Below are 112,488 nucleotides of genomic sequence, written 5' to 3'. Positions count from 1 at the left end.
TACGACGTGCTGCGCCAGCAGGTCGTGTCGCACCACTTCCGGTTCGACGAGAGCACGCACGCCCGGCTGTTCCGGTCGCCGCACCGCTACATCTGGCCGGCGGAGCTGGACCTCATGGGTCAGCTGGCCGGGTTCGAGCTGGAGAGCCGGCACGCGGACTGGTCCGGCGCCGAGTTCACCGCCGACTCGCGGTCGCACGTGTCCGTCTACCGCCTGCCGGCCCCGAACTGACGCGCGGCGGGCCGGACCGACCGCCGGCCACGACCGGCGCATCAGGCGAGAGCGAGACGTGGCCGTCAGGCCGAGTGGGAGCCCCGGCCGGACTGGTAGGGGCGACCGCGCAGGCCACCCGAGCGGCGGTAGGAGACCGAGCCGCCGTTGGCCGCCGCCGGCAGGTCCGCCGGGCGGTCCAGGCCCATCGCGGCACGGCGTACCACCTCACGCTGGGCCGCCAGGCGGCGCTGCGCCTCGCGGCGGGCCGCCGCCCGGCGGGCCTGTTCCCGCCGCACCTCGGCCTGCCGGGCGGCCAGCCACGCCGCCTCGCGGGCCTGCGCCCGCCGCCGCCGGCGATCCGCCAGCGCCAGCCGCCGCAGGTGTACGACGTACGCGACCAGCAGCGCGGCGGTGACCCCGAAACTGATCCAGAAGCCGGGGCTGACCACGATCACGCCGATGAGCTCGACGAAGTTCAGCAGCAGTAGCGCGGCGAGCACCCGGCGGCGGCGGTAGACGGCGGGGGTGTGCTGTCGGCGGGGCGGCGGCCGGCGGCGGCCCTTGCGGGGGGCCGGCGGCACGGCGCGCAGCCGTTTCGACCGGCGCGTGGCAGGGGGCGCGGAGACCGGCGCGGAGAGCCCACCCGTGTTCGCGTCTTCGCTGAGGGTGATGACGAGGCTGCGGGGCGGGTGCACCGGACGGTGCCCCGGCACAGTGCGGCGCCGCCGGCGGCGCTGGAGCACCCGCGCCGTCGACTGCGCCCGCTCCGCCACCAGCCGCTCGGTGGCGTCGTACCGGCGAACCAGCGCCGGGGCGAGGGCGAGCAGGCCGGCAGCGGCGAGGACGGCGAGGAGCACCGAGGTCGGCACCCTCACCCCTCCCGTCACCGAATTCGGAGCAACCGCCGCCCGGCCGCAGGATCTTCCACCGATGGTGGTCGGGTGCGCGGATCGTACGGGTGGAGCAGCGCTTGCCACAGCTTGCAGTTACTTGAGGTTACGGGCCGTGGACGCGGATGCTGACACGCCGCGCCGATCCCGTGCGTGGGACGGCTCACCCCGTGGTGGCGCGCAGCCGGTGCCAGCGGGCCAGCAGCCCACCCTCGGCGGCGACCTCCTCGCTGGTCATCGCGTATCCGATATGGTCCCGCCACGCACCGTCGATGTGCATGTAGCGCACGTGGTACGACTCCTCGCGGAAGCCCAGCTTCTCCACCACCCGCCGGGACGGCCGGTTCTCGGGGCGGATGTTCACCTCGACCCGGTGCAGCCCGCCCACCCCGAACGCGTGGTCGACCGCGAGCGCCATCGCGGTGGGGATGACGCCGCGACCGGCCACCCGGGAGTCCACCCAGTAGCCCACGTACGCCGAGCAGAACGCCCGCCGCACGATGCTGCCCACGTTGAGGTGGCCGACCAGCCGATCCCGGCCGTCTTCGCGCAGGCAGACGGCGAACGGCATCCCCTCGCCGGTGCGCGCCGACCGGCGCTGGTCGCGGTACACCCAACGGAACGCGGCCGGCGAGTTCAGCTCGTGCCAGCTCCCCGGTACGGACGACTCCCACGGCGCGAGCCACTCCCGGTTGGCGCGGCGCACCTCGGACCAGGCGGCGGCGTCCGAACGCCGGTAGGGCCGCAGCAGCACCGGCCCGTCGGCCAGCACCGCCGGCCACCCCGGCGCCCGCCCGACCCCGAACAGACTCACGGAACAGACCTTCCGTTCGCGACTGCGGGGCTCGCAAGCTCACTCCTCGCGCTCACCGAGCTGACCTTCCGTTCGCGACTGCGGGGCTCGCAAGCTCACTCCTCGCGCTCACCGAGCTGACCTTCCGTTCGCGACTGCGGGGCTCGCAAGCTCACTCCTCGCGCTCACCGACGCCGGTCCAGCAGGAGGACATCCACCGTGGACCCGGCCGCCGCGGTGGTCACCCGCTCGCCGAGCACCATCAGCCCGTTCGCCTCGGCCAGCCCCGAGAGGGTGTACGGGCCACCGTTGAGCGGCTGCACCGTGTAGCCGCCGCCGCGCCGCTCGGCGACGTGCGCGGGGCGGAACTCGCGCAGCCCCACCGGGGACGAGATCGTCTCCAGCAGGTGCGCGCGGACGCTGGGCCGGAACACCGGTTCCGCCCCGGCCAGCAGGTTGATCGCCGGGCGGGCCAGCACCTCGAAGCCGATCAGGGCGGAGCCCGTGTCGCCGGGCAGGCAGACCACCGGCACCTCCTCGGCGCCGACCGTGCCGAAACCGAGCGAGGTGCCGGGGTAGAGCGCGACCTCGGTGAAGGTGACCGGGCCGGCCCGGCTGCCCTCCCGCCGGGAGAGGATCCGCCGCACCATGTCGCCCGGCCCGGTGCCGGTCCCGCCGGTGGTGATGATCAGGTCGGCGCGCAGCGTCTGGTCCTCCAGCAACCCGCGCAGCCCTTCCGGATCGTCGTCGCAGATGCCCACCCGGTACGCCAGGGCGCCCACCTCGGCCGCGGCGGCGGTCAGCGCGTGCGAGTTGGCGTCGACCGTCTGGCCGGGCTGGCTGCCCCGGCCCACGTCGACCAGCTCGTCGCCGGTGGCCACGATCACCACGCGGGGGCTGGGCCGGACCACGACGTGCCCGATGCCGGTGGCGGCGAAGACCGCCACCAGCGCCGGCGACACGTAGGTGCCGGCCCGGGCCAGCAGGGTGCCGGCGGGCAGCTCCTCGCCGGCCCGGCGCACCCCGTACCCCCGTTTGGGCACCCGGAAGATCTCCACGGCGGCCATGCCCTGGTCGGTCCACTCCACCGGGACGACCACGTCCGCGGCGAGCGGCAGCGGCGCCCCGGCGGCGACGGAGAAGCAGGCGCCCGGGGTGAGCCGGACCGGCCGCCAGCTCGCCGCGCCGAGGTCGCCGACGACGTTGAGCCGGACGTTGCGCCCGCCCGGCCCGCCGGACTGGGTCGGGACGTAGCCCACGCCCCGACCGCCTCCGGAGATGTCCTCCCAGCGGGCCGCGTACCCGTCCACGGCCGACTGGTCGAAGGCCGGGAAGGAGTGCGGCGCGACGACGTCCTCGGCGAGGACGTTGCCGTGCGCCTGGGTGAGGTCGAGGTCGAGCGGAGGCAGCGCGCGTAACCTGCGCAGCACGCTGCCCAGGTAGTCGGCGAGCGGCGTCAACTCGTTCGCGGCCGCCTCGGCGTCGGCCGACGCTGTCATGTACCAGTCACGCCCGACGCGTCGGAGTTGACGAACTCGGCCAGCCACTTGCGGAACTCGGCACCGAGGTCTTCGCGCTCGGCGGCGATCTGCACCACGGTCTGGAGGTAGCCCAGCGGCATGCCGGTGTCGTAGCGGGTGCCCCGGTAGACGATCGCGTGCACCGGGGTGCCCTCGCTGCGCAGCAGCTCCATGGCATCGGTCAGCTGGATCTCCCCGCCGCTGCCCGGCTCCGTGCGCCGGATCGCGTCGAAGACGCTGGCCGGCAGCACGTAGCGGCCCAGCACCGCGAGGTTGCTGGGCGCGTCCTCCGGCTTGGGCTTCTCCACCATGCCGGTGACCCGGACGACCTCGCCGATGTCGGTCAGCTCCGCCTCGGCCGGCTCGACCGAGGCGATGCCGTAGCGCTTCGTCTCGGCCGGATCGACCTCGAAGAAGGCCAGCACCACGCCGCCGGTGCGCGCCTGGAGCTCCAGCATGGCCGGCAGCAGCGGCTCGGCCGGCTTGACGAACTCGTCGCCCAGCAGCACCGCGAAGGGCTGGTCGCCGACGTGCGACTCGGCGTAGCCGACGGCGTGGCCGAGGCCGAGCTGCTCGGGCTGCCGGCAGGTGTAGATCTCGGCCAGCTCGCTGGGGCCGCGCACGGCGGCCAGCCGCTCGGCGTCGCCCTTCGCCTCCAGCCGCGCCTCCAGGTCGGGGCGGCGGTCGAAGTGGTCCACCATCGACGTCTTGCCCCGCCCGGTGATCAGCAGGACGTCGCCGATGCCGGCCTGGGTGGCCTCCTCGACGATGTACTGCAGCACCGGCCGGTCGACCACCGGGAGCAGCTCCTTGGGCACCGCCTTCGTGGCCGGCAGGAACCGGGTGGCCAGACCGGCGGCCGGGACGACGGCCTTTACCGCGCGGGAGCGACCGGTTGCGGCGGTCGCCGATGAGGGGTTCGCTGAGTGCTCCGACATGTCGCGAGACTATCGGCCACGGCTCTGTCGTGGAGGGTGAGGACCGGAAGACGCGCCGCCGCAGGGACCCGGCCGCACCGGGTCGGGCGCGGCCGGCGCGCTCCCCGGGGTGGCGTCGGCCGGATCGGCCGCTTCGGGGCGGGCCCGCACCGGCTGGCGGGGAGCGCCGGCGCGCGGCAGACCGTCCTCGGGGGTGGCCGCCGCGGCCGGGACGGGGATCTCCCGCGCCGTCGGTCCCGCCCGCTCCTCGGCGATGCGCCAGGTGTCCCGGCCGGCCGCCTTGGCGGCGTAGAGGGCGTCGTCGGCGGCGTCCAGCACCTGCTGGCCGGTGCTGCCGTGGTCGGGGTGCACGGCGATGCCGACGGAGACGGTGACGCCGATGGCCACGGCCGCCCCGCCGTGCCCGTCGGCGGCGATCGGGGCGTCCCGGATCGCCGCGCCGAGCCGCTCCGCGACGATCGCCGCGCCCCGGGCGTCGGTCTCCGGCAGCAGCAGCACGAACTCCTCGCCGCCCTGCCGGAAGGCGAGGTCGACCTCGCGGATCTCGCCGCGCACCCGGCGGGCGAACTCGGTCAGCACGGCGTCCCCGGCCGCGTGCCCGTACGTGTCGTTGACGTCCTTGAACCGGTCCAGGTCGAGGGCCAGGACGCTGAGCATCCGGCCGAACCGGCTCGCCCGCTCGACCTCCCGGCGGATCGACTCCTTCAGGTAGCGGTAGTTCCACAGCCCGGTGAGCGGGTCGGTCAGCGAGAGCCGCTGCGCCTCCTCGTGCACCCGGACGTTGTCCACCGCCACCGCGGCGTGGCCGGCGAAGGTGCGCAGGGTCACGAGGTCGTCGTCGTCGAACTCGTCCGCGCCGAGCCGGTCGTAGAGGGCCAGCACGCCGAGCGCCCCGGCCGGGGCGGCGGGCTCCGCCCCGGGGCGCGGGGCGGGCCCGTCGCGGGCGGTGCCGTCGGGCGGGCCCGTCGTGCCGGGGGCCGCGAACGGCACCGCGATGTACGTCCGGCAGTGCGGCTCCCCCGGCGGCGCGACGGAGGGCGCCACCCGCCCCCGGCGCGGCTCCCCAGTCGCCGCGACGGCGCCCACCACACCGCTGCCCAGCGGCACCCGCAACGGTCCCGAGGGTTCGTCCGCCGGGTCGGGCTCGTCCAGCCCTTCGGTGCACTGCGCGACGAGCACCCCGCCGTCGTCGACGAGCAGCACCGCCCCGGCCCGGGCGCCGGTCGCCGCGATCGCGCTGTGCAGGATCACCCGCAGGATGCGTTGCAGGTCGTGCGTGCTGGCCAGGGTGTCCCCCAGCACCGCGAGGTGCCCGCGCAGCTGGTCGCGGCTGCTGGTCAGTGCCGCCACGTAGGTGCCCGTCTCGCGGGTCATCCGGTTGAACGCGCCGGCCAGCCGGCCGATCTCGTCCCGGCTGCGCACCGGCACCCGGGCGGTCAGGTCGCCACGCGCCACCCGGTCCACCGCGCCCGCCAGCTCGACCAGCGGGCGGGTCGTGACCCGGGCCAGCCGCCAGGCGGCCACCACGGCCAGCAGGGTGGCCACCAGCACCGCCGAGCCCAGCGCGACGTACAGGCCGCGTGGTTGTTCGCTGGGGACCGAGAGCACCAGCGGCAGGGGCTGCCCGGCGGACGGGCTGACCAGGCGGACGTACCGGCCGTCGGGGATCTCGGCGACCCGCTCGCCGTGCAGCGTGCCGGCGGCGGCGAGCACGGCGTCGCGTACGCCGGTCGCCTCGGTGCTGTGGGCGAGCCGGACGGGCGCCACGGCGTCGTCGAGCAGGGTGACCGCCACCCCCGTCACGGCCGCGAGGCGCGCCACGAAGGCCGGGTCGACCGGCTGCGCGGCGGTGACCGTGCCCAGCGGCCCGCCGGCCTGGTCGCGCAGCTCGGCCCGGGCCGCCAGCGCCCGCACCGGCCCGGCGGCCGGCGGGTCGGCGCAGCCCCGCCAGGGCTCCGCGGGGCCGCCGGGGCTGGCGTAGGTGACCCGGCCGGTGACGTCGGCGACCCGCACAGCGGCGGCCAGGCCACGGCGGACCACCTGGCTCGCGGCGGCCGGCCGGTCGCCGGCCAGGGCGACCGCGTCGGCGGCGGCCCGCAACTGCTGGCAGAGGGCGGCGACGGAGGTGCGCACGGTCGCGGCGGCCACCGCCAGGCGCTCGGTGGAGCGGCTCGAGTCGACCGCCGCCACGGTCGCCCCGACGAACATCACCCCGAGCACCACCGGGCCGAGCGCCACCGCCAGGAAGGCTGTGGTCAACCGCCCGCGTAGCGTCACTCGGTCCCCCCGGAAGTTCCGCCGCCGTTGCTTGCGATGCTGACACAGAGCCACCAGGCGACAAACGTTGCGTCAGGAGTGTTGCGTGCCCGATTTTTCTGATGGAGCGCAAGAGGCGAAGCGGGATGTGCGTTCCGCCGTGCTCGCCCGCCGCCGGGCGCTGAGCGCGCCGCGGCGGGCCGACGCCGCCGGGCGCGTGCAGGCCGTGCTGGTGGCTCTCGTACGCCGGCTGCGCCCGCTGCGGATGACGGCGTACGTGCCGGTCGGCTCCGAGCCGGGCGGGCCCGACCTGCCGGCGGTGCTGCACGCGGCGCTGCCGCCGGGCGGGGAGCTGCTGCTGCCGGTGCTCCGCGACGACCTCGACCTGGACTGGGCGGCCTGGAGCGGGCCGCCCGGGCTGGTGGCCGCCGGGCGGGGCATGCGCGAGCCGGCCGGGCCACGGCTGGGCCGGGCGGCGGTCGCCGGGGCGCAACTGGTGGTGCTGCCCGCGCTGGCGGTGGACCGCCGGGGGCTGCGGCTGGGCCGGGGCGGCGGCTCGTACGACCGGGCGCTGGCCCGGGTGCCGGCGACCGCCCTGACCGTGGTCCCGCTGCACGACGGCGAGCTGGTGGAGGCGCTTCCCGCCGAGCCGCACGACCGCCCGGTACGCGCGGTCGTCACGCCCGCCGACGGCCTGCGTACGCTGGACGCCGCCCCGGGGGGCGTGGCGGGTGTCGCGCCCCACACTTCCGCTGGACGAATCCGGGGGCGATGACGCACCATTGGCACTCGAATCCGTCGAGTGCCAGAACGGCCGTGCCAGATCCGGAGGAGAACGTGCCCACGTACCAGTACGCCTGCACCGCGTGCGGCCACCAGCTCGAGGCGGTGCAGTCGTTCTCCGACGCACCGCTGACCGAGTGCCCGGCGTGTGAGGGACGGCTGCGGAAGGTCTTCAACTCCGTCGGCATCGTGTTCAAGGGATCGGGCTTCTACCGCACGGACTCGCGCTCGTCCGGCTCGGACAGCGCGAAGAGCGGCGCCGCCGCCAAGCCGGCGAAGTCCGACTCGTCCTCCGGCGGTGACTCCGGCTCGTCCGGCGGTTCCTCGTCGTCGGGCTCGTCCGCCGGTTCCTCGTCCTCGTCGTCGGGGTCGTCCCCGTCGTCGGGCTCGGGCGGCTCCACCGGCGGCGGGGGCAAGTCCCCGGCCGCCAGCAGCGCCAGCCTCTCCTGACCCACGCCGCTCCGGCCCGGGGGCCGGCCCGCCCGGGCGGCGGTGGACCGCTCAGTCCCAGTGCGGGGGGCGCTCCGCGAGCAGCCAGTCGTCGTTGCCGCCCGAGCGCTCGCCCCAGCCCCGGTCGGTGTCGTCGGCGGTCTGCTCGGGCAGCACCACGAAGTCGTCGCTGAGGTCGACGGCGCGGTCGTCGTCGCCGCGTACCGCTGGCGTGCCCGGATCCTCGGTGATGCTCACGAGCGGCAAGACTAGCGCAGCCACCACCGGCGGGAGCGCCGACGAACGCCCGGCCGCCGCGTCCGGCCGGCCGCCGGGCCGGGGCGTTGGTAGCGTCGGACGGCGTGACGACCCCCACCTCCGGCGGCGCCCCGGACGACTACTGGCGGCGGCCCGACGCCTCGCCCGAACGGCCCACGGGTGCGCCGCCGGGGCCGGCCACGCCACCGCCGGCGCGTGGGAGCGGCTACGCGGGCCCGCCCGCGACCACCCCGCCACCGGCCGGGTGGCGCCCGCCGGTGCACCTACGACCGCCACCGCCCCGGCGACTGCCGGCGCAGGACATGGCGGAACTCGACGCGGCGGAGCAGCGGGCGCAACGACTCACGTACGGCGTGGGCACGGTGGCCGCCGTGGTGCTGGTGCTCCTCGTCTGCGTGCTCTGCACCCGGCTCGTGTTCTGACCTCGGGCCGGTCGCGGCCCGCGCCGCCCGTCGGCCCGCCGGAGGTCAGAGGGTGTTGCCCCAGACCGCCTCGGCCCCGGAGTGCCCGGTCAGGTAGACGTAGACGAGGCTGACGACGCCGAACGCCACCACCGCGACCGACAGCACCGGGGTCACCCAGGACGGCAGCTTCGGCACCCGCCGGTGCCCGCTCGTCACGAACAGCAGCAGCAGCGACGCCACGGCCAGCGGCAGCACCCAGCGGAACAGGATGTCGCCGTAGCGGGAGTGCGTGAAGATCTGCTCCACGATCGGGCCCTGCATGCCCCGGGCGAGGAACGCGTCGGTCAGCTCCTCCCCCGACTCGACCGCGACGAAGGCCGACACGGGCGCCACCACGGCGAGGATCGCCACCGCCCAGTCCAGCCGCGCCCGGAACCGGGGCAACGCCACGTACGCGGCGGAGAGCAGGGCCAGCAGCGGCACGAGCACGACGACCGCGTGCACCACCAGCACGTGGGCCGGCAGACCCAGGATCTCCTTGAACATCCACACCTCCGGCGTACGCGGTCGCGGGGCCAGCGTACGGTGCGCCGGTCGGCCCGCCCAGTCAATCTCGATCGGGAACACGCGCCCGGAGCCGGTCCGGTTCACCGTTCCCGGCGGGGAGCCCGCCGACGCGGCGGCCGGCTCGGGGCGACCGGGTTGTGGCCGGCGCCACCCTGCGCCGGAGGCCGGTTGTCGGTCCCCGACCCGCGTGCTGTCATTGGCACATGCCCGGTGGCGAGGAACTGCTCCGGTCGAGGGGCCTGCGGGTCACCCGGCCGCGTCTCGCCGTGCTCGACGTGCTGGCCGCCGGCGGCCACCTCGAGGTCGACGAGATCACCCGCCAGGTGCGCCAGCGCATCGACTCGGTCTCCACCCAGGCGGTCTACGACGTGCTGGGCGCGCTGTCGCGCGCCGGGCTGTCCCGCCGCATCGAGCCGGCCGGCAGCCCCGCCCGCTACGAGGCCCGTGCCGGGGACAACCACCACCACGTCGTCTGCCGGGGCTGCGGCGAGATCGCCGACATCGACTGCGCGGTCGGCAGCGCGCCCTGCCTGGACCCGGACATCGCCCACGGGTTCGAGGTCGACGAGGCGGAAGTGACGTTCTGGGGCCTCTGCCCCACCTGCCAGGCCCGCCGCTCCGCCGACGACTGACGGCCGACCGCCCTCCACGCGGCGCGCGGCGGCACCGCGTGGCACCCTTGGTCGGTGGACTCCGATGACCTCGGCCTCTTCGGTCCGGGTTCGGTCACGTGGAAGGTGCACGAGGAGCCGATCCTGATCGTCGCCGGCCTGCGTTCGCTCTACCTCCAGTCGTTGCATCCCCGGGCCATGGCCGGGGTCGCCCAGAACAGCAACTACCGCTCCGACGCCTGGGGCCGCCTGGTGCGTACCGCCACCTACGTGGGCACCACCATCTACGGCACCACCGCCGAGGCGGAGGCCGCCGGGCTCCGGGTACGCCGCCGGCACGCCCGCCTGCGGGCCACCGACCTGTTCACCGGGGAGGAGTTCCGGGTCGACGATCCCGAGCTGCTGCGCTGGGTGCACGTCACCGAGGTCGAATCGTTCCTCGACACGGCCCGCCGGGCCGGGCTGCCGCTGACCGCCGACGAGATCGACGGCTACTACACCGAGCAGCGGCGCTCCGCCGCCCTGGTCGGCCTGGACCCGGCGACGGTGCCGGGCACCGCCGCCGAGGTGGCCGACTACTACCGGCGGATCCGTCCGGAGCTGCGGATGACCCGCGAGGCGGCCGAGACGGCACTCTTCCTCACCGCGCCGCCGATCCCGTGGAAGCTCAGCCTGCCCGCCCGGATCGGGCTCAACCTCGGGCCGCCCCGATGGGCGTACTTCGGCATCGCCGGCACGGCGCTCGCGCTGCTGCCGGCCTGGGCCCGGCGGATGTACGGCGGGCTGGGCCTGCCCACGACCGCGCTCTCCGCCGACCTGAGCGTCCGGGCGCTGCGGCTGACCCTCGCTACGCTGCCCCGGCGATGGCGGGAGGGACCGTTGCAGCAGGCCGCCAAGGAACGCGCCGCCCGGCTCGCCGGCACGCCGGCCTGACCCACGGCCGGACCGGCTGCCCGGTGGGCGCCCTGTGCGACCCGGGCCGGCACGTCTCGCCGGCAGGGTGACCGTGCCTGCGGGGGTGGTCAGTCCTTGCCGGGCACCGGGTCGGTCGCCGGCGCGACCACCGGGTCGGCGGCGCGCTCGACGGCCGCCCACGGCTCCTTGCCCGGCGCCTGCGCCCCCACGGGGCAGGTGCGCCGGTAGTCGCACCAGCCGCAGCGCGGGCCCGGCGTGGTCGGGAACGCCTCGTCGGGGTCCTGCCCGTCGGCGACCGCCCGCTCGGCGGCCATGATGTCGCGGGCGGTCTCCTCCGCCCGGGTGAGCTGCCGGGCCAGCGACTCCACGGTGTGCTCGTGCGCGGCCACCGTGCCGGTCGGCAGGTGGTGCAGCTCCACCCGGCGGCATGGCCGGCGGAACACCCGCTCGGCGGCGTACGCGTAGAGCGCCAGCGCCTGCGAGCCGCGCGCGTCGTCGGCGTCCAGCCCCGTGCGGCCCGTCTTGTAGTCGACGATCACCAGCTCCGGACCGTCGGGCCCGGGGCGGGAGTCGATCCGGTCGGCCCGGCCGTTGAAGGCGAGCACCGCGGTCTTGACCGCCACCACCCGCTCCACGCCGAGCGGGTCGGCCCCGGGCTCCAGGGTCTCGACGTAGGACTCCAGCCAGCCCAGGGCCCGCCGGTAGGCGGCCCGCTCCTGCTCGTCGTCGCGGTAGCCCTCGCGCACCCAGGTGCCCTTGAGCAACGCGGCGAGCGCCTCCGGCCGACGCCGCTCGGGGCTCAGCGCGTACCAGTTCTTCAGGGCGGTGTGCACGCTCGCGCCAAGGGAGTTGTGCGCCCACGGGGGGCCCTTCTGCGGGGCCGGACGGTCGACGTAGGAGTAGCGGTAGCGCCGGGGGCAGTCGGCATAGGCGCCGAGCTTGCTCGGGGTGCAGACGAAGAGCCGCTCCGGCATGCCCTCGAAGCCGAGCTGCTCGGGCTGGTCGCCGCGCGGCCGGGGCGCGCGGCCGCCGCTGGTGGAGGACCGTCCGGCTGAAGAGGCTCGTCGCACACCGCGATCCTGCCATCCACCCCCGACAGAACCGGCCGCCGGTCAGGTCATGTTGGCGTACTGGGTCACGAACGCCGCCACCGCGTCCGCGATGAGCTGCACCGCGATCGCGGCCAGCAGCAGGCCGGCGATCCGGGTCAGCACCTCGATCCCGCCGGGTCGCAGGATCTTGACGATCCCGCCGGAGAACCGCAGCACGATCCAGACGGTGACCATCACGGCCACGATCGCGGCGGCGATGGCCGTGACGTCCGCCCCGCCGTCGGCCTGCTGGACGAAGAGCATGGTGGCCACGATGGCGCCGGGACCGGCCAGCAGCGGCGTACCCAGCGGCACCAGGGCGATGTTCGAGGTGGCCTGCTGGCTCGGGTCGTCGGCCTTGCCGGTGAGCAGCTCCAGCGCCACCAGGATGAGCAGCAGCCCGCCGGCCGCCTGCAACGCCGGCAGGTCCACGTGCAGGTAGTCGAGCAGCGTCTGCCCCGCCACCGCGAAGATCACGATCACGCCCAGCGCCAGGGCGACGGCCTGCCAGGCGGCGCGGTTACGGTCCCGCGCGGTCAGCGGACCGGTCAACGCCAGGAAGATGGGCATCATGCCCGGCGGGTCGACGATCACCAGCAGGGTCACGAAGACCTCGCCGAACAGCTTGGCATCCACGTGATCAACGTAGCCGCGCCGCCGGAGGCGGAAACGCGGATCAGCCGGAAGCGACCTCGGTCACTCCGCCCGCCTGGGCGACGATCCGCTCGTACGCCCCGGGGTCGGTGGTGAACGCGCCGAGCCGGACGGTCTTGTGGGTGCCGTGGAAGTCCGACGAGCCGGTCACCAGCAGGCCCAGCTCGCCGGCCAGGGCCCGCACGTGCGCCCGCTCGGCCGGGGAGTGGTCCTCGTGGTCGACCTCCAGCCCCGCCAGCCCGATCGCGGCCAGGTCGGCGATCAGCTCGTCGGGCGCGATCCGCCCCCGCCGGGTGGCCCGGGGATGGGCGAAGACCGGCACACCGCCCGCCGCGCGCACGAGCCGGACCGCGCGGAAGACGTCGATGTCCTCCTTGGGCAGCCGGTAGCGCTCGCCCAGCCAGTCCGGCCCGAACGCCTCCGTCGTCGTGGCCACCAGGCCGGCCCGGATCAGCGCCTGCGCGATGTGCGGCCGGCCCACGGTCCCGCCGCCCGCGCCGGTCAGGATCTCCGGCCAGCTCACGTCGATCCCGTCGGCCCGCAGCAGCGCCACGATCCGCTCGCCCCGCTCCTCGCGGGCGGCCCGCACCCGGGCCAGTTCCGCGACGAGTTCCGGGGCGTCCGGATCGAAGAGGTACGCCAGCAGGTGCAGCGGCAGCGCGGGCTCCTCGCCGTACCACCGGCAGGAGAGCTCCGCGCCCCGGACCAGGCTGAGCCCGGCCGGCAGCGCCGCCAGGGCCGGCGCCCAGCCGGCCGTGGTGTCGTGGTCGGTGATCGCCACGACGTCCAGCCCCGACTCCGCCGCCGCCCGCACCAGCTCGGCCGGGCTGAGCGTGCCGTCGCTGGCGGTGGAGTGGGTGTGCAGGTCGATCCGCGGTGCCGCGCTCATCGGCCCGACGCTACCGGTCGGCGGCCCGCCCCGGGCGTGCGGGCGCGGTCAGGGACGGTGGTCGCCGCCCACCGGCACCGCGCGTTCTCCGGCGGCCAGGCCGGTGACGGGCACGGACACGGCCACCTCGCCGTCGAGCACGCGGCTCACCTCGACGCGCACCAGGGCGCCGTCCGCAGCGGGGTAGTGGGCCGTCCCCTGCGGCGTCCACGCCACCGGCCCGGCCACGGGCGGACCGGCCGGGCGGGTCGCCGGTGCGGCGGCGAGCTGGTCCAGGTCGACCAGCAGCGCGCGGTCCTGCCGGCCCGCCTTCCCGTTGACCAGGAGCCACCGCCCGTCGGCGGACACCCCGCCGGCTCCGTCGCCGGTCAGCGTCGGCCCGCATCCGGTCCGTACCGGTGCGAGGTCCCGGGCCGGGTCGAGCAGGGCGACACAGGGCCGGCGGGGGGTGCCGGCGGACACCAGCGCGACCGCCAGCCCGTCGGGGCGGGTGCCGTAGACGTGCAGGGCGGCGTCGCCCGCGCCGCGCGGCGGACCCGCTGCCGGGCGCCACAGGGCGTGACCGGGCCGGTCGGGGGCGAGGCGGACCAGGACCGTGTCCCCGGCGAAGGCGACCGGCACCGCGTCGGGCGACGCCGGGGTGCGGGCGGCGGCGACGACCTGGGTGCCGACGATGCCCGCGACGACCAGGTCCGTCCCCTCCCGCCAGGCGACCTGCCGCCCGTCGGGGCTGAGGACGATGTCCCGCGCCCCGGCCAGGAGCAGGTGTGCCGTGCCGTTCGACAGCACGATCCACAGCGACCGACCGGCCGCCGTCGGCGCGCCCACCACCGCCCAGCCGGCCCGGTCGGGGAGCCGCTGGGCACGCTCGGCGGCCGTGCCCACGTCGGGCAGGGCGAGCCGCTGCCCGCCGGCGGTGACCAGCACGTCGTTGAGGATGAGATCCACCTCGCCCCGCCCCAGGTCGGCCCGGGGGGCGGCCGACGGCTGCGGGGTCGGGTCCGGCAGCGGCGACGCGTACGGGTCACCGAGCACCACGGTCGGATGGGTGGGTCGCCCGGGCTGCTGCCCGAGCTGGGCCATTCCGGCGCTGACCGTCACCGTGGCCACCGCAGCGAGGGCGATCCCGGTCAACGTCCGCCGGCGCCGGGACCGGTCGGCCCGCCGGATCGCCAGTCCCGCCGGATCGGCGACGAGCGGGCGCGCGACGGACACCCGATGGGCGAACGTCTCCCGGAGCGCCTGCGCCAGCTCGTCCTCGGTCACGGCGAATGGACGCGTCGGGCCTTCGGTCCGGTTGTCACCACGACCGACGGGACGGCTCACCGGTGCTCTCCGGAGCCGGCCGGTACGACCGGGAGGGCGGCCTGCCGGCCGCGCTGCTCGTCACGGGCGGTACGCGACGCCGTCCCGGCCCCGGCCCGCGCCCCCGAGGCGACGGGCACCGGATCGCCCGCCGGCTCCTCGGTCAACTCGGCGGCCGACGTGGCACGCCCGGCGTCCGGCGCCGGAGCAACGGCGGCCGTCTGCGCCGGAAGTCCGGTCGCGGCGCCGCCCGGGGCGGCGGTGACGCCTCCCGGCCGGCCCGGGGCGGTGACGCCTGCCGACCGGCCGGGGGCGGCGGTGGTGCCGTCCGGCCTGCCCGCCGTGGCCGGCGCGACGAGCGGCGACGGGGCGTTCGTCGCCGCGACCACGGCCGCCGCGTCCTCGCCCACCACCATCGTCGGCGCCCCGTAGGCCGTCGACGGGCGGACCGACGCGCCACCGCGGACCGGAGCGGGACGGTCGGTGCCGCCCTGAGCGGGAGCGGGACGGTCGGCGCCGTTGCGGGCGGGGGTGGGGCGGTCGGTGCCGTCGGCCCGGGGCAGGCCCGGGGTCGGGTCGGCCCCGGCCGGCAGGTCGAGGACGGCCTCGGCCCCCATCCGGCGACGCAGGGTGCCCAGGGCGCGCGACGTCTGGCTCTTGACCGTGCCCGGCGAGATGCCGAGCAGCGCGGCGGTCTGCGCCTCGGACATGTCCTCGTAGAAGCGCAGCACGAGCACCGCCCGCTGCCGGCTGGGCAACGCGCTCAGGTGGCGCCAGAGCAGGTCCCGGTCGAGCTGCTGCTCGATCTCGTCGATCCCGGCCCGCTCCGGCAGCACGTCGGTGGGGCGTTCACCGTGCCAGCGCCGCCGCCACCAGCTGGTCGAAGTATTGATCATGACGCGGCGCGCGTACGGCTCGATCGCCTCGATCCCGCCGAGCCGCTTCCAGGCCAGGTACGTCTTGGTCAACGCGGTCTGCAACAGGTCCTCGGCGGTGGCCCAGTCCCCGCTGAGCAGGTAGGCGGTGCGCAGCAGGGCGCCGGAGCGGGCCGCGACGAAGTCGCGGAACTCCTCCTCCAGGGGATCCCTGCTCACCATCGGCCACCTCCGCGCCCCGTTGTCCTGGCAGGTTGCCATGCCCGGGGTGGTCGGGTCGACGGCGAACGGTGCGCAGTTCCTCCGATGTTCGGACGAAAAGTTTCACGCCCCGTCGTCGGCCTTGGCCTCGTCGGCCTCCTTGCCCAGCCGCGCCTCGACCGCCTGCGGCTCGTACATCTCCTCGACGACTCGCAGGTAGAGCTCGTTCGGGTTGGGCAGGTTCTTGATCTCACGCAGCGCCTGCTCCTGACCGGCGGACTCCAGCACGAAGGTGCCGTAGTTGAGCGCCCTGCCGGTCGGGCTCTGCTCGTACTTCATGTCGGTGACCCGGACCAGCGGCATCATCGCGACCCGCCGGGTGATGATGCCGTTGACCACCATCACCCGCTTGTTCGTCAGGATGAAGCGGTCGTACCACCAGTCGGCCACCTTCCAGGCGACCCACCCCATCACGGCGAACCAGAGCAGCACCGCGATCGTGGTGAGCGCGCCCACGTCCTGCCCGGCGAGGAAGCCGGAGAGGTAGCCCAGCACGAAGGTCGCGGCGATGCCGACCAGCAGCGGGGTGGAGAGGTGGATCCAGTGCCGCTTCCACTCGCCCCGGTAGCGCTCGGTCGGGAAGAGGTAGCGCGCCACCAGCGAGCTGGGCTCGTCCTCCAACGGCAGCACCCGGCGGGGCGCCATGCCGGCGGCGTCGGCCCGCAGACCGGCCAGCTCGTCCTCGGAGATCTGCGGTGGCTGGTAGCCGGCCTCCGGGTCACGGACCCAGGCCCGACCGGACCGCCCCTCCCCGGCGTACGCCGGGCCGTCGCCGAAGCCGGCGTCGTCCGAGAGGGAGGGACCGTCGGAGAGACCCGGACCGGTGCCGTAGCCCGGCCCGTCGTCGGGGCCGATCCGGGGGATCGGCTCCGTGTCCCGCTCCCGGCGCTCCCGATCGGGATCGTCGGGATCGAAGGGTGGACCGGAGGGGTTTCCCATCGGCGGCTAGGCGACGAGGCTGGTGAAGAAGTCGCCGAACCCCTGGGCGATGTCCATGATCCCGCCGCCCAGTGACTTGAACACGTCCGCCGCAGAATTTGGCCGGTATGCGACGAAGAAGATCAAGAATGCGATTCCGGCCCAGGTGAGGACCTTCTTGACCATGGCGGGCCATCCTCTCGCGCGGCGCCGGGTCCCATTACCGCAGCGGCACCCAGAGTATCAGTGTGGTGTCGTACAGTGAATATCTGCGTCCGTTCTCCGACATTCCGGGATGCCTGTCAAGCCCTAGGGGCCCGTCAAGCCTTCCCGTGCAGATACGGAGACGGTGCGCCGTACACGAGCTCGGGCGGTGTCCACTCGGTCAGGTCGTGCAGCACGACTTCTTCCGCGAGGAGGTGACCCGCACTCGCCGGCCAGGCTATCGCATGGAGCCACAATCCCCGAGCCTCGCCGGCGTACGCGCTTCGATCCGTCGGCGAGTTCACGAGCCACAGTGGAGTCGGATGGCCGGCCACCTTGATCCTGGCCTGCCCGACATGCTCCGGATGCCCCGGCCCGGGATCGGTCAACGCCTGCGCGAGTTCCGGGCCCGGATCCGGGCCGGCCAGGCCCGCGAACCGGGTGCCCAGGCCGACGCCCGGCTCCTCGGCGACGAAGACCAGGTCCGCGGGGCCACCGCCGAGCGGCTCCGGCCCGGCGCAGGCGACCGCCGTGGCGCGCACCCCGGTGCGGTCGTCGCCGGCGTACGCCACACCGGTCATGGTCCAGCCCGTCGGCAGCGGCCACGGGCACCACAGTGGCGTCCTCGGCCGGGTCGGCGGATCGGCGGCGGCGGCGATCCGCTCCACCACGCTGGCCACGATCTCGGTCCCGATGTGCTCGGGCACGTGCAGCGGGGAAACCGGCCCGCAGTCCAGGCAGCGCGACTCGGTGTGCATCAGGTCCGGCGCCCGCACCGGTCCACCACATTTCGGGCAACTCACCGCGACACTCACCATCCCACCGTCACCCCCACACGCCGCCCCGTCAAGCGGAGCGCCGGTTTCGGTGCCGCCGACTCCTCCCGGGGGCGGGGCGGCTCAGGTCCCCCGACGAGCCCGAGGCCGGCGAGTGGCGGCGAGCGGCGGCAGATATCCGGGGGCGACGCCAGGCAGCCCGGGGAGCGACGCCAGGCAGCCCGGGGAGTGGCGGCGGTCAGCCCGGCGGCGGCCCGGCGTGCGTACGGATCCAGGCGTGCATGGCGATGCCGCTGGCCACGCCGGCGTTGATCGACCGGGTGGAGCCGTACTGTGCGATCGAGAAGAGCTGGTCGCAGGCGGCACGCGCCGGATCCGACAGGCCCGGGCCCTCCTGCCCGAACAGCAGGACGCAGCGCCGGGGCAGGGTGGTGGTCTCCAGCGGCCGGGAGCCGGGCAGGTTGTCGATGCCGACGACCGGCAGCTCCCGTCCGGCCGCCCACGCGACGAACTCCTCGATGGTCTCGTGGTGCCGGACGTGCTGGTAGCGGTCGGTCACCATGGCACCGCGCCGGTTCCACCGCCGGCGGCCGACGACGTGCACCTCGGCGGCGAGGAAGGCGTTGGCGTTGCGGACGACCGTGCCGATGTTGAAGTCGTGCTGCCAGTTCTCGATCGCGACGTGGAAGTCGTGCCGCCGCCGGTCCAGGTCGGCCACCACGGCCTCGCGCCGCCAGTAGCGGTACCGGTCGACGACGTTGCGCCGGTCGCCCTCGGCGAGCAGCTCGGGGTCGTACCGCGGGTCGTCCGGCGGGTCCCCGGGCCACGGTCCCACGCCGACGTCGAGCTGGTCTCCGGTCACGGTCACGGTCACGGTCACGCAGGGTACGGCCCACGGACCCCGCCCCGGGCCTCGACCCCGGCGCGGCAGTGGACCGGGCCGACGCGGACGGCACCGACCGGGCGGGCGCCGGGCCGGCCAGGGCGGGACGGAGCGACCGGAGCGGTTCAGCGCAGCCCCAACGCGCCGCCGAGCCGGTCGAGGAAGCGACGGTCGGCGGGGGCCGGCGGCAGCCCCGGGGCACCGGCCGTCGCCGCCCTGCACACCCGGGCCGCCACCGACTGCACCCACTGCCGGTACGCGGCCGAGTCGGCGGGATCGGCCCGCCGCCGCAGCACCCGGGTCGCGGCGCGGCAGGCGGCGAGCAGGTCCACCACGTCGGTGAGGCGCTCGACGGGATCGCCCGCCCCGTCGTGCCGGGCGTAGATGGCGGCGACCACCGCGCGTACGAGATCGCTGTCGAAGGCCCGGCCGGCCGCGACCGCGTCCAGGCCGGCGAGCCCGGCGGCGACTCCCGGGTGGGGCCGTCCGGGGCCGGGCGCGGCGGCGGCCACGATCACGCGGCCGGGCAGGCTGGTCAGCAGGTCCCACTCGGCGGCGGAGTAGACGGCGGTGGTCAGCGGTGCGGCACGGCGGCCGGCAGAGGACGGCTCTCCGGCGACGGAGTGGCTCATGGGGACCTCCGGCGCCAGCATATGCCCCGGATCGGAAAAAGGGCCCCTACCACCCGGAACCCGGATGAGAAGGGGCCCGTCGGTCAGCGCGGCTCGGGGAAGCTGGGCCGTTCCGGGTCGACGCCCTCGGGCACCGCCGCCGTCGCGTACTCCTTCTTCGGGACCATCACCCGGCGGCGGAAGACGCACACCATCGTGCCGTCCTGGTTGTAGCCCCGGGTCTCCACGGAGACCACGCCCCGGTCGGGCTTGGAGGACGACTCGCGCTTGTCCAGCACGGTGGTCTCGCCGTAGATCGTGTCGCCGTGGAAGGTGGGCGCCACGTGCCGCAGGGACTCCACCTCGAGGTTCGCGATGGCCTTGCCGCTGACGTCGGGCACCGACATGCCCAGCAGCAGGGAGTAGATGTAGTTGCCGACCACCACGTTGCGCTTGAACTGGCTCGCCGTCTCGGCGTAGTGCGCGTCCATGTGCAGCGGGTGGTGGTTCATGGTGAGCAGGCAGAAGAGGTGGTCGTCGTACTCGGTGACCGTCTTGCCGGGCCAGTGCCGGTAGACCGCGCCGACCTCGAACTCCTCGTAGTAGCGGCCGAACTGCATCCTTGTCCCCTTCGACGGGCGGCGATGGAGTTCGGCACAGCATGCCTTATGGAGTGTTAAGGCGAGGCGCGGGGCGCGTGGCGTGCGGAAATGTCACACCGCCACAACCGGGGGGAGACGCAATGAGCGGCGGGGCCCTCCCCGGCACCCGCCGCCCACGCTCTGATGCGGAAGATTCTGCCGTACGGGAAGGCGAACCGAACAGAGACGGAGGTCACATTTACCTTTTCGTAACACTACTGTGCGTGTTCGCCCGACCGAACCTCGGCGATCTCCGCACGCCGGATTGCCGCTTGTCAACCGCCTGATTGCTCATTCGTTCCGGTCAATCGTGTCGATCTCCCTGGAAACGCTCCCATCACGACCGGTCACGCAAATGCGTCGTGCACTTGCGCAACGCAACGGCGAGCAGGAACCATCGTCATCGATGTGAACGTGACCTCCGCAACGCCGTGACGAGCACGTTTCGGCGGAGGCGGGCCGGGAATTCCACGAGGTACGCCCTGGTTCCACCAGACGTAGCTATTCCGCGCCGATCGGAGACTTTCATGGCAACCGTAGAGCTGACCACGGCAAACTTCGACGAGGTGACCGGCAGCGACGGCATCGTGCTGGTCGACTTCTGGGCCGACTGGTGCGGCCCGTGCAAGCGGTTCGCCCCGGTCTACGAGCGCTCCTCCGACAAGCACTCCGAGATCGTGTTCGGCAAGGTCGACACCGAGGCGCAGCAGGAGCTGGCCGCCAAGTTCGACGTCCGCTCGATCCCGACCATCATGGCGATCCGCGACGGCGTCATCGTCTTCGCCCAGCCCGGCGCCCTCCCCGAGTCCGCCCTGGAGAACCTGATCGAGCAGGTCCAGGCCCTCGACATGGACGACGTCCGCGAGAAGCTGGCCGGACACAGCCACTGAGGCGCAGCGCTCCACGACGGCCGGGCCCCGACGGGCCCGGCCGTCGTCGTCCACCCGCCGGGTGACGGGCAACGGCCGGCACCCGCATCTCCGCCCTGCGCCCGTGGACACGTCTCCGCCCTGCGCCCGGAACACGGCACCCCTGGCCCGCCGGCCAGCGGGAAGTGGCCGTCGGAGGGAGCCGAGGCGGGCGGTACATCCCGTATCGTCACGACCCGATGGAAACCTTGACCACCCGCGGTCGCGCCGCCCGGCTCGCCGCCACCGCCCTCGGCCTGGCCGTCCTGGCGGCCGGCACCGTCTGGGGCACCGACGACCACTTCCCGTTCGGCCCGTTCCGGATGTACTCCACGTCCAACCCGCCGAACTCCCCCGCGCCGGACACCCGCGTCGAGGGCGTGGACAGCAGCGGAGCGGTCGTCGACCTGGGCGAGCGGGCCACCGGCATCCGCCGGGCCGAGATCGAGGGCCAGCAGAGCCGCTACGCCGCCGACCCCGCGCGGCTCGCCGAGGTCGCCGACGCGTACGCCGAGCGCCACCCGGACGCGGCGGAGCTGGTCGAGGTCCGCATCGTCGTCCGCTGGCACGGCATCCGCGACGGGCGACCCACCGGCCGCTGGACCGACGAGACCGTGGTCGCCTGGCAGGCGGACCGATGAGCCGCTGGTTGACCGAAGCGGTGCCCCGCGGCCGGGTGGCCGCCTTCCGCACCCTGATCTACCTCTTCATCGCCGCCGACCTGGTCGTCTTCACGCCCTGGGTACGCACCCGGGTGGCGGTGCCCGGCGAGCTCTACCAGCCGCTGCTGGTCGGCCGGGTGCTGCCCCTGCCGACGCCGACCCAGACGCTGGTCACCGTCGTCTTCTGGGCCCTGCTGCTGCTCGCCCTGCTCGCCGCGACCGGCCGGGCACCACGCCTGCTCGGCTGGGCGGTCTTCGCGCTCTACTTCGAGTGGATGATCGTCGCGATGAGCTACGGCAAGGTCGACCACGACCGGTTCGGCCTGCTCGTCGCGCTGGCCGTGCTGCCCACCGCCGGCCGGGCCCGGCACGGCGACACCACCCGCACCGAGGCGGGCGGCTGGGCGCTACGGGTCACCCAGATCGCCGTCATCTGCACGTACTTCCTGGCCGCCTGGGCCAAGCTGCGTTTCGGCGGGCTGGACTGGCTGACCGGCTCGGTGCTGGCCCGGGCGATCCTGCGGCGCGGCACCGAGCTGGCCGACCTGATCGCCTCGGTGCCGTACCTGCTGATCGTCGCCCAGTTCGGCATCGTCGCGTTCGAGCTGCTCAGCCCGGTGGTGTTCCTGCTCAGGGGGCGCTGGCGGCTGGCCACGGTGGGCTTCTTCTACTCGTTCCACCTGGTCACCGTCGCGACCATCACGATCTCGTTCGCCCCGCACCTGGCCGCGATGACCAGCTTCCTGCCGCTGGAACGGGTCCGGCCGGTCGTCTGGACGCGCCGGCTGCTCGCCCGCCGGGGACGGGACACCGCAGCGCCCGCGGGCGCCGCGCCGGCACTCGCGGGTCAGGCGTCCGCGGCCGGGCGACCGGACGGTCCGTAGAGACGCTCCCGCGCCTCCTGCGGCAGCGCGCAGGCGGCCGTGCCGCCGGGGAGCCGGTGCCGGTTGCGGGCCACCCAGCGGTACGCGGGCCAGGCGGCAGCGCGTACCGGCGGAAAGGCGAGGCCGGCGCCCGCGACCCGCCAGAGCGGACCGCTGTCGCGGAGCAGCCTGGCGATGGCGTCCGGACCGGCCGCGCGGGAGCCGTCGGCGCCCACCCACTGCACCGCTTCCTCGCACTCGGCCTCGCTCAGGCCCAGCGCGTCGAGGTCGGCGAACTGCCACGGCACCACCCGCACGCCCGTCGGAATGCGCCGGTCGATGAACTCGGCGCACCGGGTGCAGAACGCGCAGTCCCCGTCGTAGACGAACGTCGACCTCTCCATGCCCTCCATCCTCCACCCGCCAGGCGCACACGGTGCCGCGAGGTGGGCGGGAACACGGCGGGTCGCTTGCGCTCCGCTCGTACGCGTGTTCGAATGAGGGCCATGCGCTGGGACAACCTCGCCGCTCCCCCAGACGAGGGAGTCCCCGACCGGGTAGCGCCGGCGACACCACCCCTGCCGCTGGCGCTGCCCGGAGCGGTCGCCCGCACCTTCGACACGCCGGGCTTCGCCGGCATGACGTTCTACGAGGTGCAGGCCAAGTCGATCATCAACAAGGTGCCGGGCACGTCCCGGGTCCCGTTCGAGTGGACGATCAACCCCTATCGCGGATGCAGTCATGCATGCAAATACTGCTTTGCGCGGAACACGCACACCTACCTCGACCTCGATGCCGGGGACGACTTCGACCGGAAGATCATCGTCAAGGTCAACGCCGGCGAGCTGGTCCGGCGGGAGCTGGCCGCGCCGCGCTGGCGGGGCGCGCACGTCGCGATGGGCACCAACGTCGACTGCTACCAGCGGGCCGAGGGGCGCTACCAGCTCATGCCGCAGATCATCGCGGCGCTGCGCGACTTCGCGAACCCGTTCTCGATCCTCACCAAGGGCACGCTGATCCTGCGTGACCTGCCGCTGCTGCGCCAGGCCGCCGAGGTCACCCGGGTCGGCGTGTCGTACTCGGTGGGCTTCGTCGACGAGCGGCTCTGGCGGGCGGTGGAACCGGGCACTCCCAGCCCGAGGCGGCGGCTCGACGCCGTACGGGCGCTGGCCGACGCCGGCTTCGACGTCGGCGTGCTGATGGCGCCGATCCTGCCCGGGCTCAGCGACGACGACGAGTCGATCGACGCGACCGTGGCGGCCATCGCCGCCGCCGGGGCGACCAGCGCGACGCCGCTGGCGCTGCACCTGCGCCCGGGTGCCCGGGAGTGGTACGCGCGGTGGCTGGGCCGCGAGTTCCCGCACCTGGTTCCCCGCTACCGCGAGCTCTACCGCTCCGGCGCGTACGCCCCGCAGTCCTACCAGCGGGAACTGACGGCGCGGGTGCGCATCGCGGCACGCCGGCACGGGCTGCCCCGGGGCGAGCGCGGCGATGACCACCGCCGCACCGGACCGGCGCCCGCGCCTCCGCCCGCCGAGCAGCTCACTCTCCTGTAGAGACCGCAGGAGCACGCCCGGCTGCGTCACGTGCTCGCGGGCGGCGGCTGAGCGACGGGGTTAGAGTCGGCGGGTGCGCTCCGCTCAGCAGATCCTCGCCGACTCCGCCGTGATCGCCGTCGTGGGCGCGTCCCGCGACCCGCGCAAGGCCGCGCACAGCGTGCCGTTGCAGATGCAGCGGTACGGGTGGCGGATCATCCCGGTCAACCCGACGGCCGACGAACTCTTCGGCGAGCGGGTCTACCGGTCGCTTGCCGACATCCCGCACCCGGTCGATCTTGTCGACGTGTTCCGGCCGGCGCATGACGCGGTCGACGTGGTACGCGAGGCGGTGGCGATCGGCGCTCCGGCGGTCTGGTTGCAGCTCGGCATCGTCTCGGCCGAGGCGCGGCGGATCGCCACGGAGGCGGGCGTCGACTACGTCGAGGACCGCTGCCTGATCGTCGAGCGCGCCGCCGCCGGCCTGACACGGCTGGGCTGACCGGGTTCGGGGAGTCCCGGCACGGCGGCCAGTCCCGCGCCGTGGCGGTTGCACGAGTCGGCTGGGCGGTGGGTCAGGCCCGCACGTTGTCGACGGCTCGTACCCTGCGGCCATGCCTGTCCGCCTGTCCGGCCGGCTGCCGAAGCGCGACGACGGGCTCTGGTCCCGCCGGCTGCTGGCCGCGACGGTGGCCGCGATGCTGGCGGTGCCGGTGGCCGCCGCGCTGTTCCGGGTTCCCCGGTTCGATCCCGATGTCTGTGTCTTCTGGCTCTTCGTCGGTGTGACCGCGCTGCTGCGGCGATGGTGTCCGCGGCAGGACGCCCGGCTGGTCTGGCGGGAACGGGTGGCCGGCCTGGACGGCACGGAGCCCGGTCTGGTCGCTCGGCGGTCCCTGGCCGGCTGGATCGACCTTGTCACCGCCCTGGCCTGGGCGACGGCGGTGACGCTGGTGGTGACGATGGCGCTGCCCGCCGACCCGCAGTGGGCCCGGGTCGTACGGCTGGCGCTCCTGGTCGCGGTGGCGGCGGCGGGCGGCGTCGTCGCCTATTCCGGCGTGCGGTTCACCGGCCGGTTGGCGCTGACGGCGAGCGGGATCCGGCACGGCCGCCGGTGGTACGACTGGTCCAACATCGACCGGGTGAGCCTGCACCGGGAGGACGGCCGGCTCTCCGGGGTGCGGCTGCGGCCGAGGGTGTGGCGGTCGCTGGAGCCGGCGCCGGTGGTCGGCGGCCGGGACGTGGCGGTGCCGGAGCAGCGCCTGGCGGCCGCGATCGAGGCGTACCGGGAACGACCGCAGGTGCTGGCGGCGGGGCCGGTCACCGCACCGGAGCCCGCTGCCGGTGCCGACCCGACGTGTTAGGAAGGGCACCTTCCTCTACCTGAGGCGTTAGGAAGGTGCCCTTCCTTACATCAGAGCTTGTACTGCTTGAGGAGGCCGCGGGAGATGATCGTCTTCTGGATCTCCGAGGTGCCCTCGCCGATGAGCAGGAACGGAGCTTCGCGCATCAGGCGCTCGATCTCGTACTCCTTGGAGTAGCCGTAGCCGCCGTGGATGCGGAACGCCTCCTGGACGACCTCGGCGCAGTACTCCGAGGCGAGCAGCTTGGCCATGCCGGCCTCGACGTCGTTGCGCTGGCCGGCGTCCTTGAGCCGGGCGGCGTTGACCATGAGCGCGTGGGCCGCCTCGATCTTTGTGCCCATCTCGGCGAGCTTGAAGGCGACGGCCTGGTGCTTCGCGAGCGGCTGGCCGAAGGTGTGGCGCTGCTGGGCGTACGCGACGGCGAGTTCGAAGGCGCGGATGGAGATGCCGCAGGCGCGGGCGGCCACGTTGACCCGGCCGACCTCGATGCCGTCCATCATCTGGTAGAAGCCGCGGCCGACCTTCTCCGCGCCGCCGAGGACGGCGGACTCGGGGACGGTCACGCCGTCGAGCACCATCTCGGTGGTCTCGACGCCCTTGTAGCCCATCTTGTCGATCTTGCCGGGGATGGTCAGGCCGGGCGCGGTCTCGCCGAAGCCGGGCTCCTTCTCCAGCAGGAAGGTGCTCATGTTGCCGTAGACGGAGTCGGCGCCGGTGTCGGTCTTGACCAGGGTCGCCACCACGGAGGAGTACGCCCCGTTGGTCAGCCACATCTTCTGGCCGTTGATGACGTAACGGTCGCCGTCGCGGACGGCCTTCGACTTGATCGCGGAGACGTCGGAGCCGCACTCCGGCTCCGACATCGAGAAGGCGCCGCGCACCTCGCCGGTCGCCATCTTCGGCAGCAGCCGGGCCTTCTGCTCGGCGGAGCCGTGCTGGGAGATCAGGTACGCGACGATGAAGTGGGTGTTGACGATGCCGGAGATCGACATCCAGCCCCGCGACAGCTCCTCGACCACCAGCGCGTAGGTGAGCAGGGACTCGCCGAGCCCGCCGTACTCCTCGTCGATGGTGAGACCGAAGAGGCCCATCTCGCGCATCCCGTCGAGGATGTCGCTCGGGTACTCGTCGGCGTGCTCCAGCCGCTGCGCGTGCGGGATGATCTCCTTGTCGGCGAACTCCCGGACGGTCTCCAGGATCGACCGCTGCACATCGGTCAGGCCGGGCGTCTGGGCGAGTCGGGCCATCTCAGCCTCCGGGGGTCGGCGCCTTACTCATGGGTAACTGAACGCTCCGTCAGTATTGGCCGCACGGCGGTCGAGGCCAAGGTGACCAGTCCACACAACCGCTGTGAAAAGGTTCACCGCTGCGGGTAGCGTCCGGCAAGAGGGGACGCGATCCGCCACCGGCAGGAGGAGACCGTGAGCCAGCCACCGTCGTCGGGGCCGCCCGATCCGGACCGGTCGCCGTCACCCTGGGAGCCCCCGCCGGGGCACGACCCGTCGAGCTACGAGCCCCCACCGTCGTACGGACCGCCGTCCCACGAGCAGCCGTCCCACGAACCGCCGTCCTACGAGCCGCCGGCCCACCAGCACCCCGCGTACGGGCAGCCCAGCTACGAGCAGCCCGGCGAACCGCCGCACGGGCAGCAGTGGGGGCACCAGCCCCCGTACACCCCGCAGACGCCCTACGGGCAGTACGGCCCGCCGTCCGGTCCCCGGGCCGGCGGGACGAACGTGCTCGCCATCCTCTCGCTGGTCTTCGCGTTCGTCTTCTCCCCGATCGGCATCGTCCTCGGGCACCTGGCCAAGCGGCAGATCCGCACGACGGGCGAGGAGGGCGACCAGCTCGCCACGTGGGGCCTCATCCTCAGCTACGTCATCACCGGGCTCGGCGTGCTGGCCTGCTGCGGCTGGATCGCGCTGATCGCCCTCGCCGGCAACAACGGCCCCAACTACTGAGCCCCGCGGATCAGCGGAACTCGGCCTCACGGACGCTGTTGCCGCCGTCCACCACCAGCATCTGCCCGGTGATGTACGAGGCGGCCGGCGAGCAGAGGAAGACGATCGCCGCGGCCACCTCGTCCGGCGTGCCGGGGCGGCCGACCGGGGTACCGAGGCCCTGCCGGATCTCCGCCACGGTGGAGGCCGCGGTGTGGATGGTGCCCGGTGCGACGGCGTTGACCGTCACCCCGTCGGCGATCATCTCCATCGCCAGCGCCCGGGTCAGCCCGACCACGCCCGCCTTGGCCGCCGCGTAGGCCGCCTCGGTGGGCAGGGCGTTGACCGGCCCGGCGGTGGCCGACAGGTTGACGATCCGGCCCCAGCCCCGCTCAGCCATGCCGCCGATGAAGGCCCGGCTGCACAGGAACGCGGTGGTGAGGTTGCGGTCGATCTCGCCGCGCCACTCGTCGTAGCTGAGCTGGGCGACCGGCCGCAGCACCTCGGGGCTGGCCCGGCTGGCCAGGCCGGCGTTGTTGACCAGCACCTCGACGTCCCCGAGCTGCTCGGCGACCGCGTCGGCGAGCGCGCCCACCTCCGACTCGTCGGTGAGGTCGGCGACGAAGCCGGTCACGCCCAGCTCGCCGGCCCGGTCGTGGATGCGTCGGGTGGTGGAGACGATGGCCACCCGGGCGCCGAGGTCGGCCAGCCGGCGGGCCGTCGCGTACCCGATGCCGTCCGGGCTGCCCGCCCCGGTGACCAGGGCGACCTTCCCGTCGAGGCGCAGGGTCACCGGGTCCGGCAGCGGCGCGGGCTCGTCGATGCCGGCGGTGCCCGGCTGGGCGGCGGCGCGGGTGCGCCGGGCCACGCCGGGGCGGCTCGCGTCCCGTCTCGGTCGGCTGCCGGAGCGGTCCGCGGCTCGCGCGTCAATCACCATGCCAGGATCCTGCCCGCTTCCTCCGGCCCGGGCAACGCGGCACACCCGGTGGTGACACCTCGGGGTCTGGGCAGGCCTGACTACCCTGACGGGCGCACCCCGCACCCTACGGAGCAGACGAATGACATATCCCCCGCCCTCCGGCGGCTGGAACGACCCGGCGTGGTCGGGCCAGCAGTCGAGCCCACCCGCCGACCCCGCCCTCCCGGTGAGCGGTCAACCCGTTCCCACCCAGCCCACCGGCCCCGACCCGTACGCCCCGGACCCGTACGCGGGCGGCGACCCGTACGCCGGGATGAAGCACGGCGCCGGGCAGCCCGGGCCCGCCGCCTACCCGCCGCCCTACCCGAACTACGGCTACGCCCCTTCGTTGAGGACCAACGGCCTCGCCATCGCCGCACTGGTGCTCGCCCTGGTCGGCATCGGCTCCTGCATCACCGCGCCGATCGGCGCGATCCTCGGCCACGTCGCGCAGAAGCAGATCCGGGAGACCGGTGAGGGCGGCGAGGGCATGGCGAAGGCCGGCATCATCGTCGGCTGGATCGTCACCGGCCTCTACCTGCTGGTGGTCCTCTTCTACGTGGCGATCATCGTCTTCGCGATCTCCCAGGCCGACACCGGCGGCACCAACTACTGACGCGACGGTGCCGCCCCGGCGCGGACCGGGGCGGCACGGATGTCGGGAGGGGCGGGGACTACTCCGCCGGCGGGGTGAAGGACGAGGTACGGGTCATGCCCGCGGCCCGGCCCTTCGCCGCCACCACGAGGGCCATCTTGCGGGACGCCTCGTCGATCATCTCGTCGCCGAGCATCACCGCGCCCAGCCGGCCGCCCGCCTCCGACGTGTAGTGCTCGTACGCGTCGAGGATCAGCTCGGCGTGGTCGTAGTCGGCCTGGGCCGGCGAGTAGACCTCGTTCGCGGCGTCGATCTGGCCCGGGTGCAGCACCCACTTGCCGTCGAAGCCGAGCGCCGCCGAGCGCTTGGCCACCTCGCGGAACGCGTCCACGTCGCGGATCTGCAGGAACGGGCCGTCGATGGCCTGCTTGTCGTGCATCCGGGCCGCCATCAGGATGCGCATGAGGATGTAGTGGTAGGGGTCGCCCGGGTAGTCCGGGATGAGCGCGCCGACCACCAGCGACTTCATGTTGATCGAGGCCATGAAGTCGGCCGGACCGAAGATGATGGTCTCGACCCGGGGCGAGGCGGCCGCGATGGCGTCGATGTTGACCAGGCCGGCGGCGTTCTCGATCTGCGCCTCGATGCCGATCCGGCCGACCTCCAGGCCGAGCGTCCTCTCCAGCTGGGTCAGGGTCATGTCGAGCCACTGCACCTGGGCCGCGTTCTGCACCTTGGGCAGCATGACGCAGTCGAGGTTGGCGCCGGCCCCCTCCACCACGTCGATGACGTCCCGGTAGGTCCACGGCGTGGTCAGGTCGTTGACCCGGACGACGCGGGTCTTGCCCGACCAGTCGCCCTCGTTCAGCGCCGCGACGATGTTCTTGCGGGCGTCGGGCTTGGCGAGCGGGGCGACCGCGTCCTCCAGGTCGAGGAAGACCTGGTCGGCGGGGAGCCCCTGGGCCTTGCCGAGCATCTTGACGCTGGAGCCGGGTACCGCGAGGCAGGACCGGCGGGGGCGACCGACTGCGGCCATGGATGCGCTCCTTCCAGCGTGCGCGGGCACGCCGACGTCACCTGACGAAATGCGAGGGCTTAACGATCCCAAAGGTCTTTGTGACGCCACGGTAACCTCGTGCCGTGACCGGGGTGAATGGACCTGTGGAAGATCTCACTGGGCGTCGGATCGTGGTGGTGACCGGGGCCAGTTCGGGCATCGGGCTGGCGGCCGCCGTCGACCTGGCGCGCCGCGGTGACCAGGTGGTACTGGTCGGCCGCGACCCGGCCCGGCTCCAGGCCGCGGCGGAACAGGTGCGGGAGGCGTCCGGCGAGCGACCGGAGCTGTTCCGGGCCGACTTCGCGGTGCTGGACGACGTCCGCCGGCTGGCCGGCAAGCTGCGCGAGGCGTACGACCGGATCGACGTGCTCGCCAACAACGCCGGGGCGATCGCGCTCCAGCCGCTCACCACGGTCGACGGCTTCGAGCTGTCGATCCAGGCCAACCACCTGGCCCCGTTCCTGCTCAGCAACCTGCTGCGCGACCGGATCGGCCGGATGGTGGTGACCGCCTCCGGCGCGCACCGCAGCGGCGTGCTCGACCCGGCCGACCTGAACGCCGCGCTGCGCCGCTACCGACCCATGCAGGCGTACGGCACCAGCAAGCAGGCGAACATCCTCTTCACGGCCGAGGCGGCCCGGCGCTGGCCGGAGATCCCCGCGTACTCCTTCCATCCGGGGGTGGTGCGCAGCCGGTTCGGCAACGACAACCGGCTGGTCGCCCTGGGCATGCGGATCCTGCCGCTGCGCAGCCCGGAGAAGGGCGCGGAGACGCTGGTCTGGCTGGCCAACCAGGACCCGGAGCGGCTGGTGACGGGCGGCTACCACGTCGACCGGCGGCTGCGCCGGCCGCTGCCCAGGGCGACCGACCCGCAGCTCGCCGCCCGGCTCTGGACGGCCAGCGCCGAGGCGGTCGGCGTCGCCGGATAACGGTGTCGCCGGCGACCGGGGCGCTGCCATACTCCGCCCCATGACGACGGGGAGCGACACCGACGGGCACGGAAACGCGGGCGGGCACGGGGACACGGACGGGCACGGGGACGCGGGCGGCGGCGTCCTGCGGGTGCTGCGCGAGGACAAGGAACTCCAGGCACGGCTCGACGCGGAGCTGACCGCCTTCAACAACCGGGCGACCGGCGCGGACGACGAGGCCGGCCTCTGCGTCCGGGTCGACGACGCCGGCGGCGAGCTGGTGGCCGGGCTGACCGGATGGACCTGGGGCGGCTGCGCCGGGATCAACATGGTCTGGGTACGCGAGGACCGGCGCGGCGAGGGCTGGGGCGCCCGGCTGCTGCGGGCCGCCGAGGAGGAGGCCCGCCGGCGCGATTGCACGGAGATCTCGGTCTCCTCGCTCTCGTTCCAGGCGCCGGGCTTCTACCGCCGCAACGGCTACCTCGACACCGGGCAGCGCGAGGGCATCCCCAACGGCCACGTCGACCACCACTTCGTCAAGTCGCTCGTCACCGACCCGGCCGGCGCCGTGCGCCTGGTGGCGCTGGTGGAGCTGGCCCCCGACGCGGTGCAGGCCGGCCAGCGGTACGAGGACGGGGTGCTGGGCCTCCTCGGGCGCCACGGCGGGCGGCTGGAGCGCCGGCAGCGCACCGCCGACGGGCGTACGGAGGTGCACCTGATCCGGTTCGACAGCCGCGCCGGCTACGACGGTTTCCTGGCCGATCCGGAGCGGGCGGCGTTGCGCGGTGAGCTGGGCGGGGCCGCCCCGACCACCCGGGTGCTGGAGGTCCAGGAGGTCTGAATCGGCGCGGGAGCGGGCCGACCCGTTCCGCGCCAGCGGGTGTGTTCACTGTGGACGGTCTGCTACGGTGCATCGCAGTGATCAACGCCGATTAGTGAGGGGAGCTCCCGCATGACCGAGCAGATCGAGGCCTTCGAGCCGGTGGCGTCCGACGACTACGACCAGGAACTGACCTGCCTGGAGCCTCCGGTCGAGGTCTGACCGGTCGAAGCCTGAGTAGTCATGCGTGTCCGTGTGTCGCGGCTGGTCGTCTTCCTATGGCGTGACGGCCAACTGGTCTGCGACGACCCGCTGAGGCACCGGCAGTTCGCGTTGACTGTGGAGGCGGAGAGGCTGCTGCGCGACTACGCCGACTGGGCCGAGCCCGAAGGCCGACTCGCGCAGCAGCTCCTCGACGCCCACGTGCTCGTCGCCGAGGGTTCGCCGGAGCACGCCCGGGAGGAACGCCTCGGCGCGTGGCGCGACCTGGGACCGGCAGCCACCTACTACCACCTGGCCAGCCGTACGCTCGGCAGCGACGTCTTCCGCTCGGCGGCGCAGGACGCGGCGGTGCTGCGCGCCAAGTCCGGCCAGCCGGATCCGGTCAGGGAGCACGACGGGCCACGCGTCGCCCTGCCCCCCGCCGACCCGCCCGCCGTCGATTTCACCACGGTCCTTGCGGCCCGGCGCTCGACCCGATGGTTCGACCCGGACCGCCCGGTGCCGCTGCCCGCGTTCGCCGCCCTGCTGCGCTGGACGGCCGGGGTGCGCCGCGAGGTGGACGTCTCCGGGGTCGGGACGGCGCTGCTCAAGACCGTTCCCTCCGGCGGGGCCCGCCACCCGGTCGAGGTCTACCCGGTGGTCCGCGACGTGGCGGGGCTGGAACCCGGGGTCTACCACTACGCGGTGCGCCGCCACGAGCTGGTGCGCCTCGGGCCCGCCCCCGGCGAGGACCGGCTGCGCGAGTGGTGCGGCGGGCAGCCGCACGCCGCCCAGGCCGGCTTCCTGCTGATGTACGCGGCGGTGCTCGACCGGACCGTGTGGAAGTACCCGGCCGCCCGCGCGTACCGCGCGCTCCTGCTCGACGTCGGTCACCTGAGCCAGACCGTGTACCTCACCGCGACGGCGCTCGGGCTCGGGACGTTCTTCACCGCCGCCACCCGCGACGCGCCCGTCGAGGACGCCCTCGGGCTGTCCTGGCCGGACGAGGCCTTCCTCGGCGTCTCCGGCGTCGGCGTGCCGCATCCCGTCGAGCGGGACCGCCAGGCGGCGATGCTCGCCGGCGGCGACGCGGCGTTCTCCTTCCCGCCGGACGCCTGGCACGGGCGCGGCGAATGACGCCGCGGGTGACCGTCGACCTGGCCCGGCTGGACGCGAACGTCGCGCGGTACGGCCGGCAGGTGGCCGAGGCCGGCGTCGCCCTGCGCGCGCACGTCAAGGGGCACCGGAGTCCCGAGATCGCCGCCCGGCAGGTGGCCGCGGGCGCGGTGGGCGTCGCGGTGCACTCGGCGGCCGAGGCCGAGGCCTACGTGGCGGTGGGCGTGACGGACGTGGCGGTGGCGTGGCCCTGGCGTGACGCGTGGCGGTGGACCAGGTTCGCCCAGCTCGCGCGGCACTGCGCGGTGACGGTGCACGTGGACCACCCCGACGCGGTGGCCGGGCTCGGCGCGGCGGCCGAGGCCCACGACGTCGAACTCGGCGTACGCGTCGAGGTCGACACCGGTCTGCACCGCGTCGGTGTCGACCCCGACGCCGCCGTGGGGCTGGCCGCCACGATCGCGCGGACCGGCGGGCTGCGGATGGCGGGCGTCACCGGCTACGTGGGGATCACCGACCCCGCCGCCGCGCGCGACAGGGTCGAGCTGGGCCGCCGCCAGGCGCGCCTGCTGGTGTCGGTCGCCGAGCGGATCCGCGCGGCCGGGTCGCCCTGCCCGGCCGTCAGCGTCGGGGGCACCCCGACCCTCGCCGGCGTGCTGGACGTCGCCGGCGTGACCGAGGTCTGCGCCGGGGCGTACGCGCTGCTCGACGGCGGGTTCGCCCGGCTGGGCGAGTGCGACCCCGGGGCGGTCGCGATATCCGTCACCACGACCGTCACCGGCACCGACGGGCGGGTGCTGCGCACCGACGCCGACGAGCTGCTGGCGGGCGCCGACCAGACCTGGATGAGCGGTGTCGTGCTGACCGCACCCGACGGCGGGCCGGTCGACGCGGGGTCGGTGGCGGTGGGCGACGAACTGCGGGTGCTGCCCGGGCACGTGTGCCCCGTGGTGGCCCGCCGGCCGCTGCTGCACGTGCTCGACGCCGGCGAGCCGGTGGCGCGGTGGCAGGCGATCGTCCGCCCGGACCGGGCATGACCGACACCATCGCGTCCGTGGACCGCCCGACGGACCCGCTGCGCGAGCGCCGGTTCGTCCTGTTCGCCACGGCCAGGACGATCTCCGTCTTCGGCAACGCGATGGGCCCGCTCGCACTGACCTTCGCCGTGCTCGACCTGCCCGGTGGATCGCCCACGGCGCTGTCGCTCGTGCTCGCCGCGATCTCGGTGCCCCGGATCGCGCTGATGCTGCTCGGCGGCGTCATCGGCGACCGGCTGCCGCGCCACCGCGTACTCGTGGCGGCGGAACTGATGTGCGGTACGGCGTACGGCGCGATGACCGTCCTCGTGCTGAGCGGGCGGGCCGGCGTCGCCGCCCTCGCCGGCTGCGCGGCCGTCGCCGGCACCGCCTCCGCGCTGCTGCTGCCCTCGCTCAACGGGCTGACCGCCGAACTCGTCTCGCCGCAGGCGCGCCAGCGCGGCAACGCCCTGCTGCGGCTCGGCACGAACACCGCCACGGTGGCGGGCTTCACGGCGGGCGGGGCGCTGATCACCTGGCTCGGGCCGGGCTGGGCGCTGGCCCTCGACGCCGCGACGTTCGCCGTCGCCGCCTTACTCCTCGCGCGGCTGCGCCTCGCCGCGACGACCCGGCCGGCAAGGCGGAACCTGCCGGCCGAGCTGCGCGACGGCTGGCGCGAGTTCGTCCGGCAACGATGGCTGTGGCAGATCGTGCTCGCCGCCGCGGTGATCAACGCCGCCGTCGGGGTGACCTTCGGGCTCGCGGGGCCGCTGCTCGCCAGGGCGCACCTGGGCGGTGCGGGCGCCTGGTCCGGCGTCCTGGCCGGGTACGCGGTCGGCATGTTCGCCGGCGTGCTGGTGGCGATGCGGATCAGGACGACCCGGCCCCTGCGCACGGCCGTCCTCGCCGTGTCGCTGCTGGGGCTGCCGGCGCTGCTGCTCGGATCCGGTGCCGCGCTGCCGTTCGTGATCCTCGCCGCCGTGCTGGCCGGGGTCGCCTTCGACGTCTTCGGGGTGCTGTGGGAGACGACCGTCCAGTCCGAGGTGCCGACGGAGGCGATGTCCCGCGTGAGCGCGTACGAGTGGCTGGGGGCGGTGGGGCTGGGCCCGCCCGTCATGATCGCCGCCGGTCTCGTCGTGCCCGCGATCGGCGTGCGGACGGCCCTGCTCGCCCTGGCCACGGTGATCTTCGTCGCCGCGCTCGTCCCGTTGGCCAGTTCCACCGTCCGGCACTACGAAAGGCAACCCGATGGCCGAATACGTTGACGCCTTCGTCACGGCGTATGACCGCTTCTGGGCGCCGTACCCCGAGCGGATGGGCGAGGCGTGGCTGCGGCTGCACGCGCACGTCGCACCCGGGTCGGAGCTGAGCCTGCTGGATGTCGGCTGCGGCACCGGCATCGTGGCCGCCCGGTTCGCCGCCGCCGGCTACCGGGTCGTCGGGGTCGACGTCTCCGCGGCGATGATCGCCCGCGCCCGGGACCGGCTGGCCGGCACCGACGCGGTGCTCATCGCCGCGGACGCCGCGGACTTCGAGGTGCCGCGCCCCTGCGCGTTCGCGGTCTCCACGTACGACGTCCTCAACCACGTCGGCGACATCGACCGGGTCCGGGCCTACCTGCGCTGCGTGCACCGGGCGGTCGCGCCGGACGGCTGGTTCGGCTTCGACATGTCGACGATGAAGGGACTCCTCGCCGACGTCCCCCCGGTCGCCCGGCAGGACGGCACGGTCTCGGTCGAGGTGGCCCGGGGCCCGCTCGACGGCGACCGCCGCCCGCTGCACGTCACCGGGGAGCTACGCACCGACGACGGCCGCACGACCCCCTTCACCACGACGATCACCAACACCGCCCACCCCGTGGCCGACGTGCTCTCCGCCCTGGCGGACGCCGGCTGGACGACGAGCCACGTCGCCGCCATCGACGACCTGCTCACCCCGGTACCCGACCCGGAGGCGCGGCCCCGGGTCGCCGTGCTCGCCCGACGCGACTGACGACCCGCGCCGCAGCCGTCCCTCGGGCCGCTACCCGCCCGGGTGCACCGGGAGGCTGGTGACCACCACCCCCGGCAGCCGGCGCAACGCCGTACGCAGCCGCTGCTCGGTGCGGCTGTGCCGACCGCGATCATGAGCAGCGCCAGCCCGGCGGCCAGCGGCAGGGACAGCCCGAGCGCCCCGCTGCCGGCGAGCAGCAGCACGGCGAGCATCGCCTCCGGCCCGTACGCCACCGAGCTGAGCAGGTCGGAGGAGAGCACCGGCAGGGCCACCAGCTTGCGCATCCGCTCGTAGACCACGGCGGCGCTGCTCAGCGGCGGCCCGAACAGCCCTCGCCGCAGCCGCGTGGTCGTCCGGCCGAGCCGGCTGCCGGGCAGGTTGGCCGGCGCGGTGGCGACCAGTTCGTCCGGCTCCCTGACCCGGAACATCGCGATCGGGGCGAGGCGGCCGAACCGCGTCGGGGCCGGCCGGTCCGGGTGCCGGCGCAGCGTCGGGTCCACCGGCAGCGTGTCCGCGCCGGGCGGTCGGCCCCGCCGGGCGGTCCGCCACCGGTCACCGATCCGGCGCAGGGCCCGCAGCTCGTCCGGGTCGAGCGGCGGGAACTCGGCCGACGGCGTGACGGCCGTGCCGCCCTCGTCGCCGTCCCGCTCCCCCATCCGCCTTCCCGCCCGCCGCGTGCCCTCCCCCGCACTCTCACGGACGCCGCCGGATCCGGCAGGCGGAACGGCCGTTCCCGCGCCAAAGGAGTGGCCGTGTGGCCGTCCGGCGGCAGGGTGGACGGCCGCGGGCCGGGTGGCCGTCCGGCGGCAGGAGGCCATCCCAGCGCGTCAGCCGGGCGGTGGGCCGGCGTCGGCGGGGACGGCGGTGGCGACCGGGCGGACGCGGCGGGCCGAGCGGGCGCCGCCGAGCACCACCACGGCGACGCCGGCCAGCAGCAGCCCCAGCCCGGCCAGGGCGGTCACCCCGGGCAGCTGCCCCAGCCAGGCCCAGCCGATCAGGGCCGCGCCCGGGGCCTCCAGCAGGGCCAGCACGCTGACCGTGGTCGCCGAGACCTTCTTCAGGGCGTAGTTGAACATCGAGTGCCCGAGCAGCTGGGCCCCGGCCACCAGGGCCAGCACGACGAGCCAGGTGCCGGTGTCGAAGCCGGTCAGCGGCACCCGGCCGACCAGGCAGACCACGAGCAGGACCAGGGCGCAGACCCCGTAGCAGACGGTGGTGTAGGTGGTCGTGCTGATCGTCGTACGGGCCCGCTCGCCGAGCGCGGTGTAGACCGCCGCGAACAGGCCGCCGGCCACCGCGAGCAGGTCGCCGGCCACGGCCCGGCCGGAGACGGCGAAGTCCGCCCCGGTCGCCACCACCGCCCCCGCGACCGCCACCCCGATGCCGACCCAGACGGCGCCCGGCAGCCGGCGGCCCTGGGCGCGGGCGATCAGCCCCTGCCAGACCGGCTGGGTGGCGCAGAGCGCGGTCGCCGCCGCGACCGAGGTGAGCTTGGTGCTGGGCATCCAGGTGGCGAAGTGCGCGGCGAGCGCGACCCCCGACAGCACGCAGTAGACACCCTCGCGCCGGCCGGCGCCGACGGTCAGCGACCGGAACTCGGCGCGTCGCCGGGCCGCCGAGAACGGGCCGAGCACGGCGACCGAGAGCAGGTTGCGCCAGAACGCGACGGCCAGCGCCGGCGCCGCCGCGACGGCCACCAGCGGCGCGGACGACGAGACGGCGACGACGGCCAGGACGAGCGCCCCGGTGGTCGCCGGGTGGAACGACGGGCGGTGCGCTGCGGGGGACACGGGGAGCAATCCTCACACGCCACGGGCCACCACGGAACGTCAGCACTCCGTTACGATCATGCCTGTCCGCGCCGGCGATTCCCCTACCGCCCGGAGGCGTTCCCCCATGCCCACCTACCAGGCGGTCCTGTTCGACTTCTTCGGCACGCTGACCCGTTCCGTCCAGCGGGGCGAGGCCCACCGGTCGACCGCCGAGCTGCTGGGCTGCGCCCCGCGCACGCTCGTCGACGTGCTCGACCGCACCTACTACGAGCGGGCCTGCGGGCGGCTCGGCAACGCCGAGGCGACCCTGCGCTGGGTCTGCGAGCAGGCCGGGGTGCACCCCTCCGACGACGTCGTCCGCTCGGCGGTCGCCTCCCGCCACCGGGCCATCCGCGCCGACACCCGGCTGCGCGACGAGGCGGTGCCCACGCTCGCCGCGCTGCGGGGGCTCGGCCTGCGTACGGGAGTGATCAGCGACTGCACGCACGAGCTGCCGGCGTTCCTGCCGCAACTGCCGATCGCCCCGCTGCTCGACGTGCGGGTCTTCTCCGTGCAGGTGGGGCGCTGCAAGCCGGACCTGGCGCTCTACCAGGCGGCGTGCCGGCGGCTCGACCTGGCGCCGGTGGACTGCCTCTACGTCGGCGACGGCGGCAGCCAGGAGCTGACCGGGGCGGAGCGGGCCGGGATGACAGCCGTGCGGCTGGTTGCGCCGGACCTGGCCGGCCACATGGTGTTCAACGCCGACGAGGCCTGGACCGGGCCGGTGCTGCGCTCGCTCGACGAGGTGGTCGACCTCGTCGGCGGGGTGCCGGGGCGGGCGGGCCTGCCCGTGCCGGCGGTGCCGGTGGGTTGCGTCCCCGCGTGAAGCCCGGGATCCCGGGCCGGGCGCCTCAGCGGCGGCGGACCCGGTGCAGGCGGAACGGCTTGCGGGTCGCCCGGACCGCCGGCGTCTCGCGGGGCACCTCGGCCAGCGAGTCCGCGGGCAGCCCGGCGCCGGCGAGCGGCTCGCCGGCCGGCTCCAGCCGGTTCACCGCGCAGCCGTCGGCCGCCCAGCGTTCCACCAGCTCCGCCGTCGGACCGGGCGCGTTGAGCCGCTTCGCGGCCACCAGCGGCGCGGTCGTCTCCCAGTGCTCGGTGCCGGGCGCCAGGCGGCTCACCCGCGCCGGCCAGGTGACGATCCGGCCGCCGTGGTCACCGCGCAGGGTGACCTGCGCCTCGGTCGCGTCGGCCAGACCCGGGGCGGGCTGCTCCCCGGGGCCGCTGACCACGAAGAGCGCCCCCTCCAGGGGCAGGCACCACAGCGCGAGCGCCGGCCCGCCGGGCACGCTCACCCAGGCCACGGCGGCCTTCTTCATCGCCTCGTCGACCAGCGGCGTGCTGGTCCGCTCCGCGTCGGTCACCCTCGCATCCTCCCGCATCCGTCCCCGTCCCGTCAGTGCCGCCCGGGGTCCGGCCGCGCGTCGCCGTGGACGCGGTCGGGGCGCACGGCACGGGCACGACGCCGGACGATCCGATCCGGCGGCACGGATCGCGCAGGTCAGCCGACGAACGGCGGGACCATGATCTCGCCCCGGGCCACCGGTACGACGTGCCCGGCCACGGTGGCGCCCGCCGCCTGACCGTCCTCGGCGGTCACCGTGCAGGCCAGCACGGACGGGCGGTTGATCTCGATGCCCTGGTGGACGGTGTACTCCGCGCGCCCGTCGGCGGGCAGCAGGCCGCTGGCGACCAGCCACACCCCCAGGCCCAGGGCCGCCGAACCGGTGGCCGGGTCCTCCGGCACACCCAACCCGGGGACGAAGACCCGGGCGTGCGCGGTTTGAGCGGCGGCGTCCCAGGAGAAGACGCTGACGTGCTCCACTCCGTACCGCTGCGCCGCCGCCGCGTTGACCCGCGCGCGGGCCACCGCGTCCGGGCGGACCGGGAGGTAGGGGAACTCCAGCCCGCAGCCGGCCACCCGGGGCGCCGGGCCGACGTGGTCGTCCGCGTTCAGGCCGGCCATCTCCAGCAGCGGTTCCGGGTCCAGCTCGGGGCCGAGGGTGGGTACGCCGCCGGTGAGCGTGGCCCCGGTCGCGGTCACCTCGATCGGCAGCACGCCCGCCCTACATTCCTGGGTGACCTGCCCCACACCGAACATGCCGCGGCGGCTGGCGGTCACCGCCGCGCCGACGCTGGGGTGGCCGGCGAACGGCAACTCCTCGGCCGGCGTGAAGATGCGGGCCCGGTAGGTGGCGCCGACCTGGGTGGGCGGGAGCACGAACACCGTCTCGGAGAGGTTGAACTCCAGCGCGAGCGCCTGCATCTGCTCGGTGGCCAGCCCTTCGGCGCCGAACACCACCGCCAGCGGGTTGCCGGCGAACGGGCGGTCGGTGAAGACGTCCACGATCTCGTAGGCCAAGGTCGACATGTTGATAAACACTAGGCGCTTAGGCTGGTGCCCGTGAGCACGCCGACCCGGGTCTACCTCGCCCGGCTCGCCGGGGTGGCCGTCTTCGATCCCAACGGCGACCAGGTGGGCCGGGTCCGCGACGCGGTGGGCAGGCTGCGGCCGACGCAACGCCCGCCCGAGGTCGTCGGTCTGGTCGCCGAGATGCCGATGCGGCGGCGCATCTTCCTCTCGCTGAACCGGATCACCTCCATCGACGCCGACGCGGTCGTGCTCGGCAGCGGCACGCTCAACCTGCGCCGCTTCGAGAAGCGTCCGAACGAGCTGCTCGTGCTCCAGGAGCTGCTCGACCGCCGCGTGCAGGTCGAGCCCGGCGGGCAGTCGGGCTCCGTGGTCGACGTGGCGATGGAGTGCAGCCGGGGCGGCGAGTGGTCGCTGGCCCGGGTCGCCGTACGCGAGCAGACCGGCCGGTTGACCCGCCGGGGGCACCTGCACCAGGTCGAGTGGGAACGGGTACGCGGACTCAGCGGCATCGCCGACAGCCGGGGCACGGCCAACCTGCTCTCGGTGCTGGAGGACATGCGCCCCGCCGACCTCGCCAACGCCCTCCAGGATCTCCCTGACACCCGGCGCAACGAGGTCGCCGCCGCGCTGGACGACGAGCGGCTGGCGGACGTGCTGAGCGAGCTGCCGGAGCGCGACCAGGTGGAGATCCTGGCCGCGCTGGACCGCGAGCGGGCCGCCGACGTGCTGGAGGAGATGGACCCGGACGACGCCGCCGACCTGCTCAGTGAGCTGCCGCCGCCCGAGCAGGACGTCCTGCTCGACCTGATGCAGCCGGGCGAGGCCGATCCGGTGCGTCAGCTGCTCAAGTACACGCCGGGAACGGCGGGCAGCGTGATGACCTCCGAGCCGGTCATCCTGCCGCCGGACGCCACCGTCGCCGAGGCCCTGGCCCGGATCCGGGAGCCGCAGCTCTCCCCCGCGATCGCCGCGCAGGTCTTCGTGTCCCGGGCGCCGATGACCACGCCGACCGGCCGTTACCTCGGCATGGTGCACTTCCAGCGGCTGCTCCGCGAGCCGCCGGCCGACCTGCTCGGCGGCATCGTGGTCAACGACATCGACCCGCTGCGGCCGACCACCCCGCTGCCGGAGATCACCCGCCGGATGGCCACGTACGACCTGGTCGCCATGCCCGTCATCGACCGCAACAACCGGCTGGTCGGCGCGGTCACGGTCGACGACGTGCTGGACCACCTCCTGCCCCGGGACTGGCGGGACCGGGACGTCGCCGAGCGCCCGTCCACCGCCGAGCCGACGCTGGACGGCGCGGATGGCTGAGCAGCGACGGGCGCAGCGGCTCGACCAGCCGCGCGAGCCCCGGGGCGTCAAGCTGCCCCGGTTCGACCCGGAGGCCTTCGGCCGGTGGTCCGAGGGGATCGCCCGGGGGATGGGCACCGCGAACTTCATCGTTTACATGACGATCGTGATCGCGCTGTGGTTCGGCTGGAACACCCTGGCCCCGGCGCACCTGCGCTTCGACCCGTACACCTTCACGTTCCTGACCCTGGTGCTGTCCCTCCAGGCCAGCTACGCGGCCCCGCTGATCCTGCTGGCGCAGAACCGGCAGGCCGACCGGGACCGGGTCTCCCTGGAGGAGGACCGCCGCCGGGCGACCATGCAGAAGGCCGACACGGAGTACCTGGCGCGGGAGATCGCCGCGCTGCGCAACGCGATGGGCGAGGTCGCGACCCGGGACTTCCTCCGTTCGGAGCTGGCCCGGCTGGCCGAGGAGCTGGACGAGGCGGGCCGGCGCCGGCAGCGGCTGGAGCGCCGGCAGCAGGACAGGATCCCCCAGCACGGCGACGGGCTGGAGGAGCCCCGCGACGACCTGGACGGCGACCAGGCCCACGACGGCCGCCCGGAGGGCCGGGAGGCCGGGGCCTGAGCGGCCTGCACGCCGCCCGCCCCGGGGGCCCAGCCCAGCGGGACCGACTCGGTCGTCCCGCTTCGTCCGGTATGCCGCCCAGCGCAGCCGTCGCCATCGATTCGCTCACACCGCCCCCCGCTGACGGCGGTGGGGCAGGGCCGCCGACGTAGCATTGCGGGCATGTCAGCACCCGTCAGCACCGTCTCCGACGCGATCCAGGCCGCGCTGGCCACCGTCAACGACCCGGAGATCCGCCGGCCCATCACCGAGCTGGGCATGGTCCGCTCCGCCGAGGTCGGCGACGACGGCGTCGTACGGGTCGAGCTGCTGCTCACCGTCGCCGGCTGCCCGCTGAAGGACAAGCTGCGCTCGGACATCACGGCCGCCGTCGGGGCGGTGCCCGGGGTGACCGGCGTGGCGATCGAGTTCGGCGTGATGAGCCCCGAGCAGCGCCAGGAGCTCCAGGCGAAGCTGCGCGGCGGCGGCGCCTCCCAGGAGCCGGTCATCCCGTTCGCCCAGCCGGGCTCCCGCACCCGCGTGTACGCGGTCGCCAGCGGCAAGGGCGGCGTCGGCAAGTCCAGCGTGACGGTCAACCTGGCCGCCGCGCTGGCCGCCCGCGGGCTCTCCGTCGGCGTGGTCGACGCCGACATCTACGGCCACTCGGTGCCCCGGATGCTCGGCGCGGACGGGCGCCCCACCCGCGTCGAAGACATGATCATGCCGCCGCAGTCGCACGGCGTGAAGGTCATCTCGATCGGCATGTTCACCGACGGCAACGCCGCCGTGGTGTGGCGCGGCCCGATGCTGCACCGGGCGTTGCAGCAGTTCCTCGCCGACGTCTACTGGGGCGAGCTGGACGTGCTCCTGCTCGACCTGCCCCCGGGCACCGGCGACGTGGCCATCTCCCTGGCCCAGCTGCTGCCCAACTCCGAGATCCTGATCGTCACGACCCCGCAGGCCGCCGCCGCCGAGGTGGCGGAACGGGCCGGCGCGATCGCGTTGCAGACCCACCAGCGCGTGGTCGGCGTCATCGAGAACATGTCCTGGCTGGAGCTGCCCGACGGCTCCCGGATGGAGGTCTTCGGCGCGGGCGGCGGCCAGGCGGTCGCCGAGTCGCTGACGAAGACCATCGGGGCGCAGGTGCCGCTGCTCGGGCAGGTCCCGCTCGACACCCGCGTGCGCGAGGCCGGTGACGTGGGCACCCCGATCGTGCTGGCCGAGCCGGAGTCGCCGGCCGCGAAGGCGCTGGGTCAGGTCGCCGACCGGCTCGCCCTGCGCCGGGAGTCGCTGCTCGGCAAGCCGCTGGGCCTCAAGCCCGCCGGCCGCTGACCGTACGCCGGCCACGGCCGGCGCTGTCGCCACCCGCACGGGGGCGGCGTTCCCCCGGGAGCGCCGCCCCCGTCGTCCGTGGTGACACCGAGGCGGGCCGGGGCCAGGGCGGCGCGACCTCGCCGCTGACCGGGATCAGGTCGCGTCGTCGTAGCTGGCCCGGGGGGCGGGGGCCGGGGCGGCGCCGGTGGCGGTCGCCGGGCGACTGCCGTTCGCACGCACGTCGGCGGCGGAGGCCACGTCCTTCAGCTCGTTGTGCACGCCGGTGACGTCCGCCCGCAGGTTGTCGTAGACGCCCTGGAGGGGCTTCCGGATCGCCTGCTCGTCCTCCTCGCTGAGCAGGTGCTTGCGGATGAACGCCTTCGGGTGCAGGTCCTCCAGCTGGATGTCGGTGCCCAGCTCGCGACTGAGGTCGGTGGTGGCGTTGCTGGCCATCGCGCGCAGGTTGCGCACCATGCGCAGGCCGTCGCTGATCACCGCGGGCAGCCGGTCACCGAAGATCAGCAGCGCCAGGAGCAGCAGCGCACCGATCTCCCACCAGTTCAGGTTCTCGAACACTGCGCGGGCCTCCTTCGGCGTCAGCAGCAAGACTACGCACGAGGGGCACCGGCCGGGGAGGGGGTGACCGGTCCCTACTTGGCGTCAGCGGCCAGGGTCACGGAGGCGTTCTGCCGGTTGGTGCCCCGGCGGTACTCCACGGTCACCACCGCGCCGGGCGCGAACTTCCGGACCAGGGCGATCAGGTCGGTCGGTTCGGTCATCGGCCGGCCGTCGAGCTTCAGGATCACGTCACCGGCCCGCAGCCCCGCGCCGGCCGCCGGGCCGGACGGCTCCACGGCCGCCAGGCGTACGCCGGCTCCTCCGGTGCCCGCGCCGGACCCGCCGACCTGGGCGCCGATCACCGTACGCCGGGCCTTGCCGGTGCCGATGATGTCCTGCGTGATCCGCTTGGCCTGGTTGATCGGGATGGCGAAGGCGAGGCCGATGTTGCCCGCCTCCTGCCCCTCGGAGACCAGCGACTTGATCGTCGAGTTGACCCCGATCACCCGGCCCGCGCCGTCGACCAGCGGGCCGCCCGAGTTGCCGTGGTTGACCGCCGCGTCGGTCTGGATCGCCGCGTAGTAGCGCGTCGGGCCGCCGGGCTCGCCGGCCCGCATCGTCCGGTCCAGGGCGCTGACGATGCCGGCCGTGACCGTGTTGGCCAGCGAGAGCGGCGAACCCATGGCCAGCACCGGGTCGCCCACGGCCAGCGCGTCGGAGTCGCCGAACTCGACCGGCCGCAGGCCCGTCCGGGAGACCTTGATCACCGCGATGTCGGACTCCGGGTCCTGTCCGACGACGGTCGCCGGGGCCGAACTGCCGTCGTTGAAGACCACCGACGCCTTGCCGGTCGCCCCCGCGACCACGTGGTCGTTGGTGATGACGTGCCCGTCGGCGCTGGCGATGAAGCCGGAGCCCTCGCTCGTGCCGCCGAGGCCCGCCACCCGGACCGTCACCACGCTGGGCAGCACCCGCTCGGCGACCCCGGCCAGCGACTCGGGCCTGCGCTGGGCCAGGCCGGGCGCCTGCGGGTCCGCGCCGAGCACCGTGCCGGCCCCGGCGCCCCCACGCACCGCGAAGGCGTACCCGAGCGCGCCGCCCAGGCTGCCCGCGAGCAGCGCGGTGATCAACGGGATGAGGAGGAGCTGCCGCAGCGTCGGGCGGCCCGGGGCGTCCGGGTCGCTGACCGGCTCCGGCTCGGTGCCGGGGCTCGGCGCGGCCGGCAGCACCACCGCGGCCGGCGCGGTCGGATCGCGCCACGGGTCGGCCAGCGCGTCGGACCACCAGGGCGAAGTCGTGCCGCCCCCGGCGCCCTGAGGCGTCGGCGGCGACCCCACCGGCGGATGTCCGGGCACCGGCGGTCGCGCCGGCGCCGGAGTTCCCCCGGGCTGGCGCCAGTCCCAGCCGTCGGTCACGTCGGTGCCCTCCCAGTCCATCCCCGGATCCCGCGCTCCACGGACCCGGCGACAGCGTCGCCCGGTCGCGCTGGCCGGAACACCGCTTCCAGGATTACACGGATACCGCGGATGGAGTCACCGGTTGCCGACCGTGATCGTCGGGTGGCGGACGCGCGGCTGCGCCCGTTCGACGTCGCCTCTAGGCTCACAGTGCCCACCCGCCCCCGCACCACGCATGCCGCCCGGAGGTGTCCCATCGCCACGGTCGCCGGTTCCGGCAATTCGACGGCCCAGACCCTGCACTTCGCCGAGTCGTACGTGACCGAGGATCTCGTCCTGCGCACCGCCCGCAGCCTGGCCCACGAGGTCGGCCTGGAGGCGGTAACCCCCGGCGCCGGAGCGGCGCTGCGCCTGCTGGCCGCCGCCGGCAGCGCCCGGGCGGTGGTGGAGATCGGCACCGGCACGGGAGTCAGCGGGGTCTGGCTGCTGCGCGGGATGCGCGCCGACGGCGTACTCACCACCATCGACGTCGAGGTCGAGCACCAGCGGATCGCCCGGCGGATCTTCGCCGAGGCGGGCTTCGCCGCCGGTCGCACCCGGATCATCACCGGCCGGGCGCTGGACGTGCTCCCCCGGCTCGCCGACGGCGCGTACGACCTGGTCTTCGTGGACGCGGAGGCGACCGGGTTCGCCGCCTGCGTGGACGCCGCGCTGCGGCTGCTGCGGCCGGGCGGCGTGGTCGCGCTCAACGGCACGCTGGCCGGCGGCCGGATCGGCGACCCCGCCGCCCGGGACGTCGAGACGGTGACCGTCCGCGAGGCGATCAAGGCGATCCGGGAGTCCGAGCACTGGATCCCGGCGCTGCTGCCGGTCGGCCACGGGCTGCTCGCCGCCGTCAAGTGCTGACCCGCCGCTGACCGGGGCCCGCCGGGGGCGGGCGCCGCCGGGCGGTCAACCCAGCGAGCCCAGCCAGCGCAGCAGCGAGCGTACGCCCCAGCCGGTCGCGCCCCGGGTCAGCTCGGCGTCGTCGCCGTCGGCCCACGACGGCGCGGACATGTCCACGTGCAGCCACCGGTCGCGCAGCCCGCCGGTGAACTCCCGCAGGTAGAGCGCGGCCATCACGGACCCGGCGCCCCGGTCCGGCGAGCTGTGCAGGTCGGCAAGGTCGCTGCCGAGGTGCTCGGCGTAGTCGGCGGGCAGCGGCATCCGCCAGGCGGCCTCGCCGGCGGCGGCGACAGCGGCCAGCACGTCCGCGGCGAGCCCGTCGTTGTCGCTGTAGAGGGCGCCGGTGCGCTTACCCAGCGCGACCGCGTTCGCCCCGGTGAGCGTGGCGAGGTCGACCAGCAGGTCGGGCTGGAGTTCGGCGACGGCGTACGCGAGCGCGTCGGCCAGGACCAGTCGCCCCTCGGCGTCGGAGTTGGTGGTCTCGCTGGTCGTGCCGCCGTAGTGGCGGATGATGTCGCCGGGGCGGAACGCCGAGCCGCTGAGCATGTTCTCCGCCAACGGCGCGAGCGTGGTGACCCGGACCGGCAGGCGCAGGGCCGCCGCGCCGAGGGTCGCCGCGACCACCGCCGCCGCCCCCGCCATGTCCTTGCGCATCAGCTTCATCGACGCCACCGGCTTGATCGAGATGCCGCCGGTGTCGAACGTGATCCCCTTGCCGACCAGCACCACGTGGGTACGCGCGTCGGCCGGCCGCCAGTCCAGCTCGACCAGACGCGGGCCGCTGGCCGAGCCGCCCCCGACGGCGAGGATCCCGCCGAAGCCCTCGGCCGCCAACTCCTCCGGGTCGCGGACCCGCAGGTGCAGGTCCGGCACGTCGGCGGCGAGGGCGGCGACCTGGTCGGCGAACCACTGCGGGTTCTTGACCGACGAGGGGGTGTTGGTGAGGTCCCGGGCGAACCGGGTCATCCGGGCCGTCGTCCGGGCCACCTCCAGGGTCGTGCCGTGCGCGTCCGGGTCGGCCACCACGACGTCGACCTCCGCCAGGGCGGGGGCGGTGCCGGCGTCGGTCAGCCGGAACCGGTACGAGGCCAGCAGCAGCCCCTCGACCAGTCCGCGTACGGCCGCCGACGTGGCGTCGGCCGGCATGGCCAACGTGACGTGGATCTCATCCTTCGCGGCCCGGGCCAGAGCCGCGCCGGCCGCCCGCCAGCCCGCCTCGTCGCCCTCGCCGACGCCGAGCAGCAGCAACCGGCCGGGGTCCCGCCCGGGTCGCAGCTGCGCCTGGACCTCACCGGGGCGCCCGGTCAGTCGGGCCGCCGGCACCAGGGCGACGGCCTCCTCGGCCACGCCGTCGGGCAGCGTCGCCGAGGTCGGGGCCGGTCGGGCCGGTTCGTCGCCGGCCGCACCTGGCCGGACGGGCAGAACGAGGGTGTCGAGCCGGTCCGGCTCGGCGAGCAGACGGATGGCGAGCACGCGGAGCCGTACCTCCAGGGAAGCTCGCGGAGCGCGGCTCCGCGGGGAATGAAGACCCTGAGCCACCGGCGGGGCCGGTGGCTCAGGGGTTGACGAAAGGCCCACGCGGGCGCGCGGACCGTTCCTCGGTCAGCCGGCGGCTGCCTTCAGTGCGTCGCCGAGCGCGTTGGCCTCGTCGGGAGTCATCTCGACGACGAGCCGGCCACCACCCTCCAGCGGGACGCGCATGACGATGCCCCGGCCCTCCTTGGTGACTTCCAGCGGACCGTCGCCCGTCCGCGGCTTCATCGCCGCCATGTTGTCTCCCCTCAGACCTACACCAGGGTCGGTGGGTTGCCCCACAGCCACTTCGTCTTGACCACCGCAACCTACGCGGGGGTGTCGACCACGATTTTCCCTGATGAACACCGCCGGACCCAAACCGAAGCAGCATTGATGTAACAGCATCTAGCTTATCCTGAGAAGGCCTGTCACAATGTGCGGTCATGCAGGCACGGTCGGCACTCTTCGACCTGTACGGCGACCACCTCCGGGCGAGGGGCGGCCGGGCACCCGTCGCCGCCCTGGTCAGGCTGCTGGCGCCGCTCGGGATCGCCCCGCCCGCCGTGCGCACGGCGGTCTCCCGGATGGTCCGTCAGGGGTGGCTCGACCCGTGTCGGCTGACCTCCGGGCCGGGATATTCGATCACCCCGAAAGCCGCCCGCCGACTGGACGAGGCGGCGGCGCGGATCTACCGGACCGGCCGGATCACCTGGGACGGGCGGTTCGACCTACTGGTGCTGGAGGCCCCCCTGTCCCGGCGGGACCGGCAGCGGCTCGCCGCCAACCTGACCTTCCTCGGCTACGGCGCCCTGGACGAGTGCACCTGGGTGGCGACCCGGCCCGGCGAGGACGTGGACGTGCTGCTCGACGAGGCGGGCGTGCGCTACGAGCGGTTCACCGCCGCGCACACCGCCGGCACCCCCGGCGCGATGGGCGTGGTGCGCCGGGCCTGGGACCTGGCGCAGATCGGCCAGGCGTACGAGCAGTTCGTCGCCGAGCAGCGACCGCTGCTGGCCGGGGTCACCGTGCGCAGCCTCGACGAGGAGGCGTACGCCGCCCGGTTCCGGCTCGTGCACGCGTGGCGTACCTTCCTGTTCCGGGACCCGCAGTTGCCCCCGGCGCTGCTCCCCGAGCGTTGGCCCGGCACCGCCGCGGCCAGTTTCTTCGACCGGCACGCGGCGCGGCTGCGGCCGGCCGCCGACCGGTACGTCGAGCAGTGCCTCGACTCCGGCAACCGCATCGCCCGACAGAAGGGTCGTTAGAAGTGACCGAGCCGCTGCTCGTCGACCGCACCGACGCCGTCGTCACCCTGACGCTGAACCGCCCCACGGCGATGAACGCGCTCGACGTCGCGCTCAAGGAGGCGCTGCGGGACACGCTGGCCGAGCTGGAGACCGACCGGTCCTGCCGCGCGGTGGTGCTCGCGGGCGCGGGTCGGTCGTTCAGCGCCGGCCAGGACCTGCGTGAGCACGTGCAGACCCTGGAGTCCACCGACGGCAACCCGCTGGACACCGTCCGCGCGCACTACAACCCGATCGCCGCCCGGCTGGCCAACCTGCCCAAGCCGGTGGTCGCCGCCGTGCGGGGGATGGCCGCCGGGGCGGGCGCCTCGCTGGCGTTCCTCGCCGACATCCGCATCGGCGGGCCGTCGACCAGCTTCCTGATGGCGTTCGCCAAGGTCGGGCTCGCCGCCGACACCGGCGCCTCCTGGACGCTGCCCCGGCTGGTCGGGCACGCCAAGGCCATCGAGCTGCTGATGCTGGCCGAGCCGGTGGGAGCGACGGACGCCTGCCAGATCGGGCTGCTCAACCGCCTGGTGGAGGACGACGAGCAGGTGCTGCCGACCGCGCAGGAGCTGGCCGCCCGGCTGGCCGCGGGCCCGACCGTCGCGTACGGGGCGATCAAGCGGCAGCTCTCCATCGCCGACGCGGGCACGCTGGCCGACGCCCTGTCCGCCGAGGCGCAGGCGCAGTCGATCTGCGGGGGCACCGCCGACCACCGCGCCGGCACCCTGGCCTTCGTCAACAAGCAGAAGCCGGTCTTCGAGGGCCGCTGACGCCTCCCCCGGGCCGGCCCGGCCCCGCATTCCACAGGCGGTGGGCCGGGCGGCCTCCGGCGGAGTGAAGCGGGCCTCCGGCGACGGTGGGCCGGGTCAGTCGTCCTCCTCCGGATCCTGGTTGGCCTCCGCGCCGAGCACGAACGCCTGCATGGCCAGCTCGTCGCCGGAGGGTGAGACGAAGGCCGGCAGCTCGCGGGGGCCCAGCTCCTGCACGTAGGCCCAGAACAGGCGGACCGCCTCGGCGGGCGACGCGGCCTCGATCGGCAGGTCCAGGCTGACCAGCCAGGAGCGCCGCTGCGGCGGCGGGCCGAGCCGGTCAGCCAGGGCCCCGAAGGCCGCCGGGTCCAGCGCGGTCACCGGCCCGTCGAGCGCCAGCGCGTCGGCCGGCGCCGGCTCGTCGAAGGCCCGCCGGGTGTACGCCACCACCAGCGGCGCCTCGACCCGCTCGGACTGCGGGTCGTCCGGGTCCTCCCGCTCCTCGCCGCCGGCCCCGGTGACCCGGCCCAGCGCCACCAACCGGGGCGGCGCGTCGACCAGCACGGCCACCCGGTCGCCGGGGCGGGGTCGGGCGGCGTCGGCCAGGCCGGTCAACTCGAGCGTGTCGTGGTGGACGAGCCGCTCGGCCTCGTAGCGCCCGGTGGGCAGCAGCACCGCCCAGGCGCCCGTGCCGTCGGCGGGGCGCGCCCCGTCCACCCGGTGCGCGGTGTCGGTCGTCATGGCCTCCATCCCATCACGCCGCCCGCGCCGCCACGACGTGGCAGCCCGCAAGGTGGTCGTCGACCATCCCGGTGGCCTGCATCAGCGCGTAGGCCGTGGTCGGGCCGACGAAGCGGAAGCCCCGCTTCTTGAGCGCCTTGGCCATCGCGGTGGACTCGGCGGTCAACGCCGGCACCTCCGCGAACGACGTGGGTCGGGCCGGCCGGGGCGGCGGGGCGAACGACCAGAGCAGCGCGGAGAGCCCCTCCGGAAGCTCCAACGCCGCCCGGGCGTTGGCGATCGCCGCCTCGATCTTGGCCCGGTTGCGGACGATGCCGGCGTCGGCGAGCAGCCGGGCGACGTCGGCGTCGCCGTAGTCGGCCACGGTCCCGATCCGGAACTCGTCGAAGGCCAGCCGGAACGCGGGACGTTTGCGGAGGATGGTCAGCCAGGACAGCCCCGACTGGAACGCCTCCAGCGTCAGCCGCTCGTAGAGCGCGTCGTCGCCGCGCAGGGGCCGGCCCCACTCGGTGTCGTGGTAGGCGGCGTAGTCGGGGGTGCTGTGCCCCCAGCCGCATCGCGGCAGCCCGTCGGCGCCGATCACCAGGTCAGTCACGCGTCCACGCTAGGGCACGGCCCCGACGGGCCCGCGCCCTGCGGCCCCGCGCCGCGCCCCGGCAGCCGGGCCCGGTCCGCCCGGGTTCGCCGACATCGGGGCGTCCCGATCACGCCGACACCCCGATGTCGGCGACATCGAGTCGATCAAGCCAAGTCGCCCGACGGGGCATGATCCACGGCCGCCCCGGTCAGGGGAGCCGGCCCTGCTCCACCAGCCGACCGAACTTCTTCAGCGCCTGGCTGAGGCTGAACTTGGACCCGGGCCAGAGCACCGGCCAGGCCACCCGGCCCGCCGGCCCGCCGGGCAGGTGGAACCACTCGTGCCAGACCACCTGGGTGCGGTTCCGCTCGAGCGGCGTGCAGCGGAGCACGCCGGGGCCGCGCAGCAGCTTCCCGCAGTGCACCACGCCCACCTCGTAGGGCGCGTCCACCCGGACCACCCGCATCTCGTCACGCAGCACGGCGGGGCCGAGCGCCGTGACCGCCTCGACCAGGCTGCCCTCGCCGCCGTCGCCCTCGACCACCCGGACGGTGGTGAAGGGGATCCAGTCCGACTGCCGCTCCCAGGCGGTCAGCGCCGCGAAGACCCGCTCCGCCGGCGCGTCGACGATCACCGTGGCGGTGACCTCGCCCGCGCCGGGCTGCGCCACGTCGCGCAGGTCGTCGCCGGGTTCCGGACCGGTCACTTCGACTCCGACCCCGACCCGACCACCGGACCGGGGCTGGTCGCGTCACCCGCCGGCCGCGTCGTGCCGTCGCCCGCGTCGGGCCGGTTCACGGCGGCGTCCGTCCGGTCAGCGGCCGCGTCCCCCGCGCCGGGCCGGTCCCAGGCGGTATCGCCCGCGTCGGTCCAGTCCACGGCGGCGTCGCCCGCCTCCGTCCGGTCCACGGCGGTGTCGGTGTCGGTGTCGGTGTCGGTGTCGCCGGTCCGGTCCGCGGCGCGGTCGGCGCCGGGCCGGGCGAAGGCGGCGTCGCCGGGGTGCCCGGTGGCTGCGGAGCCGGCCGGCGTGGCGTCCTTCGCCGCCGACGCGACGGTCGGGCCCGCGAACGCGGGGATCGGCGCCACGACCACGTCGGTGTCCCCCGGCGCGTCCGGGCGGTCGGCGCCGACCGGCACCGTCCCCCGGGCCTCCGGCGACGACACGGCGGCGGCCCCGGCCGCCTGCTCCCGCGCCCGGCGCAGGGCGTCGGCATCCGCCGTCCGCCCCTCGCGCAGCGCGGCGACCTCCGCCTCCAGCACGCCGATCAGCTCGGACTTGTAGCCGATGTCGTAGGCCGCCCGGCGCAACGCGTGGTCGACCTGGGCCATGCGGTAGCCCCGCAGCGCCGTGTCGAACCGGACCTCACCCACGTCGGCCTCGGCGAGCGGGCGGGACGCCGGCAGCGGCACGGACCGTCCGTCCGGCTCGGCCGGCACCAGGCCGGGATCCCGGCCGGAGACCAGCACCGTCACCCCGAACACGACCGCCGCGACGGTCAACGCCACGACCAGCAGGAGCAGAACCTGACCCATGCACAGATCGTGGCATGTCGAACCGCCGGGAGCGACCCCGCCACCCGCCGCGCCCCGGATCCGTGCCGAAGAGCCCCCGCCCGACGCACCGGTACGGGAGGCGGCGACGGCGGACCGGCGGGGCCCGAACCGGGCGGACCGGCTAGCGTCGTCATCGGCCGACGGCGGGGACGGGTCGGCGGCGGACCTTCAGGAGGCGGCATGGCCGGGGCGCTTCGGCTCGGTGGGCGCACGTTCGGCCCGGACGAGCTGGTGGTGATGGCGATCGTCAACCGCACGCCGGACTCGTTCTTCGACCAGGGCGCGACCTTCGCTCAGGACAGCGCGCTGCGCGCCGTGGAGCGGGCGGTCGGGGAGGGCGCCGAGATCATCGACATCGGCGGGGTCAAGGCCGGTCCCGGCGCCGAGGTCGACGTGGCCGAGGAGATCCGTCGCACGGTGGCGACCATCGCCGCCGTCCGGGCCGCCTTCCCCGACGTGGTGATCTCGATCGACACCTGGCGGGCCGAGGTGGCGGTGGAGGCGGTTGCGGCGGGCGCCGACCTGCTCAATGACACCTGGTCCGGCGCCGACCCGGCCCTGGCCCAGGTGGCGGCGCAGACGGGCGCCGGCCTGGTCTGCTCGCACGCCGGCGGCCTGGCACCCCGGACCCGCCCGCACCGCGCGGCCTTCGCCGACGTGGTCGCCGACGTGCTCACGACGGTGACCGGGCTCGCCGAACGCGCGGTCGCGCTGGGCGTACGCGCCGACGGGATCCTGATCGACCCGGCGCACGACTTCGGCAAGAACACCCGGCACTCCCTGGAGATCACCCGCCGACTCGGCGAGCTCTCCGGCACCGGCTGGCCGCTGCTGGTGGCCCTGTCGAACAAGGACTTCATCGGCGAGACGCTGGACCTGCCGGTGGCCGAACGGCTGGAGGGGACGCTCGCGGCCACGGCGGTCTCGGCCTGGCTGGGCGCCCGGGTGTTCCGCGCGCACCAGGTCCGCCCCACCCGGCGGGTGCTCGACATGGTCGCCTCGATCCGGGGCGACCGGCCGCCGACGCTGACCCGGCGCGGCCTCGCCTGACCGTCGCCCTGCGGGGACGGCGGGGCGACCGTCGGGCCGCCCGCGGCGGGGCAGGGTGGTGAGAGGCTGACCGCGGCTGAGGTCAGGACCAGCGCAGGATGTTCTTGCGCCAGGCGTAGAGGATGCCGAGCGCCAGCACCGCGACGAAGACCGCCATCTCCACGACCGTGACCATGCCGAACCCCGGCCGGTCGAAGACGACCGCCCAGGGGAAGAGGAACACCGACTCCACGGCGAACAGCACGTAGAGGTACGCGTACACGTAGTAACGGATCTGCATCTGCGCCCAGTCGGCGCCGACGGGGTCGAGGCCGCACTCGTAGCTGGTGCGTTTGCCGAAGGGTTCCGCCGGACGGGCAGGACGTAACACCCGATTGGCCGAGAACGCCGTAACGAAGAAGAGGACGCTGGCGAGCAGCAGCAGCCCGAGCGTCGCGTACGAGCCCAGGTAACCGGTCACGGTCGCTGAGCCTACCGCTCCTCGTCGCGACCCGGGTCGAACCCGTTACGGATTCGTTTCCCGGCGGGACTAGTGCCCTCTGGCAACAATTGTCGAATATTGGGATCTCACTCATCGTCACCGGAGGACAGATGGCTCGCGTGGACGTACGGCCCGGCCGGCGGGCGCGTGACCGACGCGCCGTGCCCCTGGTGGCGATCGGCCTCGCGGTCGGACTGACCGTCGCCGCGGTGCCCGGCTGGGCGACCGCCGCCCCGCCGGCCGCCCGGGCCGCCTCCACCGCGACCGAGCCGGCCGGCGAGCCGGGCGGGGACACGCCCACGGCGGATCCGACGGACACGGGACCGGTGCCCACCGAGGCGCCCTCGACCACCGCGCCGCCGCCGGAGACCACGCCACCGGCCCCGACGACCGAGCCGGCCCCGACGACGACGGCCCCGGAGCAGCCGGCGCCGACCACCGCCGCGCCGACCACCGCCGCACCGCCCCCGGCGCCGTCGGTGCCGCCGGTCCGGCCCTCCGCGCCCGCCGCCACCCCGCCGGCGCCCCTGGCCGGGGTCAGCGTCACGACCGACGACATCACCCTGACCGCCGCGTACTGGAACGCGCCGAGCACGGTGACCACGCTCCGGGTGACCATCACGAACACGGGCGCCACGCCCGCCCGGATCGGGCTGGCCTACACGCTGCCGGCCGGGCTGTCCGACGCCGGCACCGCGGGCTGCGCCCTGGTCGGCGGCGGGGAGCACCGCTGCGGGGAGTGGGCCAGCGCGCCCGGCGCCCGGTTCAGCACCCTGCTCCGGGTACGCGTCGACGGCGACGCCTGGAAGCGGATGCCGCTCAGCGGCTCCGTCCGGGTCACCGCGACCGCCCCCGGCGTGCCCGGCCCGGTGGGCGACGACGAGGGGTTCGCGGTGCTCTTCCCGCCCGGCCCGCCGGTGCCGGGGATCAGGCTGGACGCCGACGCGGTCTCCTTCGACATCAGCGGCGGGTCGAGCGGGCTCGACGTACGCCTGGGCAACACCGGGAAGGTCGACGCCGAGGGCCGGATCGAGGTGGTCCTGCCGGCCGGGGTGACCGTGCCGACGCCCCCGTCCGGCTGCACCACGGTCGACCCCTCCCGTACGCGCTGCGAGCTGGGCACCCTCGCCGCCGGCCGGACCGCGCAGCTGCGGCTGCCGGTCTCCGCGACCCCCGAGGCGCAGCGGCAGGCCCCGCTGGCCGGCGCGGTGCTCGGCCAGCTCGACCCGCGCAGCGGCCGGGCCCGGCAGGTGCAGATGAGCTTCCGGATCACCGCCGCCGCCGCGCTGGCGACCCCGGTGGCCTCGCCGCCCGCGCCGACCGGGTCGCAGGGCAGGCTCGCCGCCGACGCCGCGGCCGTCAGCAGCGACGGCGGAGGTGGCTCGGTACGGCGGACGGCGATCCTGCTGATCGTGGTCTCCACGCTGCTGGTGGTGTTCGCCCTCACGCTGGCGACCACCTCCCTGCGGCGGCGGACGGCCGCCCCGGCGGGTGGACCGGCAACGGCACCGACCGAGTGACCCGGGCGGCCCTGGTCCGGCCGGGTCTGCGTCCCGCCCACCCCGCGACCGGTGATCTGGATTACGGCGGGCGGACGGAAACACCTCAAATCGGGGTGGAATCTCGCTGGATCGCATCCCACAGGGCGGCCTCCGAGAAGGTTGGGGCCGCGATTCGACGTAGGCTCTCGGGTGAGGTAACTACAGCGGACCGGGCCCGCCTCGGCGGGTCTGGTGCAGCGGTGCGTCAAGGAGGTCACGTGGCCGGGCAAGGCGAGGTCACCATCACGTTCAGCCGCCCGCGCGACCGCGCCCAGCGAAGCGAGGTGCAGGCGTGACCAAGCAGATCCGTCAACTGGACCGGGTGGTGATCCGGTTCGCCGGTGACTCCGGCGACGGCATGCAGCTCACCGGCGACCGGTTCACCTCGGAGACCGCGCAGCTGGGCAACGACATCTCCACGTTGCCGAACTTCCCGGCGGAGATCCGGGCTCCCGCCGGCACCCTGCCGGGCGTGTCGAGCTTCCAGGTGCACTTCGCCGACTACGACATCCTCACCCCCGGCGACTCGCCGAACGTGCTGGTGGCGATGAACCCGGCGGCGCTCAAGGCCAACCTCGCCGACCTGCCGCGGGGCGCGGACATCATCGTCAACACCGACGAGTTCACCAAGCGCAACCTGGCCAAGGTCGGCTACCAGTCGAACCCGCTCGAGGACGACTCCCTCGCCGGCTACGTGGTGCACCCGGTGGCGCTGACCTCGATGACGGTGGGCGCGCTCGCCGATCAGGCGGTCTCCAAGAAGGACGCCGAGCGGGCCAAGAACATGTTCGCCCTCGGCCTGCTCTCCTGGATGTACAACCGGCCGTACGAGTCGACGCTGCGCTTCCTGGAGCGCAAGTTCGCCGCCCGTCCCGAGCTGGTCGCGGCGAACGTCGCGGCGTTCCGGGCCGGCTGGAACTTCGGCGAGACCACCGAGGACTTCGCGGTCCGCTACGAGGTCAAGCCGGCGAAGATGCGGCCGGGCACCTACCGCAACATCACCGGCAACGCGGCCCTGTCGCTCGGCCTGGTCGCCGCCGGCGTCCGCTCCGGGCTGCCGGTCTTCCTGGGCGCCTACCCGATCACCCCGGCCTCGGACATCCTGCACGAGCTCAGCAAGCACAAGCGCTTCGGCGTGCTCACCATGCAGGCCGAGGACGAGATCGCCGCGGTCGGCGCGGCGTTGGGCGCGTCGTACGGCGGCTCGCTCGGCGTCACCACCACCAGCGGCCCGGGCGTCGCGCTCAAGAGCGAGACGATCTCCCTCGCGGTGGCGCTGGAGCTGCCGCTGGTCATCGTCGACGTGCAGCGGGCCGGTCCCTCCACGGGCATGCCCACCAAGACCGAGCAGGCCGACCTCAACATGGCGCTCTACGGCCGCCACGGCGAGGCCCCGATCGCGGTGATCGCGCCGAAGTCGCCGTCGGACTGCTTCCACGCGGCCATCGAGGCGGCCCGGATCGCGCTGACCTACCGCACGCCGGTCATCCTGCTGTCCGACAACTACGTCGCCAACGGCTCCGAGCCGTGGCTGCTGCCCGACGTCGAGTCGCTGCCCGACCTGCGGGTCGAGTTCGCCACGAAGCCCAACGGCGACGACGGCACCACGTTCCTGCCGTACCTGCGCGACCCGGAGACCCTGGCCCGGCCGTGGGCCGTCCCGGGCACCGCCGGGTTGGAGCACCGCATCGGCGGCCTGGAGAAGGCCGACAAGACCGGCGACATCTCGTACGACCCGGCGAACCACGACTTCATGGTGCGCACCCGGGCGGCCCGGATCGAGACGATCCCGGTGCCGGACGTCGAGGTCGAGGACCCGGACGGCGACGCCCGGGTGCTGGTGCTCGGCTGGGGCTCCACGTACGGGCCGATCGGCGCGGCGTGCCGGGGCCTGCGCCAACGCGGCCACGCCATCGCGCAGGCGCACCTGCGGCACCTGGCCCCGATGCCGGCCAACCTCGGCACGGTGCTGCGCTCCTACGACCGCGTGGTCATCCCCGAGATGAACCTCGGCCAGCTCGCCCACGTGATCCGGGCTAAGTACCTGGTCGACGCGATCGGCTACAACCAGGTCCGCGGCCTGCCGTTCACGGCCAACGAGCTGGAGACGATGCTGGAAGAGGTCCTGAAGAATGTCTGAGCCCGTCGCCCTCAAGCTCACCGCCAAGGACTTCAAGTCCGACCAGGAGGTGCGCTGGTGCCCCGGCTGCGGCGACTACGCGATCCTCGCCGCGATCCAGCAGTTCATGCCGGAGCTGAACATCCCGCGCGAGCGGATCGTCTTCGTCTCGGGCATCGGCTGCTCGTCGCGCTTCCCGTACTACATGAACACCTACGGGATGCACTCGATCCACGGCCGCGCCCCGGCGATCGCCACCGGCCTGTCGGCCAGCCGGCCCGACCTGTCGGTCTGGGTGGTCACCGGTGACGGCGATGCGCTCTCCATCGGCGGCAACCACCTGATCCACGCGCTGCGCCGCAACGTCAACCTGAAGATCCTGCTGTTCAACAACCGGATCTACGGCCTGACGAAGGGGCAGTACTCGCCGACCTCCGAGGTCGGGAAGGTCACGAAGTCGACCCCGGCGGGCTCGGCCGACGCGCCGTTCAACCCGCTGTCGCTCGCCCTCGGGGCCGAGGCCACCTTCGTGGGCCGCACCATCGACTCGGACCGCAAGCACCTCCAGTCGGTGCTGCGGGCGGCGGCGGAGCACCAGGGCTCGGCGTTCGTGGAGATCTACCAGAACTGCAACATCTTCAACGACGGCGCGTTCGACCAGCTCAAGGAGCCGGCCACCCGCGACGATTTCCTGATCCGGCTGGAGCACGGGCAGCCGATCACGTTCGGCAAGGACGGGCAGTTCTGCGTCGTGCACCCGCCCGGCGGGTTCGGCCTGGAGGTCCGGGAGACCGCGTCGGTCAGCCCGGGTGAGATCGTCGTACACGACGCGACGGTCACCGACCCGGCGTACGCCTTCGCGCTGTCCCGCCTGCCCGGCCTGGACCTGCGGAACACCCCGATCGGTGTGTTCCGCTCGGTGGACCGGCCGTCGTACGACAGCGTGGTGCAGGAGCAACTCGCCGAGGCGAAGGCGAAGGTCACCGAGACCCCGGAGCAGCAGCTCGCGGGCCTCCTCGCCAGCGGGGACACCTGGACCATCCTCTGACCGGCGCGGCCGGCCGCCATCCCGCCAAGGGTCGCGACCGGCCGCCACGGTGCCGGTACGACGAGAAAGGGGCCCGCAACCGGTCGGTTGCGGGCCCCTTTTTCGTTACTTCCCGGATGGGACTCCCCTGATCAGAAGATCAGGTTGTAGTCGCCCCAGCCGCTGGCGATCACCTTGCCGCTGGCATCGATCCAGTCGCCCTTGCCGTTGGTGGTGTAGAGCCGCATCTGGTTGCTGCTGTTGATGCCCAGCATGTCCATCATGTTGTCGCCGTTCCAGTCGCCCAGCGTCATGATGTTCTTGAAGTTGGCCCAGCCGCTGCCGATCTGGGTGCCGGCCGGGTTGGTCCAACCACCGGCGCCGTCGGACTGGTACATCTTGAGGACGCCGGTCGACGTACGGCCGATGATCACCTCAAGTCCGTCGCCCTTCCAGGCGCCCGGCGTGAGGAACAGGTTGAACCCGTTCCAGCCGGTGCCGATCCGGGTACCCGCCGGGTTCTCCCAGCCGCCCGCCCCGTTGCTGGTGTAGCGGATGAGATCGCCGTTGGACTTGCGGACCAGCAGGCTCGGCCGGTTGTTGCCCATCCAGTTGTTGGTCACCATGAGGGCGGTGAAGTTCGCCCAGCCGGTGCCGATCAGCTTGCCGCCGCCGGCGAAGTTGCCCGCGCCGTCGCTGTTGTAGATGTACAACTCGCCGCTGGTCTTCATCGCCATGATGGACGGCTTGTGGTCGCCGTTCCAGTTGTAGACGCGGAAGACCCGCTTGAAGCTGCCCCAACCGGAGTTGATCTGGCGGGGAGCGTAGTAGAAGCCGCCGACCCCGTTGTTGGCGAACCCGGCGCCGTAGAACAGCTGCAGGTTGCCGGCGGTGTCCCGGCCGATCAGGTCGGTGTGCCCGTCGCCGGACCAGTCGGCGTTGATCAGCGGCGGCCGGGTGAAGTCGGCCTTCACCGTGTTGACGTAGTTGTTCAGCCGCACGTAGTAGCCCGGCTCCGAACCACAGACGACGGAACCCCAGGTGGTGACACCGACCTGCTTGCCGCCGACCATGAGCGGGCCGCCGGAGTCGCCGGAGCACGTGTCGGGGACCGGATTCGTCGGGGTACCCCCGCCCTCACCCGCACAGGTCATCCCGGCCGGGTTGTACTGCACCATGTAGCTGCCGCAGACGGAGTCGGACCGGATCGGCACCGTCGCCTTGCGCAGCCGACTGTCGTCGACCTCGTTACCGGCGCCGTCGTAGGCGATGCCGTAACCGGCGATCACCGCGGAGGTGCCGGCCGCGTACGGCGTCGCGTCGCCCTGCGTGCTCAGCGACACCGGCGTGTACTCGGTCGGCAGGTTCTTCTTGAGGGTGAGCACCGAGATGTCGTTCTGCAGCGGAACCGACGGGTCGTTGTAGTTCTCGACGATGTTCCAGCCCTGGTGGGTCCAGGTGGAACCGACCTCGGCGACGTACCCACTGCCGTCGAGGATGTTGCCCTGCTCGTCGAGGAGCTGGTCGTTGCCGGCGATGACCCGGGTGGTGCCCGGGCCGTCGGCGGTGCAGTGCGCGGCCGTCAGCACCTTGTTGGGTGCGACGATCGTGCCGGTGCACCACCACCAGTAGTACGTGCCGTCGATCTGCAGCGTGCTGACGACACCGACGATGTACGGGAACTCCGACGCGCTGGCGAGACCTCCCCCGACGATGCGCGGCTTCGCACTCGTGCCCGACTGGAAGCGAGGCCCCTTGGCGCCCGGCGTGGGCAGTTCGATCTTGCCCTTCTGCAGGTTCGGCAGCTTCCTCGGGCGCTCGGCCTGAGAACCGCTCGCCGCGTCGTACACGCCACCCCCGGCGGGGGCGGCCTGCGCGACGGTCACGGGCGCGACGACTGCCGCGCCCGCCAGGGCGAGGCCCGCCACGACGCCGGCCGACCAGCGTCGTCCGGATCCTGCGGAATTTGCCACTTCAGCCACTTATTGTTTCCCGTCATTCGATTAACGAGGCACTCGGAACGGCGCAGCGGAGATGCCCGACCGGACGGGAAGACGACAGTCAACGCCCGAGGCCAGAGCCTCCGCGCGAAAGATGTTGCCCCCGTCGCCGGAGCCAGCGACAGTGCGTCGACTGCGGTCAATTGTCACACCCGCTGGCAATTCCGAGCCGCCAAACGGTAGCAAGCATTCCGTCGTCGAGATAGATCCGTAAAGGGGATTCTTGACTCAGCCCAAGAGCCTGACCGGGCGCGGCGGGACCGGTCAGGGAGCGGCGGTCGCCTGAGGACGGTCGTCGCGTACGTGTACCAGCATGTCGCCGGTCTCGATGACCGCGCCGGCCTTGTCTGCCAGGGTGACCACCTTGCCCCGCCGGACCAGGGCGATGACCAGCGATTCCAGCTCGCGGGGCGAGCGTCCCACCTCGGAGCGCTCGGCGGAGCGCATCGCCAGCGCCATGCCCTGGCCGGGGGTGAGCAGGTCCTCCACCACGTCGATCAGCGGCGGGGCCGAGGTGGACAGGCCCAGCAGCCGGCCGGCGGTGGCCGAGGAGACGATCACGTGGTGGGCACCACTCTGCTTGAGCAGGGGAGCGTTCTCCGCCTCCCGGGCGGCGGCGATGATCCGCACCTGCCCGGCGGTGAGCTGCCGTACGGTCAACGCCACCAGGACCGAGGCGTCGTCGCTGTCGGTCGCGATGATCACCGCCTTGGCGTTGCGTACGTGCGCCTCGTTGAGCACCGACGAGCGGGTCGCCGAGCCCTCGATCGCCACCAGGCCGGCCGAGGTGGCCTGCCGCAGCGCCGGACCGCTGCGTTCCACCACCACGATCCGGGACTTGTCGAGCCCGTTCTCCAGCAGGGCGGAGACCGCGCTGCGGCCCTTCGTGCCGTAGCCGCAGATGATGACGTGGTCCTTCACGGCTCTCCTCCACCGCGACAGGCGACGCCCGGTGCGGTACTGCTCGGTCAGCACTTCCAGGGTGGTGCCGACCAGGATGATCAGGAAGATCACCCGGGCCGGCGTGATGTAGACGACGTTGATCAGCCGGGCCGTCTGGCTGACCGGGGTGATGTCCCCGTAGCCGGTGGTCGAGAGGGTGACCACCGCGTAGTAGAAGCAGTCGAGGAGGGTCAGCGCGTCCTCGTTGACGTCGCGGTAGCCGTCCCGGTCGAGGTAGACCACGGCGACGGTGGCGAAGACCAGACCGATGGCGGCGGCCAGCCGGAGACTCAGCGCGCTCAGGGGGCCCCGTCGCTGGGCGGGAAAGTGGATCACGTGAGGGCCTGTCCCGGCCCTGTCGTCGCCTGCACGACCACAACATAGCGGCCTGCGCGGATCTCGCACGGGGAGGTCGTCGACCCGGGTCACCACGGCTCACCCCACGACGCGCGGCACGACGGGACGACCCGCGCGTCCGACAGGGGGCATGATGGGGGTGTCCCGGACGACGAGCCCGAGAGTGAGGCCCGCATGTCGTTGCTGCGACGAGTGATCGGCGGGGTGCTGCGCCGGCTGCGGCTGCGGCAGGGCCGCACGCTGCGCGAGGTGGCCGAGGCCGCCGGAGTGTCGGTGCCCTACCTGTCCGAGGTCGAACGCGGTCGCAAGGAGGCCTCGTCGGAGGTGCTCGCGGCGATCTGCCGGGCGCTCGGCATCCACCTGTCCGACCTGCTGGAGGAGGCGCGCGACGACCTGCGTCGGGTCGAGCCGCGCATCCCGGCCGCGCCCCGGGCCGGCCTGGCCCGGCTGGAGCGGGCGGAGGTCGGCCGACCCGACGCCGTCACCCCGGCCGTACGGGTCGCTCCCCGGGCCGGCGGCCCCCTGCTCCACCTGGCTCCGCGTCCGGGCGGCACGACCCTGCGGGTCGGGCGGCCCGCCTCCGCCGTGGGCGGGCGCTCCGGCCCGCGTACCCGCGTCGCGCTGGGCTGCGGGCGGACGCGGGCGGGCGCGCGGACGTTGACCGTCGTCTAGGCCGGCCGGTTCTGCCGTCGGCTGATCTGCCGCCGGCAGAATGGCTGGCCCCGCGCGCCCCGTTCCGCGCAGGCTGGAGGTGCCGGTCCCCCGGGCGCCCCTCCGGTCGCCCGCCGGCAGTGCCGGAAGGGCGGACGCGATGATCGGTCTCGACGTGCGGATGTTGGACGGTGGGCAGCCGTCCTTCGGCGACCAGGTGTTCGACCGGCTGCTGAAGGAGCGGATCATCTTCCTCGGCACCGAGGTCACCGACGCCTCGGCGAACCAGATCTGCGCCCAGATGCTGCTGCTCGCCGCCGAGGACCCGGAGCGCGACATCGTGCTCTACATCAACTCGCCGGGTGGCTCGGTCAGCGCGGGCATGGCCGTCTACGACACGATGCGGTTCGTCCGCAACGACGTGGCGACGGTGGCGCTCGGCTTCGCCGGCTCGATGGGGCAGTTCCTGCTCTGCGCGGGCACGGCCGGCAAGCGTTACGCGCTGCCCCACTCACGGATCATGATGCACCAGCCGTCCGGCGGGATGGGCGGCACCGCCGCGGACATCACGATCCAGGCGGAGAACATGCTGCACGTGAAGCGGACCATGCAGGAGCTGATCGCCCGGCACAGCGGGCGCAGCCTGGAGGAGATCCAGCGGGACTGGGACCGCGACCGGTGGTTCACCGCCGAGCAGGCCCGCGAGTACGGCCTGATCGACCGGGTGGTCACGAGGGCCGAGCAGCTCCCGGGGAGCTGACGGAGCCGGGCCGCGACGGGAGGCGGCGACACCGGCGCCGGACGCGCCCCCTCGATCCGCGTCCGACCTCCGGTACGCGATGGCCATCGCCGTGCTGGCCGCCGATACGACGGAGCCTATTCCCGCCAATGAGATTCCGCGCGGACTGCCGTCGCAGCGTCTTGTGCGCAAATCTCGTTACACAAATATCCCCACGTACGGCGGTGCCGCGTCGAAGCCCCGGGCCGGTGCGACACGGACGCCGCGCCGGCGTACCTCGGGCGTTCGAGGAGGTGTCCGCCGCCCGGCCCGGGGCCGGTAGCGTGCGTGGGCGTGACCGGACCGGACCACCTGCACGACACCCGGGCATCCTACGACGCCATGGCCGCCGAGTACGCCGAGCAGTTCCAGGACGCGCTGGCCGACATGCCGTGGGACCGGGCGGTCCTCACCGGCTTCGCCGACCTCGTGCGGGCCGCCGGGAACGGGCCCGTCGCCGACGTCGGCTGCGGGCCCGGTCGGCTCACCGGGTACCTGCACGGGCTCGGGCTGGACGTCTTCGGCATCGACCTCTCCCCACGGATGGTCGAGATCGCCCGCCGCGCCCACCCCGACCTGCGCTTCGAGGTGGGCGCGATGCCCCACCTGGAGCTGCCGGACGCCTCGCTCGGGGGCGTCGTGGCCTGGTACTCGACCATCCACGTCCCGGACGAACTGCTCCCGGCCGCCTTCGCCGACCTCCGCCGTGTGTTGGCGCCCGGCGGTCACCTGGTCCTGGCGTTCCAGGTCGGCGACGAGCCGCTGCACCTGACCGAGGGGTTCGGCGGCCACTCGATCTCGCTGAGCTTCCGGCGTCGGCGACCGGACCGGGTCGCCGAGCTGCTGACCGAGGCCGGACTGGACGTGCGCGCCCGGCTGGTGCGCGAGCCGGAGACGTACCCCTTCCAACAGGAGCGCACGCCGCAGGCGTACCTGGTGGCCCGCCGGCCGGTCGGCTGAGGCGCCGGGTCAGCGTGCGACGGTCAGCACCACCTTGCCGAGCGCCCGGCGCCCCTCCAGGTCGGCGTGCGCGGCGGCGGCGTCGGCCAGCGGGTAGGTCGAGACCAGCGGTCGCCACCAGCCCTGCCCGGCCAGCTCCAGCGACCGGGCGGCCAGCGCCGGGATGCCGCCGGGCAGGGCGCGGAGCCGCTGACCCAGCCAGCCCACGGTCAGGCCCCGGCCGATGACGTCGCCGGTGTCGATCCGGGTCGCCTCGCCCGCCGACCAGCCGAACATCATGAACCGGCCGCCCGGCCTCGTCAGCTCCAGGGCGGCCCGGCCCACCGCGCCGCCCACCCCGTCGTACACCAGGCTCAGGCCGCCGACCCGGTCCCGCACCACCTCGGTCCAGTCCGGGCGGCCGTAGTCCACCACGAGGTCCGCGCCCAGCTCGCGCACCTTCGCCGTCCGGTCGGCCCCGCGCGCCGCCGCCACCACGGTGGCGCCGGTCGTCCGCGCGGCCTGCACCAGGAGCCAGCCGAGCCCGCCGGCCGCCGACGGCACGAAGACGACGTCGTCCGCCGTCGGCCGTTCCAGGTCGAAGACCCCGAGGGCGGTACGGCCCGTGCCGATCGCGGCCACCGCCTCGGCGTCGGTCAGCCCCGGCGGTACGGCGTACAGCGAGCCGACGTCGGTGACCGCCTGCTCGGCGTACCCGCCCGGCACCATGCCCAGGTGCGCGACGACCCGCCGCCCGCGCCACGCCCCGTCCACGCCCTCGCCCAGCTCGTCGACGACGCCGGCGACCTCCCGGCCGGGGATGGTGGGCAGGTCGGGCAGCGGGAGCGGGCCACCGGCCTCGCCCCGGCGCAGGGTCGTGTCGAGCAGGTGCACGCCGCTCGCCGACACCGCGATCCGGACCTGGCCTGGGCCGGGTGTCAGGTCGGGCAGGTCGTCGAGCACCAGGTTTCCGGGGGGACCGAACTCGTGAAGCCGAATCGCACGCATGCCCCCATCCGACAACCTCAATCCCGCTTCAGGTCAACCCCCGGAGTCAGACGGTCGGCACCACCATCGGGGTTCCCGTCGCCGGGGAAGGTTGGGCGAGAGCCCGATCCGGGTACCAGAAGGCACCCGGACGAGACGCGGTTCCGGTCCGTCCGGGATTCGGTCCCCCGGGACGACCTTTAGACTAAGGTCACAGTCCGTAATCCGGATTCCCCCGGACAATCGGAAGGACTTCACGTGATCGAGACCATGCAGATGAGGCCGATCAACCCCGAATCGGTGCCGGAGGCCACGGGCGGTTACCACAACGCGCTGGAGGTCCAGACCGCCGGACGGATGCTGTTCATCAGCGGGCAGATCCCCCAGTCCCGGGACGGCCACGTCCCGGCCACCCCCGAGGCGCAGTGCCGGCTGGTCTGGGACAACATCCGGGCCGTCCTCGCCGACGCCGGCATGGACGTCGACAATCTGGTCAAGGTGACCACGTTCCTGGCCGACCGCCGGCACGCCGACGTCAACACCAAGGTCCGCAACGAGGTGCTCGGCGCACACCGCCCGGCGCTGACGGTGATCGTCACCGGGATCTTCGACCCGGAGTGGATCATCGAGATCGAGGCGATCGCCGTCGCCTGACCGGCCCGTCCGACGGCCGACCCGGCGACGACCAGCCGCCGGCCGCCGCGCCGCGGGCCCGTGCGGGCCGGCTCACCGGCGCGGCCGGGCAGTCGTGGGGGAATGCTGACCGCGCAGGGCCACGACCTGGTCGCACTCCGGGCTGCGGCCCAGTTCGCGTACGTGGGCGCGGACGAGCTCGGGGATCCGGTAGCGGCCGTCGGGCAGCGCCTCGGCGAGCCCCGCGTCGACCAGGCGTTCGGCGGCGACCTCGGCGGCGGCCATCGGCTGGCCCGACAGCGCGGCGAGGTTCGACACGCTGACCAGGCCCCGGTCCAGCCGGCTCAGCAGCCGCAGGGCCCGCAGCGCCACGCCGTCGCCGTCGCCGTACCGGGTCAGCACCCGCACCGCGCCGGCGAGGCAGTCCCGGATCGACATCGACTCGCAGACCAGGGCGTCGAGCCGGGCGGCGGGATCGGCCAGCCGGGCGGCGAAGGCGGCGAGCGACCAGTTCTGCCGCGTCGCCAGCCGGGCGGCCGCGATCCGCAGGGCCAGGGGCAGCGCGTCGCAGCGCTCCACGAGGGTGCGCGCCGCCTCGGGCTCGGCGTCCACCCGCTCGGCGCCGAGGTGGTACCGGAGCATGTCGAGCGCGTCGTCCGTGTCGAGGGAGCCGACGGAGACCCGGGTGGCCCCGTCGAGGGTGGTCATCCCGGAGCGTGAGGTGACGATCAGGGCGCAGCCGACGGGCACCGGCCCGAGGACGCGTACCTGGGCGGCGGTCGCCACGTCGTCGAGGACGACCACGACCCGACGGCCGGTCAGCAGGGCCGACCAGCCCGACGCGGGGTGGTCGCCCGTCGGCGACGACAACCCGAGCGCCTCGGCCAGGACCCGCACCGCCCGGGCGGCCTCCGCCGGCCCGTCGGGTGTCCCCCCGCCCATGGGCACGAACACCGACCCGCCCGGGTGCTCCGCGGCCAGCTCGTGCGCGGCGCGCACCGCCAGGGCGGTCTTGCCGGCGCCGGCCAGCCCCTGGACCACGCCCGGCCGCCCGGACCGCACGCCCTTGACCAGACGGCCCAGCTCGGCCCCCCGCCCGTGCAGGGCCACCGGGTCGGCGGGGAACCGGGAGGCCGGCGGGCTCGGCGTGACCACCCGCACGGGCGGGCGGGCCCCGGGGTGGTGCAGCCGCAGCGCCGGATCGTTGCGCAGGATCCGCTGTTCCAGGTCGCGCAGGGACTCGCTGGGCTCGATGCCCAGCTCGTCGACCAGCAACCGCCGCAGGTCGCGGTACGCACCCAGGGCGACCGCCTGCTGGCCGTCGCGGTACAGGGCGGTCATCAGGTGGGCGTGCAGGCGTTCCCGCAGCGGATGCTGGCTGACGAGCACCTTGAGTTCCGGCAGCAGCATGCCGTGCCGGCCCAGCTCCAGCTCGGCGCCGATGCGGGCCTCGACCGTGGCGATCCGGGTCTCCTCCAGGCGGGCCACCTCGGCCATCACCAGCGGGGTCGGCCGGACGTCGGCCAGCGGGGCGCCGCGCCACAGCGCCAGCGCCGCGTCGAACCCCTCGACGGCGGCGTCCGGCAGGCCGGCCGCGAGATCGGCGTGGGCCTGCCTGATCAGCCGCTCGCACTCGCCGATGTCGATCGTCTCCGCGGCGACCACCAGGCGGTAGCCGGGACTGCGGGTGGTCAGGACGCGGCCGTCGCGGTCGTTCAGGGCGCGGCGCAGCCGCCACGCGTACCCGGCGACGAGTCCGCTGGCCGAGGCTGGCGGGCTGTCGTCCCAGAGTTCGGCCACCAGTTGTTCGAGCGACACCACCTGGTCGGCCTTGAGCAGCAGCATCGCCAGCAACGCGCGCTGTTTCGCCGAGCCGATCCCCCGCCACTGGACGCCGTCGTGGAACTCCACCGGCCCCATCAACCGGAAACGCAGGCGGGCGGGTGGTGCTTGCCGCGGGATGGGCATCTCTGCTCTCGATTCGTGAGCGTGGTGGGAGTCGGGGCCGCTCAGACCAGTCCGACGTCCGCTGCCAGCCGCCGGCGGTCGACCTTGCCGTTGGCGTTGACCGGAAAGAACTCGACCCGGTGGTACCGCGCCGGCGCCATGTAGGGCGGCAGGTGGTCGGCCACCAGGGCCGCCAGGGCCGCCTCCGCCACGGTGTCGCAGGTGTAGAGCGCGTGCAGCTCGACCGCTCCGGCACCGGGCAGCGCCAGGACGACGACGTCGTGCACCCCCGGGTGCCGGCGCAGGACGGACTCGATCTCGCCCAGTTCGATCCGGTAGCCGTGGATCTTGACCTGGTCGTCGAGCCGGCCCAGGTGGACCAGCTCACCGTCCTCCCGGCGGACCCGGTCCCCCGTCCGGTACCAGCTCGTCGGGCCGGGCGGGCCGTCGACCGGCGTCGTCCGGCGGCCGTCGTGGTCGACGAACCGGCCGGGGTTCTGCGCGGGGTCGAGGTAGCCGTCGAACCGCTGGCCGCCCCGCACGCAGAGCTCGCCGTCGTCTCCGGCGGCCCCGTCGGCCGCCAGCAGGACCCCCTCCAGGTGCGGGTGGATCCGCCCGATCGGCACGGTGTCGTTGCTGGTGCGGGGCCACCGCGCCGGATCGGCGGGAAGCTGGTAGCGGGTGCAGGTGACGGTGAGTTCGGTGGGCCCGTACAGGTTCTCCAGGGTGCTGCCCGGCGCGGCGTCCGCCCACGCCCGCGCCTGGGCCAGGGTGAGCTGCTCACCGGCGAAGAGGCTCCACCGCAGGCCCGGCATGCTGCCGGGACGCAGGGCGCGCAGGCGGCGGGCCAGGGAGATCACCGACGGTACGGAGAACCAGTGGGTGATCCCGTTGTCGTTCACGTAGCGGACGGGGGCCAGGGTGTCGCCGGGCGCGGCGACCACCAGCAGCGCGCCGGACGACCAGGCGACGAACATGTCGAACACCGACGGGTCGAAGGTCAGCTCGAAGGTCTGCGACAGCCGTGACCCCGGCCCCACGTGGTAGGCCTGCACGCAGTGCGCGAGGTAGGGGGCGAGATTGCGGTGCCGGATCGGCACCCCCTTGGGCGTACCGGTGGATCCGGAGGTGAACAGGGTGTACGCGACGTCGTCGGGGCTGCCGGCGTACGCGTCGGTCCACCGCTCGGCCGGCACGTCGTACCAGCGCTGCTGCGGGTTGTCAGGCAGGTGCAGGACGCCGACCGGCCCGGCCGCCTCGTCGGCCACCCGGCCACCCGCGTCGTCGGCGAGCAGGGCGTCCACCCCGGCGTGGGCGCAGGTCCGCCGGATCCGTTCCGCCGGCGCGTCGGGGCCGAGCGGCACGACGGTCGCGGCCAGCCGCAGCGTGGCGAGATAGCCGACGTACGCCGCGAGGCTGCGCGACGCGCAGAGCCCGACGACCCGGGGCGGGCGGCCGTGCAGGGCGACCAGCCGGGTGGCCAGCCGCTCGACCCGGTCCAGGAGTTCGGCGTACGTCAGCTCGTGCCCGGCGACGCGCAGCGCCGGGGCGTCGGGATGGCGGCGGACCGCGTCGGTGAACCCCTGGAAGAGCGTCGGGCCGTCCGCGCTCACCGGGAGCCGCCGGTGGTCGCCGCCTCCGGCAGGTCCCCGCCGTCGTCGGCGGTGCCGGCGCCCCCGCCCTCGTCCGGACCGTCGGACGCCGGCGCGGCGGCCGGGCCGTCGACCTCAGCCATGCGCTCCCGGGTGACCACCTTGAAGAACGGGTAGATCAGCAGCACGCAGAGCACCGCGAAGAAGCCGAACGCCACCTGGTAGGAGAAGAACTCGGCGAGGACGCCGGCGAGGATCGCGGCGACCGGGGTCATGCCCCAGGCCACGAGGCGGCTCGCGGCGCTGAACCGGCCGAGCATGTCGGCCGGCACCAGCGACTGCGTGATGAACCGGGAGTTGACCGTCCACATCGTGCCGCCGGCGCCGGCGAGGAACGCCGCGGCGCCGATGGCCCAGGCGCTGGACGGCGCGGCGGGCAGCAGCGCCGGGGCCGCGACGAGGGCGAAGGCGCCGACGATGTCGGTGAACATGGACCAGCGTCGGCCGATCCACCGGTTGACCGGCCCGACGATGACGGTGCCGATCACCCCGCCCGCGCCGAGGCCGGTGAGCAGGAAGCCGTACTGCCGTTCGTCGAGGCCGAGCGGGCCGCCGACGGCGTAGACCGGGATGAGGGCGAGCCACGCCGCCCAGCAGCCGGCCATGATCGCGATGAGCAGCGCCATCGTCCGGAGCAGCCGGTGCTGCCAGAGGAACCGGAGGCCCTCGCGGATGTCCTCGTTGACCGAGCGCTTGCGCTCGGGGGCCGCGACCTTGAAGTTGCCGACCAGCAGGAGCAGCAGGACCGCGCCGGCCACGTAGGCGAACCCGGTGACGCTGAGCGCGAGCCCGAACCCGACCGCCACCAGGAAGCCGCCGATCGGCTGCCCGGCGAAGCCGTTGAACAGGTATTCCAGGGCCGTGATCCGCGCGTTGGCGGTCTCCCAGCGGTGCTTCGGCACGGCCGACGGGACGATGGAGACTCCGGCGATCCCGGCCACCACGTCGGCCAGGCCGATGACCAGGGCGGCGGCGTAGATCAGCGCCAGGGTCGGGCTCGCGGCGAGCACGGCGACGAGGAGCGCGCCGACGGAGACCATCCGGGCGATCTCGGCGCCCATCAGCAGGGCCCGCCGGTCCATCCGGTCGACGAAGACCCCGACGTGCAGCGCGGCCACCAACCACGGCAGGCTCATGATGGCCGCGACGGCGGTGACCACGACGGGTGATCGACTGATCTGGGCGGCGAGCAGCGGGAGGGCGATCCGGGCCACCGCGTCGGCGATGTTCGTGGTGCCCGTGAAGATGACCAGAATCCATTCGTTCCGCCTGGCTCCGGGCGGATCCGCCTGCGCTGTGGTTTGAGCTGTGGCCACGACAATCCCTCGCACGGTCTTGAATTAGAAGAAGTGAATCAGAACTCCGCCGCGAAGTTCGCACAGCACCCGGACAAACGATAAGGGACCATTTACCCGGCCGTGCTTGTCAATTAGCTGACACGCAATGCCGAGCGGGTCGAGGACCGATCCGGCACTTCCGCCCCGGCCATCGCCGGCAATTCCGATCGAACCGGTCGCCGGGGCTGAACGGAGTCGCAGGTCATCGGGGTCCGCGCGTTGACAGGGTGGTCGTACGGGTATCGACAGGCGGCTCCAACAATCGCGGAAAGTCCCTTTCGCGCCTTATGGGAATACTCTGCGTTGCGCTGGTTGCACCATAGGTCATCCGGGGGGACGTGTCCATCCTCACGTCAGCGGGTCAGCCGGCCCCTCCGGCGGCGGCCATGACAGTCCACCGGGACCCGAATAATACGTACGGGCGTTTCTGTCGCCCGGTGCCGCATCTGAGGCGATTACGGCGGCATTGCCGCCCCGTCGGGCACCGCCGCCCCGCCTCCGCCACTGGCCAGCGCCCCTTTTACGTCGTAACCGCCCGGAGCCGGACGGGCTCCCGGGTGCCGGCCGAATCAGCGACCAACGACATTCCATCCCGGGAACATCGAGAGAACATCGGCGCCGGGATGCTCTGACCCGTAGAACTTCCAAGCGCAAATTCAGTCGACCCCCACCTCGATCGGCGGCCCCGGCTCCTCGCCCGGTTTCCGATCATTGCGGCGCGGCCGACCTCAGGTGAACGGGAAGCAGGGATGACGACTCCAGCTGACCTCGACACGACGATCGCGAAGTACGCGTCGGTGGCCTTCGACGACTCGACCCCCCTGCTGGAGGCCGGCCTCGAATCGCTGTCCCTGCTTCGGCTCGCCGTCGAGCTGGCCGACGACGACGACGCGGAGATCGACGCCACGCGCCTCGTGGACCTCCGCACCGTCGGCGACCTCAAGCAGTGGCTACGCGAGCTGAGCGCCGTGGGCGCCGAGACCGGGGGCACACGGTGACCACGACGGCCGGGACGGAACCCGCGACGGACACCGGGCCGGTGCGACTGCCGATCACCGAGTCGCAGAAGGGGCTGCTGGTCGTCAACGAACGCTCGCCCGGCCGCGCCGTCTACAACCAGCTCGTCCGCTTCGACATCGACCCGTCGATCCCCGACGAGACGATCGAGCGCGCGCTGGCCACGGTGGTCGCCGTCCAGCCGGCGATGCGGCAGGTCTTCGGGCTGCTCCCGGAGATGCACGCGCGGCTCACCCCGCCGCCGGGTCCGGAGGACTTCCCGCTCGAACGGGTCACGGCCCAGCTGCGCGACTTCGAGGAGGCCGTCGGCGCGGCGCAGCGGCGGATCGGCCGACCCGAGTTCGACCTGGCCAACGGCCCCGCGTACCGCTTCGCCGTCGTCCGCTGCGTCGACGAGCCCCGGGTGGCCGTCCTCCTCTGCGACCACCACATCATCCTCGACGGCGTGTCGATGGGGCCCCTGGTGCGGGACCTCCAGGAGGCACTGTCCGGCCGCCTCGCCGGGGCGGAGGCCGAGCAGCGGCGCGTCGCCCGCGAGAAGGCCTTCGTCAAGGAGCTGGCGGCGCAGAACCGCACCGCGACCTCCGACCGCGTCGTCGACCGGTCCCGGGAGTGGGCGGCCCGGTTGCGGGAGGTCCCGCCCCTGGTGCTGGCCCCCCTGCCCGGCCGCGCCGCGCAGACGGAGTTCACCGGCGACCGCGTCAGCTGGTACCTCAGCGCTGCCGAGACGGCCGCGCTGTCGGAGACCTGCCGGCGGCTGGAGATCTCCCCCTTCGTCTTCTTCTCCGGCATCTACGGCACCGTGCTGGCCCGGCACGGCAACGTGTCCAGCGTCCTGGTCGGCAGCCCGTTCATGGCCCGCCGCACGATCGGCGCCTTCGACCTCGGCGGCTTCTTCGTCAACACGCTGCCGGTCACCGTCGACGTGGAGTGGAGCCGCACCGTCGACGAGCATCTCGGCAAGGTGGTCCGGGAGTCCATCGACTTCTGCCGCGCGAACGTCGACGTCACCTTCAACCGGCTCGTCGCCGACGTACGGCCCGACCGGTCCAGCAACCGCAACCCGCTGTTCTCGGCGATGCTCGCCATGCAGGACACCTTCACGCCGGAACCGGGCGGGGCCGTGCTGCGGGTCCTGGAGCCGGGCAACGGCACCGCCAAGTTCGACCTCTGGCTGGGCGCCACCCCCGTCGACGGCCGCTGGCTGCTCGAACTCGAGTACGACCGGCAGCTCATCGCACCGGTCGTCGCCGACGGGCTGCTCACGTCGCTGCGCGACGCCGTACGCGGGGCGGTCCGGGACGGCTCGCAACGGCTCGGCGACCTCTTCGCCGACGCCTCCGCCGCGGCCAGCGTCCGCTCCGACGGCTGGACCAGCCCGCTGACCGGGGACACGCCGTGGGACTGGGTGACGGCGGCGGCCCGGCAGCGGCCCGACGCCCCCGCGATCGAGGACCCGACCCGCCGGCTCGACTACCGGCAGTTGCTGGCCGAGGCCGAGCGGATCAGCGCCGGGCTCGCCGCGCACGGCGTCGGCCCCCGGGCCGTGGTGGGCCTCGCCGCGACGACGCTCTGCGACACGGTGACCGCCATCCTGGCCATCCTGCGCCGGGGCGCGGCGTACCTCCCCCTGGATCCGGGCCTGCCCGCCGAGCGGCTGGAGTACATGGTCCGGCGGGCCGGCTGCGAGTTCGTCGTCGGCGAGGCCCTGGTGCCCGACGTGCCCACGGTCGCGGTGGCGGACCTGGCCGCCACGACGGAGCCGGTGCCCGACCCGCTGGCCGACCCCGACGCCCCGATCTACGTGATGTACACGTCGGGCTCCACCGGGCAGCCCAAGGGCGTCCAGATGGGACACCGCCCCCTGGCCAACCTCACGAGCTGGCAGATCGCGGCCCTCGGCATGGACGCCGAGACCCGCTTCCTCCAGTACGCCCCGCTCGGCTTCGACGTCTCCTTCCAGGAGATCCTGCCGACCCTGGCGGCGGGCGGGACGGTGGTCTCCCGCGAGCCGGCCGACCGGCGGATGTTCACCGCCGTCCTCAGCCGGATCGCCAGGACCGAGGTGACCCACGTCTACCTGCCGGTCGCGGCGCTGCGCCCCCTGGTGCAGACCGCCGCGAGCCGGGGCACCCGGTTGCCCGCGCTGCGCTACCTGTGCGTCTCCGGCGAGCAGCTCATCGTCGACGACGAGATCCGCGACTTCTTCCTCGCCCACCCGCACTGCACCCTGGTCAACCTGTACGGCCCCACCGAGACCCACGCGGTCACCTCGCACCGGCTGTCGTACCGGGACGCGGTGTGGCCGACCCACGTGCCGATCGGCCAGCCGTACCCGCGGGTGAGCGCGTACGTGGTCGACGCCACCGGCCACCTCGCCCCACCCGGCGTCGCCGGCGAGCTGCTCCTGGGCGGGGACTGCCCCGCCGACGGCTACATCAACGACCCGGAGATCACGGCCGAGCGGTTCGTGCCCGACCGGTTCTCCGGCGCGCCCGACGCGACCATGTACCGCACCGGGGACCTCGTGGTCCGCGACGACCGGGGCGACCTGGTCTTCCTGGGCCGGATGGACACCCAGGTCAAGATCCGGGGATACCGGATCGAGCTGGGCGAGATCGAGGCGGTCGCGAACCAGGTCGACGGCGTCCGGCAGTCGGTGGCGGTGGTCCGGGGCGCCGGGGCCGACCGGGAACTCGGGCTGTTCGTCCGTCCCGACACGGACTCGACCGTCGACCCGGAACAGGTCCGCCAACGGCTGACCACGGCGCTGCCGGTCTACATGCGTCCCCTGTGGATCTTCCCGGTCGACCGGGTTCCGACCACGCCGACCGGCAAGACCGACCGCGACGCCCTGCTGCGGCTCGCCGACGAGCTGCTGGTCGAGCAGCAGAGCGCCGACAGCACGGAGGTCGCGTACGCCGACGACCTGGAGCGGGAGCTGGCCGGGCTGTGGGGCGGGGTGCTCGACGTCGAGGGCATCCGGCCGGACCGCCCGCTCATCGAGTACGGCGCCCACTCGCTGAACATCTTCACCACCCTCGCCGAGGTGCAGGAGCGCTACGGGGTGGCGGTGCCGCTGGTCGACTTCTTCGCCGCCCCCACCGTGGCCACGCTGGCGGGGCTCGTCCGCACGGGACGCGGCGGCGACGATGCGGCGGTGACGCCGTGACCAGGCTGCCCGGCCGGCTGGTCCCCCTGCTGCGGCGGGGCGCCCGACCGGCGTGCGTACTGCTGCCGGGCGCCGGCGGCGGGCTTCAGCCCTACCTGCGGCTCGCCGCGGCCATCGGAAAGACCCACAACGTCGCGGCGGTACGCGCGGCCGGCCTGCTGCCCGACGAGGAGCCGGAACTCAGCATCGCCGAGATGGCCGACGCGGCGGCGCAGGCGCTGGACGCGGACGGCACGGTCCCGGCGGCCGTCTTCGGCTGGTCCCTCGGCGGCTCGGTCGCCTGGGAGCTGTGCGTCCGGCTGGCCGAGCGGGGGCACCTGCCCGACCTGGTGCTGGTGGACGCGACGCCGCTGCCGCGCCGCGCCACGGCCGAGGAGGACGCCCGGGTCCGCGAGACCGTCGTCGGGATGCTCGGGCCGCGCCCCGCCCCGGCGACCGTCGAGCGGGTCCGGCGGGTCTTCGACACGCAGGTCGCCGCCCTCGCCGACTACCGGGCCGACCGGCCGTACGCCGGCCGGGTCCTGATGCTGATGTGCACCGACGAGGAGTTCGGGTTCCGCGCCGAGGCCGAGGCCCGGTGGCGGGAACTCGCACCGGACCTGCGCGCTGGGCGGCTCGACGCGGGGCACTTCGACGTCTTCGACCCCGAGCGCCTGCCGCAGCTCGTCGACGAGGTGACGCCCTTCCTCGGCCGGGCCTCCGGTGCGGTGCGGCGATGAGCCCGCTCGCGGTGGTCAGCGGCGGCACCCGGGGCATCGGGCTCACCTTCAGCCGCCGACTCGTGAAGCTGGGGCACCGGGTGGTCGCGCCGTACCGGGGTGACGCCGTCGCGGCGGCGTCGGCGGCGGCCGAGCTCGGCGCCGCGTTCCACCCGGTCCGGCTCGACGTCGGCGACGCCGACGCGGTGGGCGCCGCCGTGGAGACGGTCCTCGCGGAGCACGGCCCGCCGACCGTGCTGGTCAACAACGCGGGCATCAACATCGACCGGCCGTTCCTGGAGATGTCGACCGAGGACTGGCGGCGGGTGCTGGACACCAACCTCTCCGGCGTCTTCCACCTGACCCGGGCGTTCGCGCCGGCGATGCTGGCGGCCGGGCGCGACGGCGTGATCGTCAACGTGGGGGCCACCACGGGCATCCGCCCCCGCCGCAACGGCGTGAACTACTGCGCCAGCAAGGCCGGCCTGCTCCAGCTCACCAAGTGCCTGGCGCTGGAGCTGGCGCCCCGGATCAGGGTCAACTGCCTGATCCCGGGCATGACCGAGACCGACGAGCTGGTGACCCGGTTCCGGCTGGACGACCCGGCCGCCCGCGCGGCGGTGGTCGCGGAGATCCCCCGGGGCCGCATCGGCACCACCGAGGAGATCGCCGACGCCCTGGAGTTCCTCGTCGGGCCGGCGAGTGGATACCTGACCGGGCAGAAGCTGATCGTGGACGGTGGGCAGTTCATGTGGTGACCGATGTGGACGAGATCCTGGACGGCGCGACGCGGGCCCGGGCCGAGCTGCCCCCGCCCGGCGACGGGCGCTACGACCGGTACTGCGCGGCGCTCGCCGACCGGCTCGCCGCCGGCTGGGCCGACGTCCTGGCGGCGAACGCCACCGACGTGGCCCGGGGCACCGAGGCGGGCCTCGGCCCCGAGCTGGTGGACCGCCTGGCGCTCGGCAAGCGCCACCTCGACGCGCTGGTCGACCTGATCGCGCGGACCCGTGCGGCGCTGCCGGCGGTGACCGCGCCGACCGAGGGACACCGGGCCGGCAACGGCGCCACCGTACGCCGGCTGCCCAAGCCGCTCGGCGTGGTTCTGATGATCTTCGAGGCCCGGCCGACGGTGACGGTGGAGGGCGCCCTGCTCCCGGTGGCGGTCGGCAACGTGGCCGTCCTGCGCGGCGGGTCGGAGATCGCGGCCACCAACCAGGCCCTCGCCGTCGTCGTCGGGCAGGCGTTGGCGGACGCGGGGCTGCCCGACGGCACCGTACGGATCGTCACCGACCCCGACCGCCGGCTGGTGCGGGCCCTGCTGAAGCGGCACGACGCGGTCGACGTGCTGATCCCCCGGGGCAGCCCGACGCTGATCGACTACTGCCAGACCAGCTCCACCATCCCGGTGATCGCCAGCGGCGGCGGGGTCAACCACCTCTACGTCGACCGCAGCGCCGACCTGGAACTGGCCGCCCGGATCGCGCTCGACAGCAAGCTGGGCGAGCCCACCGCCTGCAACACGCTCGAACTGGTGCTGGCCCACGCCGACGTGGCCGAGGAGCTGACCCGGGCCCTGCTGCGGGCCGGCGCCGGGCTGACCGAGCCGTGGCTGCTGCGGGTCGACCCCCGGCTGACCGCCGCCGTGCCCGCCGGGGCGCCGGTGGCCGAGCTGACCGCCGCCGACGACGGCCGCGAGTTCCTGGAACGCGCGGTCGGCATCCGGCCCGTCGCCAACCTCGACGAGGCGGCGGCCCACATCCGCCGCTTCGGTTCCCGGCACACCGAGGGCGTGGTGGCCACCGACCCGGCGGTCGTGGACGGGTTCCTGGCCAGGGTGGACGCCGCCGCGCTGGTGGTCAACGGCTCCCTGCGCCTGCACGACGGCCCGACGATGGCGCTGGGTCCGGAGCTGTCCATCAGCACGGGCCGGCTGCACGTACGCGGGCCCGTCGACCTGTCCGCCCTGCTGACCTGGAGCTGGGTCGTCGACGCCGGGGGCAGGCTGCGCGGCGACGGGACGGAGGCGGCATGACGGACCGGTCCCTGATCAACGAGGCGGTGAAACGGCTGGTCGTACGCGAGTCCCGGCTCGCGGTCGACCCCGGCACGGTCGACGACCACGAGCCCCTCAACGGCGACCTGCTGCGGGTCAACTCGCTCGGTTTCCTCGGCATGCTCGTCCGGCTGGAGGACGAGCTGGACGTGACGCTGCCGGACGACATCTTCGCCGGGCGGGTCTTCACGACCGTCGCGGACCTGGTCGACGTCGTCGCCGACGTGGTGAAGGAGGAGTCGTGACCGAGACACCCCGGGCCTGGCGCAGCGTCCTGCCGCACCTCGGCTACGAACTGCCCGCGGACGTGACCCCGGAGGACACCGACGGCCCGGTGACCGCCACCCTGCCCCTGGAGCTGATCCGGCAGAGCGTGTCGGCCCGGGAGTTCTGGCCGATCCCGGAGCCGGTGGCCGAGCGCTACCGGGCCTACCGGCCGGCGCCGCTGTGGCGGGCCCGCCGCTTCGAGGCCGAGATCGGGGCCACCGTCCCGATCTACGTCAAGTACGAGGGCGGGAACATCTCCGGCAGCCACAAGTTCAACACCGCGCTGGCGCAGGCCCACTACTACCACCGGGCGGGCTTCCGGGAGCTGGTCACCGGCACCGGCGCCGGGCAGTGGGGCAGCGCCCTCGCCGCCGCCTGCGCCGCGTTCGGCATGGCCTGCACCGTCTTCATGGTCGGCGGGAGCCTGCGCGACAAGCCGTACCGGGGCAGCCTGATGCGACTCTACGGCGCGGAGCTGCACGCCAGTCCCAGCCCGCTGACCGGGGTGGGACGCGCCGCCGCCGAGCGGCCGGGGCAGGGCAACAGCCTCGCGCTGGCCATCGGCGAGGCCGTCGAGTACGCCCGCGCGGATCCCAAGCGGGCGTTCTGCATCGGCAGCGGCGAGACGTACAGCATCCTGCACCAATCGGTGATCGGCCTGGAGGCGATCGACCAGCTCGCCGCCGTCGACGCCCCCGTGGACGCGGTGATCGGCTGCGTGGGCGCCGGCAGCAACTTCGGCGGGCTGGCCCTGCCGTTCTTCGCCGCCTGGCGGGCCGGCGAGCTGGACGTGCCCGCCGACCTGATCGCGGTCGAGTCCAGCGCCACCCCGAAGCTGACCCGTGGGGTGTACGCCTACGACCACACCGACTCCACCGGCACCGGCCCGATGGAGCCGATGTACACGATCGGCAGCGGGTACGCGATCCCCGCGTCGCACTCGGCCGGGCTGCGCTTCCACGGCGCGGCGAAGCTGATCTCCGCCATGCGGCACCGGGACCAGATCTCGGCGCTGGCGGTGGGCCAGCGGGAGGCGCTGACCGCCGGCCGGACGTTCGCCCTGACCGAGCTGGTGCTGCCCGCGCCGGAGTCGGGTCACGCGCTGGCCGCCGCCGCCCGGGTCGCGACCGGGCGCGAGTCCGGGCACCCGGCGAGGCACGGGGTGCTGGTCTGCGTCAGCGGGCACGGCCTGCTCGACCTGGCCGCGTACGACAAGCTCCTCGCCGGTCTGCCCGAGGACCTGCCGGCCGACGAGGACGCGTTGCGGGCGGCGACGGCGTCGCTACGCGCCGTCCACGAGATCTGAAGGGCGTGACATGGTCGCTGTGCCTGCGGTGCCGACGCGCAGCCGGGAGTGGACGCCGGTGCTGACCGGTCTCCGCGCCGACCTGCTGGACTGCGTCCAGGTGAACCTGGCCGCGCTGGCCGACCGGGCCTACGGGCCCGGCGCGCACCTGGCGCTCGGGGCCACCCTGCGCTTCCACACCGCAGAGGGGCCGGCCGGGACGCCGGCGGTGACCGCGTCGGTGGACCAGCGGCTGGCCGAGGCGGCCGACCTGCTCGGCCTGCGGGTCACCCGACGCTGGGACGACGTGCCGGGCGCGCGGCTGCGTGAGCTGGTGGCGGAGCACTCGCCGCTCTACGTGGTCGCGGACACGTTCACCATGAGCTGGCTGCCGTACGCCGGCAACCAGCACATGGAGCACAGCTTCCTGCTGGTCGACGCCGGTGAGCACTGCGTGGTGGTCGACGGCTACCACAACTCCACCCAGTGGGGTGACGCGCGACCCGGGACGTGGCGGATGCCGGCCGCCGACTTCGACGCGGCGGTGCCCCGCGCGACCGCGATGACCGTCGTCGCCGACGGTGCCCCGCTGCTCGACCGGGCGGCGATCCTGCGGGACAACGCCGCCGCGTTGCGCGCCGGGGCCGACCGGATCGAGGACTACCTGGCGGCGGTCCGACGGCGGGCGGGCGAGCCGGAGGCGGCGGCCCAACTGGTCCTCGACGTGTGGCTGCTCGGCCGGTCCCGGGCCCTGCACGCCGCCTGGCTGGCCGGCGACCCGGGCGCCGCCGACGCGGCACGCGAGGCCGCCGCCCGCGCCGACGCCTGGCTCGCGCTCGCCGGGCAGAGCTACGTGGCGATGCGCCGGGTCCGCCGGGGCGGCGTCTTCCCCGCCCCCGTCCTCGACCAGCTCGCGGGCCTGCTGCGCGACGACGTGGCGCTCGCCGGACGGCTCGCCGACGCCGGGCCGGTGCCGCCGCCGCGGGGCGGGTCGGCCGCCGACCCGGGCCGGATCCGCGAGGTGCTGGCCGACGAGGTGCGGGGCGTCCTCGGCGTCGGCCCTGACGTGCCGGTCGACGGGCGTCCGCTGCGGACGCTGTCGGGCTTCAACTCGTTCCGGCTGGTCGAGGTGATCGAGCGGGCGGAGACCCGGCTGGGGGTGGAGCTGGACCCGGACGACCTGACCGGCCCGGCCCTGCACGACCTCGACTCGCTGGGTGCCGTGTTCGAGCGGGCCCGGCCCGCGACGCAGGGGGTGTCGGGCCGGTGAGCGGGCTGCTGCACGAGCTGCTGGACCGCACCGCGGCCGCCCGGCCGGACGCGCCGGCGATCGCCCACGGAGACCTGGTCCAGAGCTACGGCGAGCTGGACGCCGCCAGTCGGCGGCTCGCCGGCTGGCTGGCCGGGCGTGGTGTCCGCCGGGGCGAGCGGGTGGTGGTCTGCCTGCCCACCGACCCGCTGCTGCCCGCCCTGCTGTACGCCTGCTCCCGGGCGGGCGCCGTGTTCAGCGTGGTCAACGACCAGTCCCCCGCGATCGCCCTGGCGCACGTGCTGACCGACGCCGAACCGGCGCTGCTCGTCAGCGACAACCCCCGGGCGCTCGCCGTGGCCGCCGAGCACGGGGTGCCGACCGTCGGCACGGCGGACCTGCGCCGGATCGTGCGGGACGGCCCGGACGCCGAGCCGGCGGCGGCCCCGCTGGCCGTCGACCCGGTCTGCCTCATCTACACCTCCGGCAGCACCGGCATGCCGAAGGCGGTGGTGTCCACCCACGCGCAGGTGGTCTTCGCTGCCGGGGCCATCGCCTCCCAGCTCGGCTACCGGGCCGACGACGTCGTGTGGTGCGCCCTGCCGCTCTCCTTCGACTACGGCATGTACCAGATCTTCCTCAGCACGCTGGCCGGCGCCCGGCTGCACCTGGCCTCCCCCGCCGACACCGGCCCGACGCTGCCCCGGCACCTGGTGAACAGCGGCGCGACCGTGCTGCCCGCCGTGCCCGCCCTCGCCCGTGGCCTGGCCCGGATGCTGTCCCGCCCGGGCACGGCCGTGCCGGCGCTGCGCCTGCTCACCAACACCGGCGCGGCGATGCCGCCCGAGGTGCTGCGCGACCTGCGCGCCCGCATCCCCACGCTGCGCGTACAGCTGATGTTCGGGCTCACCGAGTGCAAGCGGGCCGCGATCATGCCGGTGGACGAGGACCTGCGCCGGCCCGGCGCCTCCGGGCGGGCCCTGCCCGGCACCGAGATCCTGATCGTGGACGCGGGCGGCGCGGCGGTGCCGCCCGGCACCGTCGGCGAGATCGTGGTCCGGGGCCCGCACGTGATGGCGGGCTACTGGCGTCGCCCGGAGCTCACCGCGCAGCGCTTCCCCCGCGCCGAGGGGCTCTTCCCCCAGCTGCGCACGGGCGACCACGGCTGGCTCGACGCCGACGGCTACCTCTACTTCGTCGGCCGGCGCGACGACATCTACAAGGAACGCGGCATCCGCGTCAGCGTCACCGAGGTCGAGGCGGCGGCGTACCGGATACCGCAGGTGCAGGCCGCCGCCGTGCTGCCGCCCCGTGCCGAGGACGGCGGCGACTCGGCCACCCTGTTCGCGGTGACCGAGCTGACCGCGCCGGAGGTACTCGCCGCGCTGCGCACCGAACTCGACGAGATCAAGACGCCCCGGACCTGCCTGGTCGTGCCGGAGATCCCGCTGACCCGCAACGGCAAGGTCGACCGGGCGGAGCTGTACCGGATGTGGTCGGAGCGCGCCCGTGTCTGAGCTAGCGGAACTCTTCGACCGGCCGGACGCGCCGCAGACCCCGGCGTACCTCTACGACCTGGACGAGCTGGCCCGCTCGTACGCCGCGCTGCGAGCCGCCCTGCCCGGGCCCGCCGAGCTGTTCTACTCGCTCAAGGCCAACCCGCACCCGGCGGTGGTCGCCGACCTCACCGCCGCGGGGTGCCGGGCGGAGGTCTGCTCCCCCGGCGAGCTGCGCGTCGCGCTGGCGGCCGGCTGCGACCCGGCCGAGGTCCTCTACACGGGCCCCGGCAAGCGGGACGTCGACCTGGTCGAGGCCGTACGGGCCGGCGTCGGGCTCTTCTCCGTCGACTCCCCGTACGGGCTGGACCAGCTCGACCGGGTGGCCCGCGGGCACGGCGTCGAGGTACGCGCGCTGGTGCGGATCAACGACGACACCCCGGCCCCCGGGCAGGGGCTCACCATGACCGGCGTCGCCTCGCAGTTCGGCGCGGACGTGCGCTGGGTGCTGGACCGGCCCGAGCTGTTCGGGCCACGCCGGAACGTGTCCCCGGTCGGGTTCCACCTCTACATGGGCAGCAACGTCGACGGCGAGGACGCCCTGCTCGCCCAGTTCACCCAGTCCGTCGACACCGTACGGCGGCTGGCGGCGGCGACCGGGACGCAGCCGGAGCTGATCGACCTGGGCGGCGGCTTCGGGGCGCCCTTCGCGCGGGCCGGCGACCGGCTGGAGCTGCCGAAGCTGGCGGACCGGCTGACGGCGTTGCTGGCCGACGCCTTCCCGGGCTGGCCGGAGCGCGGGCCGGGCGTCGCCTTCGAGTCCGGCCGGTACCTGGTCGGCACCTGCGGCACGCTGGTCACCCGGGTCCTCGACGTGAAGCGGTCGCAGGGCGCCACCGTGGTGGTGCTGGAGTCGGGCATCCACCACCTCGGCGGGATGTCCGGGCTGCGCCGGCTGCCGCCGATCGTGCCGGACCTGGTCACCGTGGACGCGGCGGCCGGCGCGCCGGTGCCCGGGACCATCGTCACCGGTCCGCTGTGCACGCCGCTGGACACGTGGGCCCGCGCCGCGGCCCTCCCGCCACTGGTCCCGGGCCAGCTGGTCGCCGTGCCCAACGTGGGCGCGTACGGCCTCTACGCCAGCCTGGTGGCCTTCCTCGCGCATCCCATGCCGGTCGAGGTCACCGTCGCCGGGGGCCGGATCACCGGCGTGACCCGGCTGGAGCTCACCCGGCACACCGTCATCGGCAGCGACAGGGGTTGATCTGACAATGGACGCCGCTTTTCCGGACCTGCTCAAGCCGTTCCTCAAGTACGCGGGAACGCAGCCCATCACCGCCGAGGCCTCGCTCAACGAGCTGGGCCTGGACTCGATGCGCGCGATCGAGCTGCTGTTCACCATCGAGGACACCTACGGCGTGTCCATGCCCGACGAGCTGCTGACCGACAGCACCTTCGCCACCGCCGGCAGCCTGTGGAACACCATCGAGTCGCTGCGGGGGCGGGCGGCGTGAGCACCGCGACCCGCCACGAGGCCGCGGTGGAGCAGGTGCTGGCCGCCGCCGCCGCGCACGCGGAGCAGGCCGACGAGGCGGCGGAGTTCCCCGTCGCGGCGCTGGACGCGATGCGGACCACCGGCCTGCTCGGCCTGCTCGTGCCGGCGGAGCACGGCGGCGGGGGCGGCGGGCTAGGCGACCTCGTCGACGTGACGCTGCGGCTGGCCCGGGTGGACATGTCCGTCGCGTTGATCTTCGCGATGCACTGCCAGCAGGTGGTGGCGGTGGTCCGGCACGCCGACGGCCCGTTCGCCGCGCGGCTCCTGCCGGAGCTCGGCAAGGGCGACGTCTACCTCGCCTCGGTGACCACCGAGCGCGGCAAGGGCGGGCACCTGCTCAGCTCGGAGTCGACGGTCCGGCAGGACGCCGGAACGTTGACGATCGACCGGGACGCCCCGATCGTGACGGGCGGCCAGCACGCCGACGCGTACCTCATCACGACGCTGGCGCCGGACGCCACCTCGCCGAGCCAGGTCTCCCTGGTCTACGCCCGCCGCGACCAGCTCACGCTTGAGGTGCGCGGCGGTTGGCAGCCGCTCGGGATGCGGGCCACCCAGAGCGTGCCGATGCGCCTGACCGGGCGGGTGCCGGCCGACCAGGTGATCGGCGCCCCCGGGAAGTTCCGCGAGATCGTCGCCCCCACCTTCGGCCCGCTGGCGCACATCGGCTGGTCGGCGGCGTGGCTCGGCGCGGCGACCGGCGCGCTGTCGCGGATCCTGCACCACATCCGCGACGCCGGCCGGGGCCAGTTCGACCCCTCCTCGGAGCTGCTGCTGACCCGGCTGGCCCGGGTCCGGGGCCGGCTCGACCTGGTCAACGCCCTGCTGCGGCACACCGTCGCCGCCGTGGAGGGCACCCCGGACGTGGCCGACCCGTCGACCCAGCTGCTGGTCAACTCCCTGAAGGTGCACGCCGCCGAGCAGTGCTTCGCCGCCGCCGACGAGATGGTGGAGCTGGTGGGCCTGCGGCACGGCTACCTCAGGTCGTCGCCGCTGTACCTGGAGCGCGTCTTCCGGGACCTCCGCTCGGCCTCGCTGAACTACGCCAACGACCGGCTGCTGCTGGTCAACGGGGCGCTGACGTTGCGCGACCGGCAGGTGCACCTTGCCTGAGCTGCGGACGGCACCGGCGACGGCCCCCACCGGGCCGGTCCCGGCGGCACCCGACACCGGTGCCGACGTGGCCGCGCGTACCGGGGCGGCGCTGCGCGGGCTGGAGTCCCCGGGGGACGCCCGCGCCGTCTGGCGGGCGCTCGGCGAGCACGGCCTGCTTCGTGACCTCGGGCCGGCCGAGCTGCCGGGGCTGCTCGGCACCCTCGACGCGTACTGCCCGGTGGGGGTGGTGCTGTCCGTCTGCGTCCAGGTCGCCAGCGCGCTGCCCGTCCTGCGCGAACAGGTCGACGCGGAGCCGGCGGACGGGCCGGTGCGGGCCGCGTACCTCGACGCGGTCGCCGGTCGCGCGACGCTCGCGCTGGCCGCGACGGACCGCGACGGCGCCGGCTCCGACCTGATGGACCTCGGCACGACGGTACGCCTCGACGACCGGTCGCTGGTGCTCGACGGCGGGAAGCGGTGGATCACCAACGCCCGCACCGCCGGGCACGCGCTCGTGCTGGCCCGGCACCGCCCGCAGCGGCACTTCACCAGCTTCGTGTGGGTGCTGGTGCCCACCGACGCCCCCGGCGTCCGGGTGTCCGCGACCCGGGGCACCCCGCTGAGCGGCGCCGGCCTCGGCGACCTGCACTTCGACCAGGTGTGCCTGGACCGGTCGTACCTCATCGGCCGGCCCGGCCGGGGCATGGTCAGCTTCGCCCGGCACATCGCCACGGAACGCTTCGCGGGCGGCGTGTGGGCCGCCGCGATGTGCCGGCGGGTGCTCGCCGACACCCACCGCCGGCTCGTCGAGCGTCCCCTCGGCGACGGCCGGGCCTGGGACAACGCGGCGATCCGGGAGCGGTTCGCCCGGTGCGTGGTGGAGGCGTGGCGGATCGGGGCGGCCTGCGACGCCCACCGGAGAAGCACCGAGCCCCTGGTGACCAGCATGCTGCTGAAGACGTCGGTGGCGCAGGGCCTGGACGTGGTGCTCGGCGAGTGCGCCGCCCTGCTCGGCGCGGAGGCGTACGCCGAGGGCGGGCTGGCGCAGCTGCGGGCCGCCGCCGGCATGTTCGCCACGGCCGGCGGCGCCACCGGCGCGATGCTCGCCGGGATCGCCGAGCACGTGCCGGACCTGCTGCGGGACCGGCCATGGTGACGGCCCGGCAGCGGACGGCGCTGGCCTGCCGGACACGGCCGCGCCGGGACCCGACGGGCCGCCACCGGGGCATCGTCCGGCTGCGGCTGGGCGCCCGGGTGCGGGTGGCCGTGGCCGAGCAGCGACTGCTCGCCCACCTTCCGCCGGCCCCGGCGGACCTGGCGACCGTCGGTGACCTCCCCGCCGGCCCGCGCGCCGAACGGCTGGCCGCGCGGGCGCTGCTGCGCCTGCTGCTCGCCGCCGAGCTGGGCCGGGCTGCCGGCGCCACGCCGATCGCCGCCCGCGACGGCGGCCAGCCCCACCTGCCCGAGTGGCCGGGGATCAGCGTCAGCCTGTCCCACGACGCCGGGACGGTGGCCGCCGCGCTCGGCCGGGGCGTGCCGGTCGGCGTCGACGTCCAGGTGCCCGTGCCCGCGCCGCCGGCCCTGCTGCGCCGCTGCTGCGCCCCGGCTGTCCGCGCCGCCCTGGACCGGCTGCCCGCACCGGCCCGGGACCGCGAGTTCGCCTGGATCTGGACGGTGCAGGAGGCGTGCGTGAAGGCGACCGGCGCGGGCCTCGCCGGCCGCCCCTGGGCCATTCCCGTGCCGGCGGGCCGGCGGACGGGCCGCTGGGCCGACCTGCGGTGGGTGAGCCTGCGCGGGCACAGCCGGGTGCCGGCGAGCGTGGCGCACGTGGTGGGTACGCGATGACCGCCCCGGACCCCCGCTTCGCCGGGCTGAGCTGCTACACCGCCAACCTGGCCGGCTACCGGGCCGGCGAGTTCGCCGACACCCCCGACCGGTTCGCCGACTCGGTACGCGTCGCGGTGCGCACGGACCTGCCGGAGGGGCAGCTCGCCTTCTCCCACCACCGGGTGCCGCTCGACCGGCTGCCGGACGGCACCCGGCTGGCGTGGGCCACCGCCCCGGTCGACGGCGTCGTCGAGTCCGTCGACGCGGAGCTGCGACGCCACGGCCGGGTGCTGGTGGTCACCGACAACGCGGCGCTGCCCTGGTCCCCCTCGGCCGGCGGCACCGCCCACGCGCCGCACTGGCTGCTGGTCGACGACCGGCGCGGCGACGACTGGCACGTGGTCGACGGGTTCAGCGGGCTGCTGCCCGCCGGCGAACAGGAGCCGTACGCCGGCTGGCTGGGCACCGCCGGGCTGCTCGCCGCGATGACCCCGCCGCCGGCGTGGCGCCCGGAACAGGACCGCCGCAACGCGCTGGCCTTCGGCTTCTGGATGCCCCCGCCGGCCGGCGGGCACCCACAGTGGCTGGTCCGTACGGGCAGCGCCGGGGACGAGCCGGAGCTGCCCGGCGACTGGCTGCTGGACGAGGACGCGGCCCTGGAGTTCCTCCGCGACCACGTCGTCGCGCACCCGGAGGCCGCCGGGGCACACCTGGACGACCTCTGGGCCGTCGCCCAGCACCGGACGTTCCGGTACCGCCACCTCGGCGACGACGGGGCGGTGCGGGCCTGGGCGGACCTGCCCCGGGCGCTGCGCTTCGCGGTGGAGTCGGCCCGCCGGGGACGCCCCCGGTCCGCGCTGGTGCGGACCACCTTCGACCACCTGCGGCACCTGGAACGAGACCGGTCGACCACCCCAGCGCCGGCGGCGGAACGCCCGCCCCGGCAGACCTTGTGAAGGATGTGCGATGCAGACCCGTACCCTCTACGACTGGTTCCGTACGTCGGCCCGGCAGCACCCGGACAACGTGGCGATCGAGGTCGCCTCGGACGCACTGACCTACGCCGAGTTGCGGGCCGCGGCCGAGCGGTTGTCGGCCGCCATGCAGCGGGTGCCGGGACGGCCACCCCGACGGGTCGGGCTGCTCACCTCCCGCAGCCTCGTCGGCTACATCGCCTACCTGGCCGCCCTGCGGCTGGGTGCGACGGTGGTGCCGCTCAATCCCGCCAATCCGGCGGCCCGGAACCTCGCCATCTCCGACGAGGCGGGGCTCGACCTCGTCATGGTCGACGACACCTCCGGCGACGGGCTGGCCGAGTTCCGCGCGCAGACCACCGTCACGGTCCTCGACCTGACCGGTGAGGGCTGGCGCCGGTTCCTCGCCCCGGGCGACGCGGCGGAGATCCCGCCGGAGGTGGAGCGGGGCGGCGACGACTTCGCGTACATCATCTTCACCAGCGGCACCACCGGGAAGCCCAAGGGCGTGCCGGCGACCCACGCCAACGTCGACTCCTTCCTGACCGAGGTGACCAAGCGGTACCGGTTCCGGCCCGAGTCGCGGGTCTCGCAGACCTTCGAGATGTGCTTCGACGGCTCGATCCTGGCGATGTTCGGCGCGTGGGGCACCGGCGCCACCCTGTGCGTGGCGCAGCGCGGCGACGTGCTGACGCCGGTGCGCTTCATCAACACGAAGCGGCTCACGCACTGGCTGTCCGTGCCGTCGCTGATCTCGTTCGCCAAGCGGTTGCGGGCGCTGGCACCGGAGAGCATGCCGACCCTGCGGCTGAGCTCCTTCGGCGGGGAGCCGCTCACCATCGAGCAGGTCAACGACTGGACGGCCGCCGCGCCGAACACCGCCGTGATCAACTGCTACGGCCCCACCGAGACCACGGTCATCGTCACCGCGTACGAGGTGCCCGCCGACCCGGCCGCCCGGATCGAGTCGTCGAACCGGTCGGTGCCGATCGGGGACATCTACCCGCACCTCGACTACGTGCTGCTCGACGAGGACCTGCGCCCGTGCGACGACGGCGAGCTGTGCGTCCGCGGTGAGCAGCGCTTCCCCGGCTACCTGGACCCGACGGAGAACGCGGGCCGGTTCGTCTCCTTCGACGGCGACCGGGGCCGGCTCTACGACGGCACCGGGCCGTTGACCGCCGAGCACTGGTACCGCACCGGCGACCGGGTCCGCCGCGAGTTCGGCGAGCTGGTGCACCAGGGCCGCATCGACCACCAGGTGAAGGTGCGCGGCAACCGCGTCGAGCTGGCCGAGATCGAGGCCGCGCTGCGCGCCCACGCGGACGTGGTGGAGGCCGTGGTGCTCACCGTGGCCGGCGCCGACGGGGAGCTGGACCTGCACGCCGTCTACACCGGCGCGGCGCTGGCCGACGACGATCTCACCCGGCTGGTGGGACACCTGCCCCCGTACATGCGGCCACGGGCGTTCCACCACCGGGCGGAGATCCCGCTGACCGAGGTGGACAAGGTCGACCGCAAGCGGTTGACCTCCGAGCTGCTCGCCACCCGTGGCTGAGCAGCACGCCGGGGCGGCCCCGGGCCCGGTCCCGGCCACCGGCATGCAGGAGGCCCTGTGGTGGGTGCACCAGCGGGCCCGCGACCGGTCCGTCTACCACCTCACCTGGCGGCTCGCGGTCGACGAGCCGCTCGACGAGGCGGGGCTGGCCGTCGCCTGGCAGGCGATGGTCGACCGGCACGAGGCGTTGCGGACCTCGGTCGTCCGGCAGGCGGACGCCGTCACGCTGGTGGTGGCGCCCCGGATCGTCGTGGGCCTGCACCGGGTGGAGGTGGACGACCCGGGACCGGCCGACCCGGGCACCCTGCTGCGGCTCGTCGCCGAGGAGGTGCACGCCGGGCCGATGGAACCGGAGGCGGCACCGCTGGCCCGGATCACCCTGGTCCGGGTCGGCGACCGGCACGAGGTGCTGCTGACCGTGCACCACGTGGTCCTCGACGGCTGGGCGGTCCAGCTGCTCGTCGGCGAGCTGTCCGAGGCGTACGCGGCCACGCGGGAGGGACGTGCCGTCAGCTTCCCGGCCGACCCGGTGCCGTTCAGCACGTACGCGCGGGAGCAGGCCGCGGCCCGCGCGGACGGCCGGTGGGACAAGAGCCTGGCGTACTGGCGCGACGCGCTCGCCGGCGCGGCCTCCGCCGTCCTGGAACCCGACCTGCCGGGCGAGGTGGCCAGCGGCGCGCCCGGCGCGATCCTGCGCTACGGCTTCAGCGCCGAGGCGGGCGCCGGGATCGCCGCCCTGGCGAAGGCCACCTTCGCCACCCCGTTCGCGGTCATCCTCGGCGCGGCGCAGATCGTGCTCGCCCGGGCCGGCGCCGGGCCGGACGTGGCGGTGGGCGTGGTGACCGCGAACCGGATGACCGCCCGCGACCAGGCGCTGCTCGGCTACACCGCCAACCTCTGCGTGGCCCGGGCCACGGTCGACGGGGCGGACACCGTCGCGGGGGTGGTGGGTGCCGCCCGGGACGGGATGTGGCAGATGCTGACCCACCAGGCGGTGCCGTACCCGGTGGTGTTCGGGGCGCTGCCCGAGGCGACCCGGAGCGCGCTGGGCGATCCCGCGCCGCTGCTGCTGAGCTACCTCGGCCCGATCGGCACCGACCTGCGGCTCGGCCCGGTCCCGGCGACGCTGCTGCCCAGCCCGAACCGGGCCGCCCGGGCCGACCTGGCGATGTCCGTCTGGGAGGCCGACGGCGGCTACCTCGCCGAGATCGAGTACCACACCGGGCGCTACCGGGAGAGCAGCGTGCTGGCCCTGCTGCACGACCTGGACGAGGTGCTGGCCGACGGCGGCGCCGAGCCGCAGCGTACGGTCGGCTCGTTCGACGTCGCCACCCGCGCCCGTGCCGGCCGCGCGGCCCCGGCCACCGTGGACCGCGACCGGGCGACCGGCCCGCTGCCCGAGTCGGCGGACTGGCAGCACGTCGTCGCCGCCTGGACCGACGTGCTCGGCGGCCCGCCGGCCGACGCGGACGTCGACTTCTTCGCCGCCGGCGGCAACTCGCTGAGCGCCCTGCGCCTCGTGGACGCGCTGACGGCCGACGGGCGACCGGCGGTGGACGTCGTGCGGTGGCTGGGCGAGCCGACCCCCCGCCGGTTGGTCGACCTGCTGGGCAACGGGTCGCAGCCGGTGGCGGCGGAGTCGACGCTGGTGGAGTTGCGGGCGGGCCCGGGGCCGCACCTGCACCTCGTGCACGGCGCCGGGGGCAGCCCGCAGGACTACCAGGACCTGCTGGCGGAGCTGCCGGAGCACTGGCGGGTGACCGCCTCCCGCGACAGCGCGGAGCTGCCGACGGTGGCGGCGCTGGCCCGCCGGTACCGGGCCGACCTGGACGCGGCGGGGCTGGTCCCGGACCTGCTCGGCGGGTGGTCCTTCGGCGGTCAGGTCGCCTACCAGATGGCCGCCGACCAGGTCGGTCGGCGTTCGGCGCTGGTCGTGCTGGACTCCGCCCCGCCCGTCGGGTACGAGCTGCCGGCCGACGAGGTCCGGGACCGCTTCGACACCTTCACCGAGAACATCCACCGGGCCCTCGACCTGGAGCCGGACGCCCCGAGGCCCCGGGTGACGGGTGGCCCGGAGCCGGCCGGCTTCGACGAGCGGCTGGCCCTCGGCGCGCTCGCGGCCAGCCTGGCCGCCGTCCAGCAGCCCGTGCCCACGGCGCTGCTGGCGCACCGGTGGCGCAGCTACGAGCGCCACGTCCGGGCCAGCGCCGAGTACGTCCACGACGGCCCGGTCGACACTCCCGCGCTGGTGATCGGCGCGGACCTGCTCGACGCGCAGCTCGCCCAGTGGACGGCGCGGGTCGGGGCGGCCCGGTCCCAGCGGATCGGCACCGACCACTTCGGAGTGTTGCATTCCGCCGCCGTGACGCAGGTGGCGGCGGCCGTCATCGATTTCGCGCGCGTCGCGGCGGCGCGAGGTTAACCAAGGAGGATCCGTGTTCGACTCGAGAGTCTTGTACCAGGAACTGCGGGAGCACGTGGAGCGCGACGTGGCACCGGACGACATCGCCACGGCCCGCCGCGACTTCTCCTACCTGGGGCACGCGAAGGTCTCCTTCGTCGCCCCCGACAGCGTCAAGAAGGCCGTCGCCGACGAGGTCAACGAGCTGATCGACAAGGCCGGTACGCGCCGGGACCTGCGGTTCGCCGAGACCGACTACACGCCGCGCCGGATGCGCAACGTGACCCGGGCCGAGATCGCCGAACTGGGCACCGTCATCAACGGGATCTACACCGCGGAGCCGATCCTGCGGGTGTTGTCGGAGGTGGCCGGCGAGCCGGTGCACCCGTGCCCGTACGAGCCGGAGCAGTTCGTCATCACCTGCCTGGAGAAGGACGGCGACACCCACGGCTGGCACTGGGACGACTTCACCTTCGCGCTGGTCTGGGTGGTCGAGTGCCCGCCAGTGGAGCACGGCGGCTTCGTCCAGTGCGTGCCCAACACCGTCTGGAACAAGGAGCGTCCGGAGATCAACCGGGCGCTGGTCAGCCGTCCGATCTACTCGATGGAGCTGTTCCCCGGCGACCTGTACCTGATGCGGACCAACACCACGCTGCACCGGGTCGCCCCGGTCCGCCAGGGCCGCCGCAAGATCATCAACATGGGGTACGCCTCGACGTCCGACCTGACCCGCGACTTCACCCACGAAACCATGGACCAGCTGTGGGCGACCGTGCCCGCCGGAGAGGTGTGACCATCATGTCGACTCGGAACAACATCGCCCCCCAGCACATCGTGCTCGCCTTCTCCGGCGGGCTCGACACGTCGGTGGCCCTGGTCTGGCTCAAGGAGCGGTACCGCTGCCGGCTGACCGCGTTCATCGCGGACCTCGGGCAGGGCGAGGAGCTGGACACGGCCGCCCGCAAGGCCGAGAAGCTCGGCGCCGACGAGGTGCGGGTGGTCGACCTGCGCGAGGAGTTCGCCCGGGACTACGCCTTCCCCATGTACCGGGCCAACGCCCTCTACGAGGGGCAGTACCTGATGGGGTCCTCCATCGGCCGGCCGCTGATCGCCGCCGCGCAGGTGCGGGTGGCCGAGGAGGTCGGCGCCGACGCCGTGGCGCACGGGGCCACCGGCAAGGGCAACGACCAGATCCGCTTCGAGATGACGTTCGCCGCGCTGCGCCCCGACCTCACGGTGATCAGCCCGTGGCGGGAGTGGGACCTGGCCTCCCGCAGCGACCTGCTCGCGTACGCCGGCAGGCACGGCATCGAGCTGGACCTCAGCAGCGGCGAGCGGCCGTACTCCATCGACAGCAACCTGCTGCACACCTCGTACGAGGGCGAGGCGCTGGAGGACCCGGCGCAGCCCGCGCCCGAGGGGCTGCTGTTCCGGGTGCGCGACCTTCCCGACACCCCCGACGAGCCCGAGACCGTCGAGATCCACTTCCAGGGCGGCAACCCGGTCGGCGTCAACGGGACGCCCCTGTCCGCCAGCGCCGTGCTGGAGACGCTCGACGGGATCGGCCGCCGGCACGGCATCGGCCGGCTCGACATCGTGGAGAACCGGATCTTCGGCATGAAGACCCGCAACATCTACGAGGCCCCGTCGGGCAGCCTGCTCTGGCACGCCCACCGGGCGGTGGAGTCGCTGGTGCTCGACCCGGAGGTGGCGCAGCTCAAGGAGGAGCTGATGCCGAAGTACACCGCCCTGGTCTACCGGGGCCTCTGGTTCGCCCCCGAGCGGCTGATGTTGCAGACCGCCATCGACTTCAGCCAGCAGGACGTCACCGGCGACGCGATCCTGCGGGTGCACCGGGGCACCGTCCAGGTGATCGGCCGCCGCTCCCCGCACAGCCGCTACGACACCGCGTTCGCCACCTTCGAGGCGGACGACGTGTTCGACCAGCGCGACTCCTCCGGCTGGCTGCGGGTCAACACCGTCCGCTTCCGCGCCGGGCGGGCCACCCGGGCGGCGAAGCCGTGAGGATCGTCTTCTTCGGGTACGGCGAGCTCGGCGCGACCGTGCTGCGGGGCATCGCGCCGCACCACGAGGTGCTGCTGGTGCTCACCCACCGGGCCGAGTTCAGCGGGCTCGGCGAGCCGGACGTGGAGCTGGCCGCGGCGGACCTGGGACTGCCGGTGCGCTACTCAGCCACCGCCCGCGAGCCCGACCTGCACGAGCAACTGCGCGACCTCGCACCGGAGCTCATCGTCTCCACCAACTGGCGGACCCGGGTGCCGGCGGAGGTGCTGCGCATCCCGGAACGCGGCGCGGTCAACACGCACGACGCGCTGCTGCCCGCGTACGCCGGGTTCGGCGCCGTCAACTGGGCCATCCGCAACGGCGAGGAGGAGACCGGCCTCACCGTGCACTACATGGCGGAGGAACTGGACACCGGCCCGATCATCACCCAGGCCCGCGTGAAGATCGGCCCGCACGACACCGCCGGCCAGATCCTGGAACGACTCCTCGCGGAGTACGTGCCGGTCACGCTCGAGGCGTTGGAGCGGGTCGCCGAGGGCCACCGGGGCGAGCCGCAGCCGCCCGAGGGGGCGTCCTTCTACCACCGGATCGGCGTCGAGGACACCCGCATCGACTGGCGGGACAGCGCCACCACCATCTGCGACCTGGTGCGCGGCCAGTCGGACCCGTTCGTCAACGCGTGGACGACGCACCGGGGGTTCCGGCTGTGGGTCAAGGCCGCCACCCGGCCGACCCGGGCGCACGGCGGCACGCCCGGCCGGATCGTCAAGGCCGACTACGGCGGAGTGGTCGTCGCCAGCGGCGGACCGGGCGACGGCGACGACCGCGGGGTGGTGCTGCTCCAGGTCTGCACCGAGACCGGGCCACCCGTGCGCGCCATCGACTACTTCACCACCTTCGGCGAGTACCTTCACTGACACGGTGACCGGGGGCGCCGGTCATCGCGCGTACGACGATGACGGGAGAGGTCGGATGATCGGTCGACTGCACTCGGTGGTGCTGGACTGTCCGGACGCCGAGAAGTTGGCGGAGTTCTACGTCGAGCTGACCGGCCTGGAGTGGGCCGACAGCGACGGGTACTGGGTGACGTTGAAGGGCGCGGACGGGCATCCCCGCCTCTGCCTCCAGAGCGTCGCCGACTACCAGCCGCCGCAGTGGCCGGATCCGGCCTTCCCGCAGCAGGCCCACCTCGACGTGGAGGTGGACGACATCCAGGAGGCCGAGGAAGCGGTGCTCCGGCTGGGCGCCACCCGGCTGCGCGGCGGCGGCAGCCGTAACCACGGCTTCCGGGTCTACGCCGACCCGGTGGGACACCCGTTCTGCCTGGTCTGGGGTCAGGACTGACGCCATGACCAACCAGGACCGGGCAGTGGAGTTCCGCCGTACCGCCGGGGCGTTCGCCACCGGCGTCGGCATCGTCAGCAGCGTGTACGACGACATCCCGCTGGCGATGACGGTCAACTCGTTCACCACCGTCTCGCTGCATCCCACCCTGGTCCTGACCTGCCTGAAGCACCGGAGTCGACTGCTCACCCAGATCCGCGACTCCGGCATCTTCGCGGTCACCGTGCTCGCGGCGGACCAACGGGAGGTCGCCCGTTGGTTCGCCGACGCCCGGCGGCCCTCCGGCGCGGCCGCGTTCGCCGGCGTCCGCGTGCACCGGGCGCCGGCCACCGGCTGTCTCGTGTTCAGCGAGGGACTTGCCTACTTCGACTGCCGCGTACGCGACCTCTCCGACCAGGGCGACCACTCGGTGGTCATCGGGGAGGCGGTGTCGTACGGCCCACTGAATCCGGCGAAGGCGCCGCTGCTCTATCTCCACGGGTCGTACCGGTCGATCGCGCCGGTGCCCCCGGCGGTGTCGGCCGCGTAATGGCCCACCCCACCCGGCGGCGTCCGCCGCCCCGAGCCGCGCGGGCCGCGATTCGGGTACGACGACGGAGTGCAGGGGGATGGCAACCAGACAAACGAGCCCCTCCCTTTCGGGACGAGAACTGTCGCGTCATGGCCAATTCCCTTCGCCCGGCCAGGATCCGAACCTGCGACAACCAGCCCGGTCAGGAACACCGCACGACGCACGCCTCGTACGGCCGATCACCTGCTGCCACGGAAGGCGCTCCAAGCCATTAGGGCAAGATCAAGCTGCAAATTGTCCACGCCCGTGGGCGGCTTTACCGCGACTCGGCAACTCGCCCCTAACCGGTCGCCATAACCACCTCGATCGCGGCCAACAACAGCATGGCGCGCCAGGTCGAACGCCAATTACGAACCGGCCCGCGCCGCCCCGTGATCGCGCCCTCTGGGATTGGCCCAATTTGACGGACAGTGACCATCGACTACGTCCGCCACGGCACCATCGACCTGCCTGCCGCGGTGGACGTCGCCCATCGGCCAGACCCCGCGCATACGCTGCCACCAGGAGTTATGCGCCTCCCCTGCGCCACCGACCGGGCAGGCCAGGACCGAACTGGAACCGCATATCATGCTGGGCAGCTACGCCAGCCCGCCATCCAGCAGCGACTCATTGAGCACGCCAGTTCCACCTGCACTTCACCCCGAACTACTCGTCGTAACTGGACCCTGGGCGAACTGGTTCCGCGAACCAACCTACCGCAACCACGTCGGCTTGCCCGGCGCAGCCTCACCGACCTATAAACAGATGTGACCGCCTGGATCGCGGCACGGAACGCCGCCTCAAGCCGTCTACCTGGACTGGGGCGGCAGACGACATCCTCGAAACAGCTCTCGCGCCCCACGAACGATTTAACAACTGTCAACACCAGGCACGGTTGAATTGACAGTGGTTGATTCTCGTGGCAGGCTCAGGGCATCCCTTCGAACAGAACGGAGCTTCAATGCGCGCGATCCGAAAGATCCTCGCTGCCACCGCCGTCACCGGCGCGACCGCGGTGTCCATGCTGGCGGGTGCGGCCCCCGCGTCCGCCGACGCTGGAGCCAACGCAGTCGGCTGGTACACGGGTTACGGCTCGGGATCCTCCGCCTCGCTCGCCATCTGGTCGGCGGAGAACGACGCCAAGTGGAAGGCCCAGATGGGCGGCTTCAACACCTACCTCGACTGCCGCACGACCTACAGCAGCAGCACGAAGGTCAGCGACTACTACTACACCGCCAACGTGCAGCTGTACTGCTACACCTTCAACTGAGTCACCGCTCGCCGATAGCCGGAAGGAGTTCGTCGGGCACCACCAGGCGCACTCCTTCCGGTCGTCGGCGATCTGCCCGGGGCGCGGAGGACGTACCAGCTCGTCCGCAAGACGCACATCGTCGCCGCGGCGCGTTCGCTGGTCGACCGACACTCCGCTCCCCGGGCCGCTTTCCTCGCCGCCACCCCAACAAGATCGTTCTCTGGTTCGACGAGCCGTGCCGTCGAGCAGCGCGAAACAGCCGCCCACGTGGTCGACCGTTCAGCACGCGCGTCAGTGCGGGTTCGTGACACTGCAGACGCGCATCCCATCGTTCACCCTTGGCGGGGACACTGACCTGCACGAACAGCCTCACTCATGCGGTCCGAGATCGTTGCACGTGTTTCGCGCACGGCCGCAAACGGCGGCTTCAGGTGACACCCGACTGCACGGGTCGACCGATCGACGCGGGCACACATCCGCTGCTCAGATGGCGCTTCGGCTGATCTTCGAGGTGCCCCCGGCAGGATTCGAACCTGCGACACACGGTTTAGGAAACCGATGCTCTATCCCCTGAGCTACGAGGGCGCGAGGGCCTAGTCTAGCGACCCGGGCGTTCACCTGGGGTGGCAGGGAGTCGCCCACGTTCACCCACGTCACCCGGACCCGCGTTCGCCCAGCCCAGGACCACAGCTCGAGCACACGAACGTCGGTTTGCGACCGGCGGTCGCCGCAGTGACCTGCGGTGGCACCGGTTCACCCGGGTTGGCATCCGCTGGAGAGCACACCGCGCACATCATCGAAGATCATGTGGGGCTGTCCGCTCCCACGGGGGATTCCGGCCAGGTCGCGATCAGCCGCGCGATGGCTGGCCGTCGTTGTCGCGGTCAGGTCCGTTGGTCGAGGAAACGACGTCGAAGTCGCCCACGGACGACGGGTCGAAGCCGCGTCGTTCGTGAGCGGGTCCCCCGCGCTCGGCTGGTTCATTGGGTGATGATGACGTCGCCTATGCCGTAGTGGCTCCACCAGGTAGGACGGTGTCTGCGAAGTTCGCCCCCGACGCGGGTCAGCAGGAGCCAGTTTCCGTTCTGGACCAGCGCCGCGTCCTCCTGCCGGGCGGCCAACACACGGGCCACGGCCTTCATCATGTTCGGGATGCCCTTGTCGACCACGTCGTCTGCCCGCAGGGAGAAGTCGATGTCGACGTACGTATCCGGCTCCCACTCCCAGCGGGCACCGTCGTCGGCCTCGGCATCGAAATAACCCTGGCTCCCTGAAGAGACGGTCAGCGCGTACCCGCGGGTGTCGTAGAGACGAGCACTGAACAGCCGCGGGTTGGTGCCGCTCGGCCTGGGCTTCTCGGCGGCGTCCACCGCCACGAGATCAGCCACGTGGTCAAGGGGCAGGTCACCCGCCAGGGTCAACCTGAACTCGACAGCCATCTCTGCGCCTCTCCTCAGTCTCGACGGACGATCTGCATGATCGCGCCACTCGGCGTCACTGCGACGAGTTCTTTCAGCCTCTCGACGGGCCAGGTGTCGAACTGCCTCCGCAGGGCCGCGAGGTCTCCGTGCCAGTCGTGCAGGTTCAGCACCACACGTTGGGTCTGCTCCTTGTCGACCTTGGCGCGGACCTCGCTCCAGACGCCCCGCACCGGCTTGCCGAGAGTGGGCGAATAGCAGTCGAACACATGACCCTCGATCAGGTAATCCGGGTCTTTGTTCGGGTTGCCCGAATCGCCGGTACGGAGCCGGGCATCGGCGATCTCCTGCCTGGTGGGGTTCTGGTGGACCCGGTAGCTCTTGCTGGCGACTATATCGGCGCATTCGTTCTCGAGCTCCAACGGACGCCGCCCCTCGTCGTCCAACCGGGGTGGAATTCTGGTTCTCGGACCGGTCGGCGACCCGCCCGGGACACCGGTTGGCTGCCTGGCCCAGGGCGTGCCGTAGTCATGGTCAGCGAAGGCTTCGTCGTCAGCAGCATGAGGTGTCGAAGGCGGATCACTTTGCTCGGAAGGGGTAGGGCTGGCCGGTGGATGACCGCCAGCCCCCGTCAGTTTCCCGACGATCCCAACTGCCGGGCCTGCGCGATCGCCGCCTCAACGGCCTGCCGGGCCCCGCCAGTGCGCTGAACAACCAGCACCAAGACCTGCTTGATGGCCTCCAAGGCCTGCAATAGCGGCCCGGGCTGCCCTCCCTGCAGGACCATGGCGACGAGTTGCTGCGCCTCACCGACTCCGGTGATGGCCCCGGCCGCTGCCTCACGGGCGGCGTCCACAGCGCTCTGCACAGGCACCAGCCCGGCGATCGTCTCCTGCGGGGTGGCCTCGTTCGGCACCGCCGCGGCGGCCTTCGTCGCCTCACCGATCGAACCGGCAAGACTTCCCAGGCCACCCTGGATGCCCGTGATCGCGTTACGCACCCGCGCCACACCCGCCGCCACGGCGAAAAAGCCCGCACCCGCGGCGCGCAGCGCCACCTCTTGCGCCTGACTGTCAGCGGTGGCTACCAACCCCTGTGCGCGTTCGACACCGGTCATTAACGCGCGGAGTTCACCGGTGATTTTCTCGACCTGCGACACGTAGCTGGCATCCCCAATCGATGATAGTAGAAGTGCTCGACAGCCGAACCTACCGGGCTTTCTGCGGGTCCACCAGATACCGACGAGCGCCGGCCCGCCACGATGCGAGCAGCATGAGCAGATTCCATTCCAGGCATCCGTCCACATGGGCTGCAGTGGTGCAACATTGTCGACGAGCCGCCCGTTCGACTTGTCGCGACGGACGCGAACCGGCGACAGCAGCCGCGCTGGCGCATCACGCGCCGGCCTGCCGCGAGTGTCAGGCATACGCTTGCTGGCGATATCGCAACCGCCATAGTGGTGCCTCGACGGCACGATTGCCGACCGTTCGCCGTTCGATGGCTACGCCACCACCCAGGTCTCAGGCGGGCGGAACGGTGGAGGCGTGCGGGACGACCTTGGTCGGCAGGAGCAGGACGGCCCGGGTGGGTGCTGGCTGGAACAGCATCCGGACGGCTTCGACGCCCTTGCGTGCGTGCGGCTGCCACACGGTGGTCAGAGGCGGGGTCGCGACGGCGGCTGCGGGCACGTCATCGAATCCGACGACGGACAGGTCATCCGGGACCCGCAAGCCCCATGCCCTGGGTCACCCGCCCCGAGGCGAGCAGTGGGTCAGGAGGCTGCGGCGGGCTTCCTGGTGGGGTCGGCAGAGGCGGCGCCATGGGTGGGGCGGCGGGTCAGGACCTGGGGACCGGCGGCCGTGATGGCGACGGTGTGTTCCGAGTGGGCGGTGCGGGAGCCGTCGGCGGAGCGGATCGTCCAGCCGTCCTTGTCGAACTTGATCTTGTCGGTGGAGCGGCAGAACCAGGGTTCGATGGCGATGGTGAGGCCGGGGTTGAGCTTCAGACCGCGGCGGGGGCGGCCGTCGTTGGACACGTGCGGGGCCTCGTGCATGGTGCGGCCGATGCCGTGGCCACCGAACTCGGCGTTGACGCCGTAGCCGTAGGAGCGGGCGACCTTACCGATCGCGGCGGAGATGTCGCCGAGACGGCCGCCGGGCTGGGCGGCGGTGATGGCGGCCTCCAGCGCGACCTCGGTGGCCTCGATCAGCTTCAGGTCGGCCGGGTCGGGGGTGCCGACGACGACGGAGAGCGCGGAGTCGGCGACCCAGCCGTCGATGCCGACCGCCATGTCGATGCTGAGCAGATCGCCGTCGCGCAGGACGTAGTCGTGCGGCAGGCCGTGCAGCACCGCGTCGTTGACCGACAGGCACAGCACGTTGCGGAACGGGCCACGGCCGAACGAAGGGGCGTAGTCCCAGTAGCAGGACTCGGCGCCGCGTTCCTTGATCCGGCGGCGGGCGTGGTGTTCGAGGTCCATCAGGTTGACGCCGACCGCGGCGACGTCGCGCAGTTCGGCGAGCAACTCGCCGACGAACTGGCCGGTCACCGCCATCCGGTCGATCTCCTCGGCGGACTTGAGCTCGATCACGACAGCCTCCCTCTCCCCTGTGCGGTATTTTTATACCACGCCAGGTCGGGATGCTCCGGGGGTATCCTGCTGGCATGGTTCGCCAACCACTCACCGCCGAACAGATCGCAGCGGGCCAGCGCCTCGGAGCCGCCCTCCGGGCCGCGCGGGCCGGCCGCAGCCTCGTCGAGGTGGCCCTGGCAGCCGGCATCTCCCCCGAGACGCTACGCAAGATCGAGGCGGGCCGCCTTCCCGCACCGGCGTTCGGCACCGTGGTCGGCCTCAGTCAGGCCCTCGACGTCCCGCTCAGCGACTTGGCCGACGTCTGGCGGGCCGACACGCCCATCCGCCAGGCGTCCTAGAGACCAGCCGTCCAAATCGGCTCGGTGGTCCGGCTGGCGACGCTGGCCACCGGACGCGGCTGTGTGTCCTGGAAGATCTTGCTTGGTGGCTGATCGAGCGGGAACAGCACCCGCGGAGGTGACCCTGCGGGCCGGACTGCGCCGGCTCGGCACGTGTCATCCTCGCCTCGCGAGTCGGGCGTAGCGCCGACGGCAGCGCTCTCCTGAAGCGTCCGCGCAGCCGTGGCAGGCAGTGGACCCGCACCGCAGCCCGCAATGGACCCTCGACGCCGGCACTCGCGCTGCGCGAGTGCCGGCGTGGCGACGGTCGAGGCGCTCAGTCGCAGCCCAACCCCTGGGCGTACGCGGGCGGCGGGTTGCCGGCGGCGACCTTGTCGGCGATCTCCCAGAACACCTCCGGCCAGTCGCCCTCGTCGTTCATCTGGTGCAGCACGCGCCAGTTGTGGCTGCTGCGCAGGGCGTCGCCGGCCCGCTGGAGTGCGGCGTCGTCGCCGGCCCGCTTCGCGCGTAGCCATTCGGCGATCCACGCGCAGCCGACCCGGGAGGTCACCTGGGCGCCGAACTGGTAGAAGTCGTTGGTGCCGACGTCGCCCAGCGCGGTGCGGTCGAAGTTCGGCGGAAGCGGCACGTCGGCGAGCGCCTTGGCCGCCTGCTCGTCCACCCGCGCGGGCGTGACGATCTCCGCCGGAAGCGCGGCCAGCCAGGTGCGTACGTCGACGCGGACGATGTCGGCCAGGACCCCGTCGAAGTCGTCCCGGCTCCAGCCTCCCCCGGTACGGAGCTCGACGAAGGCGCCGTCGCGAGGGCGGAGCATGACCGCGAAGTCGTCGGAGCTGTAGCGGAACAGGTCGCCCGGCCAGCCGTCGACCCGCACCGACTTCGGGGGGCTGACGTTCAGCCGGTCGGCGCGGAAGCCCTCGTACTGTCCGGCCGGGTACCAGTTCATCTCCAACTGGCGCCCGCCGTTGCTGAACGCGATCGTGCCCTGCTGCTCGGTGAACCCGTAGACGGTGGTCACCTTCCAGCCCGGCTGGTCGATGAGCAGCCGCGGGTTCCCCTCGGCGGCCTTCATCGCCACGGGCGAGTAGACGACGGGGGCGCCCGCGCTGGCGGCATCCGTGGGAGGGGCCTGGCTGTCGTCCGGAGGCCCTGGGAGCACGGTGGAGACGACGAGGACGCCGGTGAGGACGGCGGCGGCGGTCAGCGCGCCAGCGAAGCGGCGAACGATGCCGCGGCCCGTTCGGGAGCGTGGTGGCGGTGACTCGACGACGCGTTCGAGCCTCGGCTCGGACATGATTTCCTCCAGGAGGGTCTGCTTCGCCCCGTCCAGGCGCCGGATGACGGCGGGTCGGTAGGGGTCGGCGTCTCGAACCATCCGGTCGAGGTGCTCCTCGGTCATCGGCCCTCCTTCGGGGTGGGTGCGGTCAGGACGTCGAGTACATGTCCGGGTGGGTCGGGGTCGTCACGGACGAGGTCGCGCAGCCTGGCCCGCGCGCGCGACAGGCGGGTACGGACCACGGCCGGGCTCACCCGGAGGACCGCTGCCGCCTCCCGGGGCTCCAGTCCCTCCCAGACGGTCAGCATCAGCACCTCCCGGTCCAGCTCACAGAGGCGGGCCAGCGCGGCCTGGACGGTGAGCCGTGCCGGCACCTCGCTGCCCGGGTCGGCGGCGATCGCGGCCGTGAGCCCCTGTCGTAGCCGCTCGCCCAGCCGATGCCGGCGTCTGCCGCTGCGATGGTGGTTGGCGAGCACCCGCCGGGCGACGCCGTACAGCCACAGCCGGGTCTCGGCTTCCGTCGGCATCTCGTGTCTGCGCCGCCAGGCCACGAGGAAGGTCTCCGCGACCACGTCGGCCGCGTCCTCGGGGTGCTCGACGCGCCGCATGGCGTACGCCAGCAGCGGCTCGAAGCCGTCGGCGTAGACGCGTCGGAAATGGTCCTCGTGCTCGGTCGCGGAGGTCACGTCCATTCCATGTCCGGTCGGACGCCGATCGTGACGGGCCGTCGCCGCTCGACGTCGCCGCTCGACGTCGCCGGACGACGACGTCGCGCGGCGACCGCGTCGATCGACTCCCCGCCGTCCGCGCGGCTACCGGAGAGCCGCCGCGGCCCCGCCGGTCAGGAGCGGCCGGAGCTGATGCGGTCCAGGTGTGGCGCGAGTTCGTCGGTGATCAGCAGGTCGCGGCGGATCTCGTCGTGCGGGTAGCCGGCCCGGCCCACCATGTGCGCCGCGACGGGCGCGGTGGCGAGTTGGAAGGCGCCGACGAGCACGAGGGTGGTGATGTCCACGCCCGTGCGCAGGCGCAGCGCGCAGCCGAGCAGGACGAGCAGCAGGCCGAGCACCTGGGGCTTGGCCGCCGCGTGCATCCGGGCGAGCAGGTCGGGGAAGCGCAGCAGCGCCGCCCCGGCGGCGACGCAGAGCAGCGCGCCGGCGATCAGGCAGACGCCGGCGGCGACGTCGAGGACGGCGTCGAGCGTCACTTGTCGTTCCTCCGGGCGGCGAACCGGGCGACGCTGACCGAGCCGACGAACCCGAGGATGGCGAGGACGACCAGCACGGGCAGCGCGGTGGCGTCGCGGCTGTAGGCGGCCTCGGTGGCGATGGCGGCGACGACGACGGCGAGCAGCACGTCGGTGGCGACGGCGCGGTCGAGGATGGACGGTCCGCGGATGATGCGGACGAGGGTCAGCCCGACGGCCATGGCGAGCAGCGCGGCGACGGTCACGGCGACGACGGTCATCTGGGTACCCCTTCCGGGTGGGTCGGCTCCGACGGGCCGGCGGCGTGGGGTTGCGTCACGCGGCGCAGTTCGTCGGGCGAGCCGATGGCGGCGACGATCCGCGCTTCGAGGTCGAGCACGCCCTGCCGGAACCGCTCGACCTCCTCGCGGCTGCGAACGCCGATGACGTGCACGTAGAGGGTGCCGGTCGTCCGGTCGGCCTCGATGATGAGGCTGCCGGGCACCAGGGACAGCGCCTCGGCGGTCAGCGTGAGGTTGAGATCGGTGTTGACCCGCAGCGGCACGGCGATGATCGCGCTGAGCGGGGGTTTCCCGATCCGCACCGCCAGCCAGGCGATCTGGGCGGAGGCGACCACGAGGTCCCGCAGGAAACGCACCCAGAACCGCGCGAGCGGCACGGGGCGGATCCGTCCGGCGAAGGTCACCGGCGGCAGCGGGAAGACCGCCAGCAGCACGACGGAGAGCACCAGCCCGCTGATCAGGTTGGCCCAGGAGAGGGTGCCCCACAGCAGCATCCAGACGCCGGTCAGTCCGGTCACGGCGACGATCCGGTTGCGCCGGAGGGCCGTGCGGGTCAGCGGCGGGTTCGTCGGCGCGACGGGCTTCGGCGGGCTCATCGGGTCACTGGTCACGGGGCACCGTCCGGGAACACGGCCTCGACGTACGGGGTCCGGCGCAGCAGGTCGTCGGCCGCGTCGGTGCTGATGTCGAACAGCGGCCCGGCCACCACGGTCAGCGCCAGGCCGAGCACCACCAGGGCGGCGGTCGACCCGATCATCAGCCGGGGCAGCACCGCGCCCGACGCCTCGGGGGTCGGTGCCTTGTACGGCTGCTCGGCACCGTCGGTGCGGGCGGCCCGCACGGCGTCGCCGACGTCCGGCATGTCCGGGTGCGGGGCACGCCAGAAGGCCAGGTTCCACACGCGGGCGATGGCGTAGAGGGTGAGCAGGCTGGTGAGCAGCCCGCCGACGACGAGCGTCCAGGCCAGCGGGCCGCCGTCGTCCACGCCGGCCTGGACGAGGCCGAGCTTGCCGAGGAAGCCGGAGAACGGTGGGATGCCGGCGAGGTTGAGCGCGGGCAGGAAGAACAGCACGGCCAGCAGCGGCGAGAGTCGGGCCAGCCCGCCGAGGCGGTCCAGGGCGGTGCTCCCGCCCCGGCGTTCGACGAGGCCGGCGGCGAGGAACAGGGTCGTCTGGATGGTGATGTGGTGCACCACGTAGAAGATCGCCGCGGACAGCCCGAGAGAGGTGCTCAGGCCGACGCCGAAGAGCATGTAACCGATGTGGCTGATGAGGGTGAACGACAGCAGCCGTTTGACGTCGGACTGGGCGACCGCGCCGAGGATGCCCACCACCATCGTCAGCGCCGCCACCACCAGCAGCAGGTCGGCGGTGCGCCCACCGGGGAACAGCAGCGTCTCGGTACGGATGATCGCGTACACGCCGACCTTGGTGAGCAGGCCGGCGAAGACCGCGGTGACCGGCGCCGGGGCGGTCGGGTAGCTGTCCGGCAGCCAGGCCGACAGCGGGAACACGGCCGCCTTGATGCCGAAGGCGAGCAGCAGCATGCCCTGCAGCACGAGCCGGATGTCGTCCGGCAGCGCGTCGAGCCGGTCCACGAGCTGGGCCAGGTTGAGGGTGCCGGTCGCCGCGTAGACCAGGCCGATAGCGACCAGGAAGATCAGCGACGAGAGCAGGCTGACCACGACGTACGTGGTGCCGGCCCGGATCCGGGTCTCCGTGCTGCCCAGGGTCAGCAGCACGTAGCTGGCGACCAGCAGGATCTCGAAGCCGACGTAGAGGTTGAACAGGTCGCCGGAGAGGAACGCGTTGCACACGCCGGCGGTCAGCACGAGGTAGGTCGGGTGGTAGACCGACAGCGGCGTCTCCTCGTTGCCGTCGGCCGTGCCCTGCCCGATCGAGTAGACGAGCACGCAGAGGGTGACGGCGGCGGAGACGACGAGCATCAGCGCGGCGAGCTGGTCGGCGACCAGGACGATGCCCAGCGGCGCGACCCAGCCGCCGACCTCGACGACCAGCGGCCCGTCCACGGAGGAGCGGACCAGCAGCGTGGCCGCCACGGCGACGGTGGCGGTGAGGACCGTGAGGCTGACCCAGCGCTGGGCGCGGGGCCGGCCGACGAGCAGCAGCGTCAGGGCCGCACCGAGCAGCGGCATCACCACCGGCAGGGGTACGAGCCAGGTCATCGGCCCCTCCCCGCGTCCCCGGCCGGGCTGGCCGTGGTGTCGTCGGCGGGCACGGTGGCCAGGGCGACGTCGCCGTCTCCGTCACCGTCTCCGGCGTCGTTGTCGGCGGTGCCCGGTCCCTCGTCCCGGTCGGCCAGCTCCATGATGCGGCGGTCCTCGACGTCGTCCTGCACCTCGTCGTGCCCGTTGAGGTGCCAGCTGCGGTACGCCAGGGCGAGCAGGAACGCGGTCATGCCGAGGGTGATGACGATCGCGGTCAGCACCATGGCCTGGGGCAGCGGGTCGCTCATGTCCCCCTCGGCGGTGGTGCCGACGATCGGCGGCCCGCCGGCCTTGCCGCCGGTGAGCAGCAGGAGGTTGGCACCGTTGCCGAGCAGGATGACGCCCATCAGCACCCGCGTCAGGCTGCGCTCCAGCAGCAGCGTCACCCCGGCGGCGAAGAGGACGCCGACCACGAGGACGTAGGTCAGGTTCGGGTTCACACCAGCTCCTTCGTCCGGTCGTCGGCCTGCTCGGTCTCGCGTTGGTCGGTCTCCTGTTGCCGGTCCATCTCCGCGCCCAGGCTGCGCAGGATGTCCAGGACCAGGCCGACCACGATGAGGTAGACGCCGACGTCGAAGAAGACCGACGTGACGAAGTGGACGTGGCCGAAGACCGGCAGGTGCAGGTCCAGCAGGGCGCTCTGGAGGAACTCCCCGCCCAGCAGCATCGCGGCGACGCCCGTGCCGACCGCGACGAACAGCCCGGCGCCGAGCACCGCGCCGGCGTCGACCGGGGCGGCCCCGTTGAGTTCCGTGCGCCCGCCCGCGAGGTAGCGCACGGCCAGCGCGAGCCCGGCCACCAGTCCGGCGGCGAAACCGCCGCCGGGGGCGTTGTGCCCGGAGAAGAGCAGGTATATCGAGAAGAGCACGATGGCGTGGAACAGCAGCCGGGTGACGACCTGGAGGATGACCGACTGCTGGCGGGTGGTGGCGCCGGTGGTGAGCCAGCGGGGCCGCGCCGACTCGGTGCGGCCGACGCCGGGGATGCCCCTGCGCAGGTCGAGGTCCCGGGAGTGGCGGAAGATGAGGCTGGCCACGCCGGTGGCGGCCACCACCAGCACGGCGATCTCGCCCATGGTGTCCCAGGCCCGGATGTCCACCAGGGTCACGTTGACGATGTTCTTGCCGCCGCCATAGGAGACGGCCTCGTCGGGGAAGTCGACGGAGATCGGGGTGGCGATCCGCGCGCCCGCCGCGACGTACGCCATGCCGGCGGTGACCACGCCCACGGCGACGCCGAGCGCGATGCGACCGCGCCGGCTGGACCGGATGGGCCGCTCGGAGAACTTGGCGGGGAGGTGGCGCAGGACCAGCACGAACATGACGATCGTGACGGTCTCCACCAGGAACTGGGTCAGGGCCAGGTCCGGGGCGCCGTGCAGGATGAACAGCAGCGCGGTGCCGTAGCCGGCGACGCCGACGAGGATCATCGCGGTCAGTCGGCGCCGGGCGCGGGCGGCGGCCACGGCGGCCACGATCACCACCGCGGCGGCGACGGCCTGCAACGGGGTGTCCCACAGTTGGAACCGCTGCGGCCAGGGCATCCCGGCCAGCAGCGCCCCACCCGGCAAGGTGATCATCACCAGCAGGATGACGCCGAGGTAGAAGGGGAGGGAGCCGCGCTGGGTGGCGCCGGTCAGCTCCACTGCGAGCCGGTCCACCCCGCCGATGAGCCGGTCGTAGACCGCGGCCCCGTCGAAGGGCAGTCGGACCGACGGGCCCAGCCGCCCCCGGTGCCGCAGGAGGAACAGCCCCACGCCGCCGGCGACCGCCAGCGCCGACAGGCCCAGCGCCAGGGTCGGGCCGTGCCACAGCGCGAGGTGGTAGCCGGGCTCGGCACTCTCGTACAGGTCCGCGTACGGGGCGAGGACCTTGTCGACGGCGGGCGCGAAGAGCCCCACCGCCAGGCCGGCGGCGGCGAGCACGACGGCCGGCGCGAGGAAGGACCACCCGACCGGCCGGGCCTCGGTGGCGGGCACGTCGCCTTTGGTCGCGAACGCGCCCCAGACGAAACGCAGCGTGTACGCGACGGTCAGCGCCGAGCCGAGCACCACGCCGGCGAGCACCACCAGGTCGGCGGTGCGGCCGTGCAGGAACGCCTCGACCGCCGCCTCCTTGGCGACGAATCCGGCCAGCGGCGGGAGGCCGGCCATGGAGGCCGCCGCGAGGCCCGCCACCACCGCGAGCGCCGGCGCCCGCCGCCCGAGGCCGCTGAGTTCGCGCAGGTCGCGGGTGCCGGCTACGTGGTCGACGACCCCGACGACGAGGAACAGGGTGGACTTGAACAGCGCGTGGGCCAGCACCATCGCCGCGCCGGCCAGCGCGGTGTCGCGGGTGCCGGCGCCGAGGACCACCATCAGCAGGCCGAGCTGGCTGACCGTGCCGTAGGCCAGCAGCAGCTTCAGGTCGGCCTGCCGCAGCGCCGCCCATCCGCCGAGGAACATGGTGATCAGCCCGCCGGCCAGCAGCATCGGCCGCCACGGGGTGACCCCGACCACGGCCGGTCCCATCAGCGCGACGAGGAACACACCGGCCTTGACCATCGCCGCGGCGTGCAGGTAGGCGCTGACGGGGGTGGGCGCGGCCATGGCGCCGGGCAGCCAGAAGCTGAAGGGGAAGATCGCCGACTTGCTCAACGCGCCGAGCAGGATCAGCACCAGGGCCACGGCCAGGTAGCCGCCCCCGGGCAGGTCGGTGGCGATCTGCGACCAACGGTACGTGCCGGCGTGCTGGCCGAGCATGACGAACCCGGCGAGCATCGCCAGGCCGCCCAGGGTGGTCACCAGCAGCGCCTGCATGGCGGCCCGCCGGCTGGCCCGCTTGGTGGGGTCGCTGCCGATCAGCAGGTAGGAGAGGACGGTCGTCAGCTCCCAGAACACGTACAGCAGCAGCAGGTCGTCGGAGACCACCAGGCCGAGCATCGCCCCGGCGAAGCCGACGAAGACGGCCGCGAAGCGGCCCAGGCCCGGGTCGTCGGAGCGGAAGTAGCGGGCGCTGTAGGCGAGCACCAGCGCCCCGACCCCGCCGACGAGCACCACCATCAGCCAGGCCAGGGTGCCCATCCGCAGGGCGATCTCCAGGCCGAGCTGGGGAACCCAGGTGACCGTCTCGACGACCGGGGTGCCGGAGCGGACCGTCCCGGTGCGAGTCAGCGCCCAGACCAGGGTCGCCGCGGGAGCCAGGGCCACCAGGTAGAGCCCTTTTCGGCCCCAGATACGTATCAGTCCCGGGGCGATCACGGCTGCGAGTGCGTGGACCGCCACCAGAACCAGCACATACCCTCCCCAGAGTTCGACAGCCGGTTAGCCAACCCTAACCGGTAAGGAGCGAATCTGCATATCGGCGATACCGTGCCGCCGGCGTGCCCGTGCCCGCCAGCGGCGCGAACGACCGGCCGTCGGCCTCCCGTCGGGAGGTCCACGGGGGCCGATGCGGCGGCCTCGTCGCCCGCGCTCCTCCTGCTTATCATGATCAGGAGGCGATCGCCCACCCTGCGGATACCCTTGGCGACCTGGCGAGCAGGGCGACGACGCGCACCCGGGCGCGACGCGACGGCGCCAGAAATCGAGGGCGACGGGTGGGTGGGGCGATGCGGAACGGGGTGCTGGTGTCGACCCGGACGGCTCTCGCCGGGGCGACGGGCAACGCCCTCGTGATGGGCGTGGCCGAGGTGAGCACGCCGCTCGGCTGGGTGCTGCTTCCGGGGCTGCTCGGCGTGTCCACCCGCCCCCGGGTGGCGGCGCTGATCTCCGCCTGGGCGGCCGTCCTGCTGGCGGCGTCCGTGGTCGTTCCCGTCGTGCCCGGGCACCGCGCCGAGCCGTGGGCACTCGGCGTCTCCGTGGCGAGCCTGGCCGCCGTACCGCTGCTGGCCTGGGCCAGGCGACGCCGCGAGGACCGGGCCGTCGCCCGCGTGCCCGCGCCCCGCGACGTCGCCGTGTTCACCATGCCCGCCGGCACCGGACGCGCCGCGTTGGCCGTCTGCCGCGCCCCCGGGGAGGTCGCGGCGGCGGTACCGCTGCGCCGGGGCGGCCTGCGCGTCCTCCTCGGCATGGCGCACGGCGCCACCCTGGCCCGCCCGGAGCACACCCGGGCGCTGGAGTCGGCCTTCCGGGACGAGGCCCTGCGCGGCGGAGGATCGCTGCCGGGGATCGCCGGAGCCCTCGACGACCTCGTGCGGGACATCGCCCCGGGCGGCTATCTCGCCGCCACCCTGGTGGAGGTCTCCCCCGAGGGGCGCGTCACCCTGCTGCGCTGCGGCGGCCCGGACGCCACCGCGCACGCCGGGGACGGGACCCGTCCCGTGGGCCTGCCCGACGCCGGCCCGCTCGGCCTGACCGGGACGGCGACGAGCGTGGCGGAGGCGCCGGCCCGCGCCCGGCGACTGGCGCTCGCCCCGGCCGCCGGGCCGCACCGGCCGACCGAGGAGGCGCTGCGGGCCCCGCGTGCCGCGGACGCCGTGGTCGCGCTGACCCGACGCCCCGGCGACCGCCGCCGGACCGGCCCGGCACTGGTGGTCGACCTGCCGCCCGATCCGCCCGCCTGACGGCCAACCCTGCCCGGCGGGCGGCCCCCGGCCCGGCGGGCGACGGCCGGCCGGTCGGCGGGGAAGCGTCCGACCCCGGTCAGCGCTGCCAGCGCACGACCCCGCCGACCACGGTGAGCGCCACCGTGAGGTCGCGCAGGGCCGCCGGCTCGACCCGGTACGGGTCGGTGGGCAGCGCGATGAAGTCCGCGAGCATCCCCGGGGTCAGCCGCCCCTTCAGGTGCTCCTCGTAGGAGGCGTACGCGCCGGCCTCGGTGAAGCAGCGCAGCGCCGTGTCGAGATCGACCCGCTCGTGCGGGTCCACGCCGCCGGGCGGGGTGCCGTCGGGCTGCTGCCGGGTCACCGCGGCGTGGATGCCGAAGAACGGATCCGGGTCCTCCACCGGGGCGTCCGAGCCGAAGGCCACCGTCGCGCCGGCGTCCAGCAGGCTGCGCCAGGCGTACGAGGCGAGGTCGCGGCCGGCGAGCATCCGGCTGGTCAGGGGGATGTCGCTGGTGCAGTGGGTGGGCTGCATGGAGGCGATCACGCCCAGCCGGGCCAGCAGCGGCACGTCCGCCGGACGCAGGTGCTGGGTGTGCTCGATCCGGTGCCGCAGCCGGCGTACCGCCGTCGGGTTGGTGCGCGCCGACTCCTGCCAGTTGGCGTACGCCCGCAGCACCATCTCGTTCGCCGCGTCGCCGATGGCGTGCGCCGCGACGGCGATGCCGGCCCCGGCCGCCTTCGCCACCAGCCGCTCGAACTCCTCCGCCGGGGTGACGGCGATGCCGTGGTTGCCGGGCTCGCCGTCGTACGGCTCGGTCATCAGGCAGGTGTGCGAGCCGAGCGCCCCGTCGGTGAAGATCTTGACCGGGCCGGTGCTCAGCCAGCGGTCCCCGTCGCCGGTCGCCCAGCCCAGGTCGATCACCTCGTCCAACGCGGTCGACGGGATCGACTTGTGCACCCGCAGCGGCAACTCGCCCCGGGCGTACAGGGTCTCGTAGGCGGCCCGGCAGTCCTGCCCGTCGATGTCGTGGATGCTGGTCAGGCCGACGGAGAGCAGCCGGGGCAGGTGGGTACGCAGTTGCGCGACCAGGTCACCGCTGAGCGAGGTGCGCATGACGTCGTACGCCGCGTCGCCGGCCGCCTCCCGCAGGATGCCGGTCGGCTCGCCGCGTTCGTCGCGGACGATCTGCCCGCCGATCGGATCGGGGGTGCCGGCGTCGATGCCGAGCCGCCGGAGGGCGGCGGTGTTGACCCAGGTGGTGTGCCCGTCGATGGTCGGCAGCACGGCGGGCCGGTCCGGGCAGACGCGGTCCAGGTCGGCCCGGGTCGGCTGCACCGGGCGGTCCCACTTGTGGCTGTCCCAGCGCCCGCCGAAGAGCCAGGCGTCGGGCGGCAGGGTGGCGGCGTGCCGGGCGATCCGCGCCAGCGCCTCGTCGAGGCTGGTGGTGCCGCGCAGGTCCACCTGCTCCAGTCCGCGCACGTAGAGCGCCGAGTGCAGGTGGCTGTCGATCAGACCGGGCAGCACCGTCATCCCGCCGAGGTCGACCCGGCGCGCGCCGACGCCGGCGCGGTCGCGGCACTCGTCGAGGTCCCCGACGGCGACGATGCGCTCGCCGCGCACCAGCATCGCCTCGGCGTACGGACGGGCGGGGTCGAGGGTGTGGATCCGGGCGTTCTCAAAAACCGTACCGGTCATGGGCTGCCTGCTTCGACGGTCGGGCGGGGCCGTCCATGCTAGACAGCGGCCCCGGGCGACGGGCGCGGTGGCACCCGGAGGCGGGGCGTCGGGGAGGGCCACCACCGGGCCGCTTGCGGTACGCTACCGGCCACTCACTACTACGACCCGTCGTGATCACCGTCGGGCACCCGCCCTCCGGTGGCCCGACAGGAGGTGCCGGATGGCTGACGACGCGGAGCTGACCGCGTGGGCGCTGGCCGCCGGCCGCGGTGACCGGACGGCCGCCGCCTGCTTCGTCCGGGCGACGCAACAGCAGGTCCGCCGC

Annotated in this window: 115 protein-coding genes, 1 tRNA gene and 2 pseudogenes (2 of these 118 running past the window's edge); 62 read left to right on the top strand and 56 right to left on the bottom strand. The window is 73.9% G+C overall.

Annotated elements, in window-relative coordinates; all coding sequences use genetic code 11:
* Positions 1-231: the 3' portion of a class I SAM-dependent methyltransferase gene (locus RM555_RS05150; RefSeq protein ID WP_311410679.1), read on the top strand. The gene continues 513 nt to the left of window position 1, outside the view; 231 of the gene's 744 nt are visible here — the last part of the coding sequence; the start codon falls outside the window, past its left edge; its stop codon occupies positions 229-231.
* A 65-nt stretch (positions 232-296) separates the two neighbouring features.
* On the opposite strand, the gene sepX is transcribed toward RM555_RS05150, so the two are convergent.
* From sepX to RM555_RS05125, 5 genes are all read right to left on the bottom strand, one after another.
* Complete coding sequence (gene sepX, locus RM555_RS05145) at positions 297-1,088, bottom strand: divisome protein SepX/GlpR (RefSeq protein ID WP_311410678.1); 792 nt, start codon at positions 1,086-1,088, stop codon at positions 297-299.
* Between the two features lie 178 nt (positions 1,089-1,266).
* The gene (locus RM555_RS05140; RefSeq protein WP_311410677.1) at positions 1,267-1,917 is read right to left on the bottom strand and encodes a GNAT family N-acetyltransferase; all 651 of its coding nucleotides are present in this window, start codon (positions 1,915-1,917) and stop codon (positions 1,267-1,269) included.
* 164 nt (positions 1,918-2,081) lie between these two features.
* A complete protein-coding gene (locus RM555_RS05135; RefSeq protein ID WP_121396714.1) occupies positions 2,082-3,395 on the bottom strand; it encodes a molybdopterin molybdotransferase MoeA in 1,314 nt (437 codons plus the stop codon).
* On the bottom strand, positions 3,392-4,354 hold the full coding sequence (locus RM555_RS05130) for a UTP--glucose-1-phosphate uridylyltransferase (RefSeq protein ID WP_311410676.1): 963 nt from the start codon (positions 4,352-4,354) through the stop codon (positions 3,392-3,394). Before RM555_RS05130 ends, RM555_RS05135 begins: the two co-directional genes overlap by 4 nt.
* A 9-nt stretch (positions 4,355-4,363) precedes the next feature.
* On the bottom strand, positions 4,364-6,631 hold the full coding sequence (locus RM555_RS05125; RefSeq protein WP_311410675.1) for a diguanylate cyclase: 2,268 nt from the start codon (positions 6,629-6,631) through the stop codon (positions 4,364-4,366).
* Positions 6,632-6,716: 85 nt separating this feature from the next.
* On the opposite strand from RM555_RS05125, the gene RM555_RS05120 reads away from it, so the two are divergent.
* Positions 6,717-7,385 carry a 5-formyltetrahydrofolate cyclo-ligase gene (locus RM555_RS05120; protein WP_311410674.1) on the top strand — a complete coding sequence of 223 codons (669 nt, stop codon included), beginning with the start codon at positions 6,717-6,719 and terminating at the stop codon, positions 7,383-7,385.
* A pseudogene (locus tag RM555_RS05115) lies at positions 7,382-7,540 on the top strand (FmdB family zinc ribbon protein); the annotation flags it as partial. The gene RM555_RS05120 and the pseudogene RM555_RS05115, both read left to right, overlap by 4 nt.
* A gap of 62 nt (positions 7,541-7,602) precedes the next feature.
* On the opposite strand, the gene RM555_RS05110 reads toward RM555_RS05115, so the two are convergent.
* Both RM555_RS05110 and RM555_RS05105 read right to left on the bottom strand, forming a co-directional pair.
* A complete protein-coding gene (locus tag RM555_RS05110) occupies positions 7,603-7,848 on the bottom strand; it encodes a hypothetical protein (RefSeq protein ID WP_311410702.1) in 246 nt (81 codons plus the stop codon).
* Positions 7,849-7,894: 46 nt separating this feature from the next.
* Positions 7,895-8,089, bottom strand: a complete 195-nt coding sequence (locus tag RM555_RS05105) for a hypothetical protein (RefSeq protein WP_311410673.1) — start codon at positions 8,087-8,089, stop codon at positions 7,895-7,897.
* A gap of 95 nt (positions 8,090-8,184) precedes the next feature.
* Between RM555_RS05105 and RM555_RS05100 the strand changes: the two genes are divergently transcribed.
* On the top strand, positions 8,185-8,523 hold the full coding sequence (locus RM555_RS05100; RefSeq protein WP_311410672.1) for a hypothetical protein: 339 nt from the start codon (positions 8,185-8,187) through the stop codon (positions 8,521-8,523).
* A 45-nt stretch (positions 8,524-8,568) separates the two neighbouring features.
* Here RM555_RS05100 and RM555_RS05095 read toward each other — a convergent pair whose 3' ends face one another.
* Positions 8,569-9,051 carry a DUF2231 domain-containing protein gene (locus RM555_RS05095; RefSeq protein ID WP_311410671.1) on the bottom strand — a complete coding sequence of 161 codons (483 nt, stop codon included), beginning with the start codon at positions 9,049-9,051 and terminating at the stop codon, positions 8,569-8,571.
* 224 nt (positions 9,052-9,275) lie between these two features.
* Here RM555_RS05095 and RM555_RS05090 point away from each other — a divergent pair, with 224 nt between their 5' ends.
* Together RM555_RS05090 and RM555_RS05085 are read left to right on the top strand one after the other, a co-directional pair.
* The gene (locus tag RM555_RS05090) at positions 9,276-9,704 is read left to right on the top strand and encodes a Fur family transcriptional regulator (RefSeq protein WP_311410670.1); all 429 of its coding nucleotides are present in this window, start codon (positions 9,276-9,278) and stop codon (positions 9,702-9,704) included.
* Between the two features lie 54 nt (positions 9,705-9,758).
* Complete coding sequence (locus RM555_RS05085; protein ID WP_311410669.1) at positions 9,759-10,616, top strand: oxygenase MpaB family protein; 858 nt, start codon at positions 9,759-9,761, stop codon at positions 10,614-10,616.
* Between the two features lie 89 nt (positions 10,617-10,705).
* On the opposite strand, the gene RM555_RS05080 is transcribed toward RM555_RS05085, so the two are convergent.
* The 11 genes from RM555_RS05080 to RM555_RS05030 form a co-directional block, all read right to left on the bottom strand.
* Positions 10,706-11,572 (bottom strand): RecB family exonuclease, encoded by an 867-nt coding sequence (locus RM555_RS05080; protein ID WP_396888692.1) that lies wholly within the window; start codon positions 11,570-11,572, stop codon positions 10,706-10,708.
* A 138-nt stretch (positions 11,573-11,710) separates the two neighbouring features.
* Positions 11,711-12,325 carry a MarC family protein gene (locus tag RM555_RS05075; protein ID WP_151456757.1) on the bottom strand — a complete coding sequence of 205 codons (615 nt, stop codon included), beginning with the start codon at positions 12,323-12,325 and terminating at the stop codon, positions 11,711-11,713.
* Positions 12,326-12,365: 40 nt separating this feature from the next.
* The gene (locus RM555_RS05070) at positions 12,366-13,232 is read right to left on the bottom strand and encodes a PHP domain-containing protein (protein WP_311410667.1); all 867 of its coding nucleotides are present in this window, start codon (positions 13,230-13,232) and stop codon (positions 12,366-12,368) included.
* Between the two features lie 48 nt (positions 13,233-13,280).
* Entirely contained in the window at positions 13,281-14,498 is a 1,218-nt protein-coding gene (locus tag RM555_RS05065) for a hypothetical protein (protein ID WP_311410666.1), read from the bottom strand.
* 56 nt (positions 14,499-14,554) lie between these two features.
* Entirely contained in the window at positions 14,555-15,634 is a 1,080-nt protein-coding gene (locus RM555_RS05060) for a SigE family RNA polymerase sigma factor (protein ID WP_311410665.1), read from the bottom strand.
* Positions 15,635-15,736: 102 nt separating this feature from the next.
* A complete protein-coding gene (locus RM555_RS05055) occupies positions 15,737-16,612 on the bottom strand; it encodes a PH domain-containing protein (RefSeq protein WP_132231592.1) in 876 nt (291 codons plus the stop codon).
* 6 nt (positions 16,613-16,618) lie between these two features.
* Positions 16,619-16,777, bottom strand: coding sequence for a hypothetical protein (locus tag RM555_RS05050; protein WP_007455302.1), 159 nt, complete (start codon positions 16,775-16,777; stop codon positions 16,619-16,621).
* Between the two features lie 134 nt (positions 16,778-16,911).
* A complete protein-coding gene (locus RM555_RS05045) occupies positions 16,912-17,613 on the bottom strand; it encodes a DUF6758 family protein (RefSeq protein WP_311410664.1) in 702 nt (233 codons plus the stop codon).
* 196 nt (positions 17,614-17,809) lie between these two features.
* On the bottom strand, positions 17,810-18,433 hold the full coding sequence (locus RM555_RS05040) for a TrmH family RNA methyltransferase (protein WP_311410700.1): 624 nt from the start codon (positions 18,431-18,433) through the stop codon (positions 17,810-17,812).
* A gap of 146 nt (positions 18,434-18,579) precedes the next feature.
* Positions 18,580-19,107, bottom strand: a complete 528-nt coding sequence (locus RM555_RS05035; protein ID WP_192581417.1) for a hypothetical protein — start codon at positions 19,105-19,107, stop codon at positions 18,580-18,582.
* Positions 19,108-19,169: 62 nt separating this feature from the next.
* On the bottom strand, positions 19,170-19,685 hold the full coding sequence (locus RM555_RS05030; RefSeq protein WP_132231598.1) for a MaoC family dehydratase: 516 nt from the start codon (positions 19,683-19,685) through the stop codon (positions 19,170-19,172).
* 548 nt (positions 19,686-20,233) lie between these two features.
* Here RM555_RS05030 and trxA point away from each other — a divergent pair.
* The 3 genes from trxA to RM555_RS05015 all read left to right on the top strand — a co-directional run bounded on the left by trxA (position 20,234) and on the right by RM555_RS05015 (position 22,160).
* Entirely contained in the window at positions 20,234-20,596 is a 363-nt protein-coding gene (trxA, locus tag RM555_RS05025) for a thioredoxin (RefSeq protein ID WP_151454943.1), read from the top strand.
* Positions 20,597-20,814: 218 nt separating this feature from the next.
* Positions 20,815-21,255, top strand: a complete 441-nt coding sequence (locus RM555_RS05020) for a hypothetical protein (RefSeq protein ID WP_311410663.1) — start codon at positions 20,815-20,817, stop codon at positions 21,253-21,255.
* Positions 21,252-22,160 (top strand): HTTM domain-containing protein, encoded by a 909-nt coding sequence (locus tag RM555_RS05015; RefSeq protein WP_311410662.1) that lies wholly within the window; start codon positions 21,252-21,254, stop codon positions 22,158-22,160. Before RM555_RS05020 ends, RM555_RS05015 begins: the two co-directional genes overlap by 4 nt.
* Here the strand turns inward: RM555_RS05015 and RM555_RS05010 are convergent.
* Positions 22,124-22,543, bottom strand: a complete 420-nt coding sequence (locus RM555_RS05010; RefSeq protein WP_311410661.1) for a thiol-disulfide oxidoreductase DCC family protein — start codon at positions 22,541-22,543, stop codon at positions 22,124-22,126. The two genes, RM555_RS05015 and RM555_RS05010, sit on opposite strands and share 37 nt — an antisense overlap.
* Before the next feature lie 102 nt (positions 22,544-22,645).
* Between RM555_RS05010 and RM555_RS05005 the strand changes: the two genes are divergently transcribed.
* The 3 genes from RM555_RS05005 to RM555_RS04995 all read left to right on the top strand — a co-directional run bounded on the left by RM555_RS05005 (position 22,646) and on the right by RM555_RS04995 (position 25,035).
* Entirely contained in the window at positions 22,646-23,695 is a 1,050-nt protein-coding gene (locus tag RM555_RS05005; protein ID WP_311410660.1) for an Rv2578c family radical SAM protein, read from the top strand.
* A gap of 73 nt (positions 23,696-23,768) precedes the next feature.
* Positions 23,769-24,176, top strand: coding sequence for a CoA-binding protein (locus RM555_RS05000; RefSeq protein WP_311410659.1), 408 nt, complete (start codon positions 23,769-23,771; stop codon positions 24,174-24,176).
* 112 nt (positions 24,177-24,288) lie between these two features.
* The gene (locus RM555_RS04995) at positions 24,289-25,035 is read left to right on the top strand and encodes a hypothetical protein (RefSeq protein WP_311410658.1); all 747 of its coding nucleotides are present in this window, start codon (positions 24,289-24,291) and stop codon (positions 25,033-25,035) included.
* Between the two features lie 50 nt (positions 25,036-25,085).
* Here RM555_RS04995 and RM555_RS04990 read toward each other — a convergent pair whose 3' ends face one another.
* Positions 25,086-26,282, bottom strand: a complete 1,197-nt coding sequence (locus tag RM555_RS04990; RefSeq protein ID WP_311410657.1) for an acyl-CoA dehydrogenase family protein — start codon at positions 26,280-26,282, stop codon at positions 25,086-25,088.
* A gap of 174 nt (positions 26,283-26,456) precedes the next feature.
* Between RM555_RS04990 and RM555_RS04985 the strand changes: the two genes are divergently transcribed.
* The gene (locus tag RM555_RS04985; protein ID WP_311410656.1) at positions 26,457-26,996 is read left to right on the top strand and encodes a DUF4190 domain-containing protein; all 540 of its coding nucleotides are present in this window, start codon (positions 26,457-26,459) and stop codon (positions 26,994-26,996) included.
* 10 nt (positions 26,997-27,006) lie between these two features.
* Here the strand turns inward: RM555_RS04985 and RM555_RS04980 are convergent, their stop codons facing one another.
* Positions 27,007-27,912, bottom strand: coding sequence for an SDR family NAD(P)-dependent oxidoreductase (locus tag RM555_RS04980; protein ID WP_311410655.1), 906 nt, complete (start codon positions 27,910-27,912; stop codon positions 27,007-27,009).
* A 121-nt stretch (positions 27,913-28,033) separates the two neighbouring features.
* Here RM555_RS04980 and RM555_RS04975 point away from each other — a divergent pair, with 121 nt between their 5' ends.
* Positions 28,034-28,549: a DUF4190 domain-containing protein gene (locus tag RM555_RS04975; RefSeq protein ID WP_311410654.1), complete on the top strand. Its 516-nt coding sequence runs from the start codon at positions 28,034-28,036 to the stop codon at positions 28,547-28,549.
* A 58-nt stretch (positions 28,550-28,607) separates the two neighbouring features.
* Here RM555_RS04975 and RM555_RS04970 read toward each other — a convergent pair whose 3' ends face one another.
* On the bottom strand, positions 28,608-29,564 hold the full coding sequence (locus tag RM555_RS04970; protein WP_311410653.1) for an HpcH/HpaI aldolase/citrate lyase family protein: 957 nt from the start codon (positions 29,562-29,564) through the stop codon (positions 28,608-28,610).
* Between the two features lie 125 nt (positions 29,565-29,689).
* On the opposite strand from RM555_RS04970, the gene RM555_RS04965 reads away from it, so the two are divergent.
* The 7 genes from RM555_RS04965 (at position 29,690) to RM555_RS04935 (ending at position 35,935) form a co-directional block, all read left to right on the top strand.
* Positions 29,690-30,514: an SDR family NAD(P)-dependent oxidoreductase gene (locus RM555_RS04965; RefSeq protein ID WP_311410652.1), complete on the top strand. Its 825-nt coding sequence runs from the start codon at positions 29,690-29,692 to the stop codon at positions 30,512-30,514.
* A gap of 40 nt (positions 30,515-30,554) precedes the next feature.
* The gene (locus RM555_RS04960) at positions 30,555-31,337 is read left to right on the top strand and encodes a GNAT family N-acetyltransferase (protein ID WP_311410651.1); all 783 of its coding nucleotides are present in this window, start codon (positions 30,555-30,557) and stop codon (positions 31,335-31,337) included.
* Positions 31,338-31,559: 222 nt separating this feature from the next.
* Positions 31,560-32,654 carry a SagB family peptide dehydrogenase gene (locus RM555_RS04955; protein ID WP_311410650.1) on the top strand — a complete coding sequence of 365 codons (1,095 nt, stop codon included), beginning with the start codon at positions 31,560-31,562 and terminating at the stop codon, positions 32,652-32,654.
* 8 nt (positions 32,655-32,662) lie between these two features.
* A complete protein-coding gene (locus tag RM555_RS04950) occupies positions 32,663-33,670 on the top strand; it encodes an alanine racemase (RefSeq protein ID WP_311410649.1) in 1,008 nt (335 codons plus the stop codon).
* Positions 33,667-34,914: an MFS transporter gene (locus RM555_RS04945; RefSeq protein WP_311410648.1), complete on the top strand. Its 1,248-nt coding sequence runs from the start codon at positions 33,667-33,669 to the stop codon at positions 34,912-34,914. Before RM555_RS04950 ends, RM555_RS04945 begins: the two co-directional genes overlap by 4 nt.
* Complete coding sequence (locus RM555_RS30945) at positions 34,898-35,641, top strand: class I SAM-dependent DNA methyltransferase (protein WP_396888681.1); 744 nt, start codon at positions 34,898-34,900, stop codon at positions 35,639-35,641. Before RM555_RS04945 ends, RM555_RS30945 begins: the two co-directional genes overlap by 17 nt.
* Positions 35,642-35,758: 117 nt before the next feature.
* Positions 35,759-35,935 carry a hypothetical protein gene (locus RM555_RS04935; RefSeq protein ID WP_311410647.1) on the top strand — a complete coding sequence of 59 codons (177 nt, stop codon included), beginning with the start codon at positions 35,759-35,761 and terminating at the stop codon, positions 35,933-35,935.
* Between the two features lie 533 nt (positions 35,936-36,468).
* On the opposite strand, the gene RM555_RS04930 is transcribed toward RM555_RS04935, so the two are convergent.
* A complete protein-coding gene (locus tag RM555_RS04930) occupies positions 36,469-37,440 on the bottom strand; it encodes a DMT family transporter (RefSeq protein WP_396888680.1) in 972 nt (323 codons plus the stop codon).
* A gap of 97 nt (positions 37,441-37,537) precedes the next feature.
* Here RM555_RS04930 and RM555_RS04925 point away from each other — a divergent pair, with 97 nt between their 5' ends.
* The gene (locus RM555_RS04925) at positions 37,538-38,278 is read left to right on the top strand and encodes an HAD family hydrolase (RefSeq protein WP_311410645.1); all 741 of its coding nucleotides are present in this window, start codon (positions 37,538-37,540) and stop codon (positions 38,276-38,278) included.
* Positions 38,279-38,303: 25 nt separating this feature from the next.
* On the opposite strand, the gene RM555_RS04920 is transcribed toward RM555_RS04925, so the two are convergent.
* Positions 38,304-38,831, bottom strand: coding sequence for a hypothetical protein (locus RM555_RS04920; protein ID WP_396888678.1), 528 nt, complete (start codon positions 38,829-38,831; stop codon positions 38,304-38,306).
* 119 nt (positions 38,832-38,950) lie between these two features.
* Positions 38,951-39,820 (bottom strand): PhzF family phenazine biosynthesis protein, encoded by an 870-nt coding sequence (locus RM555_RS04915; protein WP_311410643.1) that lies wholly within the window; start codon positions 39,818-39,820, stop codon positions 38,951-38,953.
* Between the two features lie 33 nt (positions 39,821-39,853).
* Here RM555_RS04915 and RM555_RS04910 point away from each other — a divergent pair, with 33 nt between their 5' ends.
* The 3 genes from RM555_RS04910 (at position 39,854) to RM555_RS04900 (ending at position 43,058) form a co-directional block, all read left to right on the top strand.
* On the top strand, positions 39,854-41,140 hold the full coding sequence (locus tag RM555_RS04910) for a magnesium transporter MgtE N-terminal domain-containing protein (protein ID WP_311410642.1): 1,287 nt from the start codon (positions 39,854-39,856) through the stop codon (positions 41,138-41,140).
* Positions 41,133-41,747 (top strand): DUF1003 domain-containing protein, encoded by a 615-nt coding sequence (locus tag RM555_RS04905; protein WP_311410641.1) that lies wholly within the window; start codon positions 41,133-41,135, stop codon positions 41,745-41,747. The genes RM555_RS04910 and RM555_RS04905 overlap by 8 nt, the downstream gene beginning before the upstream one ends.
* Positions 41,748-41,909: 162 nt before the next feature.
* On the top strand, positions 41,910-43,058 hold the full coding sequence (locus RM555_RS04900) for an Mrp/NBP35 family ATP-binding protein (RefSeq protein ID WP_311410640.1): 1,149 nt from the start codon (positions 41,910-41,912) through the stop codon (positions 43,056-43,058).
* 135 nt (positions 43,059-43,193) lie between these two features.
* On the opposite strand, the gene RM555_RS04895 is transcribed toward RM555_RS04900, so the two are convergent.
* A complete protein-coding gene (locus tag RM555_RS04895; RefSeq protein WP_151454721.1) occupies positions 43,194-43,616 on the bottom strand; it encodes a Sec-independent protein translocase family protein in 423 nt (140 codons plus the stop codon).
* A 74-nt stretch (positions 43,617-43,690) separates the two neighbouring features.
* Positions 43,691-45,034, bottom strand: a complete 1,344-nt coding sequence (locus RM555_RS04890) for a S1C family serine protease (protein ID WP_311410639.1) — start codon at positions 45,032-45,034, stop codon at positions 43,691-43,693.
* 279 nt (positions 45,035-45,313) lie between these two features.
* Between RM555_RS04890 and RM555_RS04885 the strand changes: the two genes are divergently transcribed.
* On the top strand, positions 45,314-45,901 hold the full coding sequence (locus RM555_RS04885; RefSeq protein ID WP_311410699.1) for an O-methyltransferase: 588 nt from the start codon (positions 45,314-45,316) through the stop codon (positions 45,899-45,901).
* A 45-nt stretch (positions 45,902-45,946) separates the two neighbouring features.
* Here the strand turns inward: RM555_RS04885 and RM555_RS04880 are convergent, their stop codons facing one another.
* Both RM555_RS04880 and RM555_RS04875 read right to left on the bottom strand, forming a co-directional pair.
* Positions 45,947-47,413 (bottom strand): leucyl aminopeptidase family protein, encoded by a 1,467-nt coding sequence (locus RM555_RS04880; protein ID WP_311410638.1) that lies wholly within the window; start codon positions 47,411-47,413, stop codon positions 45,947-45,949.
* A gap of 129 nt (positions 47,414-47,542) precedes the next feature.
* Positions 47,543-47,710 carry a DUF3117 domain-containing protein gene (locus RM555_RS04875; RefSeq protein WP_007455245.1) on the bottom strand — a complete coding sequence of 56 codons (168 nt, stop codon included), beginning with the start codon at positions 47,708-47,710 and terminating at the stop codon, positions 47,543-47,545.
* Positions 47,711-47,898: 188 nt separating this feature from the next.
* On the opposite strand from RM555_RS04875, the gene RM555_RS04870 reads away from it, so the two are divergent.
* Both RM555_RS04870 and RM555_RS04865 read left to right on the top strand, forming a co-directional pair.
* The gene (locus RM555_RS04870) at positions 47,899-48,717 is read left to right on the top strand and encodes a PaaX family transcriptional regulator (RefSeq protein WP_311410637.1); all 819 of its coding nucleotides are present in this window, start codon (positions 47,899-47,901) and stop codon (positions 48,715-48,717) included.
* Positions 48,718-48,719: 2 nt separating this feature from the next.
* Positions 48,720-49,511, top strand: a complete 792-nt coding sequence (locus tag RM555_RS04865) for an enoyl-CoA hydratase-related protein (protein WP_311410636.1) — start codon at positions 48,720-48,722, stop codon at positions 49,509-49,511.
* Between the two features lie 96 nt (positions 49,512-49,607).
* Here the strand turns inward: RM555_RS04865 and RM555_RS04860 are convergent, their stop codons facing one another.
* The 4 genes and pseudogenes from RM555_RS04860 to RM555_RS04845 all read right to left on the bottom strand — a co-directional run.
* Positions 49,608-50,231 (bottom strand): hypothetical protein, encoded by a 624-nt coding sequence (locus RM555_RS04860; RefSeq protein ID WP_311410635.1) that lies wholly within the window; start codon positions 50,229-50,231, stop codon positions 49,608-49,610.
* A gap of 13 nt (positions 50,232-50,244) precedes the next feature.
* Positions 50,245-50,826, bottom strand: coding sequence for a DNA-3-methyladenine glycosylase I (locus RM555_RS04855; RefSeq protein WP_311410634.1), 582 nt, complete (start codon positions 50,824-50,826; stop codon positions 50,245-50,247).
* 190 nt (positions 50,827-51,016) lie between these two features.
* Positions 51,017-51,514 carry an SRPBCC family protein gene (locus tag RM555_RS04850; protein ID WP_132231660.1) on the bottom strand — a complete coding sequence of 166 codons (498 nt, stop codon included), beginning with the start codon at positions 51,512-51,514 and terminating at the stop codon, positions 51,017-51,019.
* A 464-nt stretch (positions 51,515-51,978) separates the two neighbouring features.
* Positions 51,979-52,341: pseudogene (locus RM555_RS04845) on the bottom strand (DivIVA domain-containing protein); the annotation flags it as partial.
* Between the two features lie 201 nt (positions 52,342-52,542).
* Here RM555_RS04845 and folP point away from each other — a divergent pair.
* Positions 52,543-53,412 (top strand): dihydropteroate synthase, encoded by an 870-nt coding sequence (gene folP / locus RM555_RS04840; protein WP_311410633.1) that lies wholly within the window; start codon positions 52,543-52,545, stop codon positions 53,410-53,412.
* Between the two features lie 82 nt (positions 53,413-53,494).
* On the opposite strand, the gene ndhC is transcribed toward folP, so the two are convergent.
* The gene (gene ndhC / locus RM555_RS04835; RefSeq protein WP_311410632.1) at positions 53,495-53,872 is read right to left on the bottom strand and encodes an NADH-quinone oxidoreductase subunit A; all 378 of its coding nucleotides are present in this window, start codon (positions 53,870-53,872) and stop codon (positions 53,495-53,497) included.
* A gap of 131 nt (positions 53,873-54,003) precedes the next feature.
* On the opposite strand from ndhC, the gene RM555_RS04830 reads away from it, so the two are divergent.
* From RM555_RS04830 to RM555_RS04820, 3 genes are all read left to right on the top strand, one after another.
* Entirely contained in the window at positions 54,004-55,413 is a 1,410-nt protein-coding gene (locus RM555_RS04830) for a hypothetical protein (RefSeq protein WP_311410631.1), read from the top strand.
* Between the two features lie 313 nt (positions 55,414-55,726).
* Positions 55,727-57,574, top strand: coding sequence for a 2-oxoacid:acceptor oxidoreductase subunit alpha (locus RM555_RS04825; RefSeq protein WP_311410630.1), 1,848 nt, complete (start codon positions 55,727-55,729; stop codon positions 57,572-57,574).
* The gene (locus RM555_RS04820) at positions 57,567-58,601 is read left to right on the top strand and encodes a 2-oxoacid:ferredoxin oxidoreductase subunit beta (protein ID WP_089002176.1); all 1,035 of its coding nucleotides are present in this window, start codon (positions 57,567-57,569) and stop codon (positions 58,599-58,601) included. Before RM555_RS04825 ends, RM555_RS04820 begins: the two co-directional genes overlap by 8 nt.
* A 131-nt stretch (positions 58,602-58,732) precedes the next feature.
* On the opposite strand, the gene RM555_RS04815 is transcribed toward RM555_RS04820, so the two are convergent.
* Together RM555_RS04815 and RM555_RS04810 are read right to left on the bottom strand one after the other, a co-directional pair.
* Complete coding sequence (locus tag RM555_RS04815; protein WP_311410629.1) at positions 58,733-60,553, bottom strand: trypsin-like serine protease; 1,821 nt, start codon at positions 60,551-60,553, stop codon at positions 58,733-58,735.
* A gap of 291 nt (positions 60,554-60,844) precedes the next feature.
* A complete protein-coding gene (locus RM555_RS04810) occupies positions 60,845-61,858 on the bottom strand; it encodes a potassium channel family protein (RefSeq protein ID WP_311410628.1) in 1,014 nt (337 codons plus the stop codon).
* 195 nt (positions 61,859-62,053) lie between these two features.
* Between RM555_RS04810 and RM555_RS04805 the strand changes: the two genes are divergently transcribed.
* The 3 genes from RM555_RS04805 (at position 62,054) to RM555_RS04795 (ending at position 64,268) form a co-directional block, all read left to right on the top strand.
* Positions 62,054-62,551, top strand: coding sequence for a helix-turn-helix domain-containing protein (locus RM555_RS04805; protein WP_311410627.1), 498 nt, complete (start codon positions 62,054-62,056; stop codon positions 62,549-62,551).
* A gap of 139 nt (positions 62,552-62,690) precedes the next feature.
* Positions 62,691-63,290 (top strand): ClpP family protease, encoded by a 600-nt coding sequence (locus RM555_RS04800; RefSeq protein ID WP_132231676.1) that lies wholly within the window; start codon positions 62,691-62,693, stop codon positions 63,288-63,290.
* Positions 63,291-63,602: 312 nt separating this feature from the next.
* Positions 63,603-64,268, top strand: a complete 666-nt coding sequence (locus RM555_RS04795; RefSeq protein ID WP_311410626.1) for a class I SAM-dependent DNA methyltransferase — start codon at positions 63,603-63,605, stop codon at positions 64,266-64,268.
* Between the two features lie 9 nt (positions 64,269-64,277).
* On the opposite strand, the gene RM555_RS04790 is transcribed toward RM555_RS04795, so the two are convergent.
* Positions 64,278-65,255, bottom strand: coding sequence for a zinc-binding dehydrogenase (locus RM555_RS04790; protein WP_311410625.1), 978 nt, complete (start codon positions 65,253-65,255; stop codon positions 64,278-64,280).
* 237 nt (positions 65,256-65,492) lie between these two features.
* On the opposite strand from RM555_RS04790, the gene RM555_RS04785 reads away from it, so the two are divergent.
* A complete protein-coding gene (locus RM555_RS04785) occupies positions 65,493-65,888 on the top strand; it encodes a RidA family protein (RefSeq protein WP_151455537.1) in 396 nt (131 codons plus the stop codon).
* Between the two features lie 72 nt (positions 65,889-65,960).
* On the opposite strand, the gene RM555_RS04780 is transcribed toward RM555_RS04785, so the two are convergent.
* Genes RM555_RS04780 through RM555_RS04770 form a run of 3 tightly spaced genes read right to left on the bottom strand, consistent with a single transcriptional unit; the run spans position 65,961 to position 70,782 of the window.
* Complete coding sequence (locus RM555_RS04780) at positions 65,961-67,835, bottom strand: AfsR/SARP family transcriptional regulator (protein WP_311410624.1); 1,875 nt, start codon at positions 67,833-67,835, stop codon at positions 65,961-65,963.
* A gap of 41 nt (positions 67,836-67,876) precedes the next feature.
* On the bottom strand, positions 67,877-69,427 hold the full coding sequence (locus RM555_RS04775) for an amino acid adenylation domain-containing protein (protein ID WP_311410623.1): 1,551 nt from the start codon (positions 69,425-69,427) through the stop codon (positions 67,877-67,879).
* On the bottom strand, positions 69,424-70,782 hold the full coding sequence (locus tag RM555_RS04770; protein ID WP_311410622.1) for an MFS transporter: 1,359 nt from the start codon (positions 70,780-70,782) through the stop codon (positions 69,424-69,426). Before RM555_RS04770 ends, RM555_RS04775 begins: the two co-directional genes overlap by 4 nt.
* Before the next feature lie 770 nt (positions 70,783-71,552).
* On the opposite strand from RM555_RS04770, the gene RM555_RS04765 reads away from it, so the two are divergent.
* From RM555_RS04765 to RM555_RS04655, 23 genes are all read left to right on the top strand, one after another.
* Positions 71,553-71,801, top strand: coding sequence for a phosphopantetheine-binding protein (locus RM555_RS04765; protein ID WP_311410621.1), 249 nt, complete (start codon positions 71,553-71,555; stop codon positions 71,799-71,801).
* Positions 71,798-74,992 (top strand): non-ribosomal peptide synthetase, encoded by a 3,195-nt coding sequence (locus RM555_RS04760; RefSeq protein WP_311410620.1) that lies wholly within the window; start codon positions 71,798-71,800, stop codon positions 74,990-74,992. The genes RM555_RS04765 and RM555_RS04760 overlap by 4 nt, the downstream gene beginning before the upstream one ends.
* Positions 74,989-75,711 carry an alpha/beta fold hydrolase gene (locus RM555_RS04755; RefSeq protein ID WP_311410619.1) on the top strand — a complete coding sequence of 241 codons (723 nt, stop codon included), beginning with the start codon at positions 74,989-74,991 and terminating at the stop codon, positions 75,709-75,711. Before RM555_RS04760 ends, RM555_RS04755 begins: the two co-directional genes overlap by 4 nt.
* Positions 75,708-76,448 carry an SDR family NAD(P)-dependent oxidoreductase gene (locus RM555_RS04750; RefSeq protein WP_311410618.1) on the top strand — a complete coding sequence of 247 codons (741 nt, stop codon included), beginning with the start codon at positions 75,708-75,710 and terminating at the stop codon, positions 76,446-76,448. The genes RM555_RS04755 and RM555_RS04750 overlap by 4 nt, the downstream gene beginning before the upstream one ends.
* Positions 76,445-77,725: a glutamate-5-semialdehyde dehydrogenase gene (locus tag RM555_RS04745; RefSeq protein WP_311410617.1), complete on the top strand. Its 1,281-nt coding sequence runs from the start codon at positions 76,445-76,447 to the stop codon at positions 77,723-77,725. The genes RM555_RS04750 and RM555_RS04745 overlap by 4 nt, the downstream gene beginning before the upstream one ends.
* Entirely contained in the window at positions 77,722-77,991 is a 270-nt protein-coding gene (locus tag RM555_RS04740; RefSeq protein ID WP_151453759.1) for an acyl carrier protein, read from the top strand. Before RM555_RS04745 ends, RM555_RS04740 begins: the two co-directional genes overlap by 4 nt.
* Positions 77,988-79,319 carry a TrpB-like pyridoxal phosphate-dependent enzyme gene (locus RM555_RS04735; RefSeq protein WP_311410616.1) on the top strand — a complete coding sequence of 444 codons (1,332 nt, stop codon included), beginning with the start codon at positions 77,988-77,990 and terminating at the stop codon, positions 79,317-79,319. Before RM555_RS04740 ends, RM555_RS04735 begins: the two co-directional genes overlap by 4 nt.
* Before the next feature lie 10 nt (positions 79,320-79,329).
* The gene (locus RM555_RS04730) at positions 79,330-80,568 is read left to right on the top strand and encodes a phosphopantetheine-binding protein (RefSeq protein ID WP_311410615.1); all 1,239 of its coding nucleotides are present in this window, start codon (positions 79,330-79,332) and stop codon (positions 80,566-80,568) included.
* Positions 80,565-82,064 (top strand): class I adenylate-forming enzyme family protein, encoded by a 1,500-nt coding sequence (locus RM555_RS04725; RefSeq protein ID WP_311410614.1) that lies wholly within the window; start codon positions 80,565-80,567, stop codon positions 82,062-82,064. The genes RM555_RS04730 and RM555_RS04725 overlap by 4 nt, the downstream gene beginning before the upstream one ends.
* Entirely contained in the window at positions 82,057-83,307 is a 1,251-nt protein-coding gene (locus RM555_RS04720; RefSeq protein ID WP_311410613.1) for a type III PLP-dependent enzyme, read from the top strand. Before RM555_RS04725 ends, RM555_RS04720 begins: the two co-directional genes overlap by 8 nt.
* 7 nt (positions 83,308-83,314) lie before the next feature.
* Complete coding sequence (locus RM555_RS04715; RefSeq protein ID WP_089002193.1) at positions 83,315-83,557, top strand: phosphopantetheine-binding protein; 243 nt, start codon at positions 83,315-83,317, stop codon at positions 83,555-83,557.
* Positions 83,554-84,711, top strand: a complete 1,158-nt coding sequence (locus tag RM555_RS04710; protein WP_311410612.1) for an acyl-CoA dehydrogenase family protein — start codon at positions 83,554-83,556, stop codon at positions 84,709-84,711. The genes RM555_RS04715 and RM555_RS04710 overlap by 4 nt, the downstream gene beginning before the upstream one ends.
* Position 84,712: 1 nt before the next feature.
* Positions 84,713-85,849 (top strand): acyl-CoA dehydrogenase family protein, encoded by a 1,137-nt coding sequence (locus RM555_RS04705; protein ID WP_311410698.1) that lies wholly within the window; start codon positions 84,713-84,715, stop codon positions 85,847-85,849.
* Positions 85,843-86,538 carry a 4'-phosphopantetheinyl transferase family protein gene (locus RM555_RS04700; protein ID WP_311410611.1) on the top strand — a complete coding sequence of 232 codons (696 nt, stop codon included), beginning with the start codon at positions 85,843-85,845 and terminating at the stop codon, positions 86,536-86,538. Before RM555_RS04705 ends, RM555_RS04700 begins: the two co-directional genes overlap by 7 nt.
* A complete protein-coding gene (locus RM555_RS04695) occupies positions 86,535-87,476 on the top strand; it encodes a hypothetical protein (RefSeq protein ID WP_311410610.1) in 942 nt (313 codons plus the stop codon). Before RM555_RS04700 ends, RM555_RS04695 begins: the two co-directional genes overlap by 4 nt.
* 10 nt (positions 87,477-87,486) lie before the next feature.
* Positions 87,487-89,052 carry an amino acid adenylation domain-containing protein gene (locus RM555_RS04690; RefSeq protein WP_311410609.1) on the top strand — a complete coding sequence of 522 codons (1,566 nt, stop codon included), beginning with the start codon at positions 87,487-87,489 and terminating at the stop codon, positions 89,050-89,052.
* Positions 89,045-91,474, top strand: a complete 2,430-nt coding sequence (locus RM555_RS04685) for a condensation domain-containing protein (protein WP_311410608.1) — start codon at positions 89,045-89,047, stop codon at positions 91,472-91,474. The genes RM555_RS04690 and RM555_RS04685 overlap by 8 nt, the downstream gene beginning before the upstream one ends.
* Before the next feature lie 13 nt (positions 91,475-91,487).
* Entirely contained in the window at positions 91,488-92,246 is a 759-nt protein-coding gene (locus RM555_RS04680; protein ID WP_151453749.1) for a HalD/BesD family halogenase, read from the top strand.
* A 5-nt stretch (positions 92,247-92,251) separates the two neighbouring features.
* Complete coding sequence (locus RM555_RS04675; protein WP_311410607.1) at positions 92,252-93,478, top strand: argininosuccinate synthase; 1,227 nt, start codon at positions 92,252-92,254, stop codon at positions 93,476-93,478.
* On the top strand, positions 93,475-94,395 hold the full coding sequence (locus RM555_RS04670) for a methionyl-tRNA formyltransferase (protein WP_311410606.1): 921 nt from the start codon (positions 93,475-93,477) through the stop codon (positions 94,393-94,395). Before RM555_RS04675 ends, RM555_RS04670 begins: the two co-directional genes overlap by 4 nt.
* A 55-nt stretch (positions 94,396-94,450) precedes the next feature.
* Complete coding sequence (locus RM555_RS04665) at positions 94,451-94,822, top strand: VOC family protein (protein WP_132231726.1); 372 nt, start codon at positions 94,451-94,453, stop codon at positions 94,820-94,822.
* Between the two features lie 4 nt (positions 94,823-94,826).
* Positions 94,827-95,351, top strand: a complete 525-nt coding sequence (locus RM555_RS04660; protein ID WP_311410605.1) for a flavin reductase family protein — start codon at positions 94,827-94,829, stop codon at positions 95,349-95,351.
* 982 nt (positions 95,352-96,333) lie between these two features.
* Positions 96,334-96,642, top strand: a complete 309-nt coding sequence (locus tag RM555_RS04655) for a hypothetical protein (RefSeq protein ID WP_311410604.1) — start codon at positions 96,334-96,336, stop codon at positions 96,640-96,642.
* Between the two features lie 494 nt (positions 96,643-97,136).
* Here RM555_RS04655 and RM555_RS04650 read toward each other — a convergent pair.
* From RM555_RS04650 to map, 6 genes are all read right to left on the bottom strand, one after another.
* Positions 97,137-97,209, bottom strand: a tRNA-Arg gene (locus RM555_RS04650).
* Positions 97,210-97,604: 395 nt separating this feature from the next.
* Positions 97,605-98,063, bottom strand: coding sequence for a SitI3 family protein (locus tag RM555_RS04645; RefSeq protein ID WP_311410603.1), 459 nt, complete (start codon positions 98,061-98,063; stop codon positions 97,605-97,607).
* A 14-nt stretch (positions 98,064-98,077) separates the two neighbouring features.
* A complete protein-coding gene (locus tag RM555_RS04640; protein ID WP_311410602.1) occupies positions 98,078-98,488 on the bottom strand; it encodes a CdiA C-terminal domain-containing protein in 411 nt (136 codons plus the stop codon).
* A 185-nt stretch (positions 98,489-98,673) separates the two neighbouring features.
* Complete coding sequence (locus RM555_RS04635) at positions 98,674-99,201, bottom strand: DUF6244 family protein (protein ID WP_311410601.1); 528 nt, start codon at positions 99,199-99,201, stop codon at positions 98,674-98,676.
* A gap of 361 nt (positions 99,202-99,562) precedes the next feature.
* Positions 99,563-99,730 (bottom strand): hypothetical protein, encoded by a 168-nt coding sequence (locus RM555_RS04630; protein WP_311410600.1) that lies wholly within the window; start codon positions 99,728-99,730, stop codon positions 99,563-99,565.
* An 83-nt stretch (positions 99,731-99,813) separates the two neighbouring features.
* The gene (map, locus tag RM555_RS04625) at positions 99,814-100,632 is read right to left on the bottom strand and encodes a type I methionyl aminopeptidase (RefSeq protein WP_311410599.1); all 819 of its coding nucleotides are present in this window, start codon (positions 100,630-100,632) and stop codon (positions 99,814-99,816) included.
* Positions 100,633-100,706: 74 nt separating this feature from the next.
* On the opposite strand from map, the gene RM555_RS04620 reads away from it, so the two are divergent.
* Positions 100,707-100,973: a helix-turn-helix domain-containing protein gene (locus tag RM555_RS04620; protein ID WP_311410598.1), complete on the top strand. Its 267-nt coding sequence runs from the start codon at positions 100,707-100,709 to the stop codon at positions 100,971-100,973.
* Between the two features lie 316 nt (positions 100,974-101,289).
* On the opposite strand, the gene RM555_RS04615 is transcribed toward RM555_RS04620, so the two are convergent.
* From RM555_RS04615 to RM555_RS04580, 8 genes are all read right to left on the bottom strand, one after another.
* Positions 101,290-102,372, bottom strand: coding sequence for a hypothetical protein (locus tag RM555_RS04615; protein ID WP_311410597.1), 1,083 nt, complete (start codon positions 102,370-102,372; stop codon positions 101,290-101,292).
* The gene (locus tag RM555_RS04610) at positions 102,369-102,941 is read right to left on the bottom strand and encodes an RNA polymerase sigma factor (protein WP_311410596.1); all 573 of its coding nucleotides are present in this window, start codon (positions 102,939-102,941) and stop codon (positions 102,369-102,371) included. The genes RM555_RS04615 and RM555_RS04610 overlap by 4 nt, the downstream gene beginning before the upstream one ends.
* A 149-nt stretch (positions 102,942-103,090) precedes the next feature.
* On the bottom strand, positions 103,091-103,453 hold the full coding sequence (gene mnhG, locus RM555_RS04605; RefSeq protein WP_151453966.1) for a monovalent cation/H(+) antiporter subunit G: 363 nt from the start codon (positions 103,451-103,453) through the stop codon (positions 103,091-103,093).
* Entirely contained in the window at positions 103,450-103,713 is a 264-nt protein-coding gene (locus tag RM555_RS04600; RefSeq protein ID WP_311410595.1) for a monovalent cation/H+ antiporter complex subunit F, read from the bottom strand. Before RM555_RS04600 ends, mnhG begins: the two co-directional genes overlap by 4 nt.
* Complete coding sequence (locus RM555_RS04595; protein WP_396888691.1) at positions 103,710-104,330, bottom strand: Na+/H+ antiporter subunit E; 621 nt, start codon at positions 104,328-104,330, stop codon at positions 103,710-103,712. The genes RM555_RS04600 and RM555_RS04595 overlap by 4 nt, the downstream gene beginning before the upstream one ends.
* Before the next feature lie 11 nt (positions 104,331-104,341).
* Positions 104,342-105,919 carry a Na+/H+ antiporter subunit D gene (locus RM555_RS04590; protein ID WP_311410593.1) on the bottom strand — a complete coding sequence of 526 codons (1,578 nt, stop codon included), beginning with the start codon at positions 105,917-105,919 and terminating at the stop codon, positions 104,342-104,344.
* Positions 105,916-106,401 (bottom strand): Na(+)/H(+) antiporter subunit C, encoded by a 486-nt coding sequence (locus RM555_RS04585; protein WP_225852117.1) that lies wholly within the window; start codon positions 106,399-106,401, stop codon positions 105,916-105,918. The genes RM555_RS04590 and RM555_RS04585 overlap by 4 nt, the downstream gene beginning before the upstream one ends.
* Entirely contained in the window at positions 106,398-109,235 is a 2,838-nt protein-coding gene (locus tag RM555_RS04580; protein WP_311410592.1) for a Na+/H+ antiporter subunit A, read from the bottom strand. Before RM555_RS04580 ends, RM555_RS04585 begins: the two co-directional genes overlap by 4 nt.
* 314 nt (positions 109,236-109,549) lie before the next feature.
* Between RM555_RS04580 and RM555_RS04575 the strand changes: the two genes are divergently transcribed.
* Positions 109,550-110,503, top strand: coding sequence for a hypothetical protein (locus tag RM555_RS04575; protein ID WP_311410591.1), 954 nt, complete (start codon positions 109,550-109,552; stop codon positions 110,501-110,503).
* Positions 110,504-110,582: 79 nt separating this feature from the next.
* Here the strand turns inward: RM555_RS04575 and RM555_RS04570 are convergent, their stop codons facing one another.
* Positions 110,583-112,181, bottom strand: coding sequence for an amidohydrolase (locus RM555_RS04570; protein ID WP_311410590.1), 1,599 nt, complete (start codon positions 112,179-112,181; stop codon positions 110,583-110,585).
* A gap of 202 nt (positions 112,182-112,383) precedes the next feature.
* On the opposite strand from RM555_RS04570, the gene RM555_RS04565 reads away from it, so the two are divergent.
* Positions 112,384-112,488, top strand: partial view of a sigma-70 family RNA polymerase sigma factor gene (locus RM555_RS04565; RefSeq protein ID WP_311410589.1) — the beginning only. 462 nt of this gene lie beyond the right edge of the window; only the first 105 of its 567 coding nucleotides appear in the window; its start codon is at positions 112,384-112,386; the stop codon falls past the right edge of the window.

The organism is Micromonospora reichwaldensis, assembly GCF_031845925.1.
Classification (GTDB): Bacteria; Actinomycetota; Actinomycetes; order Mycobacteriales; family Micromonosporaceae; genus Micromonospora; species Micromonospora reichwaldensis.
The sequence above is the reverse complement of the archived record's forward strand: the minus strand, read 5'-3'. Positions and strand labels throughout refer to the sequence as shown.

Excerpts from the sequence above, each read along its gene's own strand:
- RM555_RS05135 (WP_121396714.1), bottom strand. The coding sequence starts at position 3,395 with ATGACAGCGTCGGCCGACGCCGAGGCGGCCGCGAACGAGTTGACGCCG.
- RM555_RS05130 (WP_311410676.1), bottom strand. The coding sequence starts at position 4,354 with ATGTCGGAGCACTCAGCGAACCCCTCATCGGCGACCGCCGCAACCGGT.
- RM555_RS05095 (WP_311410671.1), bottom strand. The coding sequence starts at position 9,051 with ATGTTCAAGGAGATCCTGGGTCTGCCGGCCCACGTGCTGGTGGTGCAC.
- RM555_RS05090 (WP_311410670.1), top strand. The coding sequence starts at position 9,276 with ATGCCCGGTGGCGAGGAACTGCTCCGGTCGAGGGGCCTGCGGGTCACC.
- RM555_RS05080 (WP_396888692.1), bottom strand. The coding sequence starts at position 11,572 with ATGCCGGAGCGGCTCTTCGTCTGCACCCCGAGCAAGCTCGGCGCCTAT.
- RM555_RS05070 (WP_311410667.1), bottom strand. The coding sequence starts at position 13,232 with ATGAGCGCGGCACCGCGGATCGACCTGCACACCCACTCCACCGCCAGC.
- RM555_RS05060 (WP_311410665.1), bottom strand. The coding sequence starts at position 15,634 with ATGGTGAGCAGGGATCCCCTGGAGGAGGAGTTCCGCGACTTCGTCGCG.
- RM555_RS05055 (WP_132231592.1), bottom strand. The coding sequence starts at position 16,612 with ATGGGAAACCCCTCCGGTCCACCCTTCGATCCCGACGATCCCGATCGG.
- RM555_RS05050 (WP_007455302.1), bottom strand. The coding sequence starts at position 16,777 with ATGGTCAAGAAGGTCCTCACCTGGGCCGGAATCGCATTCTTGATCTTC.
- RM555_RS05045 (WP_311410664.1), bottom strand. The coding sequence starts at position 17,613 with ATGGTGAGTGTCGCGGTGAGTTGCCCGAAATGTGGTGGACCGGTGCGG.
- RM555_RS05035 (WP_192581417.1), bottom strand. The coding sequence starts at position 19,107 with ATGCTGGCGCCGGAGGTCCCCATGAGCCACTCCGTCGCCGGAGAGCCG.
- RM555_RS05030 (WP_132231598.1), bottom strand. The coding sequence starts at position 19,685 with ATGCAGTTCGGCCGCTACTACGAGGAGTTCGAGGTCGGCGCGGTCTAC.
- trxA (WP_151454943.1), top strand. The coding sequence starts at position 20,234 with ATGGCAACCGTAGAGCTGACCACGGCAAACTTCGACGAGGTGACCGGC.
- RM555_RS05020 (WP_311410663.1), top strand. The coding sequence starts at position 20,815 with ATGGAAACCTTGACCACCCGCGGTCGCGCCGCCCGGCTCGCCGCCACC.
- RM555_RS05015 (WP_311410662.1), top strand. The coding sequence starts at position 21,252 with ATGAGCCGCTGGTTGACCGAAGCGGTGCCCCGCGGCCGGGTGGCCGCC.
- RM555_RS05010 (WP_311410661.1), bottom strand. The coding sequence starts at position 22,543 with ATGGAGAGGTCGACGTTCGTCTACGACGGGGACTGCGCGTTCTGCACC.
- RM555_RS05005 (WP_311410660.1), top strand. The coding sequence starts at position 22,646 with ATGCGCTGGGACAACCTCGCCGCTCCCCCAGACGAGGGAGTCCCCGAC.
- RM555_RS04995 (WP_311410658.1), top strand. The coding sequence starts at position 24,289 with ATGCCTGTCCGCCTGTCCGGCCGGCTGCCGAAGCGCGACGACGGGCTC.
- RM555_RS04990 (WP_311410657.1), bottom strand. The coding sequence starts at position 26,282 with ATGGCCCGACTCGCCCAGACGCCCGGCCTGACCGATGTGCAGCGGTCG.
- RM555_RS04980 (WP_311410655.1), bottom strand. The coding sequence starts at position 27,912 with ATGGTGATTGACGCGCGAGCCGCGGACCGCTCCGGCAGCCGACCGAGA.
- RM555_RS04975 (WP_311410654.1), top strand. The coding sequence starts at position 28,034 with ATGACATATCCCCCGCCCTCCGGCGGCTGGAACGACCCGGCGTGGTCG.
- RM555_RS04970 (WP_311410653.1), bottom strand. The coding sequence starts at position 29,564 with ATGGCCGCAGTCGGTCGCCCCCGCCGGTCCTGCCTCGCGGTACCCGGC.
- RM555_RS04960 (WP_311410651.1), top strand. The coding sequence starts at position 30,555 with ATGACGACGGGGAGCGACACCGACGGGCACGGAAACGCGGGCGGGCAC.
- RM555_RS04955 (WP_311410650.1), top strand. The coding sequence starts at position 31,560 with ATGCGTGTCCGTGTGTCGCGGCTGGTCGTCTTCCTATGGCGTGACGGC.
- RM555_RS04945 (WP_311410648.1), top strand. The coding sequence starts at position 33,667 with ATGACCGACACCATCGCGTCCGTGGACCGCCCGACGGACCCGCTGCGC.
- RM555_RS30945 (WP_396888681.1), top strand. The coding sequence starts at position 34,898 with ATGGCCGAATACGTTGACGCCTTCGTCACGGCGTATGACCGCTTCTGG.
- RM555_RS04925 (WP_311410645.1), top strand. The coding sequence starts at position 37,538 with ATGCCCACCTACCAGGCGGTCCTGTTCGACTTCTTCGGCACGCTGACC.
- RM555_RS04920 (WP_396888678.1), bottom strand. The coding sequence starts at position 38,831 with ATGCGGGAGGATGCGAGGGTGACCGACGCGGAGCGGACCAGCACGCCG.
- RM555_RS04915 (WP_311410643.1), bottom strand. The coding sequence starts at position 39,820 with ATGTCGACCTTGGCCTACGAGATCGTGGACGTCTTCACCGACCGCCCG.
- RM555_RS04905 (WP_311410641.1), top strand. The coding sequence starts at position 41,133 with ATGGCTGAGCAGCGACGGGCGCAGCGGCTCGACCAGCCGCGCGAGCCC.
- RM555_RS04900 (WP_311410640.1), top strand. The coding sequence starts at position 41,910 with ATGTCAGCACCCGTCAGCACCGTCTCCGACGCGATCCAGGCCGCGCTG.
- RM555_RS04890 (WP_311410639.1), bottom strand. The coding sequence starts at position 45,034 with ATGGACTGGGAGGGCACCGACGTGACCGACGGCTGGGACTGGCGCCAG.
- RM555_RS04875 (WP_007455245.1), bottom strand. The coding sequence starts at position 47,710 with ATGGCGGCGATGAAGCCGCGGACGGGCGACGGTCCGCTGGAAGTCACC.
- RM555_RS04870 (WP_311410637.1), top strand. The coding sequence starts at position 47,899 with ATGCAGGCACGGTCGGCACTCTTCGACCTGTACGGCGACCACCTCCGG.
- RM555_RS04860 (WP_311410635.1), bottom strand. The coding sequence starts at position 50,231 with ATGACGACCGACACCGCGCACCGGGTGGACGGGGCGCGCCCCGCCGAC.
- folP (WP_311410633.1), top strand. The coding sequence starts at position 52,543 with ATGGCCGGGGCGCTTCGGCTCGGTGGGCGCACGTTCGGCCCGGACGAG.
- RM555_RS04830 (WP_311410631.1), top strand. The coding sequence starts at position 54,004 with ATGGCTCGCGTGGACGTACGGCCCGGCCGGCGGGCGCGTGACCGACGC.
- RM555_RS04820 (WP_089002176.1), top strand. The coding sequence starts at position 57,567 with ATGTCTGAGCCCGTCGCCCTCAAGCTCACCGCCAAGGACTTCAAGTCC.
- RM555_RS04805 (WP_311410627.1), top strand. The coding sequence starts at position 62,054 with ATGTCGTTGCTGCGACGAGTGATCGGCGGGGTGCTGCGCCGGCTGCGG.
- RM555_RS04800 (WP_132231676.1), top strand. The coding sequence starts at position 62,691 with ATGATCGGTCTCGACGTGCGGATGTTGGACGGTGGGCAGCCGTCCTTC.
- RM555_RS04790 (WP_311410625.1), bottom strand. The coding sequence starts at position 65,255 with ATGCGTGCGATTCGGCTTCACGAGTTCGGTCCCCCCGGAAACCTGGTG.
- RM555_RS04780 (WP_311410624.1), bottom strand. The coding sequence starts at position 67,835 with ATGCCCATCCCGCGGCAAGCACCACCCGCCCGCCTGCGTTTCCGGTTG.
- RM555_RS04765 (WP_311410621.1), top strand. The coding sequence starts at position 71,553 with ATGACGACTCCAGCTGACCTCGACACGACGATCGCGAAGTACGCGTCG.
- RM555_RS04750 (WP_311410618.1), top strand. The coding sequence starts at position 75,708 with ATGAGCCCGCTCGCGGTGGTCAGCGGCGGCACCCGGGGCATCGGGCTC.
- RM555_RS04740 (WP_151453759.1), top strand. The coding sequence starts at position 77,722 with ATGACGGACCGGTCCCTGATCAACGAGGCGGTGAAACGGCTGGTCGTA.
- RM555_RS04730 (WP_311410615.1), top strand. The coding sequence starts at position 79,330 with ATGGTCGCTGTGCCTGCGGTGCCGACGCGCAGCCGGGAGTGGACGCCG.
- RM555_RS04715 (WP_089002193.1), top strand. The coding sequence starts at position 83,315 with ATGGACGCCGCTTTTCCGGACCTGCTCAAGCCGTTCCTCAAGTACGCG.
- RM555_RS04700 (WP_311410611.1), top strand. The coding sequence starts at position 85,843 with ATGGTGACGGCCCGGCAGCGGACGGCGCTGGCCTGCCGGACACGGCCG.
- RM555_RS04695 (WP_311410610.1), top strand. The coding sequence starts at position 86,535 with ATGACCGCCCCGGACCCCCGCTTCGCCGGGCTGAGCTGCTACACCGCC.
- RM555_RS04690 (WP_311410609.1), top strand. The coding sequence starts at position 87,487 with ATGCAGACCCGTACCCTCTACGACTGGTTCCGTACGTCGGCCCGGCAG.
- RM555_RS04675 (WP_311410607.1), top strand. The coding sequence starts at position 92,252 with ATGTCGACTCGGAACAACATCGCCCCCCAGCACATCGTGCTCGCCTTC.
- RM555_RS04665 (WP_132231726.1), top strand. The coding sequence starts at position 94,451 with ATGATCGGTCGACTGCACTCGGTGGTGCTGGACTGTCCGGACGCCGAG.
- RM555_RS04660 (WP_311410605.1), top strand. The coding sequence starts at position 94,827 with ATGACCAACCAGGACCGGGCAGTGGAGTTCCGCCGTACCGCCGGGGCG.
- RM555_RS04655 (WP_311410604.1), top strand. The coding sequence starts at position 96,334 with ATGCGCGCGATCCGAAAGATCCTCGCTGCCACCGCCGTCACCGGCGCG.
- RM555_RS04645 (WP_311410603.1), bottom strand. The coding sequence starts at position 98,063 with ATGGCTGTCGAGTTCAGGTTGACCCTGGCGGGTGACCTGCCCCTTGAC.
- RM555_RS04620 (WP_311410598.1), top strand. The coding sequence starts at position 100,707 with ATGGTTCGCCAACCACTCACCGCCGAACAGATCGCAGCGGGCCAGCGC.
- RM555_RS04615 (WP_311410597.1), bottom strand. The coding sequence starts at position 102,372 with ATGACCGAGGAGCACCTCGACCGGATGGTTCGAGACGCCGACCCCTAC.
- RM555_RS04610 (WP_311410596.1), bottom strand. The coding sequence starts at position 102,941 with ATGGACGTGACCTCCGCGACCGAGCACGAGGACCATTTCCGACGCGTC.
- RM555_RS04600 (WP_311410595.1), bottom strand. The coding sequence starts at position 103,713 with ATGACCGTCGTCGCCGTGACCGTCGCCGCGCTGCTCGCCATGGCCGTC.
- RM555_RS04595 (WP_396888691.1), bottom strand. The coding sequence starts at position 104,330 with ATGAGCCCGCCGAAGCCCGTCGCGCCGACGAACCCGCCGCTGACCCGC.
- RM555_RS04590 (WP_311410593.1), bottom strand. The coding sequence starts at position 105,919 with ATGACCTGGCTCGTACCCCTGCCGGTGGTGATGCCGCTGCTCGGTGCG.
- RM555_RS04575 (WP_311410591.1), top strand. The coding sequence starts at position 109,550 with ATGCGGAACGGGGTGCTGGTGTCGACCCGGACGGCTCTCGCCGGGGCG.
- RM555_RS04570 (WP_311410590.1), bottom strand. The coding sequence starts at position 112,181 with ATGACCGGTACGGTTTTTGAGAACGCCCGGATCCACACCCTCGACCCC.